The organism is Jeotgalibaca sp. A127 (assembly GCF_052266745.1).
In the GTDB taxonomy this organism is placed as follows: Bacteria; Bacillota; Bacilli; order Lactobacillales; family Aerococcaceae; genus Jeotgalibaca.
Window position 1 is genome coordinate 173,014 of sequence record NZ_JBQPRC010000001.1, and the last position, 115,343, is coordinate 288,356.

Annotated in this window: 112 protein-coding genes (2 of these 112 only partly in view); 11 read left to right on the forward strand and 101 right to left on the reverse strand. The window is 39.8% G+C overall.

All coding sequences use genetic code 11. From position 1 onward, the window contains the following. From ACTVAI_RS00885 to ACTVAI_RS00900, 4 genes are all read right to left on the reverse strand, one after another. Positions 1-293, reverse strand: the start of a protein-coding gene (locus tag ACTVAI_RS00885; RefSeq protein ID WP_443473972.1) for an ABC transporter ATP-binding protein. 1,441 nt of this gene lie to the left of the window's left edge; 293 of the gene's 1,734 nt are visible here — the first part of the coding sequence; the start codon lies at positions 291-293; its stop codon lies beyond the left edge, outside the window. Between the two features lie 14 nt (positions 294-307). After that, a complete protein-coding gene (locus tag ACTVAI_RS00890; RefSeq protein ID WP_443485678.1) occupies positions 308-931 on the reverse strand; it encodes a TetR/AcrR family transcriptional regulator in 624 nt (207 codons plus the stop codon). Positions 932-1,057: 126 nt separating this feature from the next. Further along, positions 1,058-2,248, reverse strand: coding sequence for an AI-2E family transporter (locus tag ACTVAI_RS00895; RefSeq protein ID WP_443473970.1), 1,191 nt, complete (start codon positions 2,246-2,248; stop codon positions 1,058-1,060). 18 nt (positions 2,249-2,266) lie between these two features. Continuing rightward, positions 2,267-2,632: a PTS glucitol/sorbitol transporter subunit IIA gene (locus ACTVAI_RS00900; protein ID WP_443473969.1), complete on the reverse strand. Its 366-nt coding sequence runs from the start codon at positions 2,630-2,632 to the stop codon at positions 2,267-2,269. 114 nt (positions 2,633-2,746) lie between these two features. Here ACTVAI_RS00900 and ACTVAI_RS00905 point away from each other — a divergent pair, with 114 nt between their 5' ends. Beyond that, complete coding sequence (locus ACTVAI_RS00905) at positions 2,747-3,772, forward strand: lactonase family protein (RefSeq protein ID WP_443485679.1); 1,026 nt, start codon at positions 2,747-2,749, stop codon at positions 3,770-3,772. Positions 3,773-3,826: 54 nt separating this feature from the next. On the opposite strand, the gene ACTVAI_RS00910 is transcribed toward ACTVAI_RS00905, so the two are convergent. Together ACTVAI_RS00910 and ACTVAI_RS00915 are read right to left on the reverse strand one after the other, a co-directional pair. Further along, positions 3,827-4,330: a PTS sugar transporter subunit IIA gene (locus tag ACTVAI_RS00910; protein WP_443485680.1), complete on the reverse strand. Its 504-nt coding sequence runs from the start codon at positions 4,328-4,330 to the stop codon at positions 3,827-3,829. A gap of 102 nt (positions 4,331-4,432) precedes the next feature. After that, positions 4,433-5,803 carry an aspartate kinase gene (locus ACTVAI_RS00915; protein ID WP_443485681.1) on the reverse strand — a complete coding sequence of 457 codons (1,371 nt, stop codon included), beginning with the start codon at positions 5,801-5,803 and terminating at the stop codon, positions 4,433-4,435. Positions 5,804-5,994: 191 nt separating this feature from the next. On the opposite strand from ACTVAI_RS00915, the gene ACTVAI_RS00920 reads away from it, so the two are divergent. Then, a complete protein-coding gene (locus ACTVAI_RS00920; protein ID WP_443473965.1) occupies positions 5,995-6,357 on the forward strand; it encodes a DUF4828 domain-containing protein in 363 nt (120 codons plus the stop codon). A 48-nt stretch (positions 6,358-6,405) separates the two neighbouring features. Here ACTVAI_RS00920 and ACTVAI_RS00925 read toward each other — a convergent pair whose 3' ends face one another. The 22 genes from ACTVAI_RS00925 to ACTVAI_RS01030 all read right to left on the reverse strand — a co-directional run bounded on the left by ACTVAI_RS00925 (position 6,406) and on the right by ACTVAI_RS01030 (position 29,547). Then, positions 6,406-6,837 (reverse strand): hypothetical protein, encoded by a 432-nt coding sequence (locus tag ACTVAI_RS00925; RefSeq protein ID WP_443473964.1) that lies wholly within the window; start codon positions 6,835-6,837, stop codon positions 6,406-6,408. Between the two features lie 95 nt (positions 6,838-6,932). Beyond that, entirely contained in the window at positions 6,933-7,277 is a 345-nt protein-coding gene (gene rplS, locus ACTVAI_RS00930; protein WP_443473963.1) for a 50S ribosomal protein L19, read from the reverse strand. Positions 7,278-7,421: 144 nt separating this feature from the next. Beyond that, positions 7,422-8,159 (reverse strand): tRNA (guanosine(37)-N1)-methyltransferase TrmD, encoded by a 738-nt coding sequence (trmD, locus tag ACTVAI_RS00935; protein ID WP_443473962.1) that lies wholly within the window; start codon positions 8,157-8,159, stop codon positions 7,422-7,424. Beyond that, on the reverse strand, positions 8,156-8,674 hold the full coding sequence (gene rimM / locus ACTVAI_RS00940; protein WP_443473961.1) for a ribosome maturation factor RimM: 519 nt from the start codon (positions 8,672-8,674) through the stop codon (positions 8,156-8,158). The genes trmD and rimM overlap by 4 nt, the downstream gene beginning before the upstream one ends. A gap of 108 nt (positions 8,675-8,782) precedes the next feature. Continuing rightward, positions 8,783-9,031 carry a KH domain-containing protein gene (locus tag ACTVAI_RS00945; RefSeq protein ID WP_443473960.1) on the reverse strand — a complete coding sequence of 83 codons (249 nt, stop codon included), beginning with the start codon at positions 9,029-9,031 and terminating at the stop codon, positions 8,783-8,785. Between the two features lie 54 nt (positions 9,032-9,085). After that, positions 9,086-9,358: a 30S ribosomal protein S16 gene (rpsP, locus tag ACTVAI_RS00950; protein ID WP_443473959.1), complete on the reverse strand. Its 273-nt coding sequence runs from the start codon at positions 9,356-9,358 to the stop codon at positions 9,086-9,088. Positions 9,359-9,445: 87 nt separating this feature from the next. After that, positions 9,446-10,861 carry a signal recognition particle protein gene (gene ffh, locus ACTVAI_RS00955; protein ID WP_443473958.1) on the reverse strand — a complete coding sequence of 472 codons (1,416 nt, stop codon included), beginning with the start codon at positions 10,859-10,861 and terminating at the stop codon, positions 9,446-9,448. Between the two features lie 23 nt (positions 10,862-10,884). After that, complete coding sequence (locus tag ACTVAI_RS00960; protein WP_443473957.1) at positions 10,885-11,223, reverse strand: putative DNA-binding protein; 339 nt, start codon at positions 11,221-11,223, stop codon at positions 10,885-10,887. Between the two features lie 131 nt (positions 11,224-11,354). Beyond that, positions 11,355-12,371 carry a signal recognition particle-docking protein FtsY gene (ftsY, locus tag ACTVAI_RS00965; protein WP_443485682.1) on the reverse strand — a complete coding sequence of 339 codons (1,017 nt, stop codon included), beginning with the start codon at positions 12,369-12,371 and terminating at the stop codon, positions 11,355-11,357. A 21-nt stretch (positions 12,372-12,392) separates the two neighbouring features. Then, the gene (locus ACTVAI_RS00970; RefSeq protein WP_443473955.1) at positions 12,393-13,202 is read right to left on the reverse strand and encodes a Cof-type HAD-IIB family hydrolase; all 810 of its coding nucleotides are present in this window, start codon (positions 13,200-13,202) and stop codon (positions 12,393-12,395) included. Between the two features lie 10 nt (positions 13,203-13,212). Further along, entirely contained in the window at positions 13,213-16,770 is a 3,558-nt protein-coding gene (gene smc / locus ACTVAI_RS00975; protein ID WP_443485683.1) for a chromosome segregation protein SMC, read from the reverse strand. 24 nt (positions 16,771-16,794) lie between these two features. Continuing rightward, positions 16,795-17,490, reverse strand: coding sequence for a ribonuclease III (gene rnc, locus ACTVAI_RS00980; protein ID WP_443473953.1), 696 nt, complete (start codon positions 17,488-17,490; stop codon positions 16,795-16,797). 401 nt (positions 17,491-17,891) lie between these two features. After that, positions 17,892-19,694, reverse strand: coding sequence for an oligopeptide ABC transporter substrate-binding protein (gene opp4A, locus ACTVAI_RS00985; RefSeq protein ID WP_443485684.1), 1,803 nt, complete (start codon positions 19,692-19,694; stop codon positions 17,892-17,894). An 18-nt stretch (positions 19,695-19,712) separates the two neighbouring features. Continuing rightward, positions 19,713-20,663: an ABC transporter permease gene (locus ACTVAI_RS00990; protein WP_443474457.1), complete on the reverse strand. Its 951-nt coding sequence runs from the start codon at positions 20,661-20,663 to the stop codon at positions 19,713-19,715. A gap of 28 nt (positions 20,664-20,691) precedes the next feature. Beyond that, positions 20,692-21,654, reverse strand: a complete 963-nt coding sequence (opp4B, locus tag ACTVAI_RS00995) for an oligopeptide ABC transporter permease (RefSeq protein ID WP_443474456.1) — start codon at positions 21,652-21,654, stop codon at positions 20,692-20,694. Positions 21,655-21,656: 2 nt separating this feature from the next. Next, positions 21,657-22,598, reverse strand: a complete 942-nt coding sequence (locus ACTVAI_RS01000; RefSeq protein WP_443474461.1) for an ATP-binding cassette domain-containing protein — start codon at positions 22,596-22,598, stop codon at positions 21,657-21,659. A gap of 10 nt (positions 22,599-22,608) precedes the next feature. Continuing rightward, positions 22,609-23,619, reverse strand: a complete 1,011-nt coding sequence (locus ACTVAI_RS01005; RefSeq protein ID WP_443474455.1) for an ABC transporter ATP-binding protein — start codon at positions 23,617-23,619, stop codon at positions 22,609-22,611. A 279-nt stretch (positions 23,620-23,898) separates the two neighbouring features. Continuing rightward, positions 23,899-24,138 (reverse strand): acyl carrier protein, encoded by a 240-nt coding sequence (gene acpP, locus ACTVAI_RS01010; protein WP_443474454.1) that lies wholly within the window; start codon positions 24,136-24,138, stop codon positions 23,899-23,901. A 125-nt stretch (positions 24,139-24,263) separates the two neighbouring features. After that, entirely contained in the window at positions 24,264-25,283 is a 1,020-nt protein-coding gene (plsX, locus tag ACTVAI_RS01015) for a phosphate acyltransferase PlsX (protein WP_443474453.1), read from the reverse strand. A gap of 75 nt (positions 25,284-25,358) precedes the next feature. Then, on the reverse strand, positions 25,359-27,404 hold the full coding sequence (gene recG / locus ACTVAI_RS01020) for an ATP-dependent DNA helicase RecG (protein WP_443474452.1): 2,046 nt from the start codon (positions 27,402-27,404) through the stop codon (positions 25,359-25,361). Positions 27,405-27,472: 68 nt separating this feature from the next. Then, complete coding sequence (locus ACTVAI_RS01025; RefSeq protein ID WP_443474451.1) at positions 27,473-29,143, reverse strand: DAK2 domain-containing protein; 1,671 nt, start codon at positions 29,141-29,143, stop codon at positions 27,473-27,475. Positions 29,144-29,184: 41 nt separating this feature from the next. Further along, positions 29,185-29,547, reverse strand: coding sequence for an Asp23/Gls24 family envelope stress response protein (locus ACTVAI_RS01030; protein WP_443474450.1), 363 nt, complete (start codon positions 29,545-29,547; stop codon positions 29,185-29,187). A 314-nt stretch (positions 29,548-29,861) separates the two neighbouring features. Here ACTVAI_RS01030 and rpmB point away from each other — a divergent pair, with 314 nt between their 5' ends. Further along, positions 29,862-30,050, forward strand: a complete 189-nt coding sequence (gene rpmB, locus ACTVAI_RS01035; RefSeq protein ID WP_443474449.1) for a 50S ribosomal protein L28 — start codon at positions 29,862-29,864, stop codon at positions 30,048-30,050. Between the two features lie 36 nt (positions 30,051-30,086). Here rpmB and ACTVAI_RS01040 read toward each other — a convergent pair whose 3' ends face one another. The 19 genes from ACTVAI_RS01040 to ACTVAI_RS01130 form a co-directional block, all read right to left on the reverse strand. Continuing rightward, positions 30,087-30,737, reverse strand: a complete 651-nt coding sequence (locus ACTVAI_RS01040; RefSeq protein ID WP_443474448.1) for a thiamine diphosphokinase — start codon at positions 30,735-30,737, stop codon at positions 30,087-30,089. Beyond that, entirely contained in the window at positions 30,730-31,383 is a 654-nt protein-coding gene (rpe, locus tag ACTVAI_RS01045) for a ribulose-phosphate 3-epimerase (protein WP_443474447.1), read from the reverse strand. The genes ACTVAI_RS01040 and rpe overlap by 8 nt, the downstream gene beginning before the upstream one ends. 14 nt (positions 31,384-31,397) lie before the next feature. Further along, positions 31,398-32,294, reverse strand: a complete 897-nt coding sequence (rsgA, locus tag ACTVAI_RS01050; RefSeq protein ID WP_443474446.1) for a ribosome small subunit-dependent GTPase A — start codon at positions 32,292-32,294, stop codon at positions 31,398-31,400. Between the two features lie 135 nt (positions 32,295-32,429). Further along, on the reverse strand, positions 32,430-34,430 hold the full coding sequence (gene pknB / locus ACTVAI_RS01055) for a Stk1 family PASTA domain-containing Ser/Thr kinase (RefSeq protein ID WP_443485685.1): 2,001 nt from the start codon (positions 34,428-34,430) through the stop codon (positions 32,430-32,432). Beyond that, complete coding sequence (locus tag ACTVAI_RS01060) at positions 34,430-35,176, reverse strand: Stp1/IreP family PP2C-type Ser/Thr phosphatase (protein WP_443485686.1); 747 nt, start codon at positions 35,174-35,176, stop codon at positions 34,430-34,432. Before ACTVAI_RS01060 ends, pknB begins: the two co-directional genes overlap by 1 nt. A gap of 15 nt (positions 35,177-35,191) precedes the next feature. After that, positions 35,192-36,556 carry a 16S rRNA (cytosine(967)-C(5))-methyltransferase RsmB gene (gene rsmB / locus ACTVAI_RS01065; protein WP_443485687.1) on the reverse strand — a complete coding sequence of 455 codons (1,365 nt, stop codon included), beginning with the start codon at positions 36,554-36,556 and terminating at the stop codon, positions 35,192-35,194. 2 nt (positions 36,557-36,558) lie between these two features. Then, positions 36,559-37,500, reverse strand: coding sequence for a methionyl-tRNA formyltransferase (gene fmt / locus ACTVAI_RS01070; protein WP_443485688.1), 942 nt, complete (start codon positions 37,498-37,500; stop codon positions 36,559-36,561). A gap of 14 nt (positions 37,501-37,514) precedes the next feature. Beyond that, positions 37,515-39,926 carry a primosomal protein N' gene (gene priA, locus ACTVAI_RS01075; RefSeq protein ID WP_443485689.1) on the reverse strand — a complete coding sequence of 804 codons (2,412 nt, stop codon included), beginning with the start codon at positions 39,924-39,926 and terminating at the stop codon, positions 37,515-37,517. 137 nt (positions 39,927-40,063) lie between these two features. Beyond that, entirely contained in the window at positions 40,064-40,264 is a 201-nt protein-coding gene (gene rpoZ, locus ACTVAI_RS01080; RefSeq protein WP_443474440.1) for a DNA-directed RNA polymerase subunit omega, read from the reverse strand. 7 nt (positions 40,265-40,271) lie between these two features. After that, positions 40,272-40,883, reverse strand: a complete 612-nt coding sequence (gmk, locus tag ACTVAI_RS01085) for a guanylate kinase (RefSeq protein WP_443474460.1) — start codon at positions 40,881-40,883, stop codon at positions 40,272-40,274. A 347-nt stretch (positions 40,884-41,230) separates the two neighbouring features. Continuing rightward, on the reverse strand, positions 41,231-41,860 hold the full coding sequence (locus ACTVAI_RS01090; RefSeq protein ID WP_443474439.1) for a V-type ATP synthase subunit D: 630 nt from the start codon (positions 41,858-41,860) through the stop codon (positions 41,231-41,233). A gap of 4 nt (positions 41,861-41,864) precedes the next feature. Further along, positions 41,865-43,241, reverse strand: coding sequence for a V-type ATP synthase subunit B (locus ACTVAI_RS01095; RefSeq protein ID WP_443474438.1), 1,377 nt, complete (start codon positions 43,239-43,241; stop codon positions 41,865-41,867). Beyond that, entirely contained in the window at positions 43,234-45,018 is a 1,785-nt protein-coding gene (locus ACTVAI_RS01100; RefSeq protein ID WP_443474437.1) for a V-type ATP synthase subunit A, read from the reverse strand. The genes ACTVAI_RS01095 and ACTVAI_RS01100 overlap by 8 nt, the downstream gene beginning before the upstream one ends. Before the next feature lie 18 nt (positions 45,019-45,036). Further along, the gene (locus ACTVAI_RS01105; protein ID WP_443485690.1) at positions 45,037-45,348 is read right to left on the reverse strand and encodes a V-type ATP synthase subunit F; all 312 of its coding nucleotides are present in this window, start codon (positions 45,346-45,348) and stop codon (positions 45,037-45,039) included. Then, complete coding sequence (locus tag ACTVAI_RS01110) at positions 45,338-46,339, reverse strand: V-type ATPase subunit (protein WP_443474435.1); 1,002 nt, start codon at positions 46,337-46,339, stop codon at positions 45,338-45,340. Before ACTVAI_RS01110 ends, ACTVAI_RS01105 begins: the two co-directional genes overlap by 11 nt. Positions 46,340-46,353: 14 nt before the next feature. Continuing rightward, positions 46,354-46,929, reverse strand: coding sequence for a V-type ATP synthase subunit E (locus ACTVAI_RS01115; RefSeq protein WP_443474434.1), 576 nt, complete (start codon positions 46,927-46,929; stop codon positions 46,354-46,356). Between the two features lie 28 nt (positions 46,930-46,957). Next, positions 46,958-47,434, reverse strand: coding sequence for a V-type ATP synthase subunit K (locus ACTVAI_RS01120; RefSeq protein ID WP_443474459.1), 477 nt, complete (start codon positions 47,432-47,434; stop codon positions 46,958-46,960). 26 nt (positions 47,435-47,460) lie between these two features. Continuing rightward, the gene (locus tag ACTVAI_RS01125; protein ID WP_443485691.1) at positions 47,461-49,425 is read right to left on the reverse strand and encodes a V-type ATP synthase subunit I; all 1,965 of its coding nucleotides are present in this window, start codon (positions 49,423-49,425) and stop codon (positions 47,461-47,463) included. Continuing rightward, positions 49,412-49,732 carry a hypothetical protein gene (locus ACTVAI_RS01130; RefSeq protein WP_443485692.1) on the reverse strand — a complete coding sequence of 107 codons (321 nt, stop codon included), beginning with the start codon at positions 49,730-49,732 and terminating at the stop codon, positions 49,412-49,414. The genes ACTVAI_RS01125 and ACTVAI_RS01130 overlap by 14 nt, the downstream gene beginning before the upstream one ends. Before the next feature lie 218 nt (positions 49,733-49,950). Here ACTVAI_RS01130 and ACTVAI_RS01135 point away from each other — a divergent pair, with 218 nt between their 5' ends. Further along, entirely contained in the window at positions 49,951-50,298 is a 348-nt protein-coding gene (locus ACTVAI_RS01135; RefSeq protein WP_443474431.1) for a hypothetical protein, read from the forward strand. Positions 50,299-50,343: 45 nt separating this feature from the next. Here ACTVAI_RS01135 and cls read toward each other — a convergent pair whose 3' ends face one another. The 14 genes from cls to ACTVAI_RS01205 all read right to left on the reverse strand — a co-directional run bounded on the left by cls (position 50,344) and on the right by ACTVAI_RS01205 (position 63,438). Then, positions 50,344-51,792: a cardiolipin synthase gene (cls, locus tag ACTVAI_RS01140; protein ID WP_443485693.1), complete on the reverse strand. Its 1,449-nt coding sequence runs from the start codon at positions 51,790-51,792 to the stop codon at positions 50,344-50,346. 74 nt (positions 51,793-51,866) lie between these two features. Next, positions 51,867-52,421, reverse strand: a complete 555-nt coding sequence (locus ACTVAI_RS01145) for an energy-coupled thiamine transporter ThiT (protein WP_443474429.1) — start codon at positions 52,419-52,421, stop codon at positions 51,867-51,869. 15 nt (positions 52,422-52,436) lie between these two features. Further along, on the reverse strand, positions 52,437-54,113 hold the full coding sequence (locus ACTVAI_RS01150) for a ribonuclease J (RefSeq protein WP_443485694.1): 1,677 nt from the start codon (positions 54,111-54,113) through the stop codon (positions 52,437-52,439). A 311-nt stretch (positions 54,114-54,424) separates the two neighbouring features. Continuing rightward, positions 54,425-55,462 (reverse strand): aspartate-semialdehyde dehydrogenase, encoded by a 1,038-nt coding sequence (locus tag ACTVAI_RS01155; protein ID WP_443485695.1) that lies wholly within the window; start codon positions 55,460-55,462, stop codon positions 54,425-54,427. A gap of 143 nt (positions 55,463-55,605) precedes the next feature. Continuing rightward, positions 55,606-56,991 carry an oxaloacetate decarboxylase subunit alpha gene (locus tag ACTVAI_RS01160; RefSeq protein ID WP_443485696.1) on the reverse strand — a complete coding sequence of 462 codons (1,386 nt, stop codon included), beginning with the start codon at positions 56,989-56,991 and terminating at the stop codon, positions 55,606-55,608. Beyond that, positions 56,988-57,551, reverse strand: coding sequence for a citrate lyase holo-[acyl-carrier protein] synthase (gene citX / locus ACTVAI_RS01165; protein ID WP_443474520.1), 564 nt, complete (start codon positions 57,549-57,551; stop codon positions 56,988-56,990). The genes ACTVAI_RS01160 and citX overlap by 4 nt, the downstream gene beginning before the upstream one ends. Before the next feature lie 11 nt (positions 57,552-57,562). Further along, the gene (citF, locus tag ACTVAI_RS01170; protein WP_443474519.1) at positions 57,563-59,101 is read right to left on the reverse strand and encodes a citrate lyase subunit alpha; all 1,539 of its coding nucleotides are present in this window, start codon (positions 59,099-59,101) and stop codon (positions 57,563-57,565) included. A gap of 6 nt (positions 59,102-59,107) precedes the next feature. Further along, positions 59,108-59,998 (reverse strand): citrate (pro-3S)-lyase subunit beta, encoded by an 891-nt coding sequence (gene citE / locus ACTVAI_RS01175; RefSeq protein WP_443485697.1) that lies wholly within the window; start codon positions 59,996-59,998, stop codon positions 59,108-59,110. After that, positions 59,986-60,297 carry a citrate lyase acyl carrier protein gene (gene citD / locus ACTVAI_RS01180; RefSeq protein WP_443485698.1) on the reverse strand — a complete coding sequence of 104 codons (312 nt, stop codon included), beginning with the start codon at positions 60,295-60,297 and terminating at the stop codon, positions 59,986-59,988. The genes citE and citD overlap by 13 nt, the downstream gene beginning before the upstream one ends. A gap of 5 nt (positions 60,298-60,302) precedes the next feature. Further along, a complete protein-coding gene (gene citC / locus ACTVAI_RS01185) occupies positions 60,303-61,337 on the reverse strand; it encodes a [citrate (pro-3S)-lyase] ligase (RefSeq protein ID WP_443485699.1) in 1,035 nt (344 codons plus the stop codon). An 18-nt stretch (positions 61,338-61,355) separates the two neighbouring features. After that, positions 61,356-61,490, reverse strand: coding sequence for an OadG-related small transporter subunit (locus tag ACTVAI_RS01190; protein WP_443474515.1), 135 nt, complete (start codon positions 61,488-61,490; stop codon positions 61,356-61,358). Between the two features lie 28 nt (positions 61,491-61,518). Beyond that, positions 61,519-62,586 (reverse strand): sodium ion-translocating decarboxylase subunit beta, encoded by a 1,068-nt coding sequence (locus ACTVAI_RS01195; RefSeq protein WP_443485777.1) that lies wholly within the window; start codon positions 62,584-62,586, stop codon positions 61,519-61,521. A gap of 81 nt (positions 62,587-62,667) precedes the next feature. Then, on the reverse strand, positions 62,668-63,069 hold the full coding sequence (locus ACTVAI_RS01200) for a biotin/lipoyl-containing protein (protein ID WP_443485700.1): 402 nt from the start codon (positions 63,067-63,069) through the stop codon (positions 62,668-62,670). Between the two features lie 21 nt (positions 63,070-63,090). After that, positions 63,091-63,438 (reverse strand): hypothetical protein, encoded by a 348-nt coding sequence (locus tag ACTVAI_RS01205; RefSeq protein WP_443485701.1) that lies wholly within the window; start codon positions 63,436-63,438, stop codon positions 63,091-63,093. Positions 63,439-63,712: 274 nt separating this feature from the next. On the opposite strand from ACTVAI_RS01205, the gene ACTVAI_RS01210 reads away from it, so the two are divergent. Next, the gene (locus tag ACTVAI_RS01210) at positions 63,713-65,083 is read left to right on the forward strand and encodes a CitMHS family transporter (RefSeq protein ID WP_443473793.1); all 1,371 of its coding nucleotides are present in this window, start codon (positions 63,713-63,715) and stop codon (positions 65,081-65,083) included. Positions 65,084-65,316: 233 nt separating this feature from the next. Here ACTVAI_RS01210 and citG read toward each other — a convergent pair whose 3' ends face one another. The 6 genes from citG to uvrB form a co-directional block, all read right to left on the reverse strand. After that, positions 65,317-66,201 carry a triphosphoribosyl-dephospho-CoA synthase CitG gene (gene citG, locus ACTVAI_RS01215; RefSeq protein WP_443485702.1) on the reverse strand — a complete coding sequence of 295 codons (885 nt, stop codon included), beginning with the start codon at positions 66,199-66,201 and terminating at the stop codon, positions 65,317-65,319. Further along, positions 66,191-66,883 (reverse strand): GntR family transcriptional regulator, encoded by a 693-nt coding sequence (locus ACTVAI_RS01220; protein WP_443485778.1) that lies wholly within the window; start codon positions 66,881-66,883, stop codon positions 66,191-66,193. The genes citG and ACTVAI_RS01220 overlap by 11 nt, the downstream gene beginning before the upstream one ends. 90 nt (positions 66,884-66,973) lie before the next feature. Beyond that, positions 66,974-69,079: a polyribonucleotide nucleotidyltransferase gene (pnp, locus tag ACTVAI_RS01225; RefSeq protein WP_443485703.1), complete on the reverse strand. Its 2,106-nt coding sequence runs from the start codon at positions 69,077-69,079 to the stop codon at positions 66,974-66,976. Positions 69,080-69,341: 262 nt separating this feature from the next. Then, positions 69,342-69,515: a hypothetical protein gene (locus ACTVAI_RS01230; RefSeq protein ID WP_443473790.1), complete on the reverse strand. Its 174-nt coding sequence runs from the start codon at positions 69,513-69,515 to the stop codon at positions 69,342-69,344. A 154-nt stretch (positions 69,516-69,669) separates the two neighbouring features. Then, on the reverse strand, positions 69,670-69,939 hold the full coding sequence (rpsO, locus tag ACTVAI_RS01235; protein WP_443473789.1) for a 30S ribosomal protein S15: 270 nt from the start codon (positions 69,937-69,939) through the stop codon (positions 69,670-69,672). A 130-nt stretch (positions 69,940-70,069) separates the two neighbouring features. Continuing rightward, positions 70,070-72,058: an excinuclease ABC subunit UvrB gene (gene uvrB / locus ACTVAI_RS01240; protein ID WP_443485704.1), complete on the reverse strand. Its 1,989-nt coding sequence runs from the start codon at positions 72,056-72,058 to the stop codon at positions 70,070-70,072. Between the two features lie 208 nt (positions 72,059-72,266). Here uvrB and rpsT point away from each other — a divergent pair, with 208 nt between their 5' ends. After that, the gene (gene rpsT, locus ACTVAI_RS01245; RefSeq protein WP_443485705.1) at positions 72,267-72,521 is read left to right on the forward strand and encodes a 30S ribosomal protein S20; all 255 of its coding nucleotides are present in this window, start codon (positions 72,267-72,269) and stop codon (positions 72,519-72,521) included. Between the two features lie 48 nt (positions 72,522-72,569). Here rpsT and holA read toward each other — a convergent pair whose 3' ends face one another. The 19 genes from holA to pdhA all read right to left on the reverse strand — a co-directional run bounded on the left by holA (position 72,570) and on the right by pdhA (position 91,625). Beyond that, positions 72,570-73,592 carry a DNA polymerase III subunit delta gene (gene holA / locus ACTVAI_RS01250; protein WP_443485706.1) on the reverse strand — a complete coding sequence of 341 codons (1,023 nt, stop codon included), beginning with the start codon at positions 73,590-73,592 and terminating at the stop codon, positions 72,570-72,572. Positions 73,593-73,623: 31 nt separating this feature from the next. Next, complete coding sequence (locus ACTVAI_RS01255; protein ID WP_443485707.1) at positions 73,624-75,957, reverse strand: DNA internalization-related competence protein ComEC/Rec2; 2,334 nt, start codon at positions 75,955-75,957, stop codon at positions 73,624-73,626. Beyond that, positions 75,920-76,447, reverse strand: coding sequence for a ComE operon protein 2 (locus tag ACTVAI_RS01260; RefSeq protein WP_443473784.1), 528 nt, complete (start codon positions 76,445-76,447; stop codon positions 75,920-75,922). Before ACTVAI_RS01260 ends, ACTVAI_RS01255 begins: the two co-directional genes overlap by 38 nt. A gap of 85 nt (positions 76,448-76,532) precedes the next feature. Then, positions 76,533-77,159, reverse strand: a complete 627-nt coding sequence (locus ACTVAI_RS01265; RefSeq protein ID WP_443485708.1) for a helix-hairpin-helix domain-containing protein — start codon at positions 77,157-77,159, stop codon at positions 76,533-76,535. Between the two features lie 117 nt (positions 77,160-77,276). After that, the gene (locus tag ACTVAI_RS01270; protein ID WP_443485709.1) at positions 77,277-78,593 is read right to left on the reverse strand and encodes an FAD-containing oxidoreductase; all 1,317 of its coding nucleotides are present in this window, start codon (positions 78,591-78,593) and stop codon (positions 77,277-77,279) included. Between the two features lie 51 nt (positions 78,594-78,644). Continuing rightward, positions 78,645-79,145: a pantetheine-phosphate adenylyltransferase gene (gene coaD, locus ACTVAI_RS01275; RefSeq protein ID WP_443473781.1), complete on the reverse strand. Its 501-nt coding sequence runs from the start codon at positions 79,143-79,145 to the stop codon at positions 78,645-78,647. Next, on the reverse strand, positions 79,145-79,717 hold the full coding sequence (rsmD, locus tag ACTVAI_RS01280; RefSeq protein ID WP_443473780.1) for a 16S rRNA (guanine(966)-N(2))-methyltransferase RsmD: 573 nt from the start codon (positions 79,715-79,717) through the stop codon (positions 79,145-79,147). The genes coaD and rsmD overlap by 1 nt, the downstream gene beginning before the upstream one ends. A gap of 13 nt (positions 79,718-79,730) precedes the next feature. Continuing rightward, positions 79,731-80,012: a YlbG family protein gene (locus tag ACTVAI_RS01285; RefSeq protein WP_443473779.1), complete on the reverse strand. Its 282-nt coding sequence runs from the start codon at positions 80,010-80,012 to the stop codon at positions 79,731-79,733. Then, positions 80,002-80,454, reverse strand: a complete 453-nt coding sequence (locus ACTVAI_RS01290; RefSeq protein WP_443473778.1) for a YlbF family regulator — start codon at positions 80,452-80,454, stop codon at positions 80,002-80,004. Before ACTVAI_RS01290 ends, ACTVAI_RS01285 begins: the two co-directional genes overlap by 11 nt. After that, positions 80,444-81,466, reverse strand: a complete 1,023-nt coding sequence (locus ACTVAI_RS01295) for a CAP-associated domain-containing protein (protein WP_443473777.1) — start codon at positions 81,464-81,466, stop codon at positions 80,444-80,446. The genes ACTVAI_RS01290 and ACTVAI_RS01295 overlap by 11 nt, the downstream gene beginning before the upstream one ends. Positions 81,467-81,477: 11 nt before the next feature. Next, positions 81,478-82,695, reverse strand: coding sequence for an FtsW/RodA/SpoVE family cell cycle protein (locus ACTVAI_RS01300; RefSeq protein WP_443485710.1), 1,218 nt, complete (start codon positions 82,693-82,695; stop codon positions 81,478-81,480). Positions 82,696-82,698: 3 nt separating this feature from the next. After that, positions 82,699-82,998, reverse strand: coding sequence for a DUF1507 family protein (locus ACTVAI_RS01305; protein ID WP_443485711.1), 300 nt, complete (start codon positions 82,996-82,998; stop codon positions 82,699-82,701). 161 nt (positions 82,999-83,159) lie between these two features. Continuing rightward, positions 83,160-85,010, reverse strand: coding sequence for a translational GTPase TypA (typA, locus tag ACTVAI_RS01310; protein ID WP_443473774.1), 1,851 nt, complete (start codon positions 85,008-85,010; stop codon positions 83,160-83,162). Between the two features lie 192 nt (positions 85,011-85,202). Further along, a complete protein-coding gene (locus ACTVAI_RS01315) occupies positions 85,203-85,979 on the reverse strand; it encodes an inositol monophosphatase family protein (protein WP_443485712.1) in 777 nt (258 codons plus the stop codon). Between the two features lie 11 nt (positions 85,980-85,990). After that, complete coding sequence (locus tag ACTVAI_RS01320; RefSeq protein WP_443473772.1) at positions 85,991-86,272, reverse strand: UPF0223 family protein; 282 nt, start codon at positions 86,270-86,272, stop codon at positions 85,991-85,993. 110 nt (positions 86,273-86,382) lie between these two features. Beyond that, positions 86,383-87,789, reverse strand: a complete 1,407-nt coding sequence (lpdA, locus tag ACTVAI_RS01325) for a dihydrolipoyl dehydrogenase (RefSeq protein WP_443473771.1) — start codon at positions 87,787-87,789, stop codon at positions 86,383-86,385. Positions 87,790-87,796: 7 nt separating this feature from the next. Next, positions 87,797-89,434: a dihydrolipoyllysine-residue acetyltransferase gene (locus tag ACTVAI_RS01330; protein WP_443485713.1), complete on the reverse strand. Its 1,638-nt coding sequence runs from the start codon at positions 89,432-89,434 to the stop codon at positions 87,797-87,799. Positions 89,435-89,535: 101 nt separating this feature from the next. Then, positions 89,536-90,513, reverse strand: coding sequence for an alpha-ketoacid dehydrogenase subunit beta (locus ACTVAI_RS01335; RefSeq protein ID WP_443473769.1), 978 nt, complete (start codon positions 90,511-90,513; stop codon positions 89,536-89,538). Between the two features lie 2 nt (positions 90,514-90,515). Beyond that, a complete protein-coding gene (pdhA, locus tag ACTVAI_RS01340) occupies positions 90,516-91,625 on the reverse strand; it encodes a pyruvate dehydrogenase (acetyl-transferring) E1 component subunit alpha (RefSeq protein ID WP_443473768.1) in 1,110 nt (369 codons plus the stop codon). Positions 91,626-92,235: 610 nt separating this feature from the next. Between pdhA and ACTVAI_RS01345 the strand changes: the two genes are divergently transcribed. After that, the gene (locus ACTVAI_RS01345) at positions 92,236-93,717 is read left to right on the forward strand and encodes an aldehyde dehydrogenase family protein (protein ID WP_443485714.1); all 1,482 of its coding nucleotides are present in this window, start codon (positions 92,236-92,238) and stop codon (positions 93,715-93,717) included. Between the two features lie 75 nt (positions 93,718-93,792). Here the strand turns inward: ACTVAI_RS01345 and gdhA are convergent, their stop codons facing one another. After that, on the reverse strand, positions 93,793-95,133 hold the full coding sequence (gdhA, locus tag ACTVAI_RS01350) for an NADP-specific glutamate dehydrogenase (RefSeq protein WP_443485715.1): 1,341 nt from the start codon (positions 95,131-95,133) through the stop codon (positions 93,793-93,795). Between the two features lie 180 nt (positions 95,134-95,313). On the opposite strand from gdhA, the gene def reads away from it, so the two are divergent. After that, positions 95,314-95,874, forward strand: a complete 561-nt coding sequence (def, locus tag ACTVAI_RS01355; protein ID WP_443485716.1) for a peptide deformylase — start codon at positions 95,314-95,316, stop codon at positions 95,872-95,874. Positions 95,875-95,919: 45 nt separating this feature from the next. Here def and ACTVAI_RS01360 read toward each other — a convergent pair whose 3' ends face one another. Continuing rightward, complete coding sequence (locus tag ACTVAI_RS01360; RefSeq protein ID WP_443473764.1) at positions 95,920-97,692, reverse strand: ABC transporter ATP-binding protein; 1,773 nt, start codon at positions 97,690-97,692, stop codon at positions 95,920-95,922. Continuing rightward, positions 97,689-99,419 carry an ABC transporter ATP-binding protein gene (locus tag ACTVAI_RS01365; protein WP_443473763.1) on the reverse strand — a complete coding sequence of 577 codons (1,731 nt, stop codon included), beginning with the start codon at positions 99,417-99,419 and terminating at the stop codon, positions 97,689-97,691. Before ACTVAI_RS01365 ends, ACTVAI_RS01360 begins: the two co-directional genes overlap by 4 nt. A 252-nt stretch (positions 99,420-99,671) precedes the next feature. Between ACTVAI_RS01365 and ACTVAI_RS01370 the strand changes: the two genes are divergently transcribed. Further along, positions 99,672-99,890, forward strand: coding sequence for a DNA-dependent RNA polymerase subunit epsilon (locus tag ACTVAI_RS01370; RefSeq protein WP_443473762.1), 219 nt, complete (start codon positions 99,672-99,674; stop codon positions 99,888-99,890). Then, complete coding sequence (rnjA, locus tag ACTVAI_RS01375; protein ID WP_443485717.1) at positions 99,887-101,563, forward strand: ribonuclease J1; 1,677 nt, start codon at positions 99,887-99,889, stop codon at positions 101,561-101,563. The genes ACTVAI_RS01370 and rnjA overlap by 4 nt, the downstream gene beginning before the upstream one ends. A gap of 532 nt (positions 101,564-102,095) precedes the next feature. Here rnjA and ACTVAI_RS01380 read toward each other — a convergent pair. The 11 genes from ACTVAI_RS01380 to alaS form a co-directional block, all read right to left on the reverse strand. Then, a complete protein-coding gene (locus tag ACTVAI_RS01380; RefSeq protein ID WP_443473760.1) occupies positions 102,096-102,395 on the reverse strand; it encodes a HesB/YadR/YfhF family protein in 300 nt (99 codons plus the stop codon). Between the two features lie 139 nt (positions 102,396-102,534). Next, complete coding sequence (locus tag ACTVAI_RS01385; protein ID WP_443485718.1) at positions 102,535-103,167, reverse strand: response regulator; 633 nt, start codon at positions 103,165-103,167, stop codon at positions 102,535-102,537. A 13-nt stretch (positions 103,168-103,180) separates the two neighbouring features. After that, entirely contained in the window at positions 103,181-103,996 is an 816-nt protein-coding gene (locus tag ACTVAI_RS01390) for a sensor histidine kinase (protein ID WP_443473758.1), read from the reverse strand. A gap of 224 nt (positions 103,997-104,220) precedes the next feature. Next, the gene (liaF, locus tag ACTVAI_RS01395) at positions 104,221-104,955 is read right to left on the reverse strand and encodes a cell wall-active antibiotics response protein LiaF (protein WP_443473757.1); all 735 of its coding nucleotides are present in this window, start codon (positions 104,953-104,955) and stop codon (positions 104,221-104,223) included. Positions 104,956-105,129: 174 nt separating this feature from the next. Continuing rightward, positions 105,130-105,609, reverse strand: coding sequence for a transcription elongation factor GreA (gene greA / locus ACTVAI_RS01400; RefSeq protein WP_443473756.1), 480 nt, complete (start codon positions 105,607-105,609; stop codon positions 105,130-105,132). Between the two features lie 234 nt (positions 105,610-105,843). Beyond that, positions 105,844-106,491, reverse strand: coding sequence for a uridine kinase (udk, locus tag ACTVAI_RS01405; protein ID WP_443473755.1), 648 nt, complete (start codon positions 106,489-106,491; stop codon positions 105,844-105,846). A gap of 3 nt (positions 106,492-106,494) precedes the next feature. Continuing rightward, a complete protein-coding gene (mltG, locus tag ACTVAI_RS01410) occupies positions 106,495-107,685 on the reverse strand; it encodes an endolytic transglycosylase MltG (protein WP_443485719.1) in 1,191 nt (396 codons plus the stop codon). 164 nt (positions 107,686-107,849) lie between these two features. Continuing rightward, a complete protein-coding gene (locus ACTVAI_RS01415) occupies positions 107,850-108,164 on the reverse strand; it encodes a DUF1292 domain-containing protein (protein WP_443485720.1) in 315 nt (104 codons plus the stop codon). Between the two features lie 17 nt (positions 108,165-108,181). After that, positions 108,182-108,607: a Holliday junction resolvase RuvX gene (ruvX, locus tag ACTVAI_RS01420; protein ID WP_443473752.1), complete on the reverse strand. Its 426-nt coding sequence runs from the start codon at positions 108,605-108,607 to the stop codon at positions 108,182-108,184. Continuing rightward, positions 108,608-108,874, reverse strand: coding sequence for an IreB family regulatory phosphoprotein (locus ACTVAI_RS01425; protein ID WP_443485721.1), 267 nt, complete (start codon positions 108,872-108,874; stop codon positions 108,608-108,610). An 87-nt stretch (positions 108,875-108,961) separates the two neighbouring features. Beyond that, positions 108,962-111,601, reverse strand: a complete 2,640-nt coding sequence (gene alaS, locus ACTVAI_RS01430; protein ID WP_443473798.1) for an alanine--tRNA ligase — start codon at positions 111,599-111,601, stop codon at positions 108,962-108,964. 340 nt (positions 111,602-111,941) lie between these two features. On the opposite strand from alaS, the gene ACTVAI_RS01435 reads away from it, so the two are divergent. After that, on the forward strand, positions 111,942-112,880 hold the full coding sequence (locus ACTVAI_RS01435) for a diacylglycerol/lipid kinase family protein (protein ID WP_443485722.1): 939 nt from the start codon (positions 111,942-111,944) through the stop codon (positions 112,878-112,880). 53 nt (positions 112,881-112,933) lie between these two features. Here ACTVAI_RS01435 and recD2 read toward each other — a convergent pair whose 3' ends face one another. Beyond that, positions 112,934-115,343 carry the 3' portion of an SF1B family DNA helicase RecD2 gene (recD2, locus tag ACTVAI_RS01440; protein WP_443473749.1) on the reverse strand. Its footprint extends 5 nt past the window's final position, so the window shows 2,410 of its 2,415 coding nt (coding positions 6-2,415); its start codon lies off the right edge, out of view; it ends in the stop codon at positions 112,934-112,936.

Here is a 115,343-nt window from a genome sequence, read left to right on the forward strand (position 1 = left end):
GATAAAGACATAACTTTTGTATAAATTTCTGAACGCAATTGTTTACCCACTCTTTGTGATTCGCGAGCGGAAATATAAACGCCACAAATGGCAGCAACTACCGTGATAAGCGTCAATAGGAGCATAATGCCACCAGCACGCCAAATAAAGTCAACATCTCCTGTAGCAACCCCATCGTTAATGATGTTGGAAGTCATGTTTGGCAGATTCAACTCTGCAAATACTTGAATAATGATAAATAATATGGAACCTGCAATTGCTTTCCATGAAATTCGTTTAATTAGTTTTAGCAACTAGATAGCCTCCCTTATTTTATTATGATTCCATTTTCCAACCACGATAAACGTTGGTTGACATCGCGGCGTGCTTCTTCTTTGGATAAGTTTTTCAGAAATACGCGTGCAATTGTCCAATGGATCATTTGAAATGTATATTGTAAAAATTCTTGCAGTTCTTGATTTGATGCAAAATTTAACTTGGTCAGATCGAGAATTGCAATCAAATCCGTGTATACATGCTTGTGTGCATGCTGCTTTTTATGATTTTCCTCCTCATAAATATTCCGACTTCTACGATAGGTCATATTTACAAAAAAATGATGGTAAAAATCTTTATTTGGTCCGCTCATATAGGTGTCATATAAGTAATCAAATGTTCGTTTCAACCCTTCAATTAAATTACCATTCGCTTCTCTAAAACAATTATCAACCTGCTCTTTTTCGTCTTTTTTCAGTAAATGTGCGCAGTAGAAATATAAATCTTCTTTGTCCTCGAAATACTGATAAAAACTTCCTCGTGAAATATCAGATTCATGGATGATCACATTAATTGAAGCTTCATCGAGAGAGACGCGAGAAAATTCTTGATAAGCCGCTTTTAACAACCGCTCTCTTTTCTCTTCTGGCAAGTTAAAAAAAGTTTGTTTGGGCACTTCTTCACCTTCTTTTCTCTTGAATAAGACTTTTACAATTATATGACAACCTGTCACCCAAGTCAACAATTTAAGATTTATGAAATAAAAAAGCTAGGACCCATGTCCCAGCTCACTCTAAATCCGTTATATTTCTTCCGTTTCGATAAAGGATTCCTCTTCTTTCTCATCATCATCCTCATGATACAAACCGGATTCAGATTTATACCATTCAAAAACATGCATAAAAATCACTTTCAAAACAGCATATCCGGGAATCCCTAAAACGAATCCCACAATTCCAAATAATTTCCCAGCTGTAAGGAGTACAATCATGATTGTAACCGGATGGATTGATAAATTACTCCCCAATACTTGCGGTGAGATGACCCGCCCTTCTATAAACTGTTCAATACTGAAAACTATCAAGACCTGAATCAACATCCAGGGCGAATCTACCAGCGCTACAAAAATCGCCGGAACCATTGCGATAAACGATCCCAAATAAGGAATGATATTCAAAAAGCCAGCCGTAATCCCCAAGACAATTCCATAATTTAAATCAATAATAGAATAACCGATTACAAACATAATTCCGACAAACGTTGCCACGATAATTTGTCCCCGAACATACTGACTTACCTGTAAATTGATTTTAGTCATCAAGTCCCCTAAGGAATCACGGTGGCGGTTAGGAATGAGGCGTAAAATAGCTTGAGGAAACTTTTCCCCTTCCTTCAATAAATAATATAAAATGATTGGCATAGTAATCAGCCCTACAAACACGTTGGCTACTATACCAACAAAACCACTTAGCCACGAACCCGTATTAGCTAAAAAGTTATTGGCCCACTCGGTAATATAATTTAAAATATCGGTATTGAAATCAGTGAATTGTTGTTGAATGTCGACGAACCAATCATAATTGAAAAGGTTAAGGAACATGTTGTTGATTGTCACCCAGTACTGTGGGAAATCCTCTATAAATCCTAATGTTTGATCACGGATTACAGGAATCAAAATAGCAATTCCCCAAATCACCAAAATAACTAAAGCAATAAATGCAATCGCAATTGCAAGAACACGGTTCATACCTTTATTAGTTGCCCATTGAACAAAGGGATTCATGAGGTAATAGAGAATACCACTCAAAACCAAAGGAAAACCTAAAATACTAAAGAAACTTCCTATTGGCTGCAACATGTATGAGACTTTAGAAAAAACAAGCAGGATTAGCATAACCAGTAGGATAATCAATAATGACGTTACGAGTTTATTGTTCAGAATCCATTTTTCAAACCAGGATAATCGTCTTTGACGAACTAAATTTCTTGCCATAAGCTATCCCCTACATTCTTATTGTTTTTTTGATACGTATTGTATCATCATTCCCAGCTCTATTTTAGGTAACTGATGTGGAGTCAAATAAACGCTTGTTTCAATGAAATGTTCCGGATCGAATTCATCGAAAACAAAAGTTACGTGCCCCAATTCCACTAAATTCGCACCAACATTCTCCCCCACGTAGGATACGGTATAGATTTGGTCTCCGAAGTGAACTTCATCGTTTATATGAAATACGAAAGCAGATACTTCCTCTTCAAATGCTTGTAAAATTGAAACATCACGGATTGCTTCCGTCGCATTTTCACCAAAAAGAACCAAAATCCGTTCATTTGTGCTTATTGCATCCTTACCTATATGCATTACTTTACTTTTCATCGAATGACTCCTTCATTAAAATTGATACTTTCATTTTAGCATATCTAATCTTCAAAACGTGCTTTGTTTGTTATACTTATACTAAGTAAAAAATATTTTAGGAGGAAATCTCATATGGCACATACTTTATACTTAGGTTCTTATACAAAACGCGAAAGTAAAGGCGTTCATCAAATTACGCTTGATACAGAAAAACACGAGTTAACAGACTATAAGTTGATTGCGGAAGTAGATTCACCTACTTACCTTACTTTCAATGCTGATAAAAGTTCGATGTACACTATCTCCAAAGAAGAAAATGGTAGCGGTCTAACGGCCTTTACCCGCCAAGAAGATGGCCAGTATGTAAAACGGTCATCGAATGCTTCTGAAGCAAGTGCACCTTGTTACATTGCTTTGGATGAAGAACGCGGATTATTATTTACAGCCAGTTATCACGCAGGTTACGTTTCAGTTTACAAAGAATCTGAAGATGGCATGGAACTACTGGATCGCGTCAAGCATGAAGGCAGTAGCGTCCATGAAAACCAGGATGCTCCTCACGTTCACTATACCGATTACACGCCTGACAAAAAATATCTGATGGTTTGCGATTTGGGAACAGACGGAGTCTATAGTTATACTGTTTCTGATGAAGGCAAATTATCAGAAGTAGCGCGTTACCAAGCTCATCCTGGAACAGGGCCACGTCATCTCGTTTTTCATCCAAATGGCCACACCGTTTACCTTCTTGGTGAATTAAGTTGCGAAGTTGAGGTTCTAGAATATGATGAGAATGACGGCAGCTTAACCTATCAAAGCCGAATTTCAATGATTCCCGAGAGCCATACGACTTTTAATAGCGGTGCAGCTATTCGTATCAGCCGGGATGGTAAATACGTGTATGCTTCAAATCGTGGCCATGACTCCATTGTCGTTTATAAAGTTGAGGAAGACTATTCCCTCTCTCTCATTACATACATCCCGACAGAAGGAAAAACACCTCGTGATTTTAACCTCTCTCCGGATGAAGCTTATGTGATTGTTGGTCACCAAGACTCAGATAATTTAACACTTTTTAGCCGAGATGCTGAGAATGGTACTTTAAGCTTACTTCAAAAAGATGTACATGGACCAGAATGCGTATGCATTAAATATTAATGAAGGAACAAAAAACAGCTACTAGCCCAGGCTAGTAACTGTTTTTTTATGTGATTATTTATGTAGCACAGTTCCAACCACGCTTTGCGCCTTCACGACGCCGCTTGCAGTTAATTCAAATGATTGAACTTTGTCCATGTTCGTAATAACAACAACCATCGCACTGTCTTTTCCTGCTTCTGCTAACGCATCCAGGTTACATGTCGCGACATGTGTACCAGCGGTTAAAGTGTCGCCTTCTTTGACATGCGTTTCGAAAGGTTTCCCATTCAGTTCAACCGTGTCCAATCCCATATGCAATAAAATTTCCAGGCCGTTGTCCAGTTGAATTCCCACCGCATGTTTTGTCGGGAATACACTCAATACTTTTCCTTCAACTGGAGAATAAATTTCGCCGTCTGTAGGAATAACTGCATAGCCATCACCCATCATTTTTTGGGAAAAAACTGGATCAGCGACTTCACTTACAGGAACTACACGTCCATTTGCCGGTGCATATAGGTTTTTCTTTTCAAATACTGGTTCTTCTTTTTTGTCTTTCTTAAAAAAGTTAAACATATCGAACGCCACCTTTAATAAATTTAAATCTAAAAAATTAGATTTATTTACTACGTTTAATATAACATATTCAGCTTTTTTTTCCTATTTATCCGGATAAAACTAAAATGAATTCGAATCTTCATCCTGGAAAAATGCATCATAAATAACTTTCACTGCCGTTGCTTCTTGGTCTTCTTCGATACCAAACATGATACTGATTTCTGAAGAACCTTGGTTAATCATTATCAGGTTTACTCCCGCATCTGCCAGCGCTTGGGCTGCACGCGCCGTAGTACCCACTGAGGAAACCATTCCCTCACCAACCAGCATAATCAAACAAAGATTTGCTTCCATGTGAACATCATCCGCTTTTAGCTCATTTTGAAGACGATATAAGAGCGCAGCTTGTTTGCCAGGAGTTAATTGAGCCCGACGCAATACTATCGTCATGTCATCAACACCTGAAGGAATGTGTTCAATGCTTAGACTTAACTCTTCAAATATCTGAGCAAGTTTGCGGATAAAACCGAGTTCCCTGTTCATCAAATATTTCGTAATATGGATACTGACAAATCCTGATGAACTCGCAATTCCCGATAAAATACGTTTGTTTTTAGGCCGTGTCCGGGTAATCAAGGTTCCCTCACCATCTGGTCTATTGGTGTTTTTTACATGCACAGGAATGCTTGCATTAAAAGCTGGCTGCAATGCTTCATCATGGAAAACAGAGAAACCCGAATATGAAAGTTCACGCATCTCTGAATACGTGAGATGGTGGATTTTCTCTGGATTACTTATATGGTTGGGATTAGCAGCATAAATAGCATCTACATCCGTAAAGTTTTCGTACAAGTCTGCTTTTACACCGTTTGCGACAATCGCTCCCGTAATATCCGATCCCCCACGAGAAAAAGTGATTATTTCTTCTCTTTCGTTATAACCGAAGAACCCAGGTATGATAAGGACCTCTTCGAATTCACGTAAGCGATACAAATAATTATAAGACTCTGGCAGAATACTTGCATTTCCAGGTTGGCTTGTTACATAAATACCCGCTTCTTTTGGATTTACATATCGAGCTTTCAAACCAGATTCTGTAAAATAAGCAGCTATCAATTTTGCGTGATTGTCTTCTCCGCTGGCTTTAAAAGCATCTTCCAAGAGCTCCGGACTTCTGAATGAAGTTGCCAATAATTTTTGAAAATGTTTTTTTATCATTGTCATTACATCCGACTGCAATCCCAGTTCGTCCGCGATTTCTTGATAGCGATTCAATATACTGGTGTAAACTTGGCCATAATCTTCATCATTGATTATCGCTTGCGCAAAAGCAATTAACTGATCTGTTACTTTCGTATCTTCAGAATTACGCTTTCCTGGAGCAGATACGACTACAATTCTTCTTGTTGGGTCATTCTCTATGATTGCTAATACTTTCTTTAATTGCGTTCCACTCGCTAAAGAGCTTCCGCCGAATTTTACAACTTTCATTTGATTACCTCTTTGTTTTGTCTTTTTTAATCTTTCTCTCATTTGTGTTACAGTTAGAATAGCATGCACCATTTGGAACTGCAATGAAAAAATAAAAATAATTTGTAATCATTTTGTATTATTCCATCCCTAGTATTTTCAAAAAAAAAAGATATACTTAGCTAGAATGAATTGAAAAGGATGACGATGACGTGAATTTTAAAATGATACGCAAACAATTATTGGTTATACTCTCTCTTTTTATCGGTATCACACCTTTTTTAGCAAAAATGAATAGTCCGAAAACAAAAGCGACGTCCCACAAACCACTTTCTCTCTTTGACTTAGCAGGTGAATGGATATCCGACGAAGATACTGTTTTGATGGTCAAGGATGATGCAAGCGTATATCTTAATGATCTCCCCATCCAATTGATTCGCAAAGATTCCCAACAAAATCTGCTGATACTTCAAGATAAGTTCGGATACAATATTACCATTACAAAAATCGATGAAAATAAACTTACATTCCATGACGAAGTTGAGGATGCTACGTTCATTTTCCATAAAAAATAGTATATAAAGAGGGTGAGACTTTTTGTCTCACCCTCGCTTTTTTATCGTTTATTCCGCAACGGGAGTAATTATTTTTTCAATTTCTTCTACAACCAGTTTTGCAATATTGGAACCAATAACGAGTTGTTCATATAAAGGACGAACGTCTTCCGTCGTTTTCCCCATTGCTTTCATATAAATCTCACCGTCTCCGGCCAGACATACTCTATAGTAAAAAGTTTTAGTATTGTTTAATTCATTCATTACTTCCAAAACTTTATCTTTATCTGCATAGTTGGTTAAATAGGCCAATCGTTTAAAGCTGATTTGGAAATCGACCATATCCTCACCATTGACAATTACAACGCCAAACGGGACACGTTTACCTGGAGCGATCTGGAATGTCCCTTGATAAAGAGATTGATTATTAGGAATTTCTTGTCTTTTTAAGGGTAATTTTTTTTCAGCAAATAATTTTTCGATTTCTTCTAAAATTTTCAATATATTAGCTCCCTTCCTTTTTACTAATCAAGTATAGCATAATCAGGATAAAACAAAAAGAGCCAGCGAACTGGCTCTTTGATGTTGAATTCGTATTAACGACGACGTTCTGGAATACGAGCTGCTTTTCCGTGTAATGCACGTAAGTAGTACAATTTTGCACGACGTACTTTACCGAAACGAACAACTTCGATTTTAGCAACACGTGGAGTGTGGATTGGGAAAGTACGTTCAACTCCAACACCGTTAGAAATCTTACGAACTGTATAAGTTTCGCTGATTCCAACACCACGACGTTTGATTACAACGCCTTCGAAAAGTTGGATACGTTCTCTCTCACCCTCAACAACACGAGCGTGTACACGTACTGTATCTCCAGGACGGAATTCAGGAATGTCACTACGTAGTTGTTCTTGAGTAATTTTATCGATTAGATTCATATCTATTTCTCCTTCCAACAAATATTCATGCATAGTCTTTTACCTATCAGCGGAATATCGTTATCTTGGGACAGTCTCCCGTCCACTCGTAAGAGTTTATCATAATTATAAAGACCTGTAAAGTGTTTTTCATTGACAAACTTATTATTTTTCTTCGTTTTTAAATTCTTCCAACCATTTCTCTTGTTGCTTGGTTAACACAATAGAATCCAGCATATCCGGGCGTTTTAGCCATGTTTTGCGCAATGATTCTTTGTCTTGCCATTCCGCTATTTTCGCATGATTTCCGCTGACCAGAACGTCAGGTACTTCCATTCCACGAAAGTCGCGTGGACGCGTGTATTGCGGATGTTCCAGCAATCCCGTTGAGAAAGAATCCGTCTGATTAGACAACGTGTTGCCCAACGTTTCCGGAAGTAAGCGCACAACGCTATCAATGATAACCATAGCACTTAGCTCTCCGCCCGTTAAAATGAAATCCCCGATTGAAATTTCATCTGTGATAAACGCCTTTATGCGTTCATCATAACCTTCATAGTGGCCACAAATGAAAACTAAATGCTCTTCTTGGGCCAATTCCTCAGCTAAAGCCTGATCATATTTTTTCCCAGCTGGATCCATCAATATAATCCGTTTTTTTGTTTCAGGATACTTTGATTCGATGTTGCCAATGGCATCCACAATTGGTTGTGCTTTCAGCAACATACCGGCTCCGCCACCAAATGGATAATCATCAACGGTTTTATGTTTGTTATCAGCAAATTCACGAAAGTTTGTCGTTTCGATTGTAACGATTTCTTTTTCGGCAGCCTTGCCAATGATTGAATCCGTCATGGGGCCTTCAAACATATTAGGAAAAAGTGTCAGTACATCAATTCTCATTCTTCCAGCATTCCTTCCAATGGGGTTGCCACAGCATATCCTTCAGCCACATTCACTTCCTGGATGACATCTTTGATATAAGGCAATAGTAAATCTTTTTTACCTTTTCTTTGAACAACCCAAACATCATTTGAACCTAATGGAAGAATTTCCTTAATTTTACCAAGAACTTCGCCTGATTCTAATTTCACTTCCAAACCGATTATTTCATGGAAATAAAATTCTTCTTCATCAAGATCATGTAAAGCATCGGCAGCAACTTTTAATGTACCGCCTTTATATATCTCAACATCTTCAATTCGGTTTTTACCTTCAAACGTCAGCAAATCGAAATTTTTATGTTTACGGTGGCTTTTTACAATTAATTCAATAGGTTCTTTACCTTCTTGAAACAGCATCAAACTGGAACCTTTTTTATATCTTTTTTCAGCGAAATCTGTGACAGAAATGACACGGACCTCACCTTTTAGTCCTTGGGTATTTACAATATTACCGACACTAAAATATTGTTCCATGCTTCCACCTCTTTCCCGGTATTTTGATACAAAAAAAGGGACAGATCAACTATAACATTGAATGTCCGCTTTGTTTTGTATGTTTGACAAGTGTTTTACAAACGCTCTTTAGTTGTTGCCGCCGTCAATGACGAGGCGAACACGCTTGGATTGTTTTGTTCGTACACTGTATACGATTGTCCGAATTGCTTTCGCAACACGTCCTTGTTTACCAATGACGCGACCGACGTCTTCAGGATTGACTTTCAAATGATATTCAAAAAACTCATTGGTCTCTTTAATTTCAATTGAAACTTCATCCTTGTTTTCAACGAGCGGTGTAATCATGGTTAGAATCAATTCTTTAATATCAGGCATGTAATCCACCATCCTTTTGGTAATTTCAATGCTACTGACTACTTACCGAATAGCTTATTTAGCTGATTTGGAATCGTGGAATTTCTTCATGATACCTTCTTGTGAAAGTAGGTTTCTTACTGTATCAGAAGGTTGTGCACCATTAGCCAACCATTTCAATACTAGTTCTTCATCAAATTTTACTTCAGCTGGTTCTACAACTGGGTTGTAAGTACCTACTTTTTCGATGAAACGACCGTCACGTGGAGCGCGAGAATCTGCTACAACCACACGGTAAAAAGGATTTCTTTTAGAACCCATACGTTTTAGACGAATTTTTACTGCCATTCTTAAATACACCTCCAATTTCTAAATCTCACAAATGATATAATACCAGTTTAAGATAAGCTTGTAAAGTATTTTTTCTTTACAGGGTTATTTTTTTTTCTTTTTCTTCTTTTTGCCCATTTTCCGGGACATTTGTTTCATTGCCAATTGGCCTAATTTGCCTTTTGGCCCGTTGCCCATCAAGCCTTCCAAGCCACTAAAATTCCCTTTAGACATCTTGTTCATCATGCTACGGGATTCATTAAACTGCTTGATCAAGCGGTTTACTTCCGCTAAATTACGGCCTGAACCTTTCGCAATCCGACGACGTCTACTTTGGGATAACATATCAGGATTTTCACGTTCTTCATTGGTCATGGAAAGAACAATTGCCTTCATGTGTGCCATGTCTTTTGGATCAATTTTCATCTGGTCAAGGCCTGGTACTTGACTCATACCTGGAATCATCTTCAATAAATCTTCCAGAGGTCCCATACTTGTTACTTGGTCCATTTGGTCGATAAAATCGTTGAAATCAAATGTATTTTCACGAATTTTCTCTGCCATTTCTTTCGCTTTGTCTTCATCAAAATCTTGTTGTGCTTTTTCAATCAGGGTAAGCATATCACCCATTCCCAAGATTCGAGAAGCCATACGGTCGGGATAGAACGGCTCGATATCATCAAGTTTCTCGCCTTGTCCGGTAAATTTAATAGGTTTTCCTGTTACAGAACGAATGGATAAAGCAGAACCACCACGTGTGTCCCCATCCAATTTAGTCAGGATAACCCCGGTTATACCAAGTTGCTCATTAAAGGATTGTGCTACGTTAACAGCGTCTTGACCTGTCATGGCATCAACAGTAAACAGAATTTCATCCGGTTGAATCGCAGCTTTAATATTCTGCAATTCAGTCATCAAAACTTCGTCAACATGCAAACGACCTGCCGTATCAATGATGACAAGGTCGCGACCTGTCATGCGTGCTTCTTCTACCGCTTCTCGGGCAATATCAACTGGATTGGCTTCTGTACCTTTTGCATAGACAGGAAAGTCAAGTTGCTTCCCAATCGTTTGCAATTGATCAATTGCCGCTGGACGATAAACGTCAGCTGCTGCTAACATCGGACGCTTGTTTTCGCGTTTCTTCATGTAATTGGCTAATTTACCAGCAGTTGTTGTTTTACCTGCCCCTTGAAGACCAACCATCATCACAACTGTCGGTGGTTTTTTCGAGAAAATAAATGGTTCTTGTTCGCCACCCATCAACTCGGTTAACTCTTCGTTTACGATTTTTACAACTTGTTGTGCCGGTGATAAAGATTCCAACACGTCTGATCCCAACGCACGTTCATTTACCTTACGAACGAAATCTTTTACTACTTTAAAGTTAACGTCGGCCTCTAATAAAGCAAGACGGACTTCACGCATCATTTCTTTTAAATCGGCTTCGGTAATCTTACCTTTCTTGCCAATTTTTGTCATTGCGCCCTGAAGACGCTCAGATAAACCTTCAAATGCCATACTATCGCTCACATCCTTTTTATTTACTCGTCGATTGATTCTAGTTGATGAATCATTCTACTTAGCTCATTATCACTGGGATATTTTTCACTATTGTATACTTTCAGTTGGTCCAATAACTCGCGACGCATCAAGAAATCTTCAACCAAATGTAGCTTGTTTTCATAATCGGTTAAAATTTTCTCGGTCCGTTTGATGTTATCATAAACTGCCTGGCGGCTTACTTCAAATTCATCGGCAATTTCTCCAAGTGAATAGTCATCCCCATAGTAAAGCGAGAGATAGCCTTTTTGCTTTGTAGTAAGCAAAACACCATAAAATTCAAACAAAGTATTCATATAGTTTGTTTTTTCAAGTTCCATTTTCGGCCTCCTATCTCCCTTCACCTGTCAAGGTAAAGACTTTACATCACCCTTTAGAATACCCAGTAAATAGCGAAAAGTCAATATAAAACAGAAAAAAGAGACGGCTTTTGCCACCTCTTATCTGGATTCTATGCTTTCTTTTCAACTAAATCTTTAACAAGTCCGTAAATGTATTGCTCAGGATCAAATGCCTGTAAATCATTCATGCCTTCACCCAACCCCACAAACTTAACCGGGATTTCCATTTCCTGACGGATAGCAAGGATAACCCCACCTTTTGCCGTCCCATCCAATTTAGTCAAAATCAGGCCAGTAACATTTGTTGTCTCTTTAAATTGTTTGGCTTGAATTAAGGCATTTTGTCCGGTGGTTGCATCCAGAACCAATAACGTTTCCGATGCCCCGCCTGGAATTTCCCGCTCAATGATCCGGTTAATTTTCTCAAGTTCTTTCATCAAGTTAACTTTGTTTTGCAACCGCCCTGCTGTATCGATCAACAAATAATCATAATTACCTGATTGCCCTTTTTTCAAAGCATCAAATACAACTGAAGCAGGATCAGATTTAGCGTTTGAAGTCACTACATCCACACCCACACGTTCAGCCCATACTTCCAGTTGCTCGATTGCACCGGCACGGAAAGTATCCCCTGCAGCCAATAAGACTTTTTTGCCTTCGTTTTTCAATTTATAGGCGTATTTACCAATCGTGGTTGTTTTACCTACACCGTTAACACCTACAAACAAAACAACTGTTAAACCTTCTGGATTTTCTTTGATTGTTGGCAAACCTGTTTGACCTTTTTCGTAAATATCAACCATGGTTTCAACAATTAAATTCTTGACTTGCTCGCCCGTACGTGTTGGTTTCACACGCATCTCTTCACGGATAACATCCGATATAGCGATGGTCATATCAAAACCGACATCGGCAGAAATAAGTACTTCCTCTAAATCGTCAAAGAAATCTTCGTCCACTTCCCGGAAGCCCGCAAATAACTCATTGATTTTATCTGAAAAACTTTTACGGGTTTTTTCCATCCCTTTATCGAACTTATCAATGACTATGCGCTTCTCTTCGTTTACCGGTTCCTGTGTGACATCTTCCCCGGTAAAGGCACGTTTAATGCGATCAAATAACCCCATAGCACTCACATCCTTTTTATTTTATAGTACAAATTGGTGAATGGCGTGAGCAACGCCATCTTCATCATTTGTTTTAGTGATAAATGTCGCTTTTTCTTTAATCGCTGTAGTGGCATTGCCCATTGCAACGGCTACACCAGCATAATCGAACATAGCTGAATCATTTTCTTCATCGCCACATATCATCACTTCATCTGCAGTATACCCCATTAAATCACATAAGCGGGCAATTCCGCTCCCTTTATCAACTTCTGGATGCATGATTTCATAAAGCAAAGGACGTGATTTCATCGTAGAAAATTGTTCATGGAAGGCTGCTGGAATTTGGGCAATAGCTTGATCCAGATAGTCCGGATCGGTACAGAAGACAACTTTATTGAATTGATGGGTGTCCTCAAAAGAATCAATGCTTCGTTCCACAAATGGCAAACTTGCGCTCATCAAAGTTGGATAGAGTGATTCTCGTCCAACCGGATAAGCAGGCTCATAAACATAATTCAAATCAAGCATGTTCATTGGCAAAGCCAAGTCTTGGCTCAATTGATATATCGTTTTGATGTCTTGATAAGACAATGTTTTTTGCGATAAAACCTTGGAGTCATGGTTTCTTTGCACAAGCCCCCCGTTATAGGTGATAGAGAAATCTTCCGCACCCAAAAGGTTTAATTCATCGACATAACGCTTGATTCCAAGTAAAGGTCTCCCTGAACAAAGGACTACTTTTACACCTTTGGCTACTGCCAAACGGATTGCTTCTTTATTTACATCACTAATGCTCTTTTGGGTACTTAACAAAGTACCGTCTAAATCGAGTGCGATTAATTTAATCATTCAAATACTCCTATTCTTCTTCGTACTCCCCAAATTTTACGGATGCAAGGCGGGAAACACCAGAGTCTTGCATGGTCACACCATACAAAACATCCGCTTCTTCCATCGTCCCTTTTCTGTGGGTGATCACAATGAATTGCGTTTCCTTTTCAAATGAGGCCAGGTATTTCCCGAACCTCACGACATTTGCTTCATCCAAAGCTGCTTCCACTTCATCCAGGATACAAAATGGCACTGGCGAAACTTCAATAATCGCGAATAATAAAGCAATAGCTGTAAATGCTTTTTCCCCACCGGATAATAAACTTAACTGTTGAAGTTTCTTTCCTGGCGGCTGGGCAATAATTTCTATTCCTGTTTCCAGAATATTATTCTCGTCCGACAACGCAATGGTTGCCTTACCGCCACCAAATAATTTCGGAAACGTCTTTTCAAACTGTTCCTTAATTGCATTAAAGGTGGTTAAGAAGCGTTGGGACACTTCTTCATCCATTTCCTCCATTGTATCCAGTAACGACTGCCTTGCGGTCAGGAGATCCGTTTGCTGTTGCTTCAAGAAATCATAGCGTTCTGCAATACGGTTATATTCTTCTATCGCAGCCATATTGATTGGCCCCAAGTCGGTTATTTCCTTTTTCAAGGTATTAACGGCTATTTTAGCTTCCGTCTCTGGCATAGTCAATGTATACGTGCTTACCGCAGCTTCATAATTCAAGCCATATGCCTCATTCAACCGATTCAGATGATGATCGATGGATGATTCCAACCGACCAGCCTGACTCTCAAATCTGGCTAATTTTTCCAATTCTGCCTGGATGTTCGCAGATAATTGATTTAATTCATTGTTCTTGGCTTCGGATTGTTCATCCAGATTATGTTTTTTCGTACGCTTATCATCCATAACCGAATCGAGTTCATCTTTACGCTTGTAGGCCTGTTCCAAACTTTGTAAAACTTCCTCAACAGTCTGGAATTCGTTCGTTTCTTGTTTTGATACAAGTTCGATGTTTTCTTCGATGGCCTGAATGGTCATTTTTTCTTTACTGATAATTTCCTGCGCTGCATCTATATCCCGGCGGAGTTGTTTTTCTTGCTCTTTTAATACTGCTAATTCTTGTTGCTTTTGACTCAATTCACTTTGGATCTTCTGTAATAACTTTTGGCGTTCCTCTTCATTCATGGTTGAATCGGCCATATCTTGTTTTAATCGCTCAACTTCAACAGCCAAATTATCTCTTTGCTTCCGTGCTTGTGCGAGAATGGTTTCAACTTCTTCATGCTGTTGATTGATTTGTTTCTGTTCAAAAACCTCGGCAGCATATTCTTTTTGTAAATCCTTTAGCAGCTCTTGCTCACGACTGAAGTTTTCTTTGACTTTTTCAAGTTCAAAAGCAACTTGACGAGTCTGACTTTGTAACGTTTCTTTCAGCTGTTGTGCTCCTTCAACTTCTACCGAGAGAGCTTGATGTTTTTGTTCCAACTGTTGGTATTCCCTTGTTTTTTCTTCAATGAAAACCGTCAGTTTTTCAATGCTGTTCTTGCGGCTGAAAACGGAATTTCCTTGTTGACGTTTAGTGGCGCCCCCTGTCATTGAGCCGCCAGCGTGGATAACATCACCATCCAGGGAAACAATTCGGAAGCGATTATCTAAGCTTTTAGCAATCGCCAAACCGGAATCCAAGTCTTGGGAAATAATAGTCGTACCAAGTAGATTAGCCGCAATTTCGGCATAAGTCGGTTCATATGAAATTAATTCAGACCCTATCCCAATAAATCCGGGCTGGTTTTTTAAGTCATGTTTCACATAATCCGGTATCTGCCGTCCTTTGATGACCGTAAGGGGATAAAAGGTCGCTCTACCCAAGCGATTTGCTTTCAGTACTTGGATCGCTTTCGAGGCTGTTTGCGGATTATCAACGACAATATTTTGAATGGCGTTGCCTAAAGCCGTATCAATAGCCAAAGTATAGGTTTCCGGAACCTGGAATAACTCACCGACCGGTCCGTGGATACCTGGTATAACGTCTTTACGTTTAAGTATTTCCTTAACACCTTGGTAATAGCTGGCGTATGAATCTTCCAACTCTTGTTGACTCTCACGTCTTGCTTCAGCTTGTTGAATCGAGCGTACTAATTCATTCAAATGACGATTATATTCAGCAAATGTAGCTTCAGAAGTATTCAGCGTTTCCATAAGCTTTTGGAGTTTTTTATCCGTATTAGCTTGCTCAGATGTTTTTTGTTTAATAATTTGCGTATCTCTTTCAACGGCTGATTGAGACTGTTCGATTTTATCTTTTAGTTCTTTAAGCCTTTTTATCAAAACAGCATTTCGCTCTGTAAGATGTGCATATTCACGTTCATTTTGCAAAATAGTATTTTTGTTCATTGACTGAACTTGAAGCTTTTCAATGTATGTATCCCGTATTTCTTGTAGCCATTGATTCTTATCCTGAGAAAATTGTTTTTCTTTATCTGATAAACTGGTTATCTCACTCTGCAAAGCTTTACGAACGGATGCTTTTTCCTTCAACTCTTTAGAAAGTTCCTCTGCCTTAAGCGTCTCCGTCTCAATCAAATCTTGCTTTTCTTGTAGAATCCGTCCTTGCTCTTCTTTATTTTTTGCAGAAAAATTGGCTTTTTGGGCGAGAATATTCTTCTGTCCTTCTAATTGTTCAATTTTCCGGATAGTCGCCACATATTCATCCTGAAACTCATTCAGCTCCCGATCAAATAATGATGCGTTATGTTTTAGGGCAGCGAGGTCTTCTTTCAAACTGATCTGTTGTTTTTCCTCATTGGCGACTTTTTTCTGATAGCTTTCGATTTCTTTCTTCGAATCTTGCCATAGGTTGTTCAGGTTAGTAATTTCAAAAGCCAACAGTGCAATTTCAATTTTGCTCAATTGGGTGTTTTTTTCCTGATAGGCTAAGGCTGTGTCGCGTTGCTTTCCTAAAGGAATCAACTGATTATCAATTTCATGTAAAATATCCTGAACGCGATTCAAATGATCCATCGTTTCGGTTAATTTTCTTTGCGCACTGGTTTTACGATTTTTATATTTCGCGACTCCCGCAGCATCTTCAAATATTGCGCGACGTTCTTCGGGCTTATTCTGGAAAATTTGTTCAACTTTCCCTTGGGAAATCATGGAAAAGGAATCTTTACCCACGCCTGAATCCATCAACAAATCTGTAATATCTTTTAAGCGACATGGCTTCCGATTGATGAAGCAATCAGAGTCACCATTTCGGTTAATACGCCTTGTAAGACTCACTTCCGAAAAATCAATAGGGAGCGAGCGGTCTTCGTTATTAAATACTAATGTTACTTCTGCTATATTAATCGGTTTTCTCGATTGCGAACCGGCAAAAACGATATCATTCATTTTCTTCCCACGCAGGTTTTTGGCAGATTGCTCCCCTAATACCCAGCGGACAGCTTCAGACAAATTACTCTTGCCACTGCCATTGGGACCCACAATAGCGGTCACGCCTTTATCAAACTCGATAACGGTTTTATCTGCAAAAGACTTAAACCCCGTCATTTCAATTCTTTCTAGATGCAAATAAAACATCCTTTCCCGATCTGATTATCCTTTTTTCGTCAGTTTTTGGTAAGCAACGCGTGCCGCTGCTTGTTCCGCTGACTTCTTACTCGTACCTGAACCTTGTCCTAACACCTTACCATTTGCCTGCACTGCTACTTCAAAGCGTTTAGCGTGTGAAGGCCCGTCTTCCAGTAATAGGGCATACTTGATTAAAATATCACCATTTTTCTGTAGTTCTTCCTGCAACAATGTCTTGTAATCCATCGCATGTGAAAAAGCATCCTCTTTTATAGAATCAAGAACAACTTGTTTGATAAATTTTTTTGCAGCTGTCATTCCCTGATCCAAGAATAAAGCACCGATGAAAGCTTCAAACAAATCACACAATAGTGCTGGACGTTTACGGCCATTCATATTCTCTTCACCTTTACCCAGGCGAATATGTTTATCAAAATGGCAGTCGTTGGCAAATTGGGCCAAGCTTGGTTCACAAACAATCTGGGCACGTAAACGGGTTAATTTCCCTTCGCTCCAACTTGAATAGTAGTGGAAAAGAAACTCGGAAACTACTATTTCCAAAACCGCATCCCCTAAAAATTCCAATCGTTCATTATGCTTCATTTTTTGATGACGATGCTCATTCACATATGATGAATGGGTAAATGCCTCCTGTAACAGCATTTCATCGTTGAAACGAATCCCATATTCATCTTTTATTAATTGAATTAGATCATTCATATTTTGTTACCTCCTCTCGATTAATTAAAAAATCCATACTTCACCATTATACGTCAAACAGCCGTATTTTTCACTAAAATCTAGACAAGATAAGGTTTAAGAAGCATCAAAGTCCGTGAGGAATGAACATAACTTTTTGGTCACCCTTAGTTAAGGCGTTCTAGGTGATTACTCAAATCGGAATATCCTATTGAGTAATCAATTAAAGGTTAAAAGTGATTACTCAAACCTAATTCAGCTTCTAAGTAATCAGTTCAAGGCAAAAAGTGATTACTCAGACCATTAAACGGCTGTGAGTAATCACTTTTCAAATTCTGAGTTTCCGTGCACACGCTCTTGCTGCACTCCACAAAAAAAAAGACTGAGATTTCTCTCAGTCCATAAGATTAGGTTCGGTTATATTAGTATGCTGTTTCAGATGTTAATTCTACAGCTTCCCAGCCGTCTGTCGTTCCGTAAGTGATATCATAGTTTTTAACGCGGTTATTAACTGCGAATACTTCTGATCTCCACAAAGTAGGAATTACAGGAACGTTTTCGAACATATGCTCTTGCCATTCGTGGAATGCTTCAAATTTGAATTCTGGATCAAATGCGTCTTTAGAATTGATTTTGTTCAAGATAGCAGTATTTTCTTCATTCACATAGCGAGTGTAGTTAAATGCTGCTGTTTCACCGTATAGGCCAGTTGGGTTTGGATCATGTCCTGTTCCCCAAGCTGCTTGGTAAACATCAATATCTTCGTTATCAGCTTCAAGCATATCGTAGAAAGCTTGGAACTCGATTAGACGACCTGTAGCCAATTGTACATTCAAACCGATGTTATTCCATTCTTGTAGGTAGTATTGTGCGATTGGCTCAGAAGTTGCGCCACCTGCCATAGATGCAAAGTTGATTACTAACTCTTCACCTTCTGGAGTTTCACGGAATCCGTCATCATTAGTATCGACATAACCAGCGTCATCCAAGATTTTTGCTGCTTTGTCTGGATCATATGTGAAACCTTCGATTTCAGTGTTTACAAAATCACCAAATACTGGTGGAATCATAACTTTCGCATTTTCACGAAGTCCTTGGTAGAACTCAGTTGCAATTGCGTTGTTATCGATCGCGTATGCCATAGCTTGACGCAAGTTCACATCAGCCATTTTAGCATCTGGGTTGGAAACATTTTTAGCAGCTTCAGCATCCCATTGACCAAGTTTGAATCCAATGTATGTATAAGCTAATTCTTGACGGCCTAGAAGTGTAAAGTTTTCGCCATCTTTGTAAGTGTCGTATTGGTCTGTTGGCATGGAAGCAACATCGTAGTTACCATTTTCCATTTCAGAAACGATTGTTTCTGGAGCAACAACTTCTACAACAACGCCATCCAATTTAGGAGCACCTTTCCAGTAGTGTTCGTTTGCTTCATATTCTACAGACTCACCCGGTGTAATAGATTTAACACGGAATGGACCTGCACCAACAGGATTGTTACGAATTTCTGGAGAAGAAGCCAAGTCAGCAATTGCTACATTTTCCAATTGGTGTTTTGGCATTGGGTAACCCCAGATACCACCACCTGATTGAAGAATGGATGGATTAACTTCGATGTATTCAATTGTAATATTTTGATCATCTGAAACAGTGATCCCTGAAATAGTATCAGCTTCGCCAGCTTTATATTCAGCCATACCTACGATGTTTTCGAAATCCGCACCGTAACGTACACCAGCATATTCTGGACTACCGATAACTTCATATGAGAACAATACGTCCTCAGCAGTCAATGGCTCGCCATCTGACCATTTCAAGTCATCTTTCAAAGTAATTGCGATAGTTTTTGCTTCTTCGTCAAATTCGAAAGTAGCCATACCATCTTGTGAAAGCATAAAACTTTCGTCAACTGAGAATAGCATCTCATGAGAGAATCCCATTAATTCAGCATCATAAGCATCTTCATAGAATTCTGGACTGAAGATACCTTGGAATGGTGAGCTGGCAACCATAGCGTAACGCAATGTGCCACCTTCAATTGACTCTTCGTCATTTGTCATGACTGTTTCGAACTCAACAACACCACTTTCTTCGCCACCAGCTGTTGATTCTGATACTGAACCAGTATCTGTTGAAGAAGTTTCTTCACCGTCGCCGCCTGTACAAGCAGCTAGAGTTAGCGCAAAAGCAGCTAAAGAAACTAGACCTAATTTTTTCTTGAACATTGTATTTCCTCCCTTTTCCTAACCTAATCTTTGTTTAGAGTCTGCCGAACGCTGCAACGCTTGGCCGACATAGTTTATGCTCAACATCAACACTAAAATCAGTATTGAAGCTGGCAACCAAACCCATGTTTTATTCTCGATGACATCTGGGGATGTCGCAAACCCAATGAGTGTACCTAAACTTGGAACAGATGGTGGTAAACCGAAGCCCAAGAAACTCAGACCAGTTTCGATTCCTATATTACCTGCAAAGTTCAATGTCGAGTTAACGATTATCAATGAACTCAAGTTTGGCATCACTTCGCGGAACATGATTTTGAAATCACTAGTACCTAATGTTTTCGATGCACTTACATAATCACGCTCAGCTTCGGATAATGTACGACTCCGGAAAATACGGGCCTTACCTACCCAACTGAAAGCACTCATAATAAGTACGAACGTCACAAGATTGTAATCACGTACCATTGATACAAAAACAATAATAATCATATTTGTAGGTAAAACCATAATGAAGTCCACAATACGCATCAGTATGTTATCAATGATTCCACCGTAGTAGCCTGAAATGATTCCCAAGCCAATACCGATGATACCAGTAATAATCGTAACACTAAAACCTATAATGATAGAATTGCGGGCACCGATGAACAATTGTCCAAGTACGTCCCGTCCTCCCTCATCAGCGCCAAGGAAATATTCCGCCCCTGGCATCTCGTAACGATTTAAAATGTGGACACGCATAACTTCACTTTGATCAAAGAAAGCATATGATCCAATAAAAATAACGAGCAACAATGTAATTAATAAGCCCAGTGAGAACATGGCTAATTTATCTTTTTTAAATTCACGAGCAATAACTGCAAAACCAACAACAGTTCCCTGCTCATCAGCTGATTCGACTAATGTATCCAAGTGCGCACTTACTTCTTCTGCACTTGCTTGTTTTTTCTCTTCTTCAGGTAGCATATTATAACCTCCATTTCTATATTAATTTCTACTCGATACGGATACGTGGGTCAACGATACTCATGATGATATCAGATAGCAAAGTACCGAATAACGCCGTTAATCCAAATAGTAGAATTAAAGCGGTGATGACACTATAATCACGGGCGCCCAATGAATCGATAAACAAGCGACCCATCCCAGGGAATGAGAAGATCCGTTCGATAAAGATGGACCCACCTATCAAGCCTGTAATGTCATAACCTAGAAATGAAGCAATAGGTAAAATTGAGTTACGGAAAATGTGTTTGTTATAAACGACTTTTTCAGGAACACCTTTAGCACGAGCAGTTTTTACATAGTCTTCTTGTTTGGCATCAATAACACCCGTACGTAGATATTGTATCGTACTTGTAGTTGCCAATAACGCATAAGACATAGCCGGTAAAATCAGGTGGTAGAAACGACTCCAGATATACTCCAGTGACCCTACTTCCAAACCTGATGCTACAGTCCCTCTAGTTGGGAACCAGCCCAAAGTGAAACCGAAAATCCAGATTAATAGAAGTGCAAAAACGAAAGTTGGAATGGCAAAGCTGACATAGTTATAGAAACTGATTGCTTTGTCTCCCCAAGACCCATTTTTACGTCCCGCATACATACCCAAAGGCAGTGCGATTAGATATGTAAAAATCAAGGAAACGATGGATAACCAAATGGTGTTACCAACACGTTGACCAATTAATTCTGCTACAGGAATTTTATATGTATAACTTTTACCAAAATCCCCTTGCAAGGCATTTGTAATCCAATCCCAATACTGAACATACCACGGATTATTCAAACCTGCTGCTTCACGTAGGCGTTCAATTGTTTCAGGGTCCATATCAGGAGTAATAAGTCCTGTAAACGGGTCACCTGGCATAATTTGTGCCATCAAGAACACAAGCAAGCTAAGAATTAAAATTTGCGGAATCATGACAAGCACTCGTCTTAAAATTGTTTTCCACATAATTAGGCACCTCCCTTAATATCGCTTGGTCGAATAGCAACCTTATGAGTATCGGATAGAGAGGTTAAATCATAAACACGACCATTTTCATCATAATACTTCTCTTGATTATCAGCGTATTCCTTTTCAACTGCTAAACGGTTTGCTTTATGAGCATCGCGTGTTAGAGGATCCATTACCGGAATAGCGGATAAAAGTCGTTTCGTATAGATGTGTTGTGGATTGGTGTAAATGTCTTGTTTGTTTCCAAATTCAACAAAACGTCCACGATACATAATTGCCAAATCTTCACACATATGTTTCACAACACCCAGGTCATGGGAGATAAACAAATATGAAACGTTGTATTCTTCTTGAATACGTTTCATAAAGTTCAACACTTGTGCTTGAACTGACAAATCAAGTGCTGATGTAGGCTCATCGGCAATGATTAATTTAGGATTTGTTGCAACGGCACGGGCAACCCCAATACGTTGTCTTTGTCCCCCAGAAAACTCATGAGAATATTTATATAATGCATCTTCTGGCAAACCAACAATATCCAACAATTCAATAACACGACGTTTTGTTTCGTCAGGTGATAGACGTTCAAAATTATCAAGCGGTTCCGAAATGATGTCCAACACACGTTTTCTCGGGTTTAAGCTTGAGATTGAGTCCTGGAAAATCATTTGCACATTACGATTATAAGGGGAAGTACGTTTACGGGCTTTGTTCGTTACATCTTCGCCTTCATAAACAACTTGTCCACTTGTTATCTTTTCCAACCCGATGATAGCTTTTCCGATTGTAGATTTACCAGAACCGGATTCACCAACCAAACCATATGTTTTTCCTTCTTCGATTTCCAAGTTTATCCCGTCAACAGCATGAACATGGTCCGTCACGCGGTTCCAAAATCCACTTCGAATAGGATAATGCACTTTTAGATCTTTAATTTGCATAAAACTCAAATTATTCTACCTCCCCTTCGAAATGGAAATGTTCATGACATGTACATCTCACAAAATGATTAGGAGAAATTTCATGCAGTGTCGGGTTTTCTTCATGCTCTTCAGCAGGTATCCAAGGAATACGGCTAGCAAAGCGACAGCCTTTTCTTGGAAGATTTTTCAATGAAGGCACTGTTCCCTGAATAACGTGCAAATCCTCTGAATCGCCTTCTAGCTCTTCAGATTGTGGAATTGATTTTAAGAGCGAACGTGTATAAGGGTGTTTAGGATTTGTAAACAATTCTGTTGCAGTAGCCATTTCAACGATTTGGCCGGCGTACATGACCGCTACACGGTCTGCAGTTTCAGCTACAACGCCAAGGTCATGGGTAATCAGGATAATTCCTGTTTCCATTTCATCCTGGAGATCTTTCATTAAATCCAGAATTTGAGCTTGAATTGTAACATCTAGGGCAGTAGTAGGTTCATCAGCAATCAAAATTGGTGGTTTACAGGATAATGCAATCGCAATGACCACCCGTTGTCGCATACCACCTGAAAGTTCGTGTGGATATTGTCTTGCAACACGTTCTGGTTTTGGAATACCAACTTGATTCAACAATTCCAATACACGTTGTTTACGTGCAGAAGAGTCCATCTTAGTATGGTAAATGAGTGCTTCTTCAATTTGATCTGATACTGTCATCAGTGGGTTCAATGCTCCAAGAGGATCTTGGAAAATCATCCCGATATCATTTCCGCGGATACGATTATAAAGGGTTTCATTTAAATCAATGAGATTTAAATCTTGGTACAGTACCTCGCCTTCAATGCGAGTATTTGCCTTATTATGAAGTCCAACAATGGTAGTTGCTAATGTACTCTTACCTGATCCAGATTCTCCTACAATAGCTAAAATCTCATTTTTCTCAAGTGTAAATGAAACATCGTCGACAGCGTCATAATAATCATCTTTAATTCTAAACGCTGTGTGAAGATGATTTATCTCCAGTAGCGGTTTCCCTGTTTGCATGGGATACCCTCCTTCTAACCAGTGATTATTCGTATTTTCAAGCGATTAACTCAGAATTTTGTCACAATAACAAAAAAAGACTTAAATAACTTGTCTATTTCGAACTCACCAGTGTGTTTATTAATATTTCTAATTATACTGACTAAAAATTAGAAAGACAACCTTTTTTTCACCAATTCTTAACATTGTCTAGATAAGTTACCGGTATTAAACTTTTGTTCAATAAAAAACAACATGACCACAATAACCTTATGGTCATGTTGCTCTTAATGTAGCTTATTATTTGTGTGCATCGATATAGTCGACTGCATCTCCGATTGTAACAATCTTTTCTGCATCTTCATCGGAAATTTGGATTGAGAAAACATCTTCCAATTCCATAATTAATTCGACGACATCAAGTGAGTCAGCTCCCAAGTCTTCCTGGAAAGTTAAGTCACGGGAGACTTTTTCTGCATCAACCCCAAATCGTTCAGTAATCATAGCAGAAATTCTTTCAAGTGTAGTATTCTCTGACAAAATAGCACCTCCTAATCGTTACGTTTCTTTGATTAACAAGAAAACATCTGTTTGAATTTCACAATGTTTATTTTACCGTTACCACTATATTTTGTCCAATACTATTTCAATGTGGCACTTTTGAATTACGAGGGTGTTTCTTCTTTATGTGTTTCAAAATAGGTCACAAGATCCGTGATTACATGAGAAGAAATAATTTTTCTAATTTGTTTTATAGTATGGTAAACAGCGACTTTGTCGGCAGAGCCATGTGTTTTTACGACAGGAGCTCGTAAACCAAACAAGACAGCTCCCCCATATTTAGAGTAATCCATGGTATCTTTTACGTTTCCGAGTGCATCTTTTACTAGTAAACCACCTATTTTTGCTTTAAGTCCTCCTGAAAGGACACTGCTCTTCATTAATTTCATGATTCCGAATGCTGTTCCTTCAATGGTTTTCAGTACTGCATTACCAGTAAAGCCATCTGTCACGATAACATCAGCATCTCCGGAAAATAATTCCCGGGCCTCGATATTACCAATAAAGTTGATGGATTCTTCTGCTTCCAGTAATTCAAAAGACTTTTTAGATAAATCACTACCTTTACTTGCTTCAGTTCCATTGTTGAGTAAAGCAACTTTTGGTTTTTCTTTCCCGAGCACAAATTGTGCGTAGTAAGACCCCAAAATTCCGAATTGATGTAAGTTCTCAGGTTTTGAATCTGCATTTGCACCTACATCCATAAATATGAATTGGTCATCTTTCCCGATTACAGGTAAAACAGGCATTAGTCCTGGACGGTCGATTCCTTTAATCCGTCCAATAATCAATAAACCAGCTACTAATAACGCCCCTGTATTCCCTGCCGAGAAAAGTGCATCGGCTGTTCCTTCTTTAACGGCTCTGGCAGCCAAAACGAGTGAGGCCTCACGTTTTGAACGGATTGCCCTAACCGGCTCGTCATCGCTATTAATTTTTTCAGTTGTGTGGACTATCTTAATTTTATCTGTATTGTATGCGTCTCCTAGAACGGGTTTAATTTGTTCGCCGTCGCCAAACAAAATAAACTCAACATCAGAATATTCTTTCGCCGCTAGTAGAATACCTTCTACGATTGCTTGAGGAGCATGATCGCCACCCATTGCATCGACTGCAATTCTCATTTATTTACCTTCTTTCTTTTTCATCTAAATCTATTTTAGAGAAGCTTATATGAATTGTCATCTTTTTAATGAACATTATTGTAATTTTTTCGCTAGATTTTGCTCTGTTTCCAGATATTCACGTAAGGGCAGACATTCAGGTTCATCAAAGAAAGATTTATCGCTCAACATCAGGATTGCATCCCGGTTCGCTGTATCCAACACATCCGCGTGCTTTATGACGTCAGCATATTTGAATACTGGCATCCCAGCCTGCTTGACGCCAAATACATCTCCAGATCCCCTTAATTCCAAGTCCTTTTGACTTAAGTAAAAGCCATCCGTAGATTCCGTCATGATCTGCATACGTTCTTTCCCGATTTCAGTCTTGGGATTTGCAAGCAGAATACAATAAGACTCTGCACTTCCTCTACCAACCCGCCCTCTTAATTGATGAAGTTGGGCTAAACCGAATCTTTCGGCATCCTGAATGACCATCACGGTAGCATTGGGAACATTTAAGCCTACCTCGATAACGGTCGTTGAAACCAAAACTTGATAGCGATTATCTTTAAAGGCATGCATGATTGCATCTTTTTCCTCAGCCTTTTGTCTGCCGTGCAAGAGACCGATTTGCCATTTCCCTTTATAAAACTCTACCACCTTTTGATGGACTTCTTCAGCATTTTTGAGGTCTATCAGTTCTGACTTTTCAATCAACGGGGTAATAATATAGGCTTGTCGACCTTTTTCCAACTCCTGCTCGATAAACGTCAATGCACGGACCAATTGATCTGACTTGCTCCAGACCGTGCGAATAGGAATGCGACCATCAGGCATTTGCGCTAGTACTGAAACATCCATCTCGCCCATTAATGTAATTGCCAGGGTTCTCGGTATAGGCGTAGCCGTCATATAAAGCACATTGGGATTATTGCCTTTTTCATTCAATTTCTGCCGTTGATTCACACCAAATCGATGTTGTTCATCCGTAATAACCAACCCCAGATGGTGAAATTCGACATCATCCTGTATCAAGGCATGGGTCCCTATCACCAAATCCAATTTCCCAGCTGCTAAATCTTCCAAAATCTGTCTTCTATCTTTTGTTTTCGTACTTCCTGTTAACAATGCGACAGAATAATTTGTATTTTCAAAGAAAGACGAAACGGTTTGAAAATGCTGCTCGGCTAGTATCTCGGTGGGAACCATAAATGCCCCTTGATAACCTGCGAGAATAGTCGCTACCAATGCTATTACTGCCACTACTGTTTTCCCACTTCCAACGTCCCCTTGCAAAAGACGATTCATCTCGAATGGGGCTCGCAGGTCACGACAAATTTCATTAACGACTTTTTTTTGTCCATCGGTCAGTTCAAAGGGCAAAACATCAATAAAAGATTTCAGTTTTTCGACATCATATAAAATAGGTTGCCCCTGTTTGCTTCCTTTTCGTTTGAAACGGATGAGTTGTAATTTTAATTGATAAACCAAAAATTCTTGGTAAATGATTTGGCGCGTTGCTTGTTGGAATTCATCCTGGGTTTTCGGAAAATGCATCGCCCTGATAGCGTCTTTATGAAACATCAACCGATACTTTTGGCGAAGGCCCTCAGGAATTATCTCGGGAACGAACGCGTAATAGTCATCAATGGCTGCTTGGATGAGATTCATTAATGTTTTTTGTTTTATACTCTTATTAACATGATACACCGATTCAAAATCTTGGTTTTCCTGATTATTGCTGGAGCCCAGAATTTTGAATCCTCCTAGATTTTGGCGTATGGCATCCCATTTACCAAATATGGCAATTTCATCTTCTAGAATCACTTTATCCTTCAAATAAGGTTGGTTAAAAAAAGTAACACCAACAACTGCGTTATCCAAAGCTATTTTAAAAGATAGGCGGCTTTTACGATACCCATAATGTTGAACGACAGGTTGGGTCACCACGGTCCCTTTTAACGTAACTTTTTCTTGATCTTCAATTTCGTCCAAAGAACGCACTTGAATATCTTCATAGCGAAAAGGAAAATGCGTTACCAAATCATAGATCGTGTAAATACCCAAAGAGTGCAATGATTCCAGCCGTTTTGCTCCTACTCCGTTTAAAACTTCCACTGAATCGTAAATCGTCTTCATTTTATAGCAACACCTCCCCTAAAATGGTAAAAAAGCTGGAGCAAAAGCCCCAGCTCCTTTAGCAAAAATTACTCAACAGAAATTAAATAACTATATACAGGTTGATTTCCTTCTTGAATCTCTACTTCGACTGCAGCGAATTCTTCAGAAATTTTTTCTGCGATTGATTCACATTCAGTTAGGTCAGTATCTTCGCCATAAATTAAAGTTACGATTTCACTGTCTTCATCAATCATTTTGCGTAGAGTAGCTAACACAGCATCAATGCGACCTGGTTGAGAAATCATGATTTTCCCATCGACAATCCCCATGTAATCGTCTTTAGCGATCGCAACACCATCTATTTCAGTGTCACGAATAGCATTGGTGATTTGACCACTCTTAACGAACTCAAGCTCAGCAGTCATATTTTCTTTATTTGTCTCTAAATCGACTTGGTCGTTGAATGCCAACATGGAAGCCAAGCCTTGAGAAATAGTGCGTGTAGGTACAACAATGACATCTTTGTCGGATACCTCAGCAGCTTGCTCAGCCGCCATAAAGATATTTTTGTTATTTGGCAAAATAATCGTCTTTTCAGCGTTTGCTTCATCCACTGCTTTAAGGATGTCTTCCGTACTTGGGTTCATCGTTTGGCCACCCTTGATAATGGTGGATACGCCTAAACTACTGAACAAATTATAAATACCTTCTCCAGCCGCAACTGCAATAACCGCATACGGTTTAGCCGGTTGTTTTTCAGGTGTAGTCTTGCCTTTTTCTAAAACTGCGTCATGTTGTAAGCGCATGTTGTCTACTTTGATTTTTAAGAGTGAACCAAATTTTTGGCCATAGTTCATGACTTCACCCGGATATTCGGTATGAACGTGAACTTTTACAATTTCGTCATCAGCTACAACTAATAGTGAATCCCCTACTTCATTCAAGTGGTTACGGAATGTATCGTAATCGAATTCTTCCGTTACTGTTTTTCCTTCACCAAGTTGTACCATAATTTCAGTACAGTAGCCAAATTCGATATCTTCACTTGAAACAGCATGTCCGATATGTTCAAAGTTTTCGTGATGTGCAATTTCTGTAACATCGGCTTGTAGCGCAATTTTCGTTTTAACTGAAACCTTTTTACCTGTTAATGATTCTAAAAAGCCTTGATAGATAAACAATAGTCCTTGTCCACCACTATCAACAACGCCAACTTCTTTCAATACTGCCAATAAATTAGGAGTATTCGCAAGGCTAACTTTAGCAGCATCGACTACCGTCTCCATGATTTCAATAATGTCATCGGATTCTTTAGCTTTTACTTGTACTGCTTCTGCTGATTCTCTTGCAACGGTCAGGATTGTCCCTTCCACTGGCTTCATAACTGCTTTATAAGCAGTTTCAACACCTTGGGAAAACGCAGCTGCGAATTCACTGGCACTTAATTTCTCTTTCCCTTCCATTGCTTTGGAAAAACCACGGAAAAGTTGTGATAGAATGACGCCAGAGTTTCCTCTCGCACCCATTAAAAGACCTTTAGCTAAATCTTTACTCATTTCGTCAATACGTTTTGATTCTGACAACGACACGCGATCCGCTCCGGATGTGAAAGACAAATTCATGTTTGTACCAGTATCACCATCTGGAACCGGAAAAACGTTCAACGAGTTCACATATTCAGAATTTTCGCTAAGCCGTTCCTGTGCGACTTCCACCATTGCTTTAAAATCACTTGCAGTCAGTTCTAATTTATTCACCTTGCTTGTCCTCCTTCACCATGCCAATGGTGATCTCTCCATTAATCATTTAACACGCGAACGCCTTGTACGAACACGTTAACTTTTTCTGCTGAAAAACCTAGCATTGTTTCCAAATTGTATTTCACTTGAATTTGGACATTTCGACAGATTTCAGATATTTTTGTTCCGTAAAGAACAACAATATAAACATCAACCGCAACGATATTATCTTCTTGACGAACGATAACACCTTTGGAGTAGTTTTCTTTCTTCAGGATTTCACTGATATTATCCCGAATCTGACTTTTGCTGGCCATCCCGACGACACCATAGTTGTCTGTCGCAGCCCCACCAACCACTGTTGCGATTACTTCGTTTTCTAAACTGATTTCGCCTAAATTTGTTTGGATTTTAACTGCCATTTTATATAGCCTCCTTGAGTTTGAATGGAAACAAACGCTAATCATCATCCATAATAGCATATTTTTCCCTAAAAAATAACTTCTATTAAAGATATTATAACAAAGTTTCATTCATAATAAGAACTATTAGCGTAGTTATGCCTTTTTTGCTGGTTAACAGACCATAGTATGGTGGTTCATAAAAAGAGTGTCAAGTAAATTTACTTTAAAGTGTTGCAATTCAAATTGAATTATGATAAATTATTCAAGTGTATGAAATGAGGTTTATCTTAGTCTGTCTTTAGTTTTTGGAACAATCAAGGGGAGGTAATAATATGTCTAAAGAGTGCTACATTACTGGACGTAAAAGCCGTTCAGGTAACAACCGTTCTCACGCTATGAACTATACAAAACGTACTTTCAAACCAAACTTGCAAAAAGTTCGCATTTTGGTTGACGGAACACCTAAAAGAGTTTGGGTTTCTGCTCGTGCTTTGAAATCAGGTCTAGTAGAACGCGTTTAATAAAAAAAAGAAGCCATAGTGGCTTCTTTTTTTATTTTAATCTTTACTTTGAATGACTGCAATTAGCCCATTTGTAAATGAAAATTGCATTTCCTCACCGACAAATTCATTGCTGACTAAAGCAATGGGTGCTTCGTAATTCTTCCCATCCAAGTTATACTTCACATTTTGCAAAATTAAATTCGATACCGGCGTCATACTTATAAAGGACAAGTATTTCTTATCATTTTCCTTCTTGATTACATAATTCCCCGGTTTAAAAAACGCTACCGTATTCTTTTCAGCTTTCATAATTATTTTCTCAATTATGTCCTGATAACTCGGATGGTACGCTAGCCATAAATTACTGATCATGTGATCTACCCTGCCCCCGAATAAACCATACATTTCAATAACAGCCACAGAAAGATTTTCCTTGATGTACTCCAAAGCCGCTTCTGTATCTGTTAAATCTTTTTCTGATGGCAGCTTGACAACTGTTGGAATAATCGCTTCGAGTTTTTCAAGTTCAGGCTGGCTGATCGAATCGAAATCTCCGATGGCAATATCAGGGATTATCCCCTCATTAACAAGATGAATGGTTCCTCCATCTACACCGATGATAATACAATCTTCAGTATCGTCCCCGATTAACCGCTTGAGCCCTTCTTTATTTCCGCCTGCGACCACAATTGCTTTTTTAAGCATTTTCTACATCCCTTAAAGCTTTCAATGCCTGATCGAAGTCTGGTGCTCCAAACAGATAAGACCCTGCCACGAATACGTCAGCACCTGCTTCCAGCACACGTTTAATGGTTTTATCCGAAATGCCACCATCAACTTCTATCTCATACGTATAACCATGTTTTTCACGTAATTCCTTAAGTAGAGCGATTTTCGACAAGGTGCTTTCAATAAAGGGCTGGCCGCCATTTCCAGGGTTAACCGTCATAACCAATACCATGTCAACGTCACCCAGAACGGATTCGATCATGGCTACTGGTGTACCCGGGTTGATAACGACCCCTGCGGCTATTTTTTCCTTTTTAATCATCTGGATAGCCATATGGATATGGGGTGTCGCTTCCACATGGACAGTAATGATATCCGCGCCTGCTTTAGCAAATGCAGAAATATGTTTTTCTGGATTCTGAATCATCAAGTGGCAATCCAAAGGTAATTTTGTATGGGGACGAATCGCTTGAACGATATTTGGCCCCAAGGTAATATTATCCACGAATTGGCCGTCCATAGCATCTATATGAATATAATTGGCACCTGCTTTTTCGGCACGTTTAACATCTTTCTCTAGGTTGGCAAAATCTGCACTTAAAATTGATGGAGCAATTTTCATCCATTATCAAATCCTTACTTTTTATTTTTATGGTACAACGGTTTACGATTTTGTATCTCATCCAAAAACTGTAAATAATGATCATAGCGGTACTGCTTTATTTCACCCGTACCAACCAGTTCCTTAATACGACAATTGGGTTCGTTTAGATGTTTACAGCCTGAAAAACGACAATCATCGCGGTTTTTCAGGAATTCCGGAAACAAATCTGGCAAATCTTGTTCTTCTATCTCCACTAAATCAACATTACTGAATCCAGGTGTATCCGCAATAAGTGCCTCTTTAACAGGAATTAATTCTACATGTCGCGTTGTATGGCGCCCTCTTCCCAATGCTGTAGAAATTTCTGCGGTCTCGATTTCGAGTTCTGGTAAAATCCGATTGAGCAATGAGGATTTTCCTACTCCCGATTGTCCCATAAAAACAGCGGAATGATTTCCAATCCTATCAAGCAGTTGGTCTATGGACTGATATTCTGGATAGTCAGAAAATAACACGGTGTATCCAAGTGCTTGATAATCATTTTGAAAAGCCAAAATTGCTTCTTGACCTGATTTGTCCAGCAAGTCTGTTTTGGTAATATAGATGATGGCACCGATTCCTTGGCCTTCCAAATAGACCAAAAAACGATCTAATAAATAGGTGGAAAAATCAGGTTCAATAGCAGACATTACAATGACGGCAATATCAATATTAGCAATAGGCGGTCGAACAAGTTCATTCTTTCTCGCTTCAACCGATACCAAGATACCTTCTTCCAGGTTATCACTTTCAAATTCCACATAGTCGCCGACTAGCGGAGTAGTGTCTCTTACCCTGAAATTCCCTCTTCCTCTTGTTTGGTACGTTTTTTTATCTGCATACACATAATAGAAGCCACTTAAGGCCTTTCTTATTTGTCCTCTAGGCATAATTCACTTCCTTTTCCCGAGTTTTGAATCTTTATTCCATTATACTACAAATTACCGGTGATTTTTAAGCAGGTTGTCCACTAACCGATAAACAAAATAAAAGCTGGAACGGAATGTCCCAGCCTTGGCTAATTATTACCGAGTTAATTCGGTTTCTTCTATGATGACTTCGCCATCACGTTCAACCGTGTACGAGCCTGTTTCTCCCTCACGAATACGAAAGTTTAATGTTACTTGTGTGTCGGCATCAATATCGAATTCTCTAAACACTTCAGAAATTTGATGATCCAAATCCGCCATATAAATCACGATATGGTTTTTTGTTTTGACGGAAGAGCTTGATTCAGATTCATTATCACTCGCGGAAGATTCACTTGTTGATTCTTCCTTAGGTGCTTCATAGGGAATTGTAATGGCTTTTGAGAACACGACTATTTCTGGCTCTGCTGGACCTGAAGAAATAACGACTCTTAATTCATCCCCTCTTCGAAAATTACTTCTGGGGCTAATTGATTGTGAAATCATCAACCCTTCAGCAACATCTTCAGAGTTTTCCGTATCAATCGTTAAATTCAATCCGAATTCTCCCGCGAACGCTTCAATTTGCTCTTGATTGAATCCAGCCAAATTATCCATAGTAAACACTTCTTCCTCCATACTAACTTGAAGGGTAATCGTTGTTTCTGACGGAATGACTTCCGTATCGGCCGCGATACTTTGTTTTACGATTGTGCCAAGCGCACTTTGATCATAGACATCCTCACGCACTACGGTAATACCCAAATCGCGCAATTCAGCCCGTACTTGGGAATAGGCCGCCCCAACATAGTCATTCAATCTAACCGGTTCTTCTCCTTGACTGATATATAAATCAATCTCTGTCTCCGGGTCTACTAATTCTCCCGATTCAGGATTTGTCCGGATGACCTCGCCTTCATCTATGTCAGGATGATATTGGGTATGTACGTCCCCGATAACAAAATTCAAGTCAGATAATATTCTCCTGGCAGTTTCTTCATCTTCGTTCACGACTTCAGGAATTTCGATCTGAGTTGGTGGGCGATTTAACCACAAGGTTGCCAAGAGAACCATGAGGGCAGCAAATAAAACAAGGAATATCGTGACCAGTTTTCCGCGTTTTGTTTTTTTCTGTGTATTTTGACGTTCATTTTTTTTCGCTGTTTTATCTGAATCTGGTTCATCTTCAATCAGAACCGCTTTTGTTTCGACTGTCTCTAAAGGCTTAATAGGTTCGAGGACTTTTGTTTCATCAAGCATCGCAACTGGTACGAAGGCCGCTTCCTTTAACCGAGAAGGGCTTAATGATGTCAACAAGTCTTGTTGCATTTCCTCACATGTACTATAGCGATCTGTAGGCTCTTTGGATGTCGCTTTTAAAATAACATTTTCCAAGGCTTGGGGAACGGCAGCGTTTTTATCACGCACAGAAGGCATCCCTTCCTGGAAGTGTTTCAAGGCAATGGATACCGCCGATTCGCCATCAAAAGGAACTTCTCCACTCAGGAGTTCGTATAAAACAATTCCTAAAGCATAAATATCAGATTTAGTTGTGGTGACACTTCCGCGTGCCTGTTCTGGCGAAATATAATGTACTGAGCCAAGTAATGAGTTCGTTTGGGTAATTGATGTATGGGAAAGTGCAACTGCTATACCAAAGTCAGTCACTTTTATCGTGTTATCTCTACTAATCAATAAGTTTTGCGGTTTGATGTCTCTATGGATGATACGATTTTGATGGGCAAGCGCCATAGCTGACAGAACCTGACTCATAATATGAATTGCATCTTCTGGTGTAGATTTTCCATGTTTCTGGATATATTCTTTTAAATCGGTCCCTTCGATATATTCCATAACGATGTATTGCATCCCATCATCTTCATCCACATCATAAACCGAAACAATATTAGGATGAATGAGCTGAGTTGTGGACAATGCTTCCCTTTGAAAACGACGTAATGCTTCTTTATTGTTTTGGAAGTCAAATCGCAAAATTTTAACAGCCACATCTCGATCCAAAATTAAATCTCTGGCTAAATAGACATGGGCCATTCCACCAGTTCCTAATAAAGATAGCACTTTATATCGTCCGCCGATTTTTGTGCCGACTCCAATCACTATCTCGCCTCCTCTCCTTGTTCGAATTCTGCTATAAGTACGGAAATGTTATCTGGCCCCCCCGCCTCATTAGCAAGTTCTATAAATTTGTCTACTTTCTCATCAATGGTCATCCAGCTTTTCAGGACCTGTTTCAGTTGTTCATCACCCAAGACACTGCTTAAACCGTCTGTACAGAGAATCAATAAATCACCTGCCGCAACTGGCAACGATGTTAAATCAACTTGAATTTTTTCTTTTACCCCTACGGCACGGGTAATGAAATTTCTCTGCGGATGATTTTGGGCTTCTTCATGCGTCAGTTCTCCTGATTTAACAAGTTCTCGAACTAATGAATGATCCTCAGTCAGTTGTTTCATATGGAAATCACGATAATAATAAGCCCTACTGTCACCAACATGGGCGATTATGAGCTGTCCTTTTACGTGAGCTGCCGCAATCAGGGTTGTCCCCATTCCATCTAAGTCTACAAAATCAAGCGATTTTTGAAAAATCAAGCTATTCACTTTTTGAATAGCGTTTAATAACCAGGTAGAGACAGATTCAGGATTTGAAAATGACGTATCTTTCCAGGCTTCACCAATATGTGAAACGGCCATTTCACTTGCAACATCTCCCGCTCGGTGACCGCCCATCCCATCGCAAAGAATCATTAATGGTTGCTTTCCTCTATTGTTAAACCAATTTACATAATCCTCGTTTGTTGATCTGTTTTTGCCAACATCACTTTTATAAGCAATATGCATCGTTATCTGTCTCCTCTACTTGGTCTTTTTCTCCATTGTGCAGATGAAAAAGCCGTCCGTCCCAAAATCATCTGGGAAAATTTGCAACATTCCCTCTTCAATGCCGATCGTTTCGGGAATCTTAACTTGATTAAAATCAATGGTTTGTTTAAGCATTTCAGGGTGTTCTTCTAAATAAGCTGCAATCGTTCCTTGATTTTCCTCCGGTGCCAGCGTACATGTACTGTAAACTAAACGACCGTTATCTTTAAGTAATGGTGTGACAGCATTTAAAATCGCCATTTGCTCACTGTGTAATGCTTTTATCGCTGCATTCGTAACCCCATACTTAATCTCAGGTTTACGCCGCATCAACCCAAGCCCTGAACAAGGCGCATCCACAAAAATAGTATCGAAGCTTTTTTCTGGAAATACCGTTTGAACATCCTTGGCATCTAATAGATGGGTTTTCACCCTATTCGAAACTTTCATGCGATCCGCATTTTGCGCAATTAAATGTATTTTATGGTCATGTATATCAAGAGCGTGAACAACGCCCTCATCAAGAAAACTAGCCATATGAACGGTTTTCCCACCCGGGGCTGCACAAGCATCCAAAACGGTATTTGTAGCCTTTAAATGTCCTAATAAAGCTACAAGCTGGCTTGATTCGTCTTGAATCGTTATTTCACCATTGATAAATAAAGGAGAATCTGTCACCTTCCCTGATAGGATACGTAAGCCAACGGGTGATAGTGGGCTTGGAACGACATTTTTTCCTTCATCTCTCAATTCTTCCATAATACTTGTCAGTTTTTCAGTATTTTGAACACGCACTGAAACATAGGGCGCTTCAAGAAGTGAGAAAAATAAACGTTCTGCTTTCTCAACGCCTAACTCTTTGCTGAATTTTTTGACCAACCATTCCGGCACACTGGCTCCGATGCTGATACGTTTTTTTGGATCTGTGATTTCATTCCAATCCTGTAGGCCCTTACGTTGAACGTTTCGCAAAATTCCATTGACCAACTTCGCAATGCCTACATGGCCTTTTTTCTTGGCAATTTCTACCGCATCATACAAGACAGCATGATCGGGTACTTTATCCAAATACTGCATTTGATAAACTGATAAGCGAAGTAAGTTCAAGACCCAATTTTCCAATTTCTTGGGTGCACGGATGAAAGGAGATAACCCATAGTCCAGAGTTAATTTCCTTTGTGTCACACCATAGACAATCGTAGTTAATAAACCTGCATCTTTCGCATCCAGACCTTCTTTTTCAATGGTTGCATTCAAAAGGATGTTGGAATAGGCCCCTTCCGTTTCAATTGCAGTCAAAATTTCCATTGCCAAATAACGAACTGAATGGACGATTTTATTCGTTTTCCCTTTTACCATATTTAATCAAATCCTATCTCTGCTATTGCTTCCATATCGTTCCCATTTAAAAAGTCAGTTACGGTCATTCTTTTTTTGCCTGCTGGTTGAAGCTCCGTTACTTGTAAGACGGTATTGTTCCCGCAAGCTACATAAATTCCCTGTTTATCCCATTTGATGATACTGCCTGGAGCTGATTCACTGGTTAATTCGGTTGGAACAGCTGCCCACATTTTACATCTTGCGCCTTCAAAGAGAGCATGAGCAACCGGCCATGGACGCATACCGCGAATTTTGTTGGCAATTTGAGGGGCTGATTGTTGCCAATCAATACGTTCTTGTTCCCGAGTAATATTAGGTGAGAATGTCACTTTGGATTCGTCCTGTGGAATCGGATGAATGTTCCCGGCAAATAAATTTGGTAAAGTTTCCATCAAAAGGTCTCTTCCCAATAAACTCAATTTGTCAAACATGGATTGAACATCATCTTCTGCTTCAATTGGAATGCTTCTTTGCGCCAATACATCGCCCGCATCCATTTTCTTTTCCATGTACATAATGGAAACGCCCGTCTCTTTTTCCCCCTCGATGATGGCATAGTGTACAGGAGCCCCGCCTCGGTATTTTGGAAGTAAAGAGGCATGCACGTTAATTGCACGGTATTTAGGGGCATTCAATAATTTAGTGGGTAAAAATTGCCCATAAGCAGCTGTTACGATTAAATCTGCTTCTAAATTGATTAATTCCGTCATCTCCTGAGAACCTGATATTTTCTCAGGCTGGAAAACAGGCACATGATACTGCAATGCCAGTTCCTTTACAGGTGGCGGTGTCAATGTCCGTTTTCTGCCTACCGGTCGATCCGGTTGGGTAACGACCGCTACCACTTCATATTCACTTTCAAATAGGGCTTTTAAAATAGGGACTGAAAATCCCGGTGTACCCATAAATATAATTTTTTTCATCGGTAATTGCCTCCTTAAAAGAAATTAACAGGTTCTGTATCAATAGAAATGTACAAACCCTTGGCATTATCTTTTTGTGATTGGTCCAATATTTCCTTCAGTACATCGTGTAAATCTGGTTCTTGTTTGTATTTAATCAATAATTGGAAATAATAACGATTGTTCATTCGCGCAATCGAACTTCTGGACGGTCCAAGTATAATCGTTTTTGGACCAAGTTTATTTCGCAATTTTGCATTTATTTCATAAATTTTTGCCTGGGCTTTTTTTTCGTCCAAATCGCTGACAGTGATTTGGGTCGTGAAATAGTAAGGAGGGTAACCACCTTGATGACGTAATGCCATTTCTTGGCGATAAAATCCGTCATAATTATGGTTTTGTGCATAACGGATTGCGTAATGATCCGGATTATAGGACTGAACGATTACTTCCCCGACCAACTCCGATCGTCCTGCCCTTCCACTCACTTGTGTTAAGAGCTGGAACGTTTTTTCAGATGATCGAAAATCAGGCAGGCTGAGCGATGTATCAGCATTGATAACACCAACCAAGGTGATATTGGGGAAATCCAGCCCCTTGGCTATCATTTGCGTTCCCAATAAAATATCCGCATCGCCACGACCAAATGCTGCTAAAAGCCTTTCATGGTCCCCTTTTTTCCGGGTCGTATCCACATCCATACGAATGATTCTGGCTGCAGGAAATAGCTCTTTTAGTTCCGTTTCCACTTTTTGGGTTCCTGTTCCATAATAACGGAACTGATTACCCTGGCATTTTGGGCATCTGTGCGGCACTGGTTCTTCATGGCCACAATAATGACACTTCATCCCTTTGGTATCCATATGGAAAGTCATACTGATATCACAGTTCGGACATTCATGCACATACCCACAATCCCTGCACATAATGAAAGAACTGTATCCACGCCGATTCAAAAGCAGAACGGTTTGTTCCTTCTTTTGAATGCGGTCCTGTATTTTATCCTGCAATATTTGAGAAAAATTACCACGATTATTATTTTGGAATTCTTCCCGCATATCAACAATCTGAACGTCAGGCAAATCTTGCTGGTTCGCTCTTTCCTTCAATTCCAGCAAATGAAAAACATTCTTCTGGGCGCGTGCCCGTGATTCCAGAGAAGGCGTAGCACTCCCTAATACGACCGGACAATGATTGTACTTCGCTCGGTAAATGGCTACATTCCGCGCGTGATATTTGGGATTTTCTTCTTGTTTATAAGTCGTTTCATGTTCCTCATCGATAATCACAATCCCCAGATTCTCAACAGGTGAAAAAATGGATGAGCGCGCACCTACTACGACACGTGCTTCGCCACGTTTGATTTTCCGCCATTCATCGTATTTTTCCCCGGTTGATAGACGACTATGCATAACCGCTACTTCTTCACCGAATCTTCCTTTGAATTGCCGAACCATTTGCGGAGTCAATGCAATCTCAGGAACAAGCATCAAAGCGGTTTTATTTTGCTCGAGAACATCTCCGATCAACTGTAGATAAACCTCAGTCTTACCGCTTCCGGTTACACCTTTCAACAGGAACACGTCATGTTGATTAGCATCAATGGTAACTTTAACAGCCTCATAAGCTTCCAGTTGCCCTTCATTCAATATTTTCGCGTCAGTCTTTTCAAAATGATGTTTTTTTAAGGGATCACGGTAAACTTCTTTTTCCTGGGAGTTGAGCCATCCTTTTTCAACGCCAATTTGGAGCGTTCGAGGAGTGATATCAAATTGTTCACGAAATTGCTCTTTGGTTAACATAGCACCTGGTTCAATTTCAGCAAGGATTTCCAGCAACGAACGTTGGCTTTTTGCTTGTTTGGAGAGTTGTTCCATTTCTTCTTTGATTCGCAAATCTTCAAGGTTTCTTTGATAAACGGTCACTTTTTTTACTTTAGCCTTATTTTTAACTAAGTAACGGATGTCAACGAGTCCCTTCTTTTTCCACTCCAGAAGAAGCGGTAAAGCTGCCATTTCCAAAGCCCTTTCCCAACTGATGACTGTTTCACCCTGAAAAACTTCATAAATTCCTTTACCCTGCTCCCCGTTTGTTAAATAGAATTCTTTTTCGTATTTAGCTTTTAGTACAGGTGGTAACATGGTTTGGTAACAATGTATCCGGAATGCATAGATTTGATCTGCCATATCTTCACCAAGCTGCAATAATTCCTCGGTTAAGACAGGTTCTAAATCCAAAGGCCCTACAATTTCTTTCAGTTCCCCTTCAAAATCGGCTTCGTCCACAATGTCGACGATAAAACCTTGTATTTGCCGGGGCCCAAATGGGACCTCAACTCGCATTCCTTTTTGTAATCGATCCTTCAGTTGGGGAGGAATCGCATAATCGTATGGTTGATTCGTTTGCATCACCGGAACATCCACTACGACTTTAGCAATTTGCTTCATGTTTACTCCTCCTTCAAAATTAGGCTTCCATTTTTAATTTTACTCGATAACGTATCCAATGTCTTGTCTATTTTAGACAAAATTAAAAAACTGCTGAATTTGACGAGCAAATGCAGCAGTTCTGTTTATTGGCAATACTATTTATCGTCTGTGGCAGTTAATTCACCAGCAACAATTTCTTCCAATGCGCGGCCCACATTTTTGTAAGATTTGTATTCATCCAACAATGGCTCACCATCGTTATGCAATTCATGTGCACGTTTAGCGGATAGAATGACCATTGTATATTTTGAATTCACTTTATCCAATAACTTATCAATAGATGGATATAACATCATAACTGAATCACTCTCCTTGGTTAGGTAATTTTGACTCTAATAAACGTGAAACTTTTAAGTGTTCACTCTGAATAATGGCCAGTACTTTGTTTACGGCATTTTCTACCGTATCATTTTCAACAGCATAGTCATAATACCGCATTAATTCAATTTCTTCAATGGCTTTCTCCATGCGTTGGCGGATTACAGGTGACTCATCTGTTCCACGATTCACGATCCGAGATTCCAGTTCATCCATATCTGGTGGTGTCAAGAAGATATAAATACCTTCTGGCATTCTTTCCTTGACTTGCATTGCACCCTGTACTTCGATTTCAAGAAAAATATCTTTTCCAGAATCTAATGTTTTTTGAACATAGTCGACAGGAGTTCCATAATAATTGCCTACATATTCGGTATATTCCAACAATTCATCCTTCTCGATCATTTTTTCAAACTCTTCACGTGTTTTGAAAAAATAATCAACTCCATCAACTTCGCCTTCTCGTTTTTTACGAGTGGTTGCAGAAATAGAATACATAAAATCACGTTCGCCTTTTGAAAAAATTGCTTGCCTGACTGTCCCTTTACCCACACCAGAAGGTCCCGACAAAACAATTAATAACCCTTTTTCGGTCATTAGTAACCCACCATCCATTTTTATACTTTGATCCATTCGATATCACCGTTTAGGTAACGTAATATTTCTTATCAGTGTAACACAAAGTTACCCTTGTGAAAACAACCAGGACTATTTTTCATTTTTTTATCATTTTTGCGAGTCTGTCGAGGGTTTAAGCTATAGGTGTGATTACTCAGCTCAATATTTGCTTTTGAGTAATCGTTTTTGTGACAAAAGTGATTACTCAAACCTAAATCCCCCTCTGAGTAAGCAGGTTAAAGCAAAAAGTGATTACTCAAAGCGTAAAACGCATTTGAGTAATCACTTTGCTGATTTATAGTTTTAATGACACGCTTCCTAGCGTTCTATCTTCCCATGTCCTTGACTTTCATCATGCGGACTATCGCAGAGCGTTCGTTTTCTTCCAATTTCATCTGAATATAGCGGATGGTTTCTTGTAATTGCGGAATCATCCGATATTCCAATGCATTAACCCGTCGCCTTGTTTTTTCGATTTCATCCGCCATTAATTGACAGGTTTTTTCGATTTCACTTAACTCGAGTAGTTTTGGCAGAACAGTCTCAATCCGCTCAATTGCATCATCCAATTCACTGCTTGAATTCAGATAGCCGTACTGCACATCACTAGAAACTTCCGTTTCTTTAACATCAAAATGCATTTCAGGAACAATGACACTCATGACATTTTTCTCCTGGATATCCAAAGTCACATTTGTTTCCGAGCCAACAAACAACTCTTCAATGAACGATTCATTTATGAGCGATTTAGCAACGACGAACTCTTGCATGGATTCAATCAATTCCGCTTCGACTTCGTCACGTAATTGATTGTTCTTTTTGATAAGAATAATGAAACGACGCATTAATTCATCTTGCTTGTCCTTCAAGAGTTTATGGCCTCGCGTGGAAAGTTGGAGTCGATCCTTCAAGGACGCCAATTCCATCCGGGTAGGCTTGACATTTAATCGTGCCATAGGATCACTCTCCTTTCAGCATGAACTCTTCAATCATGTCTGCCTTGATTCGCTTCAATTCAGACTTAGGTAAAATGGATAGCAATTCCCAACCCAAATCCAATGATTCTTGGATTGTTCGATTGTTGTAGAAACCTTGATTGATATACTCTTGCTCGAAACGGTTGGTAAATTCAACATATAATTTATCCGTTTTCGAAAGTGCAGACTCTCCCAAAATAACTGCCAATTCTTTCGCTTGTTTTCCTTCAGCATAAGCTGCGAACAATTGGTTCATTGTTGGGGCATGATCTTTACGTGTTTTGCCTTCCCCTGTACCTTTGTCTTTCAAACGTGACAAGGACGGAAGAACGTCGATTGGTGGTTTGATACCCGCTCCGTTCAAATCACGGGAAAGGATAATTTGTCCTTCCGTAATATACCCTGTTAAGTCAGGGATTGGATGCGTGATATCATCTTCTGGCATTGAAAGGATCGGAATTTGGGTAACAGAACCTTTTTTACCCACTAGACGTCCCGCACGTTCATAAAGGGTCGATAAGTTTGTATACAAGTAACCGGGATAACCACGACGACCTGGCACTTCACGACGGGCAGCTGAGATTTCACGCAACGCCTCACAGTAGTTCGTCATATCTGTCATGATTACCAATACATGCATATCCTTCTCAAATGCCAGATATTCAGCTGTCGTAAGAGCCATTTTCGGTGTTGCAATTCTTTCAATAGCTGGATCATCAGCCAAGTTAACAAACATCACTGAACGATCAATCGCACCCGTTTTACGGAAATCTTCCATGAAGTACTCTGCTTCCTCGAAAGTAATTCCCATTGCCGCAAATACAACCGCAAATTTTTCATCGCTATTCAAAACACTGGCTTGACGCGCAATTTGAGCTGCCAATTCTTTATGTGGTAATCCTGATCCAGAAAAAACCGGCAATTTTTGCCCACGCACAAGTGTATTCAAATGGTCAATGGCGGAAATGCCAGTCTGGATAAATTCATCCGGATAATCACGGGCAACGGGATTAATTGCTTGACCGTTGATATCCAACGATTTTTCGGGAATAATTTCTGGACCATTGTCTATTGCACGGCCCATCCCATCAAATACACGGCCAACCATATCTTCGGACACGTTCAGGGACAAAGGCTTGCCCTGGAAACGCACTTTTGTGTCCTTGATGTTGATACCAGATGGTCCCTCGAAGATTTGTACCATGGCTTTATCTTCAGAAACTTCCAGCACTTGACCCGTACGGATTGTGCCGTCTTGCATTTGAATTTCTACCAATTCATCGAATTTGACGCCCTCAATGCCTTCAACGGCCATTAGAGGACCGACGACTTCTGTAACTGTTTTATATTCTTTAAGCATTCTTCGTCATTCCTCCCTCAGCCAAGATATCACGCATTGTATCTTTCAAATCAGTCTTGATTTGTTTAATGTCTTCAATTCTATCTTCAGAGATGAACTTACTGCGCGCAATCCGGTCACGAATTTCCGCCGTGCCTTCGTAAATTTCCTTGAAGTAGGCACCCAACTCCATTGCTGCTTTTGCTTCTTCCTCCAAACTCAGAATAAGATCCAGCATCACGTATTGTTTTTCTTGAGACGTGTAAGTATCCACATCATCAAAAGCATTTTGTTGTAAGTAATCTTCACGGATAGATTCAGCTATAGCCATTGTCAAACGATCTCTTTCTGACAAAGAATCGAGACCAACCAATCTAACGATTTCTTCAAGTTCTGCTTCTTTTAACAACAAGTTCATCGCATGTTGTACTTTTTCTGACCAATCGGAATGGGTATGAGCATCCATATATTCACCAATTTCCGTGTTATAAAGGGAATAAGATGTTAACCAGTCCATTGACGGGAAGTGACGTTTTTGTGCCAAGGAAGCATCCAGGGCCCAGAAAATTTTAACGACACGCAATGTATTCTGAGTAACCGGTTCGGATGTATCTCCACCAGGAGGTGAAACAGCACCGATAGCAGAAATGCTACCTTCACGTCCTTCACTGCCCAATGTGACAACTCGACCTGCACGTTCATAATATTCAGCAATACGGCTTCCTAGATATGCTGGATAACCTTCATCCCCTGGCATTTCTTCTAGACGACCAGACATTTCACGCAATGCTTCTGCCCAACGTGAAGTGGAGTCAGCCATGATTGCAACGTTGTAGCCCATGTCACGGAAATACTCTGCAATTGTGATACCCGTATAGATTGAAGCTTCACGAGCAGCAACCGGCATGTTGGATGTATTGGCAATTAGAATTGTCCGTTCCATCAACGATTCACCAGTATTTGGATCGACTAGTTCTGGAAATTCATTCAATACGTCGGTCATTTCGTTTCCACGTTCACCACAACCTACATAAACAACCAAGTCCACGTCAGCATATTTTGCAATTTGATGTTGAACAACGGTTTTCCCAGCACCGAATGGGCCTGGAACTGCAGCACTACCACCTTTAGTAATTGGGAAAAAGGTATCAATAACCCTCTGCCCAGTCGTTAAAGGGATATTGGGATTTAGTTTCTTTTGGACAGGACGACCTCGACGAACAGGCCATTTTTGTACTAAGGTAAATTCCTTTGTCCCATTCTCAGTATCGATTGTGTATACGACATCATCTAATGTGTAAGAGCCACTTTCGATTGAAGCGATAGTTCCCGTTATGCCATGAGGAACCATAACGCGATGCTCGATAACTTTTGTCTCTTGAACCGTTCCAACAATATCACCAGGAACAACTTTGTCCCCGATGTTCACTTTTGCTTCAAAATCCCAATTTTTACTGTGATCCAGGGCATCCACATGGACACCACGAACCAAGTAATCACTATTTGTCTTTTCCATGAAGGTGTTAAGTGGACGCTGAATCCCATCAAACATTTGGGATACAATTCCAGGTCCTAATTCCACCGATAATGCTTCACCAGTCGTCACAACTGGTTCTCCTGGTCCAATACCTGAAGTTTCTTCATAAACTTGAATGGAGGCAACATCTTTACGCATTTCAATGATTTCGCCAATTAGACCTAAATCGCCTACTTGACAGATATCTTGAATATTAGCTTCTTCCATGCCTTCTGCCATTACTAAAGGACCGGAAACTTTTATAATTCTACCTTTTTTCAAATAAGTTCCCTCCTGCTCTTATAAAATGTTTTGTCCGACTGCTTTTTCAACATTGTCTTGAATTCTCTTTTTACCAATTCCCAATGACCCACTATGATTCGGGATCAGGATAAGGGCCGGCGTCAAGGTGGCATCATAACGGCTGATTGTATCCGGCATATGTTGGGCCAAAGATTCCGTTAAATAAATGATGCCGTACTTTTCTTTAGCCAAGCGATCGATAATTTCACGCGCTTCAGTCGGATCTGTGGTTGCAAATACCGAAAATCCTAGTATTTTGAACGGGAGGATGGAATCTTTATCGCCAACAACTCCAATATTATGAGCCATAAACTTGTCGCACCCTTTCCCTCAGAATTTCTTCACTTATATCGTTATCTTTACCCACTAATACCAAACGCAAATTTGTTATTTCTGTTTCCTTGGCATAAAGGTAACCCATTAGTGGCATCGGTCCAAACGGTTCATATAAACCACTTGAAACGACTTCGTGAATCAAATCATCCATCATTTTGTCTAATTTCAAAGTATTTACAGAATCATTGTTAGTTATAACTTTTTCCAATTGGTTGCTGTAACTTTTACCGCTGTATAACTTTCGAATAATAGCCACTGAACCATTAATGGATTCATCGATTATATCTTGTTTAGCGATTGATCCAGCAGATGATAATAACGCATATAAATGACTACGCGGTTTATCCTGTTTCTGACTTCTCACTACCGTACTCAAGTTATACAAATCGATGATCAAATCTGTGATCTTTGTAATCGCCTCATTATCAACCTCGGCACTGATTGCGCGGAGATGACGTAAATAATACGTATCCATATATACTGTCACAGCTTCAATACGGTGACTTTCTTCATAATCTTCCAATACAGATCGAACAGCATCCACCATGATGGGATGAGCAATAGAACTTTCACGTGTTTCGACTAACTTACGTAATGAGTCTATGGATATTCCAATTGGGATTAAAAGTTCGCTTTGTTCTTGTTCCAAAAAACGTTCTTTCAACAGAACTTTCAAGTTGTGATAACTGTATCGCAATGTGAACAAATCTATCAGTTCAGATTGGGGCACTATCTCATACAATTCGCTATACACACGTGCCAGATGTGCCATCAAAAAGTCATTGAAATTCTTTTTATGCAGGACCTCTTCCATATCAAAGTCATAATCCGTACTTTTCAGAAAATCAAGAGCCGCTTTTAATGAATCTGCTTTAATTAAACGTTCGAAATCTTCATTTTTTAGTAACCGCAATTCGTAAGTACGAATCATGGTATTGATACCTTTGTAGTCAGTATCTCTCATACTTGCTTCACCCCTTATTCATTTGTTTGAAATGCAAGGGAGGCCAGTTTGGGTGTAAAATCTTTTTTGATTTCCGTCACCATTTGGTCAAAGAAATAATTGTAATCAATGCCACCGACTTCCACGATGAACCCTGCTTTTGCTGGAACTGTTTCTTGGGAATAAGTAACGGTCGGATATTTTTTCAAGAACGCATCTGTAAAGTGTGCAACTGATTTTTCACCAGCAGTTACTTTAATAGCTTGTCCTTCAAATTGCTTCAACACGTTACTAGCAAAATTCTGGAAAGTGAGAGTATCCCATTCGGTCATTCTCTCAACTGCGCCAGCATAAATTTTGGTCATGATTGCTTGTTTTTCTCCCAGTAACACATTACGTTTCTCATTGCGCAATGATTGAGACTGGCGTTCATACTCCGCATGACTTCTCGAAAGGATTGAGGCTTTTTGATTTTTCTGATAATCAACAAAACGGAGACGATTTTCTTCCAATTTTTCATTGAGTTCTTTTTCTTTGGCCGCTATTTTTTGTTGGCCTTCTGCTTTCGTACGATCAAGTATTTGATTTGCTAATGTTTCTAATTCTTTCATTGGTAATCAACCATCCCTTCGTTCGTTTTTATCCGTTTAGAACTAATAGGAAGGAAATAACAAATCCTAAAATCGCGTAAGTTTCAACCATCGCAGAATAGATAATACCTTTAGTATTATGTTCTTCGCGTTTAGCCAAGATTTGCAGACCTGCTGTCGCTACACGACCTTGAGCAATACCTGATGTCAAACCTGTAAAAGCAATTGGCAATGCCGCCATGAACATGTACATGCCATCTTGCAATGCCATATCCGGTGTCATATTCAAGTAAATCAAGAAGCCAATAACGAAGCCGTACAAACCTTGAGTACCAGGTAATAGTTGCAAAATCAAAGACTTACCAAATTTTTCAGGTTGTTCTTTAATCAAGGCAGCAGCTGCTTCCCCGGTCATCCCCACACCTCTTGCGGAACCTGTACCAGCCAAAATAACTGCAATTGCCACACCCATAGCGGCAAAAATGAACCCACCGTTGTTTTCCATAAAGAATTGTAACCAAGTCATGTTTTCCATAAAAATATTCCTCCAATTTATCCGTTGTAATTATTTTTTAATTCAATATATTCTTCTGAAGTTCTTAAAGGATCTAGTGCTTTTCCGCCACCTTCGTAAAATTTCCCAAAAAACTCAACGAATATCAACCGGGCACCGTGAACATAGGCACTCAACAGTGATAACCCGATATTAATCAAGTGCAGAACGATAAACAGCAAAATCCCTACCGTGAAGCGTGCCGGAGTCGGCAAGAAGTCTATGATCATGTTGAAAGCGAGCGCGATACTACTACCAGACACTCCCAACGCCATGAGACGTGTATAACTGACGATATCCCCTACATAACCTGTGATACCGTACAAGTTGTATAAACCGAGCCCAAATCCAAGCCCTTTATTTTTGGATGCTAGCGTTGTCGCCAATAGAATGGCAATGACTCCTGCAATCGCAATACCTTGACCGATTGTAGCCAAGAAAGCATTTGGGAATACCATACTTGCGATAATCAAGACAATCAACCCGACGAAAATAACAATCCAACCCACACCATCGGAAATGGCACCTAACACATCTTTATCTCTAAAGAGCAAATAAGCCTTAAGACCAAGCCCCAACAAGATTTGCACAACCCCAAAAACGACCGATAATAAAAGAATCGTATTGACGTCATCCATCGTCGAGAGCAACATGAAAGGTAGTTCCAGTCCGAAAAACGAACCATAAATCAATCCCCAAATGATGGTTGGATAGGAGAGTAGGTGGAAAAAGAGAATGTTTTTGTTCATCGCTTTATTCATATGGAAGAATTTAAGCGCGGCGCCTGTAGCCAAGAACATGAGCAGCCCATAGCCGGCATCTGCCATCATCATCCCAAAGAATAATAAATAGAACGGCATCAAGAATGGCGTAGGATCCATCTCGTTATATTTCGGCAAGCTGTACATGGCGGTGATATTTTCGAAAGGAGCAACAAATTTACTATTTTTCAGTACAATCGGAACTCTGCTGATTTCTTCTTCCTGGACATCATCGACTATTATTGCATAATCCGCTGATTCGAGCCTTTGTTCAAGAATATCACGCATATCTGCCAATTTGCTCTCTTCCAACCATCCTTCAAGAACAAATAAATGACGTTCATCAACAATAAGTTGTTGTCCTCGGACACGCTGTAATTCAGCATAGGCATCTTCGATCATGAGTTGCAATGCCTGTTCTTCATTACGCATTGTTTTCAACTGCTCTTTAACTGCTTTATTTTCTTGAAGCAGTTTTTCCCTATCCCCAGCAACCCTTTTTAGTTCTAGTTCGGGTATTTGCGAGAAAGGATAATCGAGCGGGGAAAAATGATTTTCATCTAGATTTTTTCTCGCTTCATTTTCATCAGTGCGATCATATACAATTGAAATTCCGTATTCATCTCGCGTTTGAAAAATCTCTTCAATATAAAAGAGCCCACTATCTCGGATGGTTCGGATGAATGAGTCGGAGTCTGATTGGGGAACTGTACCAGTAAGCATAGTCAGATGTTTTAAGTTATGTGATTCAAAAGGTACATAATTAAGTTTTTCCCATTTAGATAAAAATGCTTCTTCTTCCAGAAGATTACCTAGTGCCTGTTCATTTTCCCTTAATAATTTGCGACTTCCTTCGATTTTTTCCAAAACTTCATGTTGGTTAATGGCTGCCACGCCTTCTTCCAACTCCTGAAGAGATAGTGCTTGTTTTGGTGTTCTTAATTTTTGCAACAACTTAGGTTGAGGCAAATATTGAACCAAAAAATTGAGCTGATCACGGTATTGATTGTACTTATCTTCCAAGGTCTTACTTTGGATTTCTAGTTGTTCTCTACGTCCTGAACTCATCGCTTGCACTTCAGCATATTCGGCTGACATGTCAATCAATTCCACACTCTGCAAACTCTGTAACTCTTTTAGGATTGCTTCCTTGTGGTCTTGAAAGGAAATGAGTTTCAGTTTACTCATTTTAGCTATTGCCATACTGTTTTATCACCTCTTCAATTACAATATCGACAAGTTTAGAATGTTTTTTGTCGTATAAAGACGACAGCGCTGCTTTTTCTTTCGTTTCTTCTAGCTTTAGCTCATCCTTCATCATTTCAAGTTTTTGTCGTTTCAATTCATCTTGTTCGCTTTGGTAAGCATTAAGATCTTTTTCGATAATATCTTTCATCTCAACAATTCTGGAGCCGGTATGCTTTTCCATTTCATCCAATTTTTCTTTATAATACTTCTCCAAGTCTCGCGCTTCTTGTTCAATTTTTTTAACTTCCGCTATCATATTCATCTATACCACCTCCATTTTTTAATAATTTTGTAATCATGATATTATTATAACGTTTATATTATGAGGTATCAAATCGATTTCAACGGCTTATTCCTAATATAGCACCAACTTATAATAGGAAGATAATGAGAATTTTCCCGAAAAAAGATTTTTTCCTTGCTTTTCCGAACAGATGTTCTATAATAATAACATACAAACAAACGTTCGGAGGAAACGCTATGGAAAACTACTACAATGAGCATTCTCGTCCTACGCTACTTAAATCTGGTAATATTTTACATAACAAAAATAACGAAACGACACATGCCGATCCAGTATTAACTGAGGCTGTGATGCCTTTGTACCAAGTAATCCGTTTTGCCAACCAAGCAGCCGAAAGAAAACAAACTGTCCTTATTACGGTTGAACATAAACTGGGTAAAAATGCATACACGCGTTCGACCATGAAAGGGATGTTCCGTTCTGGTGTGAATCAAAACAAACAAGTAACTTTTGAATCCTTTAATCGGAAGTTTCTCCATTTTTTCAACATTGATCAAATTTTAGCAATCCAGATTGCCGAATAAATCCAAATTGAGGACGTACCTTTTAACCAGGTAGGTCTTCTTCTATTATAAAATCGGTGATAACAATCGAGAGAATTGCTGTTTGAATTTCCGCCATTTCGATTGGTTTTCAAAATAGTCTCCGTCTACTTTTAAGCTTTTTTCGATGTCTTTATTAAAAAGAGTCATTAATTCTTGGGCAATATCAGGATCATAAATGAAAGAATTTATTTCAAAATTCAAACGGAAACTGCGAACATCCATATTTGCTGATCCAACAGTCGAAACCTCATTATCAATAACCATTACTTTTGAATGGAAAAAACCATCTTGGTAAATATAGACATTCGCACCGAACGCCAACATATCTTTGGCAAAATATTCAGTCGCTCGGTAAACAAACGGATGATCCGGCTTACTGGGAATCATGATATTAACTTCCACACCTGACATTACAGCCATTTTAATAATTTCATAAACACTCATATCCGGTATAAAGTATGGCGTTTGGATGTAAATTGATTTTTTAGCCTGACTAATCATTTTGATGAAACCCATTTTGATAGCTTGAACATCATTCTCTGGACCACTGGCTGCAATTTGCATGGTGGTATTTCCCACTTTTGATGAAATCGGGAAGTAGCGATCCTCATATTTCACACGCTCTTCTTCAAGTACAACAGCATTCCAGTCCATAAAAAAACGACTCTGAAGTGTCAATACAGCATTACCTTGAATTCGCAAATGCGTATCACGCCAGTTCCCTAAAGGTCCTAAACCTAAATATTCATCCCCGATATTAAATCCACCCATATAGGCTACTTTACCATCCACCACCAAAATTTTTCGGTGATTTCGGTAGTTCATTCGTAAGTTAACAAAAGGAATTTTCGAACCGAAGAAAACCTCGGATTTTCCGCCTAAACTTTCCAAACGGTCAAAAAAATCACGGTCATTGCCGCGGCAACCCAATGCGTCGTATATAACCAAAACTTCCACACCTGCCTCCGCACGTTCTTCAAGGGCATCCATGATGCGTTGACCTAAAGCATCCGACCGAAAAGTGTAATAGAGGAGATGGATATGCTCTTTGGCACTTTTGATATCTTCAATAAAGCGATTAAATTTCTCTTCTCCATCGGTTATGATTTCAACCTTATTCCCACGTGTCAATATCGATTCATTCGTTTCTAACAGCAAAATAGCCGTGTTAATGCGATATTCCTCATCTGCATCTGCCTTTTCGAATTCTTCTTCTTCAAGCATTTCTTTTTGAAATGCTGCCAATTCAGACATTCCCAGACTTTTTTGTGTCTTCAAGTCATAGATTTGATCCGATGACATTTTCTTTCCAATAAAAAAATATAGGATAAAACCTATAACAGGAAGCATCGTTAGTGTTAAAAGCCAAGCCCAAGTTGCTGTAACATCCCTTTTTTCATGAAACACGGTATAGATTGCCCCAACTGTATTCAAGAAGATAATTGCGAGTATGATTTGTCCCCATAAGTTCATCCATTTCACTCCAGCTTCAGATTGTTGACTCATAACAAAAAAGGAGAGGGAATTAAAATCCCATCCCCTTTATTTTAATCATTTAGTAATCGTGATTTTTCTTTTCGACTTAAAAATGGTGTGTCTTTGGGTATAAAAGCTTTTGGCGCGACTTTCGCGACAATCACCAAAATTATTGACACAATAGCAGCCGTAATGGACCATCCAATCAACTCACTCGTTAATTCCCCTGACTCGACTAACAGCCAAATGAAGAATAAGAAACTACCAAATATTGAAGCAGTCACAATATTCAAAGCAGCATTGGGAAACCTTTTATTATTAAGGGTTCGTTGCGTATTTCTAGCAAACAAGCCGCTAAGACCAATAAATCCGTAAGGACCGAAATAAGTAACCAATCCGGACATCACATCTGCTTCGCCTAAATTCATTACCAAGATGGTAATTCCGACCAGAATACTGGCCAGAAGACCTTGAATCAATCCGCGTCGAAGAGCGAAAAACACCAACGGCAAAACAGCTAAAACAATCAAATAACCACTAAGTTGTAATGATACCAGTGACAATAAAACCGTAACAACGACTGTCACCATAGCCTCAATCCAACCTTTTAAACTTGTTGAACCCATCTATCTACTCTCCTTTTATTTCTTTGAATAACTGGAAGCTTCCATAATAATAGGCAAGATAACGGGACGTCGTTTCGTTTCTTCAAATAAATAACGGCTGAGAGAATCCCTGATCTCCTGCTTCAGTGTCGCCCACTCAAAATCTTTATTCTTTAGGTTATCTTCGACTACCTTACGAGCAATCTCGGTACTGTTCTTGATTAGGTCTTCACTGGCTTTCATATAAACAAAACCACGAGAAATAATTTCTGGACCTGATAAAATTTTACCTTGTCGACGCGAAATGGTGATGACAGCAATAAAAATACCATTATCAGCCAGCAACTTACGGTCACGCAAAACAATATTTCCGATATCCCCTACGCCGATACCGTCAATTAAGACGTTTCCAGCCGGGACTTGACCTGCCATCCGCATACGGCCATCTTTATATTCAATGACATCCCCTTTACTAGGAATGAAGATATTTTTGAAAGGAATGCCTACTTCATTCGCTAACTGTGCGTGAGCGGCTTGAAGACGGTATTCGCCTTGCACGGGAACAAAGTATTTTGGTTGTAGTAAATTAATCATCAGTTTCAGATCATTTGGTGTTGCATGGCCTGACACTTTAAATGCTTCAGAGATTTCTTTAACAGTTGCCCCAGCACGATAAAGTAGGTTTTTCGTTTTAGCAACGGTTTTTTCCATTGATGTAGAGGGAGTCGTTGTAATGTAAACAAGGTCACCTTCAATAATGTTCGTTTGTTGGTGTTTGTTATTAGCCATGCGTTGCAATGCTTCCATAGGATCGCCTGCTTGACCAGTTTCCAGAATAATAATTTCATCCGGGCTGATGCTATCTAGATTTTCTTGCGTTACTAGAACATCACGGGATGGTAATACTAACTTGCCTAATTTTATGGCAGCATCCACAACTTCAACTAATTTAGACCCCGTCATGAATATTTTACGCTTTGTTTGAAAAGCTGCGTCAAATACTTGTTGCAGGCGCATGATATTGCTGGCAATACAAGCAACGATAACCCGCCCATCAGCATTGTTGAAGGTATCAACCATTTCTTCGGTTACACGTAAATCACTTACATTTTCCACTGGAGATTCCGCATCACTGGAATCACTAAGTAGGGCTAAGACACCTTCTGAGCCAATAGCTGTGATTTTACTGAAATCAGTTCGGTACATTTCCGGTGCACTGTGATCAAACTTGAAATCACCGGTATAAACAATACTACCTTCCTTGGTTTGAATACAGATACCTACTGAATCCGGAATTGAGTGAGTTGTCCGGAAGAATTTGACTACAACATTCTCAAATTCAATCGCTGTTTTTTCATTGACTACATGGAAGCCATCAAATTTTGGTGATAAGCCGGTTTCTTTAACCGAGAGCTTTGCCAATTCAACGGTTAACTCTGTACCAAATACAGGAACGTCAATATTTTCCAGGAAATATGGTAATGCTCCTACCGCATCTTCATGGCCGTGTGTCAAGAAAACACCTGCGATACGATTTTTATTTTCTTCTAAGTATGTGAAATCTGGAATAACAATATCGATACCCAGCAATTCATTTTCAGGATATAACAAACCACAATCCAACACAAAAATTAATTCGTCTACTTCAACTACATACATGTTTTTTCCGTTTTCGCGTACGCCACCTAACGGAATAATATTTATTTTACTCATAAAACACCTCTTCTTTAAACTTAATTAGTTATTGGTCATCTTTTCGCTGAAGGACTTTAGAACTTATAAAACACAATCACCTTTTTTCAGAAAAATAACCTCTTTAATGCAACCTGCTTCCTGAGATGTTCAAATGAATTACATAAGAACATCCGCAGTTTACATTCGCATTAAAAAGGTTTCACTTCTCAGTCACGAAATAGATGGTAATAATGAACGAACTTTCCAATAGTTTCGTCAGCGATACTCCCTTTTCATCCATTATAACCTATCCACTACCAATTTGTCACAATAAGCACAGTAAAAGAAGTTTATACAAGTGCCATTTCGATCATTTTTTCGGCAATTTGGATGGAATTCCATGCTGCCCCTTTAATAAGGTTGTCAGAAACAATCCACAAATGGAAACCTTTGGGATTGTCCACATCTCTTCTAATTCTTCCTACATAAGTATCTTTCTTATCTACCGCAGTTATTACCATCGGATAAGTTTGTGTAGAGGGGTCATCTTGAAGGACAATTCCTGGAGCATCCTTCAATACTTCCCGAATCTCATCTGCCGTAACCCCATCTTTTTCAACTTCAATATAAACAGATTCAGAATGTCCACTCATAACAGGAATACGTACACAAGTTGCTGCAATTTTCAAATTTGGCAGCCCCATGATTTTTTTCGTTTCGTTCATCATTTTCCACTCTTCAAAAGTATAACCATCTTCAGAGAAAAGATCGATTTGTGGAATTGCATTGAATGCAATCGGATAGTGTTTTTTGTCTCCACCAGATGGCAGGATATTTGCTTTAGGTTCTTCCCCAGCCAATACAGCTTTTGTCTGCTCTTCTAATTCTTCCAAAGCATGTAAACCTGCTCCGCTGACTGCCTGGTAAGTGGAAACAATGACGCGATCTAGCCCAAAGGCTGCTTCAATCGGCTTTAACGCCGCCACCATTTGGATGGTAGAGCAGTTCGGATTTGCAATCAGGTAGGTATGATCTCGCAGAGCTTCAGGATTTACTTCCGGAACAACCAATGGTGTATTCGGATCCATTCTGAACGCACTCGTATTATCAATCACAATTGCACCGCTATCGCGAGCTGCTTGATGAAATTTTTGGGTGATAGAACCGCCTGCGCTAAAAAAGGCAATATCAATACCTTTAAAGGCGGATTCAGTTGTTTCCTCAACGGTTACTTCTTGGCCATTAAAAATTAGTTTTCTTCCTGCTGAACGTGCAGAAGCCAACAAGTGCAACTCATTGATTGCAATACTTGAATCTTCCAATAACTGGATTAATTTTTCACCAACAGCACCCGTTGCTCCAACAATTGCTACATTATATTTTTTCACTGTTTAGTCCCTCTATTCCATTTGCTTATTTGATTATGAACTATAATAGCACAAAAATGAGAAAATTTTAATGTTTTTGTTTTAATTCGTAAAAATACCAAAAAAGACTAATTGCAAAAATCGCAATTAGTCTTTGATTATCATTAATATGTAATCGTTACTTCCTGGATAGGAACATCATAAAATGGATCTTTGCGTTTTTTCAAGAAAGGCAAAGCTAACGAAGGGAACAATGCGTACATCAAGACGTCCTCGGTTGACTCCCCTAAATCTCCCAATTCAGCTGCGAAATCAGCCATTTTAGGTTCCAGCAAGTCTGCCGGACGAACCGTCAGAACTTCCTCATTCCCAATGATTTTTTCAGTCATTTCTTCTGAAATTGGAGCTGGGGGTTGGCCATAAAGTCCTTTTACATAGTCTTTGATTTCCTTGGGAATCATCTTATAGCGCTCGCCGCTCAAAACATTCATGACCGCTTGGGTTCCGACCATTTGGGATAACGGTGTTACCAATGGCGGATAACCTAATTCAGCACGCACCACCGGCACCTCCCGCAGCACTTTTTCATATTTGTCCTCTTGTTTGGCATCTTTTAATTGAGACAGTAAATTGGACAACATCCCACCGGGTACTTGATAAAGCAATGTATTGGGTTCAACATCCATAACTTTGGGGTTCAGGATGCCATCCCTACGAAACTCTTCCTTGATCGGCCGGAAATAATCCGCAATTTCTTTCAATTTTTCTTGATCAAGCCCACAATCGTAGCCAAGTTCTTCCAATGCAATGGCAACCGATTCAGTTGCGGGTTGGCTCGTTCCGCCTGAAAATGGTGAAATTGCCGTATCAATGATGTCTGCACCGGCTTCCACTGCCTTGAGGTAAGTCATTTCGGCGATGCCACTCGTTGTATGCGTATGCACTTGAATCGGTAACGCTGTGACTGATTTGATTGCCTTTACCAATGAATAGGCGTTAGCCGGCGTTAAAATCCCCGCCATATCTTTAATGGCAATGGAATCAGCACCCAATGCAACCATTTCTTTAACAAGACCGATATAATACTCATCGGTATGGACATCGCTGATTGTGTAACAAATACAAGCCTGGGCATGACCGCCATTCTTCTTGATGGCTTTCATTGACGTTTCTAAGTTTCGGGTGTCATTCAAGGCATCGAAGACGCGGACAATATCGATCCCGTTTTCAATTGCTTTTTGAATGAAGCTCTCAACTACATCGTCCGGATAGTGCTTGTAACCTAAAAGGTTTTGACCCCGTAACAGCATTTGTAATTTTGTATTTTTTACATGTTTACGAATGATGCGTAACCTTTCCCAAGGATCTTCATCCAGATAACGCAAGGCGCTATCAAATGTCGCGCCTCCCCACACTTCCAAAGCATGGTACCCTGCTTGATCCAGGGTTTCCAGAATTGGCACCATTTGTTCCGTCGACATACGCGTAGCGATTAAACTTTGGTGTGCATCACGGAGAATCGTATCCATAAATTTCACTTGTTTATTCACGATTGGCCCACTCTCCCATCTTTTATCATTAATTCTTCAATTTTCATTACCATTTCTTCTATCGTATGGGTGCGATTACGACCGCACTCTTTAGCTGGTTTGGAACAAACAAAACATTGTCTTTGCGAAAAACCGGCTTGTGCCCGGTTAATCGTATGGATATTTCCATTGCAATAATGAAGGACATCCATATCCCAGAGACGTCCTATTGAAGACTCAGTCTCCAAATCAATCGTTTCCTGCTTAACAAGCATCGGCAATGCTTCTAACACCACAAAATATTCAGGTCCAGTTGGAAGCATGATCGTTTTTTCGAATGATTGCGTCCATCCTTGTTTTTGAATACGATTTTGTAATTCCTCAACACCTATTTCAAATAAACGCCTGATTGCTGCATTATTTTTTATGGGGCCTGGAATATTACACTTTAAAGCGACTAACACACTATCGGGAAACTTGATGCAAAGTTTTTCTTCAAGCTTAGCTCTTTGTTCCCTAGCAGCCAATACTTGTTGTAAACTTGGTTGTTGACCATTTGAAAAAAATAATGAATTTCCCATCATAAACCTTCTTAATCTTTTACTTCACGAACAACATCGATTACTGAACCGTCACGGTATTCGATGACAGCTACGACTTTTTCACCGTATTCGATTGCGTCTGGAGTACCTACTGTTCCATAAGCTTTTTCTTTTAATTCCTCAATTGTGTAGACTGGAACATCTATTCCATTAAATGCTTCAACTAAATCATTTCTACGTGGATTAATGGCAATCCCGATATCCGTTACAACGACATCAATGCTTTCTCCAGGTGTGATTACTGTATTTACATTATCAACGATACATGGAATTCTTCCACGAATAAGCGGTGTACAAATGATACTCAGTTTACTTGCAGCAGCTGTATCACAGTGACCTCCTGAAGCGCCACGGATGAGTCCGTCTGAACCAGTCATAACGTTTACGTTGAAGTCTGTATCCACTTCTAGTGCTGAAAGAATGACTACATCTAATTGGTTAACCGCTGCCCCTTTGTTCCCTGGGTTTGCATAGAAAGATGCGCTAATTTCATAGTGATTTTCGTTATTTTTCAAAGAAGATGCGGCACCGCGGTCAAAGGATTGCACGTCGATTACTTTTTCAACCAAGCCCTCTTCAAGCATGTCAGACATTTGTTTTGTTAAACCACCTAGACCAAAACTTGCCTTTATATCATCTTTAATCATGCTTTCTCGTAAGTAACGCGCTACTGCTAGTGTAGATCCACCTGTCCCCGTTTGGAAAGAAAACCCTTCTTTATAGTAAGGTGATTTCGTAATAACTTTATTTGCATTTTGTGCAATCAGTAATTCGCGCGGGTTTGTTGTTAATCGTGTAGCTCCCTTGGCAATACCATTTGGATCGCCAATTGCATCCACTTTAACGACATAATCGACATGATTTTGCGGAATACTAATAGGTGTATTCGGATAGGCTACCAGCGTATCGGTAATGATTACCACTTTATCAGCATATTCAGCATCAATTTTAGCATATCCCAATGAGCCACAAGTTGCATTACCATGCGATCCGTTCGCGTTTCCATAGGCGTCTGAACTTGGTGCGCCAAGGAACGCTACGTCAATATGAATGTCTCCCATTTCAATAGCTCTTGCACGTCCACCATGAGAACGGATAACGACTGGGTTATCCATTAACCCATTGGATATCGCCGCACCTAACTTATCGCGTAAACCACTTGAGGTGATGTTTGTGACAACTCCATTTTTAATATGTTCTATTAATGGTTCATGAACGTTTGCAAGAGAAGAAGATGCTAGTGTTAAGCCCTTGATCCCTAACGCAGCAATCTCAGCCATGACCATATTTAAGACATAATCGCCTTCACGGAAATGGTGGTGAAAGGAAATAGTCATCCCATCTTTAAGTCCAGATTTTATAATAGCTTCTTTGATGGAATCAACAAGCTTGTCATCGCCAGGTTGAATAGCTGTTACAGTACCAGCAGCACGTTTATAATTTTGTCTTCTTGCGAATTGTCCTTCGAAATCTCCATATTTTTCACTGATATCTACAGGGATTTCTTTTCCTAATTTATTTAATGGCATTATCTCTTATTCTCCCTTCTTGTAAACACCAGCAGCTTCAGCCAACATCAAGGTCCGCTCAGCACGCTCTACGATAGGTTTATCAATCATTTTCCCGTTCAATGCAATGACTCCTGAACCTCTTGCTTCTGCTTCTTCGATTGCATTTACGACATCGATAGCATTGGCAATTTCTTTTTCGCTTGGAGTGTAAACGTCATTGACTACAGGAATTTGACGCGGGTTGATAACAGACTTGCCATCGAAACCTAGTTGTTTAACAAATTCCACTTCTTTACGTAAGGTATCCAAATCATCAACATCGGAAAACACTGTATCCAATGCTGCTATCCCCACTGCCCGTGCCGCATGAACAATCATTGAACGCGCAAAAAATAATTCTTCACTGTTTCGTTCTGGATATCTTCTCGTTTTCATTGCCGTAACGTAATCTTCGGCGCCTATTGCAATTCCGATTAAACGATCACTCGCTTGCGCAATGGATAGTGCATTTAATACACCAATTGGCCCTTCGATAGCAGCCATCATCTTGGTTGATCCCACTGCCCGACCACATTGTCTTTCAGCTTCTTCAATGACTGCTTCTGTATCAAGAACATCTTGAGCGGTTTCCGTTTTTGGTAGACGAATGACATCGATTCCTGCCCTTACCATGGCATGAACATCATCCTTGCCACCTGCATCCAAGCCATTAATACGTACAACCGTTTCAGTATTCCCGTAGTCTATCGTTTTTACTGCCTGATAAACGAGAAATCGGGAAGTATCTTTTTCTTTCAAGGATACAGAATCTTCCAAATCGAACATAACGGAGTCTGCACCATAAATATATGCGTCACGAAGCATCCCTGCATTACTTGCAGGCACGAACATCATCGTTCTTCTTAAACGTTCCATTCTTCAATTGCCCCCCAATTATAATCAGATGTAATACCGGCAGAACGGTGCACAGCTGCCATGGTTCTGGCGATTATCGTACAATCCAAAGCACCTTGATCGACAACAACCAGTTTTGCATCTTCTACCTCAAGATTTTTCAATGTCGTTTCGAGAACTTCTCGAATTTTTTTACCAAATTGTTTCTGTACGCTACTCTTTAAATCAATCTCGATACCTTTCCCGTCATTTCTATCAATCAAGATTTGAACATCGGAAGACTCCAAGGTGCCTGCTATTGCTTGTTTCTCAATAATCAATTTTTTCACTCCTTGTTTTGAATGTTATGGATAATCATTGCCCCTGCTGCTGTATTTAAAAATTCATAAGTCGAATCGGGCAACAATGGCCTTGTTTCCGCTACTTTATTTTCTTTTAATAATTGTCGGACCCGGGATGCACTGATTACATCCGCGCCAACTTGTTTGCGTTCCAGGATAATCAATTCTAATTTTTTGCCGAATACTTTTTTCAATGCCTCATTGTAAATGTTCGTGGCAAACGATAATGGTTCCATTCCTACGTAACGACGATTAATATTGAGGGCAGGTGCAATCTTTTCACAGAATATCAAGGCATCCAAACGCGCTTGTATTTCTGTCACATCCGTTTCCTCCCTTAAAAAATATGAAGGAAATGTTTTGGCGGAAACCATGTAATCGCCCGTGTCATGCACCAGCACATTACTTAAATGAGCTGTTCCTTTTTCAACGAGTTCTTTACGGACTTTTTGCGGAAAAACAGAAAGATCCTCTGATAAAACAAAAACGTGGACCACATCATTTTCCTTACTTGCTTTTTCAATCAAGTATTGGTGTCCGAGTGTAAAAGGATTCGCATTCATTACAATACCGGCAATGTTTTCCCCAGGTATTTTTCTGGTTTTCAGTTCTTCCAAGAAATTATCGAAGCCTTTTGTCGCTTTTTCGAGAAATACAAGGTGATTCTCAACTCGTGCAATTTCTTTGAACCCCATGTATAAGAAAGACTGAACCGATTCTGGTTTTGTATAGACGTAGCACTGGGAATATCCTTTTTCAAATACTTCATTCATTAAATGGGAGATGAGGGTGTTGATTACCCCGCCTCCCGTATAACTTTTGCATACCGCAATACACTTCAGGACATTTTGATGGAGCGAACCGGTTGCGATGATTCCATCACCATCATATATTGCCACTGTATAATCGACTGCTTCCTCTGGGCGTATATGTGCTTGGTCCAATAACCAATGCCAATCTTTTAGCGCTTGTTTATTTTTATTAATCCACAAACGTTTGACGTTATAAGATTGCTCCATCGAAATGCTCCTTTATTATTATTTTTTTGCAGGGAAAGCCTTCAGCAACCCCATGCTTACTACATACAAGATGAAGAGCACCAAGAACACGCCTGGCCAGCCAAAAAGTAAAATCTCAAATGCTCCACGTAAATTATCCATATCAATATTCATTTCAATTTCTCCTTTCAAGAAACGGCTATTAGCCGCCGAAGTAAGCCAAAATCAATCCACCGGCGATTACAGAAGCGATTTGCCCTGAAACGTTGGCGCCAATTGAAAAATTCAACAGGAAGTTTTGTGGATCTGCCTCAGTAGCCATTTTTTGTACCACACGTGCCGACATTGGGAAGGCAGAGATACCGGCTGCGCCAATCATTGGGTTGATTTTTTCCTTGCGGAATACGTTCAACAGTTTAGCGAACAACACACCACCGATAGTGTCCATGACGAATGCCAACAATCCGAAGGCAATAATCATCAACGTTTGAAGATTCAAGAATTGATCTGCCGTCATTTTCACGGCGATGGTCAATCCAAGCAAAATTGAAACCAAGTTTACCAGCTCATTTTGAGCCGTTTGGCTCAAACGGTTCAAGACCCCACATTCACGCAACAAGTTACCGAACATCAGGAAACCTACCAAAGGCAAGGAAGCCGGAGCGATGAAACCGGAAACGATGGTCACAATGACCGGGAAGAAAATCAAGGTGATGCGTGAGACTTGCGATGCTTTATAAGGCATACGGATTTTACGTTCTTTTTCTGTCGTTACCAATTTAATGGCAATCGGTTGGATAATAGGAACCAATGCCATATAGGAGTAGGCCGCGACCGTGATTGGTCCCAACAAATCAGGTGCCAAGGCATTCGCCACGAAAATGGACGTTGGGCCATCGGCTGCACCGATGATGCCGATAGATGCGGCTTGCTCCAAGTTGAAGCCAAACATCACAGCTACAATAATCGTAAAGAAGATACCAAATTGCGCTGCCGCACCAAACAAGAACATGAATGGATTTTGCAACAATGGACCAAAGTCAATCATTGCGCCGATACCGATGAAAATCAATAAGGGAAATAATTCCGTTTCAATTCCTGCTTCAAACAGGATATTCAAGACGCCTTTCATGTCGCTGCCTGCTTGCGTTACCAAACCTGAATTCGGGAAGTTTACCAAAATGGCTCCCAGTCCCATTGGGACAAGCAATGTTGGTTCATATTCCTTTTTGATTCCTAAATACATCAACACCATTCCGATGACCATCATGGTTAGTTGGCCGGGTGTCACTGATAAAATGCCTTGTACAATTGTATCCACTTATGTGTTCCTCCGTTCTATCTTTACAAATTAATTAATGAAAACGATGGGTTCACCAACGTCGATTGGTGCACCTTTGGTTGCAGAAACTGCCGTAATCGTTCCTGCGCGAGGAGCCACAATTTCATTTTCCATTTTCATTGCTTCCAAAACTGCCACAACCTGGTTCTCTTCCACAACGTCGCCTACCTTAACCTTGATATCCAGAATGTTTCCCGGCATTGGAGAAGTGATTTCCTCACCTTCACCACTTACTGGTTGAACGGGTGTTGTTGGCGCTGCTGGTGTTGGAGGTGCTACAGGTGCGGCTTGAGGAACAGGATGTGTTGTTTCCACAACTTGATTTTGAAGTTGGGATGCCCCTGCGGTCAACTCTTCCATTTCTACCATATACTCTTTACCGTTGATGTTAACTCTGAATTTTCTTAACATAATTTTTTCCTTCTTTCTTTTTTAGTTTATTCTTTCTATTTTTCTTAACACGAAGTTTGCATCTGGCTGGTCATTTGCGGCTATGGCACCCACAATAGCGGCAGCAATCTCTTTATCCGTATCAATTCGGGTAATTTTCTTAATATGAAACTTTTTCCCACTGTAATGCTCTGCTGCTATAGATGAGACAATGACAGAAACAACCTCTTTTTCTTCGTCATCAATTGGTAATGTGAAATCTACTTCACTTCTGGCTGCTGTATCTGGCTGCTTTTGCCTTATTTCAACTGAATCGGGTTTGAGAATTTCCGTTGAACGAGCACGTGTTACATTTTGATCCGATTTTCTGAACCAATTAAATAATCCCATTTCGCTTCCCTCCTTTGCACTTCATGTTTACTCTTACATTATAAGAGAAAAGGCATACATAAATCTGTTTTTTAAGTGTCTTTGGTGTTTTAATGCTGGTTTACGCTTAAAATCCCTAGTTATTAAGCGTTTTACACACTGACTAATTCAGTAATTAACAAGAAACGCTTTCAAGTTAATTTTTTTTGGTGTTCTTTTCCTTTCTGTCTGTAGTTGGAAACGTTTTTTTACATTATACTAAACATGTTCAAAAAATTTCAAAGGAGTGAACAAAATGTTAACGTTTTTATCTTGGGGAATGATTATTGTCTTTATGGCGCTAATCATGAGAAAGAAACTGACACCTTTCTCAGCACTAATTTTAGTTCCAATTGCATTCGCACTAATTGGTTCTTTCTTCGGTCTTTATACCGAACAAGCTTCTGAATTACTGGAAGTGGCAAATCCTACCATTGTTGATCAAATTTTGGTTATTGGTGAATGGGCTGTTCAAGGGATTCAGTCTGTATCAACAACTGGTGTGATGTTACTATTTGCTATTCTATATTTCGCGATCATGCTTAATGCGGGACTGTTTGATCCTGTTACTAAAAAAATGATTCAATTTGCTAATGGTGACCCTGTCAAAGTATTAATCGCAACCGCTGTCGTTGCTGCATCCGTATCCTTGAATGGAGATGGAACGACGACTACATTAATCACATGTACTGCGTTTATTCCTATCTATAAAAAACTGGGCTTAAAGATGATGAACTTAGGTGTTTTGATTATCTTGATGAACACAATCATGAATCTATTGCCTTGGGGCGGACCTACAGCTCGGGTTATTTCTGTATTGAACCTTGATGAGCAAGAAATTTTACGTGCTCTAATGCCGGGTATGATTGCTTCTGTAATATTCATGCTGGGTGTTGCTTATTACATGGGTATTAAAGAAAGAAAACGCATTGGTGTAACAAAACTAACTAAAGAAGAAATCGAAGAATTAACTGCCGTGACGGATCCTGAAGAATTAGCTATGAGACGTCCAGAAAAAGTATGGATTAATGCAATTATGACTGTTGCTTTAATCGTTATGCTGATGGCTGGTACTTTCCCATCTGTATTCCTATTCTTGGTGGGTACTGCTCTCGCACTTGTGATTAACTATAGTTCATTGAAAGATCAAAAAAATCGTATCCAGGACAATGCTGGTGATGCTGTTCAGGTTGTAATTTTAGTTCTTGGTGCAGGTATTTTTATGGGGCTATTCACCGGTTCTGGCATGGCTGTTGCATTGGCAGAAAGTTTGACAGCTATCATCCCTCAAAGCTTCGGAAGATGGTGGGGACTGCTTACAGCTTTATTATCAGCACCTGGTACATTCTTCCTGTCCAACGATGCCTTTTACTATGGTGTGTTACCTGTATTATCGGAAGCCGGTGCTCAATATGGATTCACGGCTATGGAACTTGGGGTCGCTTCCCTCCTTGGACAAGCTTACCACTTGCTAAGTCCACTTGTTGCTTTCATCTATTTACTACTAAATCTAACAGGTTTGGATATGGGTGAATGGCAAAAAGAATCTGCTAAATGGGCGACTGGAATCTTTATCATTTTCATCGCTGTAGCAGCAATAACTGGTTCTGTTCCATTATTCAAATAAAAGAAAATCCAAAAAACCAACCTGGAAATTTTCCCAGGTTGGTTTTTTTAAATGGTTCTTGGTTATCTGGTGTTGGTGAAGGAAATGTCCTTCGGCCTGCGTGTTTGCTTGTGTACTGCCGTGGGACCGCCCTGAGCCTGTAGTCTCCGGGATTGCAAGCCTCAAAGGGACCCCACCATCCTTTGGGATTTCCGAGAAGAATACCTACCAACACCATTTATTATAGAGCCTTTTTAATCTATAATTTTTTCTACTTTACTTATCAAAATTGCAACGGAAAGTAAATCCGCGGATCCTCCTGGACTTATATTCAAGGCCATGAAATCCTGATTCATTTCTTTCACTTGTTCAATTGCTTCTCTTTGCGACATCCCTCCAGCTTGTATAAACGCTTTAGATCGTCTCTTTACGTCTTGTAGGGTTTCGATATTGCTGCGATGGATAATATTAGAATCTTCAGTAGTAGCCATTAATAAAAATAAAGAATCCAACAATCGCTTATTTAAGTCCATTCCAACTGTTTTTCGTAAGTAAGGCAGTACTTCCACCATGACAGAGGGGAATCCTTGTTCAACCTCACCACGAACCCCAGTTATCCCATATTTTTGATAGAGTTTTTCGCCATGCGTCAAAAAGGCTTTTTTATGCAAATTAGAAAGTTCCCGGCTTACTAAACCATCAGTAATTTCCTTGACAATCTCGATGACTGCTACTGTATCCCCGGCTGTAAAGTCGTTTATGTGAGGATTTCTTTGTAAATAAAGCCCGTATGAAGTTAAAAGAATCCCCAGTGAGAAAACAACCCCTTTATGGGTATTTATTCCCTTTGTTTCGTCAAACATGCGCTTCTCAGCCTCAATCCCAATTTTTCGAATGTGGGGTAACAGTTCTGAAAGGGGCCCATTATAGATGAGGCCTAATTTAACGAGTTCTGAAAATGGTTCCTTAAAAGCAGTGGCGCTCAGGATAAAGGTATGGATATCCATATCCTTATGTGACCCAGCATCATGAGCATCCACCAAGCCTGGTTTGGGAGTCAAAACGGCTTCGGTTAACAACGCTTGCTCTGCTAGAGTGCTGAGTTTAAGGCACCAATATTCTATCTTGTTATCTTCCATCTCGAGCTTCCCCTTCAACCATCTCCATAATGATATTATCCTTGGAATAGTCTAAATGCTTGGTGATAATCAGCGTGATACGTTCTTCATCACGGTCTCGCATTCCCTCATAAATCATCCAGTGTTCGCTAATCGCTTTATCACGACGCGCCTTCCCACGCAGGGAAATATCCCGGAAACGTTTTAAGTATTCACTTAAGGCCGTTACTATATGTGCCAAACGTGGCATTCTGCTAAAACGGTAAATCATGGCATTAAACTCTCCAAATAATTCCGTCACTAGCTTTACGTCATCGTTATTGTTTGCTTCGTCTGTTCTTTCCAACAATTCACGCAATTCTGCATAATCTTCCTCAGACATAATATGCATTGCATTCGTTGTTGCCAAAACTTCCAATACTTTACGGATTTTAAATATTTCAATGGCATCTCCAACCGTAATTTTCTTTACGACTGTCCCATATCCAGGAATCTTTTCCACTAATTGCTCTTTTTCAAGTCTACGGAGTGCTTCCCGGATAGGGGTACGGCTAATATTGAGTCTTTCAGCATACTCCTTTTCATTAATTCTATCCCCAGCTGGAATAATCCCCTGGATAATCGCTTGTCTCAAACCATTAAATACGCTTTCATTAATCGGTAAATTTTGCTTTAAATCTACTAATTTTATAACTGCTTCCATATAATCGTGCACTTAATATCTCCTCTCGAAACACATAAACAACAAATTAAATGAAGAAGTACGGAAATACCGTACTTCTTCCGTTTAATATTATTCTTGTTCTTCTAGTAATACCTTGCGGGATAGATTGATGCGACCTTGTCTATCGATTTCGATAACTTTAACCTTAATCTTGTCGCCAATTGCCAATACATCTTCAACTTGCTTGATTCTTTCTTTAGCAATTTCAGAAATATGAACAAGTCCATCTTTTCCTTTAGTGATTTCTACAAAAGCACCAAATTTTTCAATTCGTTTAACGGTACCTTCGTAAATTTCGCCGACTTTTACTTCATGAGTCAATTCTTCAATGATTTCTTTCGCACGTTGAATCATCGCTGCATCTGCAGAAGCAATGCTGACATTACCCTCTTGATCGATATCGATTTTGACACCTGTTTCCTCAATAATCTTATTGATTGTGTCGCCACCTTTACCGATAACAACTTTAATTTTATCTGGTTTGATTTGCATCATCTCAATTTTCGGTGCGTAAGGAGATAATTCTGTACGTGGTTCAGCAAGAACTGACTCCAGGTGATCCAGAATTTCGATACGTGCTTGTTTAGCTTGAATCAATGCTTCTTCCAGGATTTGGTCGGTGATACCATCAATCTTGATATCCATTTGCAAGGCAGTAATACCTTCTCTTGTACCAGCAACTTTAAAGTCCATATCACCCAAGTGGTCTTCCATACCTTGGATATCTGTCAAGATTGTGTAGTCTGTTTCGTCTTTAACAAGACCCATTGCGATACCAGCTACAGGTGCTTTAATAGGAACCCCTGCATCCATCAATGCTAATGTCCCCGCACAAATACTTGCTTGTGAAGAAGAACCGTTAGATTCTAAAACATCTGCCACCAAACGGATTGTGTATGGGAAATCTTCTGCATCAGGAATGACTTGTTTCAAAGCACGTTCCCCAAGTGCCCCATGCCCTATTTCACGACGTCCAGCTGAGCCGGCACGACCTGTGCTACCTACTGAGTATTGTGGGAAATTATAGTGATGAATGAAACGTTTGCTTTCTTCAACGCCTAAACCATCCAAAATTTGGTGCTCACCAAGTGGTGCCAAAGTAGCTGCGGAAATTGCTTGTGTTTGTCCACGCGTAAACATACCTGAACCATGAACACGTGGTAATAGACCTACTTCTGAATCCAAAGAACGGATTTCATCCAATTGACGGAAGTCCGGACGGATTTTGTCTACAGTAATCAGACGACGTACTTGCTCTTTTTCGATTCCATCCGCAATTTGATCGATTTCCTTGATGATATCCACGAAGTTTTCTGCTTCCATGTATTTCTCGGTAAAGTAATCAGTAATCTCAGCTTTAACCGTATCGATATTGTCATAACGCTCTAGTTTTTCTTTTGTTAGGATTGCGTCTTTCATTTTAGCACTGAATTTTTCATTTGCTTCTGCCACTAGTTCTGGATTATGGGAAAGTAATTTTACTTCCATTTTTTCTTTACCAATTTCAGCAACAATATGTTCCTGGAATTCACAAAGTTCTTTAACATTTTTATGGCCAAATAACAGAGCTTGCAACATATCTTCTTCAGCAACTACTTTGGCGCTACTTTCTACCATATTGATTGCTTCTTTTGTACCGGCAACAGTCAATTCGATATCAGACTCTTCCATTTGTGCTGGTGTCGGATTAAGAATAAGTTCACCGTTTACACGACCGACATTCACACCTGCAATTGGTCCACTGAAAGGAATATCAGAAATAGATAGTGCCAATGAAGACCCCAGCATTGCAGCCATTTCCGGTGTGCAATCTTGTTCCACAGACATTACTGTATTTGTAATTTGAACTTCATTACGGAATCCGTCGGCAAACATTGGACGAATTGGGCGGTCAATCATACGCGCTGTTAACGTTGCATGTTCACTTGGTCTACCTTCGCGTTTAATAAATCCACCAGGAATTTTACCCACTGCATACATTTTTTCTTCATAATTTACAGTTAATGGGAAGAAGTTAGTATCTTTTGGTTCTTTTGTTCCTACAGCGGCAGTCAATACTACCGTATCGCCATAACGTACCAAAACTGCACCATTTGCTTGTTTGGCTACTTGGCCAATTTCCACTTGTAATGGACGGCCTGCCCATTCCATTTGGAATACTTTCTTTTCTGTCATGCGTATAATCCCCTTTTAATTTACTTTCCTAAATTGCTGACTACTTAACAAAGGTCAAGGTTTCAATTTAAAACCCTCACGTTTGTAAAGTAGTGCCAAGCATAGGAAGTCATAATCTATTATATCTTAAACATTGCCGTTTGACACGCAGAAATGAGTTTTAACCAAAAAACATTGTGCAAAAGTTCAATAAGGAATTCTGATCGGATATAACCTTCCGAAAGGATACAAGGTGTGTCTACAGTTCCAAGTTTCTTCCGGACTATTTTTTCCGCCACTTTTCCAGCCATTTCCTGAACAGGCTTGGTTTTGATACGATGACCGTCGCCTCATCCGGGCGGGCGTGCTCCTTTTGCACCGCTTGTTTGTCGCGTTTGCGTTCCGCGTTCATACCGCGTGTCGTGAGTTCGGTGTGTCGAGATATTTTGTGGTTCATGATCAATCCCCCCTTTTTTTGTTTATATTCATTATATATGAAATCGGAAATATTACATGTGAGATTAGTTATGTCCAACTCCCTATTCTCATAAAACCCTACTCTGCAAAAAAAAATGGATTCTCACGGGGAGAATCCATTTCAATAGTTATGATTAACGACGTAGACCTAATTTTTGGATTAGTTCACGGTAGCGAGCCACATCTTTGTTACGCAAGTAAGCTAACAAGTTACGACGGTGACCAACTTTTTTCATCAAACCACGGTATGAGTGGTGGTCTTTCTTGTGTACACGTGCATGTTCGTTCAAGTGGTTGATTTCTTCAGTCAATACAGCGATTTGTACTTCTGGAGAACCAGTATCCCCTTCGTGAACAGCGTATGCTTTGATGATTTCATTTTTACGTTCTTTTGAAATTGCCATTCTTTTTCACCTCTTCTTTTATAATGCCTTAGTCTGAGAAATGCGTTGGTGATTCGCAAAACCAAGAAAAAGGTTCGTCATTTAGACTAGGCTATAATACCGCATTTATAATAAAAGCGCAAGTAAAATATTACAAGCCTTTATACTCTGATTTCAGTTCCAGAATAATATCACGTAATTCTGCAGCCTTCTCGAAGTTCAATTCTTTAGCTGCTTGTCGCATTTCCATATCAATTTGATCCAGTAGTTCCCGTCTCTGTTCCCTATTCATGGCTTTGAAGATTTCATAGGTACTTCCTGTTTCACCAACATCCTCCGGTGCATGGGTGATGGCGATTAAGCCGCGTACTTCTTTAATAATGGTCTTGGGTGTAATGCCATGTTCTTTATTGTAAGCTTCTTGAATGCTGCGACGACGGCTGGTTTCATCCATCGCCTTTTTCATTGAATCCGTTATTCTATCAGCATACATGATGACACGGCCGTGCTCATTACGTGCTGAACGACCAATCGTTTGAATCAATGCCCGCTCACTTCGCAAGAAACCTTCTTTATCGGCATCTAAGATAGCTACCAATGAAACTTCCGGAACATCCAAACCTTCTCGTAACAAGTTGATTCCAATTAGGCAGTCAAACTCACCCAAACGTAAATCGCGAATGATTTCGGTTCGTTCCAACGTTTTAATATCGCTGTGTAAGTACTTAACTTTAATGCCCACTTCCTTCAGATAGTCGGTCAGGTCTTCTGACATTTTCTTCGTCAAGGTCGTAATAAAGACGCGCTCGTTCCGCTCTGCCCGCACGTTGATTTCGCCAATAAGATCGTCGATTTGCCCTTTAATTGGACGGACTTCAACAATTGGATCCAGTAAGCCGGTCGGTCGAATAATCTGTTGAGCAATTTGATCGGTTTTTTCGTATTCATACGGACCAGGGGTTGCTGAAATATAGATGATTTGATTTACATGATTCTCAAACTCTTCCAATTTCAAAGGACGGTTATCGAGTGCCGATGGAAGACGGAAGCCGTAGTCAATTAATTGTTGTTTTCTAGCTTTATCTCCATTATACATACCTCGAATTTGTGGCATGGTCATATGGGATTCATCTACCACAATTAAATAATCTTCCGGAAAGAAATCCAGTAGGGTATAGGGTGCTTCTCCTGGTTTACGTCCATCCATGTGCCGTGAGTAGTTCTCAATACCGTTACAGTAGCCCATTTCCATTAACATTTCCATATCATAATTCGTACGCTGTTCCAGACGTTGGGCTTCCAATAAACGGTTATCTGCCCTTAACTCGGCTAAACGCTCTTTTAATTCAGCCCGTATCGTATCCACTGCATGTAATGTCTGTTCCTCATTTGCCACAAAGTGAGTGGCTGGAAAAACAGGGAAATGGTCGACGTCGTTTTTTATTTCCCCCGTTAAAACGTCGATTTCCCGGATGCGATCAATTTCATCCCCAAAAAATTCGACCCGTATTGCTTCACTGTCTCGTGAAGCGAGGAAAATTTCAACGACATCCCCACGAACCCGAAAGCGCCCCCTTTGAAAATCAATATCGTTGCGTTCAAACTGCATATCAACCAAACGCCTTAATAAATCATTGCGCTCCATTGTCATTCCTTTACGAATGGAAAGAACGTGATCACGGTAGTTCATCGGGTTTACTAAACCATAGATACACGAAACAGACGCCACCACAATTACATCGCGTCTTTCTATTAAAGAACTGGTCGCAGAGTGGCGCAATTTATCGATCTCATCATTGACACTGGCTTCTTTTTCAATAAAAGTATCGCTGGATGGGACATACGCCTCTGGTTGATAGTAGTCATAGTAACTGACAAAATATTCAACAGCATTATTAGGAAAAAACTCCTTCAACTCGCTATATAATTGGCCGGCCAAGGTTTTATTGTGCGCTAACACCAAAGTGGGTTTATTAACTTCTTGAATAACGTTGGCAACCGTAAAAGTTTTACCAGTACCGGTTGCACCCAATAAAATTTGGGCATCGGTACCCTTTTTCAAACCCGCAACTAACTGTTGAATGGCAGTCGGTTGGTCTCCACTCGGTTGGTATTGCGATTCTAATTTAAATTGATCCATTTGTTATGATTCTCCTTACATACAAACCCGTAATATGTGCTCACTCTATTCTAACACCAGAACATTCATTCGCCAACTATCAAGCATTATGAAAACAATTTGGAGTATTTCCACTTTTTATTGCATTTAACTTGAAATTTCTGTATAATATGGCGTGTTGGCAACAATTGTCTGACTAAACAGAAATACCGAAAGAGGGGTGAACCCAATGCCAAATATCGAATCAGCAATCAAACGCGTTCGCACAAGCGAAAAAGCAAACGAATTGAACAATACTCAAAAGAGCGCTATGCGTACTGCTATCAGAAAATATGAAGCAGCCGTAGCTGAAGGTGCAGAAAACAGCGAAGCTCTATTACAAGCTGCAATCAAATCAATCGATTCTGTAGCTTCTAAAGGTCTAATCCACGCTAATAAAGCAGCTCGTGACAAATCACGTCTTGCTAAAAAATTGAACAAATAATTTTTATGAAAAAACAGACCGTTTAGGCGGTCTGTTTTTTTGTGTTCATCAGGCATTGGCATATTTCAACATGAATAATTCAAATTGAACTTCTTTCATTCCATCCCCTGTTTTCATCTTCTCTTCTGTTTCGACTAACCCCAAATAAGCTTGCATGAGTTTCTGTCCGTCCATTTTACGGATTTGCTGACTGGCCAATTTAACCCGATAAGGATGTATTTTTAGGACTTTAGCCATATCTGGTTGTTGGTATCCTTGCTTAGATAATAAAAACACCTGAATCAATAACCGAAATTGTCCCAGTAGGATAGCATTGATTTTGATGGGTTCTTCTTTTTGTAATAACAAATCCCGATAAATCCGAATGGCTTTTTCAGCATCTTTTTTCATTACGTACGTGACAATCTCAAAAATATTTTGTTCCAAATTACGCGGAACTAAATCCTCAACCATTTGTTTGGTGATTATTTTATCATCTCTGGCTGACAGGAATAATTTTTCTAATTCTTGCACGCCTTTGGAAAGTTGGTCTTCGATGCGTTCAAAGAAAAATTGTACTGTCTGGCGATCCATGTTGTAACCGGCATTTGCTATCATCTGACTAAGAAATTTGCGACTGGCATCTGCTTCTAAAGGTTTAACATCAACTGTTGTCGCATGCTTTTTAAGTAACTTGCTGATTTTTTTACGATTATCAAGCTTCTCATAAGGGGCAAATATTGCCAGGATGGTCGACTCAGAAGGATTCTCCAAATACGATTCCAACCAGGCAACATCATGTTCCAAATTCCCCTTGGGTTTCTCACCCGTCAAAAAGATAGGGTTATCGATAATGACAAGACGTCGTTCCCCGAAAAACGGTAAAGATTCAGCATCTTCCAAAGCATTCCCCAATGGGACTTCATCCATATTGTACATACCAACGTTAAGTTCCTGGTCTTCTTTCGGAACGACATATTCCATTAAAGCAGCCCTTGCTTCTTCTATGAAATAGGATTCCGTTCCTAACAACAAATAAATGGGACTAAACTGCCCCTTTTTAATATTAGCTATTTCTGTTGCGTAACTCATTCTTTCACATCACAATCGTCTTTTAATGCTCTTATTGTAGCATAATATCTATCCATTTTTCTTGTCCTTTAAAAATGTAATGGACCGCTCCATTCAAATCGGTCCGGTATATCCTGGTTGCATTTTCGTCCAACCGCTTGATTACTTCTGTGGTTGGATGGCCATAACGATTGTTTCTCCCCACAGAAATAAATGCAACCTCGGGATTTATTTGTTTTAAAAAGCTTTCCGAAGTAGATGTTATACTACCATGGTGTCCCACTTTCAAAATATCAACTTTTATAGCGGGATAGCGTTTCATCAGCTCACGCTCCCCCTTTTCTTCCAAGTCCCCCGTAAAGAGCCAATTTAAACCGCCAATACGACTGTATAAGACCAACGAATCATTATTTTCCCCTGCTCGTTTAGTTTCGGGATTCAACACTTGAAAAATGAGTGAATCCATCCTGAACGTTTTATTGGAAATCAAGGGCACAATTGTAGGCAATTTTCTAATCTCTTTCATTTCCGCTTGAAACGTAGCCGTTTCTTCCATGCCACTGGCAATGAACAATTTATTTATCTTTATCTCATTGGCTAGATAACCAAGATTGCCAATATGATCCGAGTCACTATGGGTCAGTAATACCGCGTCCAAATGCGTAACCCCTTCAGCTTTGATGGCCGATACCAAATCCCGACCATGCTTATCACTGCTCTCTCTTATTTTCCAGGTAGCTTCTTCACTATTGAATGAAACGACTCCCCCCGTATCAATCAGTACGGTTTGTTCCCGATAAGGCATTTTAATTAGAATAGCATCTCCCTGTCCCACATCCAGCATAATAACGCGCCCTTCTGAATTAATAAGGGGAAGTAGGTAAAAACCTGTAAAGCCACCAATCAGGATCAAAGTCATTGTATATTGATATTTTCTCTGCTCAAATGCCGTCAAAAAAATGATTATGATGATTCCTAACAATAGATACCAGATAAGTCCAGGCCTTCCCGTTATCATCAATAGCCAGTTGGCATCTGCAAGCCATTGTGAGCATTTTTCCAAATATTCCAACAGAAAAGCCACTTTTTGTGTGAGCAGCGAAACAACAGAAACAGGAAAACGCAATAAAGACAGCATGGCTAATAACCAAAAGACGGGGAAGAGCAAACTGGAAAAAAAGAAACTGAAAAGAATGTTAACGAACATCCCTATCCATGTTATTTCAAAATAATGGTAGCTCAGGAAAAGCCCCGATACTGTCGTCATCATAACCGAAAGCAACAAATCCTTGATAAAGGCATGACGTTTCATCCCCTTGAATCTTGGACTCAAAAAATACAATAATCCCGATAATGTATAACTCAGCTGAAAAGCAATACTAAAAACAAGATAAGGGTTTTGCCATAAAGCGAATAAGATGGCAAACGCAAAAGCATCCTTTACATCCACCTCTTCTCCCAACATACCTGAAACCAGGAGAACAGCATGTGTAAATAATGCCCGGAAAACACCTATACCTCCTCCGGTTAGAAAGCCATAACAGAGGACGGTGACCAGTAGTAGCGGACGTGTCGTTTCTCTGGTTATTCCGATGCGCAGTAGACCATACTCCAATGCTGAAATCAAGAAATGAATGTGCATGCCTGATATCGAAAAGATATGTAAGATACCAATCTTTCGGTAAGCTGTCATTGCTAAGCGTTCAATATCATCCGTTTGATTGAACAACATTGCCATTATATAATCAGCCGTTTTATCATCCGGTAAACCTTTTTTTAGATAGCCTAATAACTCTGTTCGAAATTTAGAAAAATAACCGTTAAAAGTGGTGTCGGCCGTAATCGATGAGATTTTTTCTATTTCTACGGTCCAATGGATGCTCTTTCGGTAGAGGTATTCCTGATAATCGAATTGAAAACGGTTCGTTGCCGATTCAGGTTCTTCCAAAATAAAATGAGCTTGTACATGAACAGGAATCGTTAAATCAAGCCAATATTCTTTTTCCTCTTCACTTTGCATCTGATGGTAAAAGGCAACTGGCTCATCCAATAGCCATCCGGTGCCACTCAAACTGTTTCCATTCACTTTATATTCATTAGGATCAATGCGAATAATTCCACTTTTTATTGCAGGTGTTAAAATCGTTCGATTTGTGACTTCATTCAACACCGTTAGAGTTCCGGTAATGATTAGAATAATGAGTGTGCTTAACCAGAGTGGTCGAAAACGCATGGTAAAAGTACGCGCCACAAACAACCCAAAAATCCCCCAAGCGAACCCATTTTTAGGAGACAAAATGAGAACGATGAGGGAAATGGCTGTTAAACTGCTTAATAAATAATAGCCTTTATTCTTTTGGATGATGTTCTTGGCAGCAAGTGTCATATCCAGTTGTGCCCTCCGCTTCAATTGGAGGCATTTCAGTTAAGGATTTAAAATATTCAGGATTTAAGGAAACTTGTTCGTAAGGAATATTCATTTTATTTAACAAAGCAATTGCATATTCATGGTTATGATAATCCCTCAAGTAATAGATTTTTTTAATCCCCGCTTGAAGAATCATTTTCATACATTGCAAACACGGGAAATGCGTAACATAGATTTCCGCGCCTTCAGTCTGAACCCCGAATTTCGCACACTGCAGAATGGCATTCATTTCAGCATGGATGGTTCGTAAACAGTGTCCGTCAACTATATAACAACCCTCATCAATACAATGGGCATCCCCAGACACAGAACCATTATAGCCCCCTGCAATAATACGTTTATCGCGAACAATTGTTGCGCCTACTTCCAATCGTTTACATGTACTTCTCAATGATAATAAAACTGCTTGTGCCATAAAATATTGATTCCAGGGAATTCTTTGTTGCATCCACCCATCACTCCTTTTATTCCATCATACACCATAAAAAAAGTGATGCCACCTATTTTTTTATCCTTGTCCAGAATGCTCCGATTTAATTTTTAACTGATATAAGTTCTTTAAAAGAATCAAACGTTTTTTGTCCAATCCCACTGACATTCATGATATCTTCAATTGTTGTGAAAGAGCCATTTTCACTACGATAACTTATGATTTGCTGGGCTTTCTTTTCCCCTATTCCGGGCAAAGTTTGGAGTGCCATTTCATCAGCTGTATTTATATTTATTTTTTCATTGTCAGTTGTTTCAGACCCTGGAATCTGGATTGAATCAGCTAGTTCTGTTTCACTCTCTTCTCCTTTCAAAGGAACATATATCAGCATTTGGTCCATAAGGTGCTGGGCAAAATTTAGATGGCGTGTTTCCGCATCTGGCAAGATACCACCAGCCAAATCAATGGCATCTTGAACCCGCATATTTTTAGCGACTTCATAGACTCCGGGTTTTACTACTGCGCCTTTAACATCCACTACCCAAAAAATCGGCTCTAACTCTGAGGCAGTCTCACTCAGTACTTCAACTTGGGACTCCATTAACCAAGAATTGGGTGGCTCCTCCGTTTCTTTCGTATTCGAAGATAATATGATAAATATGATAACGATTAGTTGAATAAGACCTATGCTGGCAAGAATGGGAACCCGCCATTTTTTATATTTCTCCACTGTTTCACCTCCTATGTATATATAAGCAAAAAAACGCAAAAAGTTTTATTTTGCTCAAAATTATTTTCAAAGTAATTGGAAAAACAAAAAACCACCCGGTTACGGGTGGTTTGCAAGTTATTGAAATAGGTCATTCAAGTTTTCTGCCATCGTTGGATGCGTGAAAACCTGGTTTTTCAGCACCGTTGACGATAAATCATTATCCATCGCCAGTTTGATAATATTGATAATCTCTGGTGATTCTTGGCCAAACAAGCTAGCACCCACGATTCGATTGCTTCCTTCTTCAATGACGGCTTTGAAAAGACCGCGTTTGTCATTTATGACATGCGCTCTTGGCATTTTAGCCACTGGCAGGACATTTGTCTTCACCAGAAGTCCAGCTTCAATAGCCTCTTCTTCTGTTAGACCGACACGAGCGAAAGGCGGTTCGATAAAAACACTAGAGGGCAAATTTTTTCGTTCTGCCAAAGTATACGCATGGTCTCCATAGAGATAGCTGTTGATGATACGCGCATCATCCAGGGAAGCATAGGTGAATTGCTCTTCTCCTCTTACATCTCCTAATGCAAAAACATTATCAACGGAAGTACGAAGAAATTCATTTGTCCAGATACCGCCGTTTTCCGTTTGTTTAATTGAAGTGTTTTCTAGTCCCAATCCCTCAACGTTTGGTTTACGACCAGTCGCGACTAATAACACATCAAAAGTATACATTTCGCCGGCTTTTGTTTCCAAATGAATACCACTATCATCATTGTGAACAGTGACAACTTCGGTTTCCAGTAAGAGTTGAATATCACGATTCGCCAACACTTCCAGTATTGCTTCACGAATCTCAGGCTCTTCCCGCTTCAGGATTTTTGAACTGGACTCAATCAACGTGACTGCTGATCCAAATCCGGCATAAATGGAAGCAAATTCCAACCCAATATTCCCAGCACCCAATATCCCCAACGTCTGTGGCACTGTAGGCAACTCCTGCAGTTGCGTTGAATCATAAACAAAATTGCTGTCCTTTAATCCAGCAATGTCCGGCAAAATACTTTGCGCCCCAGTGTTAATAAATACCAGTTCTCCAGTCAATTCAATACTTTCGTCCCCACCACGTACGACGATTACTTCATCATTTTTAAATGAACCTTCACCAAAATAAATATCAACAGTATCTTCATTAGCGAGATTGGCGTAGTTAGTTTCATTGAGCTTTTGAACAACAAGATTTCGGCGTATGAAAGCTTGGTCAAATGATATCCCTGTCGCTGAATCAACAGCAAGTACCTTAGTAGGAATGCAGGCAATATTTATACAGGTACCGCCTGTCATTGCTTTTGTCTTTTCGATAATCGCAACTTTTTTTCTCGATGTTGCAAATTGTTTGGCTAATGTTTTCCCAGCTTTGCCCCATCCGATAATTATTACATCATAATTCAATGCCTCATTCATCTCCTTGAGTGAAAACTTGAATAGCAACCACTAAAATATTTATTTATTTTTTTGTCCCGCATACTTTTCAATTACTGCTGCATTAACTACGGGAGGCAATAATTCGGAAACATCGCCACCGAACATTGCTACTTCTTTAATTAGACTGGAACTCAGGAATCGATAGCGATCCGAAGCCAGAATAAAAACAGTTTCCAACTCTGGAAACTGAGTCCGATTCATCATTGCTATGCTCTCTTCATATTCAAAGTCTTTAACGTTGCGAATCCCGCGAATCAGAGCGGTTGCTTTTAATTTTTTGGCCATATCAACCGTCAAGCCACCTGTATGACGTACAACCCGGACATGGGGTATGTCGGCCAAGACTTTTTCCGCCAAAGCTACGCGCTCTTCTCCATTAAAAAGTGATTGTTTAGTAATATTTGTAGCCACAGCCACAACCACTTCATCAAAAAGACGCGAAGCTCGCGTCAAAAGATCTACATGGCCATTTGTTAAAGGATCAAAACTACCTGGAAATATTGCTATTTTTTTATCCATTACTGCACACCTTCCTCTTTTCCTTCAAAAACTTCTATTGCTATCGTTCCATATTCAACCCGTTTCCGTTTGTAGAAGGAGTCGATTTCTTCAGGAAGTGAGTTAATACGATCCATTTCACATACCAAAGTCGTATTCTCATCAATCAAATGGTGTGCCAACAATAATTGAATGTCTGCTTCTGTTTTTTCTGCTTTATAGGGCGGATCTATAATCACAAGTTTAAATGTAATACCAGGATTCGTCTCAGCAAATTGAACCAAATTTTTCCGGGAATCGCCTATCATCACCGTAAATTTTTCAGGTTCTTTGGTCTTTTCAATGTTTTCATGAATAATCTGGATTGCTTTTCGATTCTTTTCAGATAGTAAAGCATGATCGATTCCACGGGATACTGCCTCGATTGCTAACCCCCCACTACCAGAAAACATGTCAAAACAATAGCCCCCATCAAAATAGGGGCCAATGATATTAAAAATGGATTCTTTAACCTTGTCTGTTGTGGGTCGTGTATTATCACCTGGCACAGCCTTCAATGGCCGCCCTTTATATTCACCTGCTATAACACGCATAACTATTCCCCCGTTATGATTCTACTGTCTCATTTTTTTTCTTGAACTGGCTCAAGCTGTCAGAAAATGTCATATCAATATCGGGTCGATATGACCTCTCAACTTTACGTACATAATGTAAACTATTTAAATGTTTGATTTTTTCTTCTATCTGATCTTTATCGACATACATCACAATATATTTCAGACGGTTTGAAACGTAATGGATATAGCCAAAACGTCGAAGGTTTTTCAATTGACGCAATGTATATACCCAAATAATGATGCCTTGTCTTTTGGTTGCTTCAAAGCTCAATATCTTTCCTCTTTCCTAAATGAATTTCACATGCTGCCGGCAACCCAATCATTGATAATGAAAAAGCATCCCCAGCAGAAACCAAAATATTTTCAGATACTGCTGTAGCTAGTTTCTTTGCAATCAAATCCAGTTGAACTTGCAAATCTCTTTCGGCAATGCGGTAATTGTAGATAACATCATCCAAGTCCATTTCACGCTTTGATGCAAATAGTTTAGTACGCAGTTCTTTAAATCCCGGCGCATATGATCCGTATGCTTCTATTTTTTCAAATTCAGTTTTTATATGGTTAAAATGCCTTATTTTTTCTTGCGCTTCCTCGGAGTCTTCTAAAGCTTCTTTTGCGAGCTTGAAAGTGTGCATCGCAACAGAATTTCTAATAAGTGCCAGCATGCGCTCACATTGCGATTCAATGGCAAATAATTCTTCATTAATAATCATCTGAACCCACCTTTCCAGATTCAAATACCAACACTAAATCATCATTTATTTTCGTGATTGAAAAAGCGGTAAATCGTGAATTGAGAAGTAGTCGTCGGTTAGTTTCATCCAAAAATAATAATCCAAATCGCATAGCCGGATCAATTATTTCATCACCGATTAAAAATTCGACAGTTTTCCCTTCATTTTCTACTCTTAGCTTCGTTTCTTCGGACAAGCCCTTAAAAGTAAGCGAATTTAATCCTTCTTCCTTTAAAAGTTCCTGACCATATATGGATAATGCTTCTGATTTAACAAGAGAAGCAGTCTCAAATTCGTTGCGTACCGCATTTATATAATGCTCCATCAAGTGGTTTGATTCATTGGCGCTTACACGCTTTGACGTCGAGTCATTGCCCGCAATTTCGTAGTAATTTAAGCCCAGCAATGTCTCCGGAGATAAATAGCGAATGCCATAAATTTCATGAGTTTCTGGATGGAAATACAACACAGCGAAGCTATTATTGTCAAACTGGACTAAGGGGAAGTATTCCCATTCTTCTCTTTTTAATGTAAGAGAGTATTGTTGTCCATGAGCCTTAAAATCGAAATGATTGCCTAATGCTGTCTCATCATAAACATTTTGGCGATTCATCCCTATCTGAATGGCACCGGTCTGGATATCACTCCCCAGTACAAAAAGAGACTGAATAACCTCATCCTGAATTTCGAGTTGAATAAATTCACTTAAATCCAAGTGGTAAGTCCACCAACTCTTACCCTCAGCCTCATCGGAATAAACCTTGTCAGGATCACCATGACGGTCTACATAAGCTTGAACAGGTTGTCCCACATAATGTTCGAAGCCACTGACGGGCAACGGGTATACTGTATCGTCCGCATTCATCGAAGTCGCATAATTAGGATTTGTAGTTATCGGCTCAGATACTATCTCCCGTTCACTATACAAAATGGGGACGTAATACAGCCCCATTATCAACAAAGCAAATAATAAAAAAAATTTCTTAAACAAATAGTACCATCCTAATCCAATCGCGCATGTATTAAACGATCATTAATATATATATTATTGACGATGGCCAAAGCAACAGAAGAAACAATCAAACTGGATCCACCGTAGCTTACGAAAGGAAACGTGACCCCGGTTAAAGGTAAAATCCCTACTGCTCCTCCGACATTAATCGTACCCTGTACAAGGAACAGTGTCCCCATTCCAATACAAACCAATTGTCCAAAAGAATCCTTTATTCCTAAACTAATTTTGAAGATACGGAATACGAGATAAAAGAAAGTCAATAGAACCAACAATACCCGTATCAATCCCAGTTCTTCAGCCATAATTGGAATAATGAAGTCTGTATAGGATTCGGGTAGATAACCTGTTTTTTGCACACTTTCGCCGATTCCTACTCCAAATAGTCCCCCCCTTGCCAAAGCATAGAAAGAATTTACTAACTGGAAGGAAGAATCTTTAGCATCCGCAAAGGGATCAAGAAAAGCCGTGAAGCGGTCCATCATATACCCGGGTAGAAATGGCAAGCCGCCTTGCCATTTAATTAATCCAATAAAAGCTAAGTAAAAAGCGATGACCCCACCAAACGTCATTAACCCTATCCAAAATGGAAGTCCACTCATCAAAAGCATCGTTAAGCAAATCGCCCCAATTATAATGACCCCACCCATATCGGGCTGGATTAAAACTAAAAATAAAAGCGTGACGATAACTAGAATGGGTTTTTTAGCCACTGCGAAAATCTTTTTAAATATATTTGTACCTTCAGCTGACCGTATATCAGCAAACTTCTCCTCATTTCTTGAGAGGAAGGTAGCGAGATACAAAACCATAATAATTTTCAGGAGTTCGGATGGCTGGACGGAAAAAAGTCCTAAATCTATCCAAGCACTCGCGCCATTTACTGCTATTCCTTTTAATAGTACATAAAGGAGTAGAAAAAATATGACAACGAGACTCGTTCCCAAGAACTTTGTCGAGGTAAACAGTCTTTTCGATAGTGTGGAACCCAGAAACACAACCAGCAAACTTCCGACTGAAAATATAAATTGTCTGATTAAAAAATATTCTGAATTATTAAATTGACTCATGGCGAAGTAGCTACTGGAGCTGTAAACCATTAAGATCCCGGTTCCTAATAATACCAAATACGGAATAATCAGTTTCCAATCTGACAGCTTGATTTTTCGTTTTATACCGGAAAATACGGAATTTTCTGTTTTATTCATAACTTATTCCCCTTTAAATTGCGGGTGATTCTTATTCTGTTCATAGTAGTTGGTATACATGTTATTTAAAGAATATTCCAAATCACTCAAAATCTTCATACCTGCATTTTGGTCCAATACACCTAATTTTACGGCATAATCAATTTGTTTTGATAGGCCGTATAATTGCGTATCTACAACTTCCTCAAAGGCCGGACAGGCTGCAAAACACAGATGTTGTTTTTGACTATCGATTAGGGTGTAAACTTTCTCAGTTTCATCTATCAATAATTGAAATGCCAATTCCCTCGTTATCGCGTCCATCTTTATTCCCCTCCAAGCATTTATTGAGTCTTATTTATTATAGCACATAAGTTTACAGCACATGAAACCATTTTAGTTGCCACAACACCCTTATGCATGTCTGAAAGAAAAGACACCCCTCATTTCGAATGTCATCGAGATGAGGGGTGTCCTATTTTTTATTAGTTTTCGCCTTCTACTGCTTTTTTCTTACGTTTTGCAGCTTTTTCACGTTCGTTTTTATCCAGAATTTGTTTACGCAGACGGATAGATTTTGGTGTGATTTCACAATATTCGTCTTCGCCCATGAATTCCAAAGATTCTTCTAAAGTCAAGATACGAGGACGTTTGATAACGTTCGTTTGATCCTTATTAGCTGAACGGACGTTAGTTTGTTGTTTAGCTTTGGTGATATTTACAGCAATGTCGTTTTCACGGGCATTTTCACCAACAACCATACCTTCATAAATGTCAGTACCTGGTTCAACAAAAATTGTACCACGGTCTTCAACACCCATGATTCCGTAAGTTGTTGCTTTACCAGTTTCAGTAGAAACAAGTGCACCGTTACGACGGCCGCCAATTTTACCTGTTAATTCTGGTAAATAAGAATCAAATGTATGAGCCATGATTCCGTAACCACGTGTCATAGACAAGAATTCTGTCGTATAACCAAGCAAACCACGAGAAGGAACAAGGAAAATAAGACGTACTTGACCATTACCTGGGTTAACCATATCTTGCATTTCACCTTTACGCAAGCTCAATGATTCAATAACAGAACCCATGTATTCTTCAGGGGTATCGATTTGCACACGTTCAAACGGCTCACATCTAACGCCATCGAAATCTTTGATGATTACTTCTGGACGGGATACTTGCAATTCAAAACCTTCACGACGCATGTTTTCAACCAAGATGGACAAATGAAGCTCTCCACGACCCGAAACAATCCATGCATCTGGTGAAGCTGTGTTTTCTACAAGCAATGAAACGTCTGTGTGCAATTCTTTCATCAAGCGCTCTTCCATTTTACGGGAAGTAACGAATTTACCTTCACGACCAGCAAATGGTGAGTTGTTTGTCAAGAAAGTCATTTGTAATGTTGGTTCATCAATATGCAAGACAGGCAAAGCTTCTTGATGGTCAACAGGAGTAATTGTTTCACCCACATAGATATCTTCCATACCTGAAACGGCGATCAAATCACCAGCAACGGCTTCGTTGATTTCTATACGATCTAGACCGAAGTAACCGAATAATTTTGTGACGCGGAAGTTTTTAACTGTACCATCAAGTTTCATCAAGGAAACTTGGTCACCAACCTTTATTGTTCCACGGAATACACGTCCAATACCGATACGGCCAACGAAATCGTTGTAATCCAACATCGCTACTTGGAATTGAAGTGGTTCATCAGAGTTGTCAATAGGTGCCGGAATATGTTCCAATACCGTATCAAAAATAGCATCCATTGATTCTTCTTGATCGGCTGGGTTATCAGACAAGCTTGAAGTACCATTTAATGCAGAGGCATAAACAACCGGAAATTCCAATTGGTCATCGTCTGCGCCTAGTTCAATGAACAATTCCAATACTTCATCCACAACTTCTGCAGGACGAGCAGTTGGTTTGTCGATCTTGTTAATAACAACGATTGGAATCAATTTTTGTTCCAAAGCTTTTTTCAATACAAAACGTGTTTGCGGCATTGTTCCTTCGTAAGAATCGACAATAAGTAATACACCGTCAACCATTTTCATGATACGTTCTACTTCTCCACCGAAGTCCGCGTGACCTGGTGTGTCCATGATGTTGATGCGGTTTCCTTTATAAGAAACTGCAGTGTTTTTCGCTAAAATTGTAATACCACGTTCTTTTTCAATATCATTGGAGTCCATTGCGCGTTCTTCAAGATTCGCACGTGCATCCAAGGTATCAGAATTTTTCAATAACTCGTCAACCATTGTCGTTTTACCGTGGTCAACGTGGGCGATAATCGCGATATTTCTAATATCTTCTCTTAATTTCATTTATTATTCCTCCGCTTGTTTACTGCCAAAAAGAAAGACCCCAACTTTGATTAGTCTAAGGGTCGCTCAACTGGTTACGGAAAATATTGTCTCAATATTTTCACTTATCTCAAGTACTTTTTCAACTGTTACATTGTACCATGGCAGCTTTTGTTTGGGAAGAGAAAAGCTTACTATGGAAAAATATTGTTTTTAATTGATAAACTTACTTACAATTTCCCGGTGAGTCGTTGAATTTGCAATGATTATAGGGTTTTTTTCCATTAGATTGATTGGTAAGCCGTCTGTACGCGTGAAACACAAGCCAAGTTCTGTCCCTAACATGTAACCAGGTGCAATGTCCCAAGAATTTAATGGCGTTGTGACGTAAGCAGAAACACGATTCGTTAGCACCTGAACCATTTCCAGTCCGGCCGATCCGATTAAACGAACTCCTAATGCTTCCTTCACGATTTTATTTGAAGTTTCGGGCTGAAGCATCACCATTTTTGTATTTAAGGCTACCAGGCCATCTTTTAAGGTATGGTTGGGTACAGGTTCTAGTATTTCGTCATTACAACGAACACCATGCCCTTTAACCCCATGATAAACCCTTTTATTGATAACATCATTTATAAACGCTAAAACGCCCTCCCCATCATTAAATAGAGTCAGCATCGTACAAAAATTACTTTTTTGTTTAACGTAATTCAGCGTGCCGTCAATTGGGTCAATTATCCAGATGAAACCCGAGAGGTCGTTAATTTCATCATAAGTTCCCTCTTCCCCATATATTTTGTGATCAGGGAAATTCTCACGAATTTTATTGACATAGAATGCTTCAATAAAACGATCCATTTCGGTTACTAAATCACTGGGCGCTGACTTCTCTTCGATCTTAATCGAGGTATCAGTTAAGGATTCACGTAATATATCTCCGGCTTCATTTACCCACTCACGAACCATTTCGGCCATTGCTACATAATCCATACTGCATCCCCCTACTTTCTTTGTTTATCCATATTAATGGTTTTATTTTCATTTTGTGAAGCTTTAACCACTTGGTACAATGAATAGCCGGAAATTTTCTCAAATGCATTGCCCAATTGTTTTTCTTCACCTTTAGAAGGAACAACCTCTTTAAATGCACGATATTTTTTTATAAATTCTTCACGGCTAATCCCACCCTCATAGGCAGATTCGACTGCATTCCACAAAGACACCACTTTCACCATCTCTGCGTGTGTCCAATCTAAATCAAGTGGATAACTATAATTTTTCATTCGTAACCTCCACAATAGTTTCTCTAATCATAACACAGAATAACAGCTCTTTTAAAAAAGAAAACCCAGAAACAAGACAAAAGTCCTGTTTCTGGGTTTATACAAGCATCTTAAATATGGATTGGTAATCCCAATGCCAATTCTGCAGCATCCATAACTGTTTCAGATAGGGATGGGTGAGAATGGATTGTCAATGCAATGTCATCTGCGTTCATGCCTGATTCAATTGCTAAACCTAATTCAGCAATTACGTCAGATGCGCTCACGCCGGCAACTTGTGCACCAACGATAACATTGTCTTCTTTAGTCGTTACTAAACGAACGAATCCTTCAGTAGCGTTCAATGACAACGCACGACCGTTACCTGATAATGGGAATTTATGCCCTTTAACGTTCAAGCCTTTTTCTTTTGCTTCTTTTTCAGTCAAACCAACTGTAGCCAATTCAGGATCTGTAAAGGCAACTGCAGGCATTGCTGTGTAATCGATAGCAGCTGGTTTGCCAGAAATTGCTTCAGCAGCAATTTTAGCTTCATAACTTGCTTTATGAGCAAGAGCAGCCCCAGGTGTGATATCTCCGATAGCATAGATGTTCTTGACGTTTGTGCGTCCTTGGTTATCTACTTTAACTAAACCACGTTCAGTCATTTCAACACCTACTACTTCCAAACCTAAATCATCTGTGTTTGGACGACGACCAACTGTTACCATTACGTAGTCAGCTTCGATTGCTTCTTCTTTACCAGCTGCTTCATATTTAACAGTTACGCTGTCTCCGTTATCAACAGCCTCTTTAGCCATTGCATTTGTTACATAGTTGATACCTTTATCTTTGAATGATTTTTCAACAAGTTTAACCATGTCTTTTTCAAAAGATGGCAACAATTGTGGAGAACCTTCAAGAATTGTTACTTCTGCACCTAGGTTTGCGTAAGCTGTTCCTAGTTCAGTACCAACAACCCCACCACCAACGATAACTAGTTTCTTAGGAACTTCTTTCAAGTTCAAACCACCAGTTGAGTCGATGACACGTCCGCCAAATTTGAAACCTTTGATTTCGATTGGGCGACTACCAGTTGCAACAATTGCATTTTTGAAAGTATATGTTTGAGCAGCATCTTCAGTGAAAACACGCAATGTGTTTGCATCATTAAAGAATGCAGTCCCCATGATAATTTCAACCTTGTTTTTCTTCAACAAGTAAGTAACCCCACTTGTCAGAGTGTTAACAACTTTGTTGTCTTTCCATTCTTGTGTTTTTGTAAAATCAAGTTTTACATTTTCAGCAGTCACTCCGAAAATTTCAGAGTTCAAAGCTTCTTGATAACGGTGTCCAGCAGCAATCAAAGCTTTTGAAGGAATACAACCAACGTTCAAACAAACGCCGCCGATCCATTCCCGTTCGATAATTGCTACTTTTTGTCCCATTTGTGCAGCACGGATGGCAGCCACGTAGCCACCAGGTCCGGAACCAATCACAACTGTATCTAATTCAACTGCGAAATCGCCTACTACCATTCTTAAATCATCCTTCCATCAATAATAATTCTGGATCAGCTAACAAACGTTTGATGTTGTTCAAAGCTTTTTGAGCCGTCGCACCATCAATCGCACGGTGGTCATAGCTTAGGGAAAGTTTCAGTACGCGTCCCACTGCCAATTCACCTTCAGCATTCACGATTGGTTGTTGTGCGATTGTCCCGATACCCAAAATAGCAACTTCCGGGTGATTGATTACTGGTGTGAACCAACCGCCACCTACTGAACCGACGTTACTGATAGTGATGGAACCATTTTTCATTTCGTCAGCTTTTAGCTTACCGTCATGCGCTTTTGCAGCCAATTCGTTGATTTCGTCAGCGATTTGGAACATGCCTTTAGAGTTTGTATCTTTAACGTTTGGAACAAACAAGCCAGCATCTGTATCTGTTGCGATACCGATGTTAAAGTAGTTTTTGTAAACAATCTCGTTTGTTGCATCATCGATAGAAGCGTTCAAGATTGGGAATTCACGTAATGTAGCAGTCAATGCTTTCACAACGTATGGTAAGAAAGTAAGTTTTGTGCCTTTATCTGCAGCAATATCCTTGAATTTCTTACGGTGATCCCATAGTTTAGAAACCTCAACTTCGTCATGGTGCGTAACATGTGGAGCAGTATGTTTAGAGTTAACCATTGCTTTAGCAATAGCTTTACGCATACCTGTCATTGCTACACGTGTTTCCATTTCGCCTACGTTTGAAGTGTATGGTTGTGCTGGAGCTGCTTCTTTTGCTGGAGCTGCCGCTGGTGCTTGTGCTGTGGCTGTTTCTGCAACTTTTTCTGCAGGAGCTGCCGCTGGTGCTTGAGAACCAAAGTTATCAATATCAGCTTTCAAAACGCGTCCACCTTTACCAGATGGTGCAACTTGGGTAATATCCACGCCTTTTTCACGCGCATATTGACGAACAGATGGCATAGCCAAAACACGTTTGTTTGGATCTGCTGGCGCTGGAACGCCTGTAGTTGCTGGTGCATCTGCTGATACTGGAGCTGCTGCAGGAGTAGCTGCTTCTGCTGCTGGTGTAGTTGCTGCTGCGTCGTTGTGTCCTGGTGCATCGATTTCTACCAAAACATCACCAATCACTGCAACGGAACCTTCAGGAACTACAATACGAACAATTTTACCTGTAACTGGAGATGGAATCTCTTCTACAGATTTGTCGTTTTGGATTTCAACTAATGTATCATCTTCGTTGATTGTGTCGCCTTCTTTAACTGGCCATGAAGCAACTTCACCTTCCATGATTCCTTCGCCAAGTGCTGGCAATTTGAATTGGAAAACGCCGCCTGAAGCTGCTGGTGCTGCTGTTTCAGCCGCTGGCGCAGGTGCTGCTGCCGGAGCCGCTTCAGCTTTCGGTGCTGCTTCTTCTGTATCTTCGTATCCAGGTACATCGATTTCAACTAATACATCACCGATAACCGCAACTTCACCTTCTGCAACCACGATTTTTGTGATTGTTCCAGTAACTGGAGATGGAATCTCTTCTACAGATTTGTCGTTTTGGATTTCAACTAATGTATCATCTTCGTTGATTGTGTCGCCTTCTTTAACTGGCCATGAAGCAACTTCGCCTTCCATGATTCCTTCGCCTAATGCAGGCAATTTGAATTTGTAAGCCATTATCATATCATCCCTTCGATTGTATCTTTACCTGTTTGCTCTAATAAACAGGGAAAAATACAGTTCTTAATAAACTGTATTTATCCTGCAGATTAAATAAATTAGAAGTTGTAAACTTCTTTAATTTTCGCTTCGATATCAGAAGCATTTGGCAACCAAGCGTTTTCTGCTTGACCAAATGGGAATACTGTATCTGGAGCTGCTACACGTCCGATTGGCGCTTCTAGAGAAAGAATAGCACGTTCAGAAATTTCTGACATTACCATTGCTCCAACACCGGCTTGACGTTGTGCTTCTTGAACAACTACTACGCGGCCTGTTTTTTCAACAGAAGCGATAATTGTTTCAACATCTAATGGGGAAACAGTACGTAAGTCAACAACTTCTACTGAGATTCCTTCTTTTTCTAAATCTTCAGCAGCTTTAACTGCTTCACGTACCATTGCTCCGTAAGTAATGACAGAAACGTCTTTACCTTCGCGAGTAATAGCTGCTTTTCCGATTGGAACAGTGTATGACTCTTCTGGAACTTCGTCACGGAATGAACGGTAAAGTTTCATGTGCTCTAGGTAGATAACTGGGTCGTTATCACGAATAGCTGAAATCATTAGACCTTTTGCATCGTAAGGGTTTGATGGAATAACAACTTTAACACCTGGAGATTGTGCCATTAGGCCTTCTAGGTTGTCAGAGTGCAATTCTGGTGTATGAACACCACCACCAAATGGTGAACGAACTACGATAGGCATATTACGTGTACCACCCATACGGTAACGGTAACGAGCCATTTGAGCAACGATTGAATCCATTACTTCAAATACAAAACCGAAAAATTGAACTTCTGGAACTGGACGGTAACCTTCAAGTGCAAGACCGATTGCTAATCCACCAATACCTGATTCAGCTAAAGGAGTATCGAATACACGGTCTTCACCAAATCTCTCTTGTAGACCTTGAGTAGCACGGAAAACACCACCGTTTTTACCAACGTCTTCACCAAAAATCAGTACATTTGGATCACTTTCAAGTTCATGTGCAAGCGCATCTGTAATCGCTTGGATCATAGTCATTTGAGCCATGATTATTCATTCTCCTTTGCTTCGAAAATTTCAATTTGTTCTTTGATACCTTGTGTTGGTTCTTCGAACATGTTCTTCAAGAATGAAGAAACTTTTTGTTTAGGAGCTTTGTCAGCTTCCGTGATTGCATTTTTAATTTCTTCTTTAGCAGCTTCAATTACTTCGTTTTCTTTTTCTTCAGTCCATAGACCTTTTCCAACCAAGAATTTACGCATACGGATTAGTGGATCTTTTGCTTGCCATCCTTCTAACTCATCGTTGTCACGGTAGCGAGTTGGATCATCACCTGAAAGTGTATGTGGTCCAAAACGGTAAGTAATTGTTTCAATAAGTACAGGACCGTTTCCTGCTACTGCATATTCACGTGCTTTTTTAGTTACAGCATAAACTGCTAAGAAGTCCATACCGTCAACTTGAATACCTGGGATTCCAGCAGCAACTGCTTTTTGTGCCAATGTAACGGCAGCAGTTTGTACGTGACGAGGAGTAGAAATAGCCCAGCCGTTATTTTGGATAAAGAAGATTGCAGGAGCTTTGTATGCACCAGCAAAGTTGATACCTTCATAGAAGTCACCTTGTGAAGAACCACCGTCACCTGTATAAGTTACAGCAACGTTTTTCTTACCACGTTTTTTAAGACCTAAAGCCACACCAGCTGTTTGAATGTATTGTGCCCCAATAATAATTTGTGGTGGCAAAGCTTTCAAATCTTCTGGGTATAGGTTTCCATCAGCGTGCCCTCTTGACCACAAGAATGCTTGTGATAAAGGTAGACCATGTTTAATTAATTGAGGAACATCACGATAACCTGGAAGCAATACGTCTTCTTTTTCGATTGCAGCGATTGAACCTAATTGACTCGCTTCTTGACCAGCTGTTGGTGCGTAGAATCCTAAACGTCCTTGGCGGTTTAGTGCTGTTGAACGTTCGTGTAAAATTCTTGACCAAACCATATCAGACATGAATTGCACAAGTTCTTCATCAGAAACGTCAGGCATCATATCGGGATTTACGACATTACCTTCCTCATCCAAAATTTGAACCATGCGAAAATCTGTGTTTGACGGATTTAATAATACGTCAATATCAATTTTCTCTTTTTTTGTAGCCATGCTAACACATTCCTCTCTTTACAATTGAGATTTCATCATAATGATGAGTTTTTTGTACAGTTTCAAAAAACTGTATTAATCTTGTTACCTCACATGAATAATTTACCACTGCCCTCCATTTAATGCAAGGTATTGACAATCTTTTTTAACTGTTTTTAGTTGCTCCTATAATAATGGAACCGTTTTTACGAATGCCATTGTTCACAGTTGAACGAATCGTTATATGCGATTTAATCTGTTTTTTATCACTTAACTCCAATCGTATAATAGCGTTTACTGTCCTACTCTGTTATACCTATTTTCAGCACCTGTACTATTTTTATTTTCAAGGAATTGTTATGTTGTCGCCTTTGTTATTGAAACAGTTTCAAAGTGCGTCTGGTTTCATTATTTCAAAAAAAATCTCCATCATGAATATTAAACACCCTATCAATCTGTTGCATACTTTATATAACAAAATGTTAGAGCATTCGTTCACAAACGATAAATTAAAAAATTTTAATCTTATTTTCGGGATACGCATTCCTTTATACGGAACGGAAGCGTTTACAATTAATGCCGTTTTAAGTTATAGTGATATTGTAATCAGAATATTAGGAGGAATGTTGGAATGGTAGATTTAAGTAAATTACTTGATAAAGAGTATCAGTTACTCATTAATGGTGAATGGACGAATGGTAGTGGTTCGGATCGGATTACTTCCTACAACCCAGCTACAGGGAAATCTTTAGCTACTCTAGTCGATGCCACCAATGACGATGTCGATGCTGCCGTCACTGCTGCACAGGATGCTTTTAAATCATGGAGTAAAACCTCCGTTAAAGAACGTAGTGCCCTCTTATTAGAGATCGCAGACCGCATCGAAGCAGATTTAGAAAAGTTTGCGACCATCGAAACACTGGATAACGGTAAACCGATTCGCGAAACCATGAACGCCGATATTCCATTGGCTGTGGATCACTTCCGTTATTTCGCGGGAGTCATTCGTTCTGAAGAAGACAGCGTCAAGATGTTGACGAGTGATATCATGTCCATGATTATTCGCGAACCAATTGGAGTAGTAGCTCAAATCGTCCCCTGGAACTTCCCTTTCTTGATGGCAGCCTGGAAAATTGCGCCTGCCTTAGCCGCTGGTGATACGGTAGTCTTTAGTCCTTCTTCAAGCACTTCATTGAGTGTTTTGGAATTAGCCAAAATCCTGAATGATATATTACCCAAAGGTGTTTTTAATCTTATTACGGGACGTGGTTCTAAATCAGGCGATTATCTGCAACATCACAAAGGAATCGATAAGATTGCTTTTACTGGATCAACAGAAGTCGGACGTGGAATTGGCATTTCAGCTGCTGAGAACCTCATTCCTTCCACTCTGGAACTTGGAGGAAAATCGGCAAATATATTTTTCGCAGATGCAAATCTCGATTTAGCACTGGAAGGTTCACAGATGGGAATTTTATTTAATCAAGGTCAAGTCTGTTCTGCTGGTTCACGTATTTTTGTCCAAGAATCAATCTACGATACGTTTATGGAAAAAGTAACAAACGCGTTTGAGAAGGTCAAAGTTGGTGACCCCCTTGATTCCAGCACCCAGATGGGAGCACAGGTGAATGAAAAACAAATTGAGACCATTGAAAAATATATCGAAATCGGAAAAGCTGAAGGCGCCAAGGTTTTAACGGGTGGCGAACGTTTCAAGGACGGTGAATTGTCCAAGGGAGCTTTCTTTAAACCAACATTATTAGAAACGACCAATGACATGCGGGTAGCACAAGAAGAAATTTTCGGACCAGTCGGAACAGTCATAAAATTCAAGGATGTAGATGACGTTATCGAAATGGCCAACGATAATGAATATGGATTGGGTGGTGGTGTCTGGACAACAAACTTGAACACGGCCATGAAAGTCGCACGCGGAATTCAAACTGGCCGGATATGGGTAAATACTTACAATTCATTCGAGGCTGGTGCGCCATTTGGTGGCTACAAGAATTCAGGTATCGGGCGCGAAACTCACAAGATGATTCTTAATGCCTATACGCAAGCTAAAAATATTTATATTAACCTTTCTGAAGATGGATTGGGCATGTTTTAAATTTTTTATCAAATAACTAAAAAAAGTCAGTCTCAAATCCGATTTCACATCGGTTTGAGACTGACTTTTCTTTATTTACACGATTCCTTGATGGATCATTGCATCGGCAATCTTTACGAACGAAGTAATATTTACACCCGCTAGATAGTTGTTTCCTAAATCATATTCTTGACAAGTTTCATTAACTGACTTGAAGATATTCACCATGATTTGTTTCAGTTTCTCATCCACTTGCTCCATCGTCCAATGCCCGTGAGCAGAATTTTGAGCCATTTCCAAAGTACTGGTTGCAACCCCGCCGGCATTAGCAGCTTTTGCAGGTCCGTATAAAATACCATTTTCAATATATAGATCAACGGCTTCCAATGTACTTGGCATGTTTGCTCCTTCACTGACACAATAGGCACCATTATGAATGAGCTTTTCTGCTTTCTCACCGTCGATTTCATTTTGGGTTGCACATGGAAGTGCGATATCATAAGCAACCTCTAAATCCCATACGCTACCTTCAATATAACGGCTTCCTTCTTTATTATAAGACGTTAAACGTTCACGACGAACTTCTTTGATATCTTTTAACAGCGCAACATCGATTCCATTTTCGTCATAAATATATCCATTAGAATCGGAACAAGCTATGACCGTCCCACCATACTCATGAACTTTTTCAATCGTGTAGATCGCGACATTCCCACTACCCGAAACAATAACCTTTTGCCCGGAGAAAGACTTATTATTCGCCTGCAACATCTCCTCAGTGTAGTAAACCAGACCATAACCGGTTGCCTCAGTTCGGCCCAAGCTACCATTCATCACTACTGGCTTACCAGTCAAGACACCCGTTTCAGGGCCCACCAACCGTTTATACTGACCGTATAAATAACCAATTTCACGACCACCTACGCCGATGTCCCCAGCCGGCACATCTAGTTGCGGCCCGATATGACGATAAAGTTCCGTCATGAATGACTGACAAAAGCGCATAATATCCGCGTCTGACTTTCCTTTGGGATTAAAATCCGATCCGCCTTTCCCGCCTCCGATTGGCAGGCCAGTCAAACTATTTTTGAAGGTTTGTTCAAATCCCAAGAACTTCAGAATACTTTCGGAAACGGTAGGATGGAAGCGCAAGCCCCCTTTATAAGGTCCATTTGCCGAGTTGAACTGAACACGATACCCTTTATTTATTTGTACATTACCAGCTTGATCCATCCAAGGAATTTTAAACGTGATAATCCGTTCCGGTTCCACCATTTGCTCCAACACATTCCATTTGATGTAATCAGGATTATTTTCTATTGCCGGTTCGATTGTATTGAAAAATTCACGAACTGCTTGCAAGAATTCTTTTTGATGCGGGCCTCTTTGCTCAACTTTTTGATAAACTGATTCGATATACTCTTTCGCTGCTGTCATTGCAATTCCACCTTTAATGGATCAATCCATGATTTTTAATTAGATTTTCATTCTAGATTGTACACTCTTTTAAAAAGATATACAATCTAGAATCTTTTTCGCATTTTTCAAAATATTGTAGTAAAATAGAACAGATAACGAAGTTGTTATATTTTATATCCAAAAGGAGAGATGTTTCCGATGCTTACGATGGATAATATCGTTCGGGAAGGGCATCCTGCGTTGCGGGAAGTTGCAAAACCTTTAACGTTTCCACTTAGTGAAGAAGAACGTACCTTAGCCCATGAGATGATGGCTTTCTTAGAGAATAGTCAAGACCCAGATATTTCGGAAGAATATGGTTTACGTGCAGGTGTAGGCTTAGCTGCACCGCAATTGGCAATTCCAAAACGAATGATCGCTGTTTTAATTCCAGGTGAATACGAAGATGATCCCCCAGAACTTAAAGCTGTAATGGTAAATCCTAAAATTGTCAGCCATTCCGTGGAAAATATTTGTTTAAAAGATGGTGAAGGCTGTCTTTCTGTCGACCGTGATGTACCAGGATTTGTGGTTCGCCACACACGTATTACTGTCACATACCAAGATATTAACGGTAAAACATTCAAGAAGCGCTTCAAGGAATACCCAGCGATTGTCCTTCAACATGAAATCGATCATTTGAATGGCATTATGTTCTATGACCACATCAACAAAGAAAATCCATTAAATCTTGATGACGATGTAAAGATTCTTGGATAAAAAATAGAAGACTTGGTTTTCACCAAGCCTTCTATTTTTTTATGCTTATTCCTGGAATTGACTGTTATACAAATCATGATAAAACCCTTTTTGTTCAATTAAAGTATCATGGGAACCTTGTTCAATAATTTGACCTTTATTCATGACAAGAATCAAGTCCGCGTCCCTAATCGTTGAGAGGCGATGGGCAATAACGAAACTAGTCCGACCTTCCATGATGGTCGACATCGCTTTTTGAATCAACATCTCCAAACGCGTATCTACTGAACTGGTCGCCTCATCCAAAATGAGTACTTTGGGATCGGCAATAAAGGTTCTGGCAATCGTCAACAGCTGTTTTTGGCCTAAGGAAATATTGGAAGCCTCTTGATTGATAACCGTATCATAACCGTCACTCAACGTTTGAATGAAGTGGTCCACATTTGCAGCTTCGGCTGCTTTTCGTACTTCTTCATCGGTTGCATCCAGTTTACCAAAACGAATATTATCCGCGATTGTCCCTTGGTATAACCATGCATCCTGCAAGACCATACCGAACTGCGAACGATAATCTTGGCGACTATATGAGCGAATGTCTTCACCATCCAGTTTAATCGAACCAGAATCAACATCGTAAAAACGCATCAACAAGTTTATCATAGTTGTTTTCCCAGCACCCGTTGGACCTACAATTGCAACTGTATCCCCGCTTTTAACATCTACGTTAAAATCACGAACAAGTGGTTCCTTCGGTGAATAGCTGAAAGAAACATTTTCAAAAGAGATGTCTCCTTTAATTTCTGAAGGCAATGTTTTTGTATCATCTACTTTCATTTCTTCTTCGTTCATCAACCCAAAGATACGTTGCGTAGCAGCGGCAGCAGATTGAATGACACCAGCCAGTTGCGTAATCATCGTAATCGGTTGGTTAATTTGCCACACGTATTGCGCAGCAGCCTGGACATTACCAATCGTAAGCGTTCCAGCCACAACTTGGAAAATACCAAAACCAGCCATCCCAATATAACCCAGGTTTGAAGCTAAAGCAGTCAACGGCGACATCAACCCGGAAATAAAAGCAGCCTTAAAACCACTTTGGCGAAGTTGATTATTAATCGTCTCGAATTCAGTTACTGAATCATCTTCCTTGCCATAAAGTTTAACAACCGAGAAACCTGACAAGTTTTCTTGAACAAAACCATTCAACTGCCCTAAGTATTTCGCTTGTCCAGAGAAGTACGGTTGTGAAATAACCGTAATTTTTTTAGATAGGAAATAAGAAGTTGGAATCATTATAAACGCTACAAGGGCTAGTTTCCAACTGATTAAAACCAGCATCGTCACGGCAAAGAGGATTCCCAGAACTGCGTTCACAATTTGCAAGAGTGCCTGTTGCAACGCATTGGAGACTGCATCGACATCGTTCGTCACCCTACTTAACACGTCCCCGTAAGATTGCGAGTCAAAAAAGGAAACCGGCAAACGATTTAATTTCCCATCCAAGTCTGCACGTAAATCTTCCATGGCAGACTGCACTACTTTGGTCATAAAACGTTGCGAGAACAAAATCGTAGCTTGATAAACCAGTGCTCGCCCGAAGTAAATCAGCATAATCCGGTAAATGTACGGATAATTGATTCCCGTATTCGTATTGTCACGGAGCATTGCTGCAATATTATTCCCAATTTCTGTAATCGCCAACCCTAAAATATACGGTTCCGCTACGTTAAGAACAGACATGATGACGGTCAATACGATTGCACTGATAAAATGAACCTTATAAGGTTTTAGGTAGTCCCATAACTGGAGCAATTGACTTAACTTTCTTGTTTGATTCATGCCAACTCCTCCTCTCTCATTTGAGAAGCCGCAATATCATAATAGATCTGGCTCGTTTTCAGAAGCTCTTTATGCGTACCCTCGGCAACAACCTTACCTTCATTTAAAACAATAATCTTATCTGCATGCATAATTGTGCTGACTCGTTGGGCAACAATTATGACAGTCGAACGACCGGTTTCGTTTTTCAAACGATTCCGCAAACGTCTATCCGTTTGGTAATCCAGTGCCGAGAAACTATCATCGAAAATATAAATGTCGGGTTTTCGAACAACCGCCCGAGCAATCGACAAACGTTGCTTTTGGCCACCAGACAAGTTGCTTCCACCTTCTGCCAAGTGCTCCTCAAATTTTTCCGCCTTATCCAGGATAAAATCTTTAGCTTGGGAGATATCTGAAGCTTCTTCCATTTCAACATCGGTTGCGTTAACTTTTCCGTAGCGCAGGTTATCCGCAATAGTCCCCGTGAATAAGAGTGATTTTTGAGGAATATAACCAATTTTTTGGCGCAATGCTTTCAAATTATAATCACGAACATCATGACCATCGATTATGATGCTTCCTTTTGTAACATCATAAAATCGCGGAATCAATTGTAGCAAGGTAGACTTCCCACTTCCCGTGCTTCCGATAAAGGCTATCGTTTGCCCAGGCTCCAACGAGAAGTTCACGTCTTCAATAACCGGCGTTTCTTTGTTATCCGGATAGGAGAAAGATACATTTTCAAAGGTAATGTAACCATGTGTTTCAGTCTCTTTAATGCCATCCTCATTGGATGAAATCGAGCTGATGGTATCGAACACTTCCTGGATTCGACCAGCTGATACAGCAGCACGCGGATACATCATGAATACAATCGCAAAGTTCAGGAACGAATAGAGTGCATGGAAACTATACTCCACATAAGCAACCATATTCCCCAGTTGTAAATCTCCAGTTTCGATTAATTGCGAACCTAACAGGACGATAGCAATAATAATCAAGTTAATGACATGAGAAAAAACAGGTTGGGTCCAAGCCATCAAATAGAAAAGACGGCGACTCACTGTACTGTATGCTTCGTTGACAATCGCGAAGCGGGAAGATTGAAATTTCTCACGCACAAAAGCTCGAATAACACGCAAACCTGTTAACGACTCTCTTAAAGTCAGGTTAATATTATCCAGATTCTTTTGTTGCGCTTCCGATAAAGGACGTGATTTCTTTCCGATAATCAATACCGATAGCAATAACGCGGGGAAAGCCGGAATCAAAATAACGGATAACTGACGACTCGTTTGAAAAATCATAAAGAAACTCGCAAACATCATCAATAATGTCGCCAAACCCATCCTTAAAACCATCTGACTGAATTGCATCAAGATGAAGGCATCATTGGTTACCCGCGTCACAAGCGAAGAAACACCAAGACGATCAAACTCCTCATGTGAGAAAGTCTGAATTTTTTTGTACATATCATTACGCATTTCTGCAATCATATTAGTAGTCAGCCGACTCGTTGTATAAGCAACAAGACTACGACCGAGCAAACCAGCAACAGTAAATAATAGCATGATTCTAATTGTATCCATGATAAATGTACGTTCGACACCAGCAATAGCCCCATCGATTAATTTTGCCAACATAGTTGGAAGGCCCAGTTCAACAAAAATAAAACCAAAAGAACCAACTACGTTTAAGAGCAAAATAAATTTATAACGTTTAATATAGCGCCATATTAAGCTCACTTTTTTTCCTCCAGTTCAATTTTTTGCACTTATCCCTCTAGTTTATCCAAAGTTTCAAAAAAGGTCTACACTAAGTTAACGAATATTTTTTGAAAACTGTTTTCAACAATTTTAATCAGAATTCTATGCGTAGTTCCACTGATTGTGGTAAACTGAGAATAGCAATTGTATAGAAAATACAATAATGGAACCGGTAAGGAAATATGTTGTTTTTTCAATGCGAAATTAAAGAACTATCAGGAGTGATTAAATATGTTATTTAAAGTAACGTACCATACGAATAAATTAGATGTGCCTACTAGAGAAACGACACAATCTCTTTATTTGGAAGCAGAAAGTCTTATTGAAGTAAGAAAAATCTTGGATAAACACACCCCCTATAATGTAGAATTTATCCAGCCACTAGAGGGTAAACATTTAGAATATGAACAAAATAATCCCAACTTCAAAGTTACGGAGTTCCCTCAATGAAACCTAACATTCGTAACAATGAAGTAGGTGTTTTTGCCTTAGGGGGTTTAGGCGAAATCGGGAAAAATATGTATGCCGTACAATATCAAGATGAATTACTGATTCTTGACTCAGGCGTCATGTTCCCTGAAGATGACTTACTCGGAATTGACTATGTCATTCCCGACTATTCATACCTTGTTCAAAACAAGAACAAAATTAAAGGCGTATTCATCTCACATGGTCATGAGGATCATATCGGGGGGATTCCATTCTTATTGAAAGAACTGAATATCCCTATATACGCAGGAGAAATTGCTCTCGCCTTAATCCGTAACAAACTGGAAGAACACGGTTTGCTTCGGGATGCGGTATTACATGAAATTAAGGACGATACAGTCATTAAATTCCGTAAAACCAGCGTCAGCTTTTTCCGAACAACACATAGTATCCCGGACACACGCGGGATTGTCGTCAAGACACCACCAGGTAATATTGTTTTTACAGGGGATTTCAAATTTGATTTCACACCTGTTGACGGTAACCCGGCCGACTTGCATCGTTTAGCCCAACTCGGAGACGAAGGTGTCCTATTGATGCTAAGTGACAGTACGAACGCTGAAATTCCTGAATTTACCAAATCTGAGCAAGTAGTTGGTCAATCACTGTCCAATATCATCCAAAAAGTTGAAGGTCGTATTATTTTCGCATCATTTGCTTCAAACATTTCTCGTCTGCAACAAGTTGCCGAAGTTGCGATTGAAACAGGAAGAAAAATTGCCGTATTTGGTCGAAGCATGGAAAATGCGTTTCGAACTGCTCGGGAACTAGGTTATATTTCCGCCCCCGACGATACTTTTATCGATGGTCGTGAATTAAACCAATATCCAGCTGATAAAGTACTGATAGTTTGTACCGGTTCTCAAGGCGAGCCAATGGCAGCTTTAAGCCGTATTGCGAATGGCACTCACCGTCAAATTTCCATCCAGCCTTCTGACACGGTTATTTTCTCAAGTTCACCTATTCCTGGAAACACGTCTAGTGTGAACCGCGTTATTAACCAACTACTAGAAGCTGGTGCCCATGTTATTCATGGTCGATTGAATAATGTCCATACTTCTGGACACGGTGGCCAACAAGAAATGAAATTAATGTTGCGTCTATTGAAACCTAAATACTTCATGCCTGTTCACGGTGAGTTCAGGATGTTGAAAATCCATGCAGGATTAGCAGAATTATGTGGCGTACCTCGTGAAAATTGTTTCATCATGGACAATGGCGAAATTCTCGCACTAACAAGTGATACTGCTCGAATGGCCGGTGACTTCCCTGCTATGGATGTTTACGTGGATGGAAAAGGAATTGGCGATATTGGTAATATCGTATTACGCGATCGTCGCATTCTTTCCCAAGACGGACTGGTTGTGGTTGTCATGACCGTTGACTTTAATTCTCGCCAGCTTGTTGCTGGTCCAGATATATTATCACGTGGCTTTATCTATATGCGTGAATCTGGGGACTTGATTAGCGAAGCACAAGGGATTATCAAACAAGAAGTCAATGCCGCCCTCGCTTCCACTGCAAAAATGAATGAGCGTCGTCTGAAAGACACCGTCATCGATGCCGTTCAACCGTTCCTGTATGAAAAAACAGAACGTCGCCCAATGATTGTTCCAGTCATTATGCCACTATAAAATTAAAGATCCCCTCGTTGCGGTGACGCTGCGAGGGGATCTTTTGTGTTGGGGATAGGCGATTGCGGGATTATTCAATAATTAAACCATTTGAAGCTCATTATTTTCTTGAAATGGTCTTATTATTCATTATTAAACCATTTCGTCATAAATTTCTACCTCAAATGGTTTTATTATTCATTATTAAACCATTTCGCTCTCTATTTAATTGGCAAATGGTTTAATTAACTTTGCCGTAAAAAAACAGGCTCTATAATAAATGGTGTGGGTAAGTATTCTTCGCGGAAATCCCGAAGGACGGTGGGGTTGCTTGTGGCCGTGTCAAGGATGCAATGCGAAAGTAGGGACCGTAGATGCTGAAGCATCTACGGTCCCTTTGAGGTTTGCAAGCCCGGAGACTACAGGCTCAGGGCGGTCCCACAGCAGTATACAAGCAAACACGCAGGCCGAAGGGCATTGCCTTCACCAACACAAGATAACCAAGAACCAAAAAACAACAAGGAACACTGCTCCTTGTTGTTTTTTATTGGTATTATTTTTTTGTTTCATGATAAATATATTCTGGTTCATTTAAGTTATCATCCAGAACAACTTCCAAGTCGTATCCACTGAAGAACCAATCATCATTTTTATCGATGAAATAAGGAATTCCATTGATGGTGGTGATAGCTAGAGGATCCTTTGGTTTATCAACAGCTATTCCGATTGAAAATCCTTCGTGAATAGGACTGCTTCCATATACCTTACCCAAGAAACGGATGCCTTCCCCTTCTGGAATACCAATTTCTTCTTCAAACCATTTTTGTGCACGTTCATCAATTGTAATTTTCATGATTGTTTGCGTCGGAGCGAAAATCCGACTCCCCCTCTCCAGGCCTTTGATAGGTACATCATAACACAGGTTTAGGAATCTGTGCTAATTCTTTGTACTATCGATACTCCTTTTAAGTGAAACACATATTATTTCTGTATTATTTTACTAAATTATGTTTAAAGGCATAAATGGTCGCTTGCGTTCTGTCATCAACTTCAAGCTTCGAAAGAATGTTTGAAACATGCGTCTTTACTGTCTTTAATGTTATAAATAGTTGATCGGCAATTTCTTGATTTGAACATCCTTCTGCAATCAACAATAACACTTCCATTTCGCGCGATGTCAAATCTTCGTGCAGAAAATGGGTGGGTTTTTTAGTGAGACGTTCCAACATTTTATCGGTGACTTGAGGTTCAAGAACCCTTTCACCCTTAAAGGTTGAACGAATCGCGTTTGCTATTTCATGAGCTGAGGATGTTTTCAGCATGTAGCCTGCTGCACCTGCTTCTAATGCCGGATAAACCTTTTCATCGTCAATAAAGGAAGTCACGATAATAATTTTAGCTTCCGGCCATTCTCTGAGAATCGCTTTTGTTGATTCAATGCCATCCATTACTTCCATAACCAAATCCATCAAAATCACATCCGGGCGTAGCTCGAGAGCCATTTCGAAGCCGATTTGGCCATTCTCACTTTCACCAACCACATTTATATCATCTTGAATCGATAGGTATGCTGAGTAACCTAGTCGTACCATCTCGTGATCATCCACTATCAGTACATTTATCATTGCGACTGCCTCCTCATTCTTCGGTTGTATTGGGGATTCTGATGTCTACGATTGTCCCTTGTTTAGGGAAGCTAATGATTTTACATATCCCACCTAAACCGCTCACGCGCTCACGAATATTCATGAGCCCATAGTTGCCCGATTTTTTTACTTTGGTATCAAAACCCACACCGTCATCAAAAACCCGCAGATTAATATCCTGTTCACTTTGAACGAGATGCACTTCTAATGTTTTAGCTTTTGCGTGGCGAAGTGTATTGGAAACCAGTTCCTGGATAATCCGGAAGAGGTGATCCTCAACTCCCGGTATCGTATCAATGGGCGAAATTTCCCATTTCAATTTGATTTGGACTTTGGATTGCAACTCGGTCAAGAGTTGCTCAATCCCTTTACGCAGTGTCTTCCCTTCCAACTTGATAGGTCTCAAGTGTAAGAGCAACGCTCGCATTTCAGATTGTGATTCATTGATTATTGATTCAATTATCTTCAATGATTTTTGAGCTTGTTCAGGCAAGGCATCAGCCCGTTCGTTCAACGCTGACAACATCATCATGGCTGCGAATAATTGCTGACTAACGGAGTCGTGTAGTTCCCTGGCAATGCGATGACGCTCATTCTCTAGTATTTCTTCCTTCGTTTCGTTACCTACCATTTTGGGTATACTGCTTAACTCCTGAACTTCACGCGATAGACTGACAAGTTTCTTACGTAAGTGTTCAATTTCTTCTTTTATTTCTTCTGAAGACACGCCCAATCCCTGAAACAAGTCGATTTCCTGGGCCGATTTGTTATAGTTACCTAAATTCAGTTGGTGGAGTTTGTTTATCACACTTTTTTCTGTTCTAAACAAAGAATAATAAATAAGGATAGCAATTAAAAGTGACAGAAAAAAGGTGATGGTTCCCATTAAAAGAAGAACGGGAACATGGAAATTTTGTATGGTCCAAAGATCCCCCAGAGTTAAAACCGGACGAAGCGAAAAAAGAGTTGCTACCACAGTGAGTGTAAGAACGAGGAACGTCAAGAAAAAGATTTTTAAAAAAGCGAATCTTCTCATAGGTAAATCACCTCGAAATCTCCAAAAATTGTATTGGACACAATTTTTATTTTTCGCGTGGCTGTTGTGTAATTTTTGCTATATAAGGTGATTGTTTCATTCGAAAGATGATGAGGTTCGTTGTCAAAGACTGCTAACCCCTGAATAGCTGAATGTTGGAGAGAAATCCCAACTCCCATAGGGATAATCACGCGCGTTTGTCCTATTCCTTTGCGGATTAGCACGACATTTTCTGCATCCGGTAGCAAAGTATTACCCAGATCGATAATGGTATCTCCCATTAAGACAGAAATGTTGATGTCATCCCACTCGTAAACGGAACTGCCAATAGTGGTATCACCAAACCACTGCTGCTTTCTACGTTTTCCTGAACGGTTAACAGGTTCTCTCGTTTCAACACCATAATACTGTTTCTTTTTCCAAGGTGCAGCGAATGATGTCCCCAAATCCAAGGTATCCATAATATTACCACCATTAAGTACGAAAAAGACAATGGCAACCCCGAGCATCAACCAGATTGTGAAAGTCGATAGAACGCTTAATGCAATAAAAAACCAGCCGATCATTTGTGTGATGCCGCTCTTCTCCGCCCGCCTCTTCCTAGTTTTTATCATTACGATTCCGATAAACAGCAATACCAATAGTTCCCAATCCTGGACTAATTGAAATGCTGTTAATAAAAGAAGCATTCCCTCTATGATCAGAAATATTTTGGTTAATCCTTTTCCCACTTACTTCCCCTCCCATCCTGGTCATTTTCTTAATTATACTGGATGAACCAATTATTGTATGGATGCAAAAGGTTGATAGCCTTCTCGGTCTAAAGTCGTACTTATCACTTTTAAATTTTACCATACCAAAGAAAAAGACCAAAACCCTTTTCAGGAGTAATGGCCTCTAACGTTTTATAAAACTGTTACGCTAACGATTTTAACTTTCATATCGCCACCTGGAGTAGCGATTGAAACTTCATCACCGACGCGTTTCCCTAGCAACGCTTTGGCAATTGGGGAGTCATTGGAAATTTTTCCTAATAACGGATTTGCTTCAGCACTACCGACGATTGAATAAGACTCTTCCTCTTCATCAGGTAGTTCAACAAATGTCACTGTTCTTCCTAAAGATACAACATCTGCCTCAACATTTTTATCGTCAATGATTTCGGCAAAACGAATCATTTTCTCAAGTGTTAAAATACGACCTTCCACAAATGCTTGCTCATCTTTTGCAGACTCATATTCGGAGTTTTCTGACAAATCTCCGTAGCTTCTTGCAATTTTAATACGTTCAACAATTTCTTTTCGTTTGTTTGTTTTTAAATCTTCAAGTTCTTCTTCCAGCTTGCGTTTTCCTTCTATCGTCATTGGATAAACTTTTTCAATCATAATCTTATTCTCCTCTTTTTCTATTCATGAAGCCTAATAGGAAATGGTGGTACCTGATTTAACCACTGGCAGTACTTAAATTTAACAAAGCAGGCATCTGTTAATGGGCAGATACCTGTTTGAGTTCATTTCTATTAGTCTTTCTGAGATGCTAACAATGGTAATAAAATACCACTTTATCGTTATAAATGCAATATCTAAATAATTTATTATTATAAAGATAGCCTTACAATCTCACTTTGTCAATATGGAGGCAATTTTTGTAGTCATTAAATCGATAGCAACTTGGTTCTTGCCGCCTTCAGGAATGATGATATCGGCGAACTTTTTAGTAGGTTCTATAAATTGATGATGCATCGGTTTAACAACATTCAGATACTGTTCAATAACACTGTCCAATGTTCTCCCACGCTCTTCAATGTCTCGTTTTATACGACGGATGATCCGAATATCATCGTCGGTATCAACGTAAACCTTTATATCCATCAAGTTCCTTAATCTTTCATCTTCTAAAATGAGAATACCTTCCACAATAATGACATCTTTTGGCTCACGATGAATGGTCTGTGAGCTGCGTGTATGATTAGTATAATCATACACGGGTTGATCAATGGCTTCCCGATTAATCAACTTTTCCAAATCTTCGATAAAACGATCATTATCGAAAGCAAAAGGATGATCATAGTTTGTTTTAAGTCGTTCGGAAAATGGTAAATGGCTTTGATCTTTATAGTAATAATCCTGTTCTAACAGCAGAATCGATAAATCAGAAAAATTCTCGAATATCGCACGGCTTACACTCGTTTTTCCACTGCCCGACCCTCCTGTTACTCCGATTACAATAGGCTTTTTCACGGTGTCGGCTTCCTCTCTATTTCTCATGTCTTATTCTTCATTCGGTTCTTTAATATATAATTCTTGGTATTCAAGATGCTGTTCAAAGGTTTCTGAGAAGTAAACTTCTCCCGTCTCCAAATCAGCCAAGAAATACAGATACGTTGTATCAATTGGATTCAAAGTTGCTTGTATTGCTTCTTCGCTGGGACTATTGAATGGCCCTGGTCCAAATCCTTTATTAGTATAAAGGTTATAGGGAGATTCCACTTCAGTATCTTTAATCGATACGTATTCAAGGTGCTTCCCTAGTGCATATAGGATGCTGACATCGGATTGAATGGGCATCCCTTCATCCAGGCGGTTGTAAATAACATCCGCAATCATTTGACGATCTTCGTAATCGACTCCTTCTTTTTCAACCAAAGAAGCGATTGTCAAAATTTCATGAAGCGAGTAATCGCTCTCCTGAATTTTTTTATTATACTTTTTGAGTATTTCATTGCTCTTTTCAATCATGACTTCAATCATGTCTTCCGGTTCGTAATGAGACATATAATCGTAAGTAGCTGGGAATAAGTAACCTTCAAGATTATAAATAATATCCTCATTATTTACCGAGTCAGTAATGATGTTGGGATATTTTTCAATCATGGAAGCGATAAAGGCTTCGTCATTAATGGTTTGCAGGAAATCTTGCTCTGAATACTCCGTTTTGGCAGCAAATTCTTCCGCGATTTCTTCAATTGTCGCACCCTCACGCACGAGGATTTTGTAGTCTTCAGAAATCGGTGTAGCCGTCCCCCCCAATTCCAGAACTTCGATAATTTCATCTAAGTCCATTGCAGGTGCCACTTGATAAAATCCAGCTTGAAATTCAGATACATTTTTTGTTTTCATGTAATAATTGAAAACTGTTCCGTCTTTGACAATACCCTTTTCTTCAAGAATATCTGCAATTCCTGAAGTTGATGTGCCCATCGGTATTTCAACTTCCACAGTATCCGTTTTTTCAGTATTCATGGGTTCCAGCGCTGTTGTTATGTAGTTGTATCCCACAACACCGATAATTAACATCAAAAGGAACACTATAAAGATAATTGAAAAGACAATCTTCCGGATCAATGAATTCTCTTTATTTCTTACTGCATACCGGTCATCGTTTGATTGACTCGCTTTCACTCTTTCAGAAATCTCTATTTCCTGAGAATCTTCAGGTTGATTGGTATCTTTATCTACCAAAATCTAACCTCCTCATTTAGCGTCGTTTAGTCATTCTGTCCTATAACTCAAATCATTATACATGATAACATTAAAAAAATGAACTTATTATCATATCTTTTAGTTAATGTGTACATGACTAAAGAGGCCAGAGTATCCTCCGGCCCCTTTATTTTATGCTTATATTATTCTTCTTCGTCTTCGATAAACGTGTTTAGAACTTCTTCAATCATATCCCATTCTGCTTCAGTTTCAATTGGTTCCAAATCGCCTTCAGTTCCATCTGCATTTTCAACATATGAGAAAGCTTGTAATTCTACTTCATCCCCTTCAGGAATTCCAGCAGGATATACGAGTACGTATGATTTTCCAAAATCTTCGGAATCAAATGTAAATAAGATTTCGTAAAGTTCTTCGTTACCGCGTTCATCCACAATTGTGATATGTTCGTGGTCGTGATGGTCGTGATCATGGTTATGATCGTGATTATGTTCTGTCATCTTAGCACCTCTTAATATTAGTATGAAGAATGTGAATCTAAATAATTTTGCAGCAAAATTACTGCGGCCAACTTGTCGATGACCTTTTTGCGTTTTTTACGAGAAACATTTCCCTCGTTTATCAACATTTTTTCAGCCTGTACGGTTGTGAGTCGTTCGTCCACATAGTCCACCGGTAACCCTGTTTCAGCTTCTACAAGTTTACCATACGCCATTGACGCTTCTGCCCGTGGACCGAGCGAATTATTCATGTTTTTTGGTAAACCTATAACAACTTTTGTAACTTCATAAGTTGCGATTAATTCTTTTAATCGTTCAAGACCAAACTGTCCTGCTGCTTCGTCAATGCGAATAATTTCTATTCCTTGAGCGGTCCAGCCCAACAAATCACTGACAGCCACACCAACAGTTTTAGATCCGACATCAAGTCCCATAATCCTCATTTATTGGTCACTCTTATCAATCGAAAGATAGCTACGCAGTAGTTCTTCCATGATTTCATCTCTTTCAAAGTGACGAATCAAATTTCTGGCATCATTGTGGCGTGGAATGTAAGCAGGATCACCTGATAGTAAAAAGCCCACAATTTGGTTAATTGGGTTATAACCTTTTTCTTCGAGCGCCTGATACACAATCCTCAAGGTATCTTTGATGTTTTTACTGTCACGGCCGCCGAGGTTGAATAGCATTGTTTCATCTTTTGAATTCATACAGACACCCCAATTTCTATGATACCCTTATTTTACAAAACTTGACCCAAAACTACAACCCAATCAGGTAAACTTATGAAAACATTATCATTCAGCTAACCATGTACCGACACGATCTAAAGCATCAGGAATGCCAGCTGGGTTTTTACCGCCTGCTTGTGCCATATCGGGACGACCGCCACCGCCGCCGCCTACTAGTGGTGCGATTTCTTTAATCAAGTCACCAGCTTTTACTTGGGAAATTTTATCTTTTGCTACAGCCGCCAATAAGCTTACTTTACCATCCATTTCAGAAGCAGCTACAAAAACGTCGCTGACAGCTTTTTGGCGCCATTGATCAGCTATTTCACGTAAATCATTCATACCTTGATTCTTTGTTTGGTATGTGATGAAGGTAATGCCGTTAGCTTCTTTGATATCTGCAAAAATGTTTTGAGATTCAACAGCCAACAATTTTGAACGAAGAGAATCTTTTTCAGATTCGGATTCTCTGAGCTCCTGTTTCAACGCATCGATTTTACCGACAACTTCTTTCGTTTGTTGTGCTTTCAATGCTTGGGCTGCGGCCATTAATTCTTCTTCTTTTTGACGGAAGTATTCATAAGCAGCTTGACCTGTGATTGCTTCGATACGACGGACACCCGCACCAATCCCTGATTCGGAAAGAATCTTGAATATACCAATATCTTGGCTGTTACGAACATGGACGCCCCCACAAAGTTCAACAGAGAAACCGGCTACGTTAACTACACGGACGTCATTTCCATATTTTTCGCCAAACAGAGCCATCGCGCCCATTTCTTTTGCCTTATCAATCGTTGTTTCAAGTGTTTCAACCGGCAATGCATCCCAAATTTTTTGGTTAACAATACGTTCCATTTCGGTTAGTTCTTCTGCAGTCGCTTGACCGAAGTGGGTAAAGTCAAAACGTAAATGGTTCGGCGTCACTAAAGATCCTGCTTGGTTAGCATGAGTCCCTAGCACATTTTTCAAAGCTTGGTGCAACAAGTGAGTGGCTGTATGGTTTTTTGTGATAGCACGGCGACGGTTTTCATCCACCTGCAGGAAGTAGGTTTGGTTAGCTTGCAAATCTCCTGTTACTTCTACTGTATGAAGATGCTGACCATTCGGCGCACGCTTTACATCGCTAACAGTTGCAACAATTTCGCCATCTTGATTTTTAATCACACCGGTATCTGCAACTTGTCCACCCATTTCAGCATAGAAAGTTGTTTCCTGGAAAATAACCTGGACGGTTTCGCCGATTGTAGCAACTTCTTTCATCTCATCATCTTCAATCAAGACGACTAATTCAGATGAAATGCCCGTCTTGTCATAGCCAACAAAGGTGCTGTCTACTACGATATCACCTAAAATTGCTGACTGGACTGAGAAAGAGTCTTCAACTTGACGCGCTGCACGTGCACGGTTACGTTGGTTTTGCATTTCTTCATTAAAGCCGTCTTTATCAACGGTGTAGCCTTTTTCTTCTGCATATTCTTCCGTTAATTCCATCGGGAAACCGTAAGTATCATAAAGTTTGAAAGCATGTGCACCGGAAATAACCGTGGTATCATTTTCAGACATGTCGTTGAATACTTCATGCAATATTTCCAAACCTTCATGAATTGTTTCTTGGAATCGTTGTTCCTCGTTTGTAATAACTTTGATAATGAAATCTTGGTCACGTTGTACTTCAGGGTAGTATTCTTTCATAACTTCCGCAACAACAGGCACTAATTCAAACAGGAAAAGACGGTTGATACCCAATTTTTGTCCGTGCATTACCGAGCGACGGATGAGACGGCGTAAAATATAGCCTCTCCCTTCGTTCGAAGGCAAGGCGCGATCCCCGATTGCAAAACTTACAGCACGGATATGATCCGCAATAACCTTAAACGAAATATCCGTTTTTTTATCACTACCGTATTTAACACCTTCAGCCAATGCTTCTACTTTACGGATAATTGGCATGAATAAATCCGTTTCAAAATTCGTCGGTGCGTCCTGGATAATGGATGTTACACGCTCCAAGCCCATCCCAGTATCGACGTTTTTATGTGGCAGCGGCTCATAGCTGCCATCCGGCATATGATTGAATTCTGAAAATACTAAGTTCCAGATTTCCAAATAACGTTCATTTTCGCCACCTGGGTACATTTCTGGATCTTCATCAGGTAAATCTTGGTACGAAACACCACGGTCGTAGAAAATTTCTGTGTCAGGACCACATGGACCTGCACCGATATCCCAAAAATTGTCAGCTACAGGTACGATATGATTGTCAGCCAGACCTACTTTTTCTGCCCAAATACGTTTTGTATCTTCATCTTCAGGGTAGTAAGTGACATACAATAATTCCGGATCGAAACCTAGCCATTTTTCATCCGTTAAAAATTCCCATGCCCAGGGAATTGCTTCTTCTTTGAAGTAGTCCCCGATTGAGAAATTACCCAACATCTCAAACAAAGTATGATGGCGCGCAGTAACCCCAACGTTCTCAATATCATTGGTACGGATACTCTTTTGTGCGTTTGTAATACGAGGATTATCCGGAGTAATGGATCCATCGAAGTATTTTTTTAACGTTGCGACTCCTGAGTTAATCCATAGTAAAGTCGGATCGTTGACTGGAATTAATGAAGCACTCGGTTCCACCTTATGCCCTTTTGATGCCCAGAAATCTAGAAACAGCTGACGGATTTCGCTGCTGGTTAATTGTTTCATTCTTTCATCATCCTCTTCTTTTTCTTGTGAAAAAATAAAACACCCCATCGCATTCAAGGGCGTTTTACCGCGGTACCACCTTGATTGCAATGGAATGTTGTTCATTCATCATCACGTCTTCATACCGGTAACGCTGGTAGCGACGATATTTCTATCGTATCTAAAAAGGGAGCATCATTTGAATTGTCGCCTTTCACCTGTGGCTGACTCTCTGATGGGATCAAACGATATGGCCTTTTCAATCGAATTTAGTATAGCTAAATTTGACCATTCTAGCAAGTATCAAATCATAATTTGTCTGATATAATAAAACTATCATTTAACTTAAAGAGGTTATGTTATGGACATGTGCTATCACATCATCGCAAATTTTAATGCTGGAGCCGGAAAAGGCAAACGTATTGGTCTGGATGTTGAGAAAATAATGCAAGAAAAGGCAGTTCCTTTTCAATTTTATCAAACAAAATATCCCAACCATGCTTATGAGCTAGCACAAGAACTCGGTGAGAGTTTGGATGGGGATACTGACCGTATCATCGTGATTGGCGGTGACGGAACGTTACACGAAGCGATTGGCGGATTGAATGAAGCCAAAAGTGAACTCCCCATTGGTTATCTGCCAGCCGGGACCGGCAATGACTTTGCTCGGTCGATTGGACTCACTAAAGATGTCAAAAAAGGCTTACGGGCTATTCTGAAAGCTGTGGAACCTGAAGAAATAGAATGCATGAAATACTATGACCATATAACCGACAAGGATGGGATTGCTCTTAACAGCATGGGCTTCGGGTTGGATGCTGAAGTTAATGCGCTTGCCAGTGATACCAAAAGTGAAAAAAACGGGGGCTCCGTTTTGGGCTTGGAGAATTCTTCTTATTTAAACAAAATAATTGGGGCGTTCAAAGAGCGAAAAACCTACTCTGTCGCTGTCACGATTGATGGTCGAACCGATACTTATCACGATGTTCTTGTAACGGGTGTAATGAATCATCCCTATTTTGGCGGTGGCATCAAGATTGATCCGCAATCCGCCAGTAATAACCATGAATTAGCTGTCATGCTGATATTTGATTTAAGCTTTCTGACTTTATTGCGTCTCCTGCCCCTTTTATTAACTACGGGTAGCCATGCGAAAACACGCTATTTCAAGAGAATTCCCGGAAAAAACATCACCATCAAATTACACCGCCCTGTTTTGGGTCAAGCGGATGGTGAAGTGTTGCCTCCAGCAGCCTATCATATGGATTATGCTTTAACCACTTTCAAATTATGGAAATAGAAAAACCGGCGAGCTTTTGTGGCTCGACCGGTTTTTTGATGATTTAGACAGTCTCATTTCATGAATTGTTCCGGGGTTGTCCCGTCCATCCCAATTAAGGGATCAACTTCTTGCCCCATCACCATATCAATAGTCAAAGTGAAGTTTTTAGGTTTACTCGGTTTTGGTGCTGGCTTCGCCACTTCTTTCTTTTCGACGGTAAATATTTTTTTATCTTTGTTTTTATTCCGTAAAAGCTTTTCAATCAACATCGTTCGTCTTAAATCACCCGCATTTTCGGTGGCGAAAGTAAAAGCCGCTTCTTCCCCGCATAAAATTAATTTATTTTTGCTGCGGGTGATAGCTGTATATAACAGGTTCCGTCGAAGCATACGGCCGTATTGACGCACCATCGGGAGAATAACCATATTAAATTCACTACCTTGAGCTTTGTGGATAGAACAGCAGTACGCCAGTGTAAATTTATTCCAGTCTGTTTTTTGATAAGTGACTTCGGTAGCGTCAAACAGGACTGTAATTTCATCCACTTTATCTTCGGTTTCTTTGGCATATTGGATACTGGTTATTTCACCCATATCCCCGTTGAAAACGTTGAGTTCCGGTTGATTGACCAGTTGTAGTATTTTATCCCCTACCCGATATGTAAAATCGAAGTGTTTTACTTCGCGGCGTTTTTTCCCTTCATTGGGATTCAGTATTTCCTGCATCATCGCATTGAGTGCGTTGATGCCAGCCGGACCTTTGTACATAGGTGCAAGAATTTGAATGTCTTTTGAAGTAAAGCCCTTTGCCTTGGCTTTTTCAACGACAATCCGGATCAAGGGTTCTATCTGGGCAGCCTGACACGGGAAAAAAGAACGGTCTGCTTGATTGTTTCGAAAATCGGTCGGTATCTTGCCATTTTTAATATCATGTGCCAAAGGAATAATGGAAGAACCATCCGCTTGGCGATAGATTTGTTCTAATTCGATATGCGGAATGACCTGACTTGCTAATAAGTCATGCAAGACTTGTCCCGGGCCGACGGAAGGCAATTGGTCTTTATCTCCTACGATAATGACCTGCATGCCAGGCGGTATGGATTTCAACAAGCGATTTAATAGCCAAGTGTCAATCATGGAAGCTTCATCAATAATGAGCAGTTTCCCTTCCAATTCGGCCGTATAAACCTCTTCGTTGGGATTTTCTTGCCCCGTCAAACCCAATAACCGATGAATGGTACTACTTGGAATTCCAGTCATTTCGTTCATGCGTTTAGCAGCGCGGCCCGTTGGCGCGGCCATAATAATAGGATAAATGCCATCATGAAATTCCAGTGGGTTAGCTGGTAAGCCATTCAATTCACAAAAAAGCTTCACAATCCCATTCAAAACGGTTGTTTTACCTGTTCCCGGTCCACCCGTTAAAATGAAGAATGCATGCGTTAAAGCTTTCTCAATAGCTCCTGTTTGCACATTGTCATAAGTGATTCCCAATTTTTCCTGTAAAGCACCAATTTCACCCTTCAAATCTACCCCTGGATATTGGACGGATTTACCATTATTCAGTAATCTATCCAAGCTTGACGCAATCCCTTCTTCGGAAAAATATAACGATGGTAGTGCAAAGCGTCTCTCATCCTCGATAATTTTCATGTCTTGAACCATTTCAACCAATGCTTCAATCAACTGGGAATCTTCTATTAAGAAACGTTGTGAGGACTCCAACAGCTGCAAGGAGCGGTCCATCAATTCGTCACTGTTTACGTAAGTATCCCCATTCGAAAGGCAAAGCTCATTGATTGTGGCCAATAGTGCTCCTTTGATACGATTTTTATCATCCGCTGGAATACCCATATCTTCCGCTAAACGATCAGCTGTCCGGAAGCCAAGTCCTTCAATATCTTCTATCAACTGGTACGGATTTTCACGAATGGTCTTTAGCGTATCTGCTTTATAAAAATTCATGATGGTTGCCGCTAAGTTATTGGAAAAACCATAATTTGCCAATTCGATCAGTGTTTTTTCTGTACCCTGACTTTGTTGAAGCACATCATATATCAGTTCCTGCTTTTGTTTGGTTAAGCCGCTGATTTCTGCCAAAGAATCTGGGTCATCCAAAATAGCATCAATGGTATTTTCTCCGAAGTGATTGACAATTTTTTCTGCCGTTCGTTTACCAATTCCTGGGAAACGGTCACTTGATAGATAAGCAATCATGCCATTTTTGCCGGTCGGTTTCTCGCGCTCATAGCTAATTGCCTGGAATTGCGTGCCGTAACGCGGATGGTTCACCACGTTCCCCACAAAGCGATAGTGCGTATCCGTTGTTATTTCACCAAAATTTCCCGTTACTACTATTTCATCTTTGTCTGTTTTAAAATTACATTCCTCGATTTCTACGAGGATGACTTTATAGAAGTTAGATGGGTTATCAAAGAAAATAGCCTTCATTTCCCCGGCAACATAAGGTTGTTCGTTTAGT

Coding starts and splice junctions, on each gene's coding strand:
- rsmD (WP_443473780.1), bottom strand. CDS start 79,717: ATGCGTGTTATAGCAGGTGAATATAAAGGGCGGCCATTGAAGGCTGTG.
- ACTVAI_RS01110 (WP_443474435.1), bottom strand. CDS start 46,339: ATGAGAGATACTGACTACAAAGGTATCAATACCATGATTCGTACTTAC.
- ACTVAI_RS01135 (WP_443474431.1), top strand. CDS start 49,951: ATGGAAAACTACTACAATGAGCATTCTCGTCCTACGCTACTTAAATCT.
- ACTVAI_RS01200 (WP_443485700.1), bottom strand. CDS start 63,069: ATGTTAAGAAAATTCAGAGTTAACATCAACGGTAAAGAGTATATGGTA.
- typA (WP_443473774.1), bottom strand. CDS start 85,010: ATGAAATTAAGAGAAGATATTAGAAATATCGCGATTATCGCCCACGTT.
- ACTVAI_RS01255 (WP_443485707.1), bottom strand. CDS start 75,957: ATGACACTTGCTGCCAAGAACATCATCCAAAAGAATAAAGGCTATTAT.
- rpsT (WP_443485705.1), top strand. CDS start 72,267: ATGCCAAATATCGAATCAGCAATCAAACGCGTTCGCACAAGCGAAAAA.
- ACTVAI_RS00895 (WP_443473970.1), bottom strand. CDS start 2,248: ATGGCAAGAAATTTAGTTCGTCAAAGACGATTATCCTGGTTTGAAAAA.
- ffh (WP_443473958.1), bottom strand. CDS start 10,861: ATGGCATTTGAAGGTTTATCTGAGCGTCTTCAGGGCGCAATGACAAAA.
- ACTVAI_RS01150 (WP_443485694.1), bottom strand. CDS start 54,113: ATGAGTAAAATAAATATTATTCCGTTAGGTGGCGTACGCGAAAACGGA.
- ACTVAI_RS01060 (WP_443485686.1), bottom strand. CDS start 35,176: ATGCATATTGCTTATAAAAGTGATGTTGGCAAAAACAGATCAACAAAC.
- ACTVAI_RS01260 (WP_443473784.1), bottom strand. CDS start 76,447: ATGCAACAAAGAATTCCCTGGAATCAATATTTTATGGCACAAGCAGTT.
- ACTVAI_RS00970 (WP_443473955.1), bottom strand. CDS start 13,202: ATGATTAAATTAATCGCACTCGATTTAGACGGTACTTTGTTAAGTACC.
- lpdA (WP_443473771.1), bottom strand. CDS start 87,789: ATGGTAGTAGGCGATTTCGCAGTTGAATTAGATACAGTTGTGATTGGT.
- ACTVAI_RS01090 (WP_443474439.1), bottom strand. CDS start 41,860: ATGGCACGATTAAATGTCAAGCCTACCCGGATGGAATTGGCGTCCTTG.
- ACTVAI_RS01145 (WP_443474429.1), bottom strand. CDS start 52,421: ATGGGTTCAACAAGTTTAAAAGGTTGGATTGAGGCTATGGTGACAGTC.
- priA (WP_443485689.1), bottom strand. CDS start 39,926: ATGAAGCAAATTGCTAAAGTCGTAGTGGATGTTCCGGTGATGCAAACG.
- ACTVAI_RS00910 (WP_443485680.1), bottom strand. CDS start 4,330: ATGTTTAACTTTTTTAAGAAAGACAAAAAAGAAGAACCAGTATTTGAA.
- uvrB (WP_443485704.1), bottom strand. CDS start 72,058: ATGGATCAATTTAAATTAGAATCGCAATACCAACCGAGTGGAGACCAA.
- ACTVAI_RS01370 (WP_443473762.1), top strand. CDS start 99,672: ATGTTATTTAAAGTAACGTACCATACGAATAAATTAGATGTGCCTACT.
- citX (WP_443474520.1), bottom strand. CDS start 57,551: ATGGGAAATTCATTATTTTTTTCAAATGGTCAACAACCAAGTTTACAA.
- pdhA (WP_443473768.1), bottom strand. CDS start 91,625: ATGGCTACAAAAAAAGAGAAAATTGATATTGACGTATTATTAAATCCG.
- ACTVAI_RS01030 (WP_443474450.1), bottom strand. CDS start 29,547: ATGGCAGTTAAAATCCAAACAAATTTAGGCGAAATCAGTTTAGAAAAC.
- holA (WP_443485706.1), bottom strand. CDS start 73,592: ATGAGTTACGCAACAGAAATAGCTAATATTAAAAAGGGGCAGTTTAGT.
- ACTVAI_RS01345 (WP_443485714.1), top strand. CDS start 92,236: ATGGTAGATTTAAGTAAATTACTTGATAAAGAGTATCAGTTACTCATT.
- ACTVAI_RS01190 (WP_443474515.1), bottom strand. CDS start 61,490: ATGAATATTGATATGGATAATTTACGTGGAGCATTTGAGATTTTACTT.
- ACTVAI_RS01220 (WP_443485778.1), bottom strand. CDS start 66,883: ATGGAAGCAGTTATAAAATTAGTAGATTTAAAGCAAAATTTACCGATT.
- ACTVAI_RS01230 (WP_443473790.1), bottom strand. CDS start 69,515: ATGAACCACAAAATATCTCGACACACCGAACTCACGACACGCGGTATG.
- fmt (WP_443485688.1), bottom strand. CDS start 37,500: ATGAAAAAAATTATATTTATGGGTACACCGGGATTTTCAGTCCCTATT.
- citF (WP_443474519.1), bottom strand. CDS start 59,101: ATGCCATTAAATAAATTAGGAAAAGAAATCCCTGTAGATATCAGTGAA.
- ACTVAI_RS01385 (WP_443485718.1), bottom strand. CDS start 103,167: ATGATAAATGTACTGATAGTGGATGATCACGAGATGGTACGACTAGGT.
- ACTVAI_RS01000 (WP_443474461.1), bottom strand. CDS start 22,598: ATGCAAATTAAAGATCTAAAAGTGCATTATCCTATTCGAAGTGGATTT.
- ACTVAI_RS01380 (WP_443473760.1), bottom strand. CDS start 102,395: ATGAAAATTACAATTGATGAACGTGCACAAAAATGGTTTGAAGAAGAA.
- rpe (WP_443474447.1), bottom strand. CDS start 31,383: ATGAAAATTGCTCCATCAATTTTAAGTGCAGATTTTGCCAACCTAGAG.
- alaS (WP_443473798.1), bottom strand. CDS start 111,601: ATGAAACAATTAACCAGCAGCGAAATCCGTCAGCTGTTTCTAGATTTC.
- pnp (WP_443485703.1), bottom strand. CDS start 69,079: ATGACAGAAAAGAAAGTATTCCAAATGGAATGGGCAGGCCGTCCATTA.
- ACTVAI_RS01205 (WP_443485701.1), bottom strand. CDS start 63,438: ATGGGATTATTTAATTGGTTCAGAAAATCGGATCAAAATGTAACACGT.
- recG (WP_443474452.1), bottom strand. CDS start 27,404: ATGAAGACGATTTACGATTCAGTGGAAGTTTTAAACGGAGTAGGAGCA.
- citC (WP_443485699.1), bottom strand. CDS start 61,337: ATGGAGCAATCTTATAACGTCAAACGTTTGTGGATTAATAAAAATAAA.
- ACTVAI_RS01290 (WP_443473778.1), bottom strand. CDS start 80,454: ATGATTATTAATGAAGAATTATTTGCCATTGAATCGCAATGTGAGCGC.
- ruvX (WP_443473752.1), bottom strand. CDS start 108,607: ATGAGGATTATGGGACTTGATGTCGGATCTAAAACTGTTGGTGTGGCT.
- ACTVAI_RS00990 (WP_443474457.1), bottom strand. CDS start 20,663: ATGCTACCTGAAGAAGAGAAAAAACAAGCAAGTGCAGAAGAAGTAAGT.
- citE (WP_443485697.1), bottom strand. CDS start 59,998: ATGGAACGTTTAAGAAGAACGATGATGTTCGTGCCTGCAAGTAATGCA.
- rsgA (WP_443474446.1), bottom strand. CDS start 32,294: ATGCCTAGAGGACAAATAAGAAAGGCCTTAAGTGGCTTCTATTATGTG.
- ACTVAI_RS00915 (WP_443485681.1), bottom strand. CDS start 5,803: ATGAAAGTTGTAAAATTCGGCGGAAGCTCTTTAGCGAGTGGAACGCAA.
- ACTVAI_RS01425 (WP_443485721.1), bottom strand. CDS start 108,874: ATGAATTCAAAAGATGAAACAATGCTATTCAACCTCGGCGGCCGTGAC.
- rnjA (WP_443485717.1), top strand. CDS start 99,887: ATGAAACCTAACATTCGTAACAATGAAGTAGGTGTTTTTGCCTTAGGG.
- ACTVAI_RS00905 (WP_443485679.1), top strand. CDS start 2,747: ATGGCACATACTTTATACTTAGGTTCTTATACAAAACGCGAAAGTAAA.
- trmD (WP_443473962.1), bottom strand. CDS start 8,159: ATGAGAATTGATGTACTGACACTTTTTCCTAATATGTTTGAAGGCCCC.
- rsmB (WP_443485687.1), bottom strand. CDS start 36,556: ATGGTAAAAGGGAAAACGAATAAAATCGTCCATTCAGTTCGTTATTTG.
- def (WP_443485716.1), top strand. CDS start 95,314: ATGCTTACGATGGATAATATCGTTCGGGAAGGGCATCCTGCGTTGCGG.
- ftsY (WP_443485682.1), bottom strand. CDS start 12,371: ATGGGGTTATTTGATCGCATTAAACGTGCCTTTACCGGGGAAGATGTC.
- ACTVAI_RS01315 (WP_443485712.1), bottom strand. CDS start 85,979: ATGGATTATGTAGCAATGGCCGAAATGGTTCGTGAGTGGGTAAATGAA.
- rplS (WP_443473963.1), bottom strand. CDS start 7,277: ATGAATCTAATCGATAAAATTACTCAAGAACAACTACGTAGTGACATT.
- ACTVAI_RS01005 (WP_443474455.1), bottom strand. CDS start 23,619: ATGCAAACAGGGAAACCGCTACTGGAGATAAATCATCTTCACACAGCG.
- greA (WP_443473756.1), bottom strand. CDS start 105,609: ATGATTGAAAAAGTTTATCCAATGACGATAGAAGGAAAACGCAAGCTG.
- ACTVAI_RS01115 (WP_443474434.1), bottom strand. CDS start 46,929: ATGAAAGAATTAGAAACATTAGCAAATCAAATACTTGATCGTACGAAA.
- opp4B (WP_443474456.1), bottom strand. CDS start 21,654: ATGTGGAAAACAATTTTAAGACGAGTGCTTGTCATGATTCCGCAAATT.
- rimM (WP_443473961.1), bottom strand. CDS start 8,674: ATGGAACAATATTTTAGTGTCGGTAATATTGTAAATACCCAAGGACTA.
- ACTVAI_RS01320 (WP_443473772.1), bottom strand. CDS start 86,272: ATGAAAAATTATAGTTATCCACTTGATTTAGATTGGACACACGCAGAG.
- ACTVAI_RS01415 (WP_443485720.1), bottom strand. CDS start 108,164: ATGACAGAACATAATCACGATCATAACCATGATCACGACCATCACGAC.
- ACTVAI_RS01130 (WP_443485692.1), bottom strand. CDS start 49,732: ATGAATATGATAGCGGAAGTTAAAAAAATTGAACAAGAAGCGCGAGAC.
- ACTVAI_RS00900 (WP_443473969.1), bottom strand. CDS start 2,632: ATGAAAAGTAAAGTAATGCATATAGGTAAGGATGCAATAAGCACAAAT.
- rpmB (WP_443474449.1), top strand. CDS start 29,862: ATGTCTAAAGAGTGCTACATTACTGGACGTAAAAGCCGTTCAGGTAAC.
- ACTVAI_RS01040 (WP_443474448.1), bottom strand. CDS start 30,737: ATGCTTAAAAAAGCAATTGTGGTCGCAGGCGGAAATAAAGAAGGGCTC.
- ACTVAI_RS01360 (WP_443473764.1), bottom strand. CDS start 97,692: ATGAATCAAACAAGAAAGTTAAGTCAATTGCTCCAGTTATGGGACTAC.
- rpsO (WP_443473789.1), bottom strand. CDS start 69,939: ATGGCAATTTCAAAAGAACGTAAAAATGAAATCATCAAAGCATACGCT.
- rnc (WP_443473953.1), bottom strand. CDS start 17,490: ATGAATGATCTAATTCAATTAATAAAAGATGAATATGGGATTCGTTTC.
- ACTVAI_RS01305 (WP_443485711.1), bottom strand. CDS start 82,998: ATGGACGCGATAACGAGGGAATTGGCATTTCAATTATTGATAGATGAA.
- ACTVAI_RS01120 (WP_443474459.1), bottom strand. CDS start 47,434: ATGACTTGGTTACAATTCTTTATGGAAAACAACGGTGGGTTCATTTTT.
- ACTVAI_RS01195 (WP_443485777.1), bottom strand. CDS start 62,586: ATGATGGTCATCGGAATGGTGTTGATGTATTTAGGAATCAAAAAGGAA.
- citG (WP_443485702.1), bottom strand. CDS start 66,201: ATGGAAGATAACAAGATAGAATATTGGTGCCTTAAACTCAGCACTCTA.
- cls (WP_443485693.1), bottom strand. CDS start 51,792: ATGAACTTATGGGGACAAATCATACTCGCAATTATCTTCTTGAATACA.
- opp4A (WP_443485684.1), bottom strand. CDS start 19,694: ATGTTCAAGAAAAAATTAGGTCTAGTTTCTTTAGCTGCTTTTGCGCTA.
- ACTVAI_RS01125 (WP_443485691.1), bottom strand. CDS start 49,425: ATGGCAATAGCTAAAATGAGTAAACTGAAACTCATTTCCTTTCAAGAC.
- rpoZ (WP_443474440.1), bottom strand. CDS start 40,264: ATGATGTTATATCCATCTATTGATAAGTTATTGGATAAAGTGAATTCA.
- coaD (WP_443473781.1), bottom strand. CDS start 79,145: ATGGATAAAAAAATAGCAATATTTCCAGGTAGTTTTGATCCTTTAACA.
- gmk (WP_443474460.1), bottom strand. CDS start 40,883: ATGACCGAAAAAGGGTTATTAATTGTTTTGTCGGGACCTTCTGGTGTG.
- ACTVAI_RS00945 (WP_443473960.1), bottom strand. CDS start 9,031: ATGCCTGATATTAAAGAATTGATTCTAACCATGATTACACCGCTCGTT.
- ACTVAI_RS01105 (WP_443485690.1), bottom strand. CDS start 45,348: ATGGCTCATAATATTGGAGTTGTTGGCGATAAAGATTCCATCCTCCCG.
- ACTVAI_RS01335 (WP_443473769.1), bottom strand. CDS start 90,513: ATGGCTCAAATGACTATGATCCAAGCGATTACAGATGCGCTTGCACAT.
- rpsP (WP_443473959.1), bottom strand. CDS start 9,358: ATGGCAGTAAAAATTCGTCTAAAACGTATGGGTTCTAAAAGAAATCCT.
- ACTVAI_RS00960 (WP_443473957.1), bottom strand. CDS start 11,223: ATGGAACTTGAAAAAACAAACTATATGAATACTTTGTTTGAATTTTAT.
- udk (WP_443473755.1), bottom strand. CDS start 106,491: ATGAGAAATAGAGAGGAAGCCGACACCGTGAAAAAGCCTATTGTAATC.
- gdhA (WP_443485715.1), bottom strand. CDS start 95,133: ATGACAGCAGCGAAAGAGTATATCGAATCAGTTTATCAAAAAGTTGAG.
- ACTVAI_RS01300 (WP_443485710.1), bottom strand. CDS start 82,695: ATGAATAAAACAGAAAATTCCGTATTTTCCGGTATAAAACGAAAAATC.
- ACTVAI_RS01210 (WP_443473793.1), top strand. CDS start 63,713: ATGTTAACGTTTTTATCTTGGGGAATGATTATTGTCTTTATGGCGCTA.
- plsX (WP_443474453.1), bottom strand. CDS start 25,283: ATGAGAATTGCAGTCGATGCAATGGGTGGCGATCATGCTCCTCAAGCA.
- ACTVAI_RS01095 (WP_443474438.1), bottom strand. CDS start 43,241: ATGCTTAAAGAATATAAAACAGTTACAGAAGTCGTCGGTCCTCTAATG.
- ACTVAI_RS01330 (WP_443485713.1), bottom strand. CDS start 89,434: ATGGCTTACAAATTCAAATTGCCTGCATTAGGCGAAGGAATCATGGAA.
- ACTVAI_RS01435 (WP_443485722.1), top strand. CDS start 111,942: ATGGACATGTGCTATCACATCATCGCAAATTTTAATGCTGGAGCCGGA.